This is a genomic window from Rhizobium sp. 01T437 (genome assembly GCF_056398505.1).
Window position 1 is genome coordinate 1 of the sequence record NZ_JBFTPM010000023.1, and the last position, 98327, is coordinate 98327.

Consider the following 98327-nt stretch of genomic DNA (forward strand, 5'->3'; position numbering starts at 1 on the left):
AGCGTCATCAACACGACGATGGGGGCTGCAATGTTCGGAATGATGTGGCGTAAAATAATCGTCGGCGTGCGCACGCCGACCGCGACCGCCGCTTCAACATAGGGCTCCTGCTTGACCGCCAGCGTCGAGGCGCGGGCCACACGGGCAAAACCCGGAATGAAGGCAACGGTGATGACGGCAATGATATTCCAGAAGGCGCCGCCGAGCACGGCGGCGATAATGATCGCCAGCAACAATTCCGGGAAGGCGAGCAGCAGGTCGATGAAGCGGCTGATGATGCGATCGATCAGCCCGCCGAAATAGCCGGCGGTCACGCCAAGCGCGGTGCCGACTAGCGCCGCAAGCACAGGCGAAATCAGGCCGAACAGCAGCGAGTTGCGCGACCCGTGGATCATGCGCGAGAGAACGTCGCGCCCGAACTGATCGGTGCCGAGCCAGTGGGCGGCCGATGGCATCTTGTTGATCGAGAGGATGCTTTGGGCCAGCGGATCATAGGGCGCAAGCACCGGTGCGAAGACCGCAATCACGAAGAAGACGAGCGCGATTGCCAACGCGAAAAGCGTCGAGGGCCGCCGGAGCAGTGTTCGGGACAGAAGCGACAGCAGGCCGGGCGCAGGCGCCAGCGAAGGCTGCTCAAAGGCCTGCGAGGGGGATCCCGGCGTTTGCGTGATGATGCTCATTATTTCACCCGGATTCTTGGATCGATGACGATGTAGAGAAGATCCATCACCAGATTGATGAGAAGGACGAGGAGCGCAAAGACAACGACGCCACCCTGGATGATGCCGTAGTCACGCTCGTTGATCGCCTGGATGAGAAGACGTCCGAGGCCCGGCCTGTTGAAGACCAGCTCGACGGCGACCGACCCTGACAGCGTGGCAAGCAGGCTGAGCCCCATGCCGGTCGAAAGCGGCAGCAACGCATTGCGCAGACCGTGGCGATAGATGACGCGCGGTTCACGGGCACCCTTGGCGCGGGCGGTGCGGACATAATCCTTACCGAGCGTTTCCAGAAGCGCGGTCCGCGACAGCCGGCCGATGAAGGCCGCTTTGACGAGTGCAAGCGTCAACGCCGGTAGCACGATATGGTACATGCGATCCATGAAACCATCGCCGCCGCCATTGATCGGGAACCAGCCAAGGTTCAGCGCAAATCCGATCAGGAGCAGCGCGCCGAGATAGAAGTCCGGAATGGCATAGCCGAGCAGCGAAAAGAGACGCATGCCGGAATCCGGCAGCCGGTCGCGATGGGTCGCAGCAAGCACGCCGAAAGGCACACCGGCACCGACGCCGATGATCATCGCCGCAACGGTGAGTTCGATCGTATAGGGCAGATTGACAGCGATCAGGTTCAGCACCGGTTCGCCATTCATGTAGGACTGGCCGAAATCGAGGCTGAGCACGCCAATCAAAAAGTTGATGTACTGCTGCCACAGCGGCACATCGAGCCCCATTTTGTGGCGAAAGGCGGCGAGCTGCTCCGGGAGAGCCATGTCTCCCAGAGCCGCAATCGCCGGATCACCCGGCAGGATCCGCATCGCGATGAACACGAGCGTGAGCACCAGCCAGATTGTCGGAATGGCATCCGCCAGCCGGAGGAGAAAATATCTAGCCATGTTCATTCACTCGCATTCATCGCGACCTGGAAATCAGGCCTTCTTGGTCGCGTGGTGGAAGCGCCAGCGCGCATAGCCGCTCTGCACCTTGTAGCCGAGGTCGAGGCGTGCATTGCGGGCAACCGTAAAGGAGAGCGTCGACATACCGATCAGCGGCAGGTCGCGCAGGACCTGAAGTTCGATCTGCTTGCAGTAATCGACATAGGCCTTGTAGTCGGTCGCCTGCAGTGCCTTGGCGAGCAGGTCGTCGATACCAGGCATGACCACGCCGTAATGGCTGTAGTTGATACCACCCGATCCATCCGGCTTGACTTCCGCCTTGGTCGACAGCTGCTGGATGTAGAGCTGCGTCGGGATCGGCGGATAGCTGGACGAATGCAGGGCCAGCGTATTCTTGTCGTGTTGATTGTCAGCGTGATAGGCGGTGTGGTCGCCGATATGCAGGTTCATGCGCATGCCGATGGAACGCAACTGCTCCTGCACGATCAGCATGATGGAAGCATAGTCCTCGCGCTGGCTGACATTGCTGTCGAAGTCGAAACCATCAGGGAAACCGGCTTCGGCGAGCAGCGCCTTGGCCTTATCCGGATCGTAATTGTACTGAAGCTCCGGCGGCAGGTCTTCGGTCTTGAAGCCGCCGGGGAAGAAGTCAGGCTGCAGGCCGGCCGTAAACCCACCCATCGGCTTCAGCGCATTGCCGACCGCATGGCGGTCTACGGCGTACATGATCGCCTGACGCACCTTGATATTGTCGAACGGCTTGCGCTTCAGGTTGATATGCAGCGTGTTGAACGAACCCGGCGACGTCATGTCAAACTGCAGCGTCGGGTCGCGCTGCAGCATGGAATCAACCCAGCCCGGTGCGCGGACGGCCTCGATCATGTCGACGTCGCCAGAGAGCAGCGCGAGCGTGCGGGCCGTCGTATCGGCGATGTAGACGGATTCGACCTTGGCGACTTTGGCCTTTTCACCCCAATAGGTTTCATGGCGCTTCAGCGCAGTGCCCCACTGATTGTCGAAGCGGGTAAGTTCGTAGGGGCCGGTGCCGACGGCATCGGTCTTGAACTTGTCCGCGCCGATCTGGTCATAGGCCTTCTTGGAGACGATCGAAGTGTTGTTGAGGAAGATCGTCGTGCCGAGCAGGTTCACGTCGGAATTCTTCAGCGTGATCACGACCTCATAAGGGCCGTTCGCGACGACATCTGCGACATTCGACAGGATCGGCTTGTTCGTGCCGTCGGCCATGGCGCGCTTGAACGAGAAGACAACGTCTTCCGCCGTCATTTCACCAAAGCCCTTGTGGAACTGCACGCCCTGGCGGAGCTTGAAGGTCCAGGTCTTGGCATCTGACGAAGCGGACCACTCGGTGGCGAGCGTCGGACGATATTGGTCCGGCGTCGTGGCGAAGGTGCCGTCATCGGGGCGCACGAGCTGTTCGTACATCTGCTCGGTCGCCCAGTTGTCGCCGCCCTGCGTCGTATAGTTCGGATCGCTGCTGCGCGGACCGCTGGCGGCAATGCCGATGCGGATGGTGTCAGGATCGCTCGCTGCACGGGCAACGGCTGATCCAAGCATGCTCATCGCTGCCGTGGCAGCGCTCAGTTCCAGAAACTGGCGTCTTCTCAGGTTCATGTCATTTCCTCCCACTTGTCAGAATATTCAGCTTCGCCGCTTGTCGAGCTCGGCATCCTCAACGATCAGGCCGAGGCCTGGACCGGACGGCACCTTGAACTTGCCGTCTTCCGGGATCGGCGGATTGGCAAAACCGACATGCATGCGTGTCGACGGATCGGAGAATTCGGCGGGCTTGGTGTTGTGCATCAGCGTCGCAAGCACATGCAGGTTCGCCACATGGGCGATGGTCGGCTGGGTCTGATGTGGAACGAGCTCGACGCCGTGCGCAAAGCAGATCGCGGCGCACTGCATGAGGCCGGTGATGCCGCCCATCTTGATGATGTCGGGCTGCACCATGCGCACGCCCGCATTGATCATGTCGACGACGGCCTGGGTGGTATAGGATTGTTCGGCAGCCGAAACCGTGATGTCGAGCCGCTGGGCAACCTCGCCCATGGCGCGCACGTTATAGTGCTGGACCGGCTCTTCGAACCAGATATAGCCGAGCTCTTCGAGCGCGCGGCCAACGCGGATGGCGCCGCCGACGGAATATTGGTTGTTGGCATCGAAGGCGAGCGGGAAATCGTCGCCCACCAGCTTGCGCACGGCCTTGGCCTTGGCGATGTCACCGGGAATATCGTAGTCCTGACGGGTGCGGTCGCCGTCCCAGCGGATCTTGATCGCGGTCGGCTTTTCGGCCTTCCAGCGCTGCTCGACCACGCGAACGGTTTCATCGACAGTGCGGCCGGCATTGTTGCCGACCGAGGAATAGAAGGGCAGTTCCATACGCCAGGCGCCGCCGAGCAGCTTGTAGACCGGCTGGTTGAAGTGCTTGCCCTTGATGTCCCAGAGGGCAATATCGAGGGCGGCAAGCGCGCCGGTGACGGCGCCTTCCGGGCCAAGCTTCACATATTTATGCAGCAGCCGGTCGTAGAGGACCGCCTGGTCGAGCGCATCCGCACCGACGAGCGAGGCTGCGAAATCTCTGAGGACGCCGAGCGAGTGCTCGCCGCCCATCATTGGCGAGGCTTCGCCGTGGCCGACGATGCCATCTTCGGTCGTCACGCGCACGAGAGCCGTGCGGCGGCCCGGCGGCTCGTTGGGCTCCCATTTCACCTGAAAAGCTTCGACGGACTTGATGATCGTACCCACTGGCATACCCTCGGAGAACGGACGTTTTCAGCGCCGGTGTTGTTGTTGAGGGAAGCATCTTCTAATTTGCATCCGTATGCAACATGGCGATTGAATTGAAATTGGAACAGGTTTTATGCCGGAATCTGCAAAAATGCTCACTGCCGGATATCAAGCATACAAAAAGGCGGATACCTCCTTATTTCATTGGATATTCGATGCTGCAACGCACTCGGGCGCCTGGATCCAGGAGTTGGAAAAACTATCAACAGCCGAATTGGCGACTGCGTATAAGCGGAAGTTGAAACTGTTGCATCCGAATGCAAAAGGTGTAGGAAAGGTAGAGGAAACCGGGGAATTGGATCATGCGCAAACAGGGATCGCCGTCCTTGCAGGGGGAACCGTCCGGCGAAGCGTTCAGCCGCAAGCCGATTACCGCCCGCGAACTTGCGCGCATGCTTGGCGTCAGCCAGTCGGCTGTATCGCGTGCCTTCACGCCAGGCGCAAGCATCGCAGCCGATCTGCGCGAGCGGATCCTGAAATATGCGGCAGAAGTCGACTATCAGCCGAATGCGATCGCCAGCATGCTCTCGAAGAGCCGAACGAATATTATCGGCATCGTCGTCTCCGACATGCAGAACCCCTTCTATCCCGGCCTGATCGAAAAACTCTCGCGCTCGCTGCAACGCATCGGCCTGCAGAGCCTGCTCTTCAACATCACCAAAGGCTCAAACCTCGAAGAGCAGCTTTCGGCACTGCGCCGATACAACGTGGACGCTGTCATCGTCATTTCTGCGACGATCTTGGCAGGCTCGACGCTGAGCTGGGCGACGGAAGGCCGGCCAGCCATCCTGATCAACCGCGTCATCGAAGACACGAATCTGAGCTGTGTCGCCTGCAACAATGTCGAGGGTGCCCGCGCCATCGCCGATCATTTCCATCGGCAGGGCGCCCGCAGGGTCGCCTATGTCGCCGGTCTCAGCCACACGACCACCAACCGCGAACGCCAGAACGGTTTCGTCACGCGGATCGCGGAGCTTGGCATGACGCTGAGCGTCCAGGTCGAAGGCCGGGAATACAGCTACTATGCCGGCCGCAGGGCCGCGCTTGAAATCGCCGCCAAGAAAAGCACCGATGCGATCTTCTTTGCCAACGACATTCTGGCAATCGGCGGCATCGATGCCCTCAGGGAGGAGGCAGGCTGCCGCGTGCCCGACGATATCCTCGTTGCGGGCTTCGACGACATCCCGATGGCCGGCTGGCCACACTACAACCTCACCACTTTTCGCCAGCCGGTCGATGAAATCGTGCGCGTCGTCGTCGAAATGATCGAGGGAGATACATCGGCACTGCTGCGGGCAGCCACGACCATCCGCCTTTCGGGAGAACTCGTCGAACGGCGCTCGACCGGCGCGGAACCTAACGTAGCGTAGCCTCTACTATCGGCAGGCCGCGAGCGGCTCAAATGTGAAGAGCATTCCCCAGGGCTTTCAGCGCCGCTTCCATGACCGCCTCGCTGCGCGTCGGATGAGCATGGATCGTGCCCGCAATATCTTCCAGCCGCGCGCCCATTTCGATGGCAAGCGCGAAGGCGGCCGAGAGCTCGGAGACCCCAGCGCCCACCGCCTGCAGACCGAGGACCAGATTGGTGTCGGCCCGCGCCACCACCCGCACAAACCCTTCCTCCGAAAGCATGGTCATCGCCCGTCCATTGGCGCTGAAGGGAAACTGGCCGGTCCTGATATCATAACCCTGGGCGCGTGCTTCCGACGGAGACAGACCGGCGCTGACGATTTCCGGATCGGTAAAGCAGATCGCCGGAATGCAGCGCTTGTCCCAGGCGCGTTTCTTTCCGGCAACGATCTCCGCAACCATTTCCCCCTGCGCCATGGCCCGATGCGCCAGCATAGGCTCGCCGGTAACATCACCGATGGCATAGATGCCGCGCATGGACGTGCGGCAGCGATCGTCGATCCTGAGAAAAGGACCGGCGCGATCGAGATCAAGCTCTTCGAGGCCTGAGCCCGCCGTTCTCGGACGGCGGCCGACGGTCACCAGAATACGGTCTGCGGCAAGCGCCTGCTGCCGGCCGTCAGGCGTTTCGACGACAAGTCCATCGCCAGCATCGGAAAGGCCGATCGCCTTCGCGCCGGTAAAGACACGGATGCCGCGCTCAGTCATCTTGCGTATGACAGGCCGAACGAGATCGGCATCATATTGCGGCAGCACCTGCTGCGTCGCCTCGACCACCGTCACCTGTGACCCCATCTTCGCGAAGGCTGTCCCGAGTTCCAGCCCGATATAACCGCCGCCGACCACGACGAGATTTTTCGGCAATTCGCCCAACGACAACGCCTCGGTCGAAGAAATAACGCGGCCACCAAAAGGCAGGTTGGGGAGCTCAACCGGATCGGAGCCGGTGGCGATGACGACGGTCTCGGCGCGGATGATCTGCTGGCCGGTCTCCGTCTCTACCTCTACCGTCTTGCCGTCGCGGAAATGAGCGCGGCCGTGGACGATCTTCACGCGCGCCTTCTGCAACAAGCCGGAGACGCCGCTCGTCAGTCGGCCGACGATACCGTCCTTCCAGGTGATTGTTTTTGCCAGATCGATCGAGGCGCCTTCGACGCGGATGCCCATAGGATTCTTGCCCGTCAGCATTTTCTGCGTGGCGTCGAATTCCTCTGCGGCATGAATCAGCGCCTTGGAGGGAATGCAGCCGACCGTCAGGCAGGTGCCGCCCGGCTTACCGGCCTCGACGATGACAGTGTCGATGCCGAGCTGGCCGGCACGGATGGCGCAAACATAACCGCCGGGACCTGCACCGATGACGAGGAGCTTGCAGACAATCTCTTTCATGGCTCAGCCTTCGATGAAAATGAGCGCTGGCGTTTCGAGCAGCGTGCGGATGCGCTGCACGAATGTTGCCGCGTCCCAGCCGTCGATGATGCGGTGATCGAAGCTGGAGGAGAGGTTCATCATCTTGCGCGGCACGAATTGCGCACCGTCCCAGACCGGCCGTGTCGCGATCTTGTTGACGCCGATGATCGCCACTTCCGGGTGATTGATGACGGGCGTGGAAACGATGCCGCCGAGAGCGCCGAGCGAACTGATGGTGATGGTCGAGCCTGATAGTTCGTCACGCGTTGCGGTACCTGAACGCGCCGCTTCCGCCAGCCGGCTCATTTCGACTGCGCAATCGAAGATGCCGCGCGCTTCGGCATGCCGCACCACGGGCACGGTGAGCCCGGCCGGCGTCTGCGTGGCGATGCCGATATGCACGGCGCTATGGCGCGTGATGATGCCGGCATCATCATCGAAGGTGGCGTTGACATCGGGCTGATCGGAAATCGCCTTGACGAGCGCCCGCATCAGGAAGGGCAGCACCGTCAGCTTGGGATGCTCGGCCTTGCGGTCGGCATTCATGGTGGCGCGTAGTTCCTCGAGCGCGGTCATATCCACTTCCTCCACATAGGTGATGTGGGGAATGCGTGAGGTCGAAAGCACCATCTTTTCAGCAATGCGGCGCCGAAGACCGGTCAGCTTGATCTCTTCGGTCGTCGTCTTCTTTGCCAGGCCGGTACGCGCCGGAGCGGGCGCCAAACCCTGGTTCAGAAACTGCTCGATATCTTCGCGTAGGATGCGGCCGGCCGGACCTGTGCCCTGCACCTGCCTTAGATCTACGCCGCTCTCGCGGGCAAACAGCCGTACCGATGGCGCAGCGAGCGGCTTTTCGGCCGGCGAAGCTGCCGGCGCCCGTGCCTTTGGAACAGCCTTCGGAGCTTCTGCTTTCACCGGCTCAGCGGGCTGCGGCTGAGGGACGGTCTCGGGTTCCGCCTCTCCGGCCCCGCTTGCCGTCTCGATTCGCACCAGCGGCGCCTTGACGGCAATCCGATCGCCGATCTCACCGGCTAGCCAGGTCACCGTGCCGCTGACGGGCGAGGGAATTTCCACGGTGGCCTTGTCGGTCATGACGGCGGCGATCACCATGTCCTCGCGCACTGGATCGCCGGTCTTCACATGCCATTCGACAAGCTCTGCCTCGGCAACACCTTCGCCGACATCGGGCATCTTGATGATGAATTCGCCCATGGTTCAGGCCTCTATCACTTCGGCAAGCGCGCGTCCGACGCGGCCGGGTCCGGGGAAATAGTCCCACTCCTGCGCGTGCGGATAGGGCGTATCCCAGCCGGCGACGCGCACGACCGGGGCTTCCAGATGGTAGAAGCAATGTTCCTGCACCAGCGAAACGACCTCCGCACCGAAACCCGATGTCAGGGTTGCTTCATGCACGACGACGCAGCGCCCGGTCTTGGCGACGGATTTGACGATCGTATCGAGGTCGAGCGGCAAAAGGCTCCGGAGATCGATCACCTCCGCATCGATGCCGGCATCTTCGGCGGCGGCGAGCGCCACATGCACCATCGTGCCGTAGGCAACGACCGTCACAGCCGAGCCCGTGCGCCGTACCTCAGCCTTGCCGATCGGGATCGTAAAATGTCCCTCCGGTACCTCGCCAAGATCATGCTTCGACCATGGCGTCACCGGCCGCTCGTGATGGCCATCGAAAGGTCCGTTATAGAGCCGCTTCGGCTCCAGGAACATGACAGGATCGGGATCCTCGATCGCGGCAATCAGCAGGCCCTTGGCGTCATAGGGATTGGACGGCACCACCACTTTCAGGCCGCAGACATGGGTGAAGAGCGCTTCCGGGCTCTGACTGTGGGTCTGGCCGCCAAAAATGCCGCCGCCGGTCGGCATGCGCACGACAATCGGGCAGGTGAAATCGCCGTTTGAGCGGTAGCGGATACGCGCCGCCTCCTGCGTTAGCTGGTCGTAAGCCGGATACATATAATCGGCGAACTGGATTTCGACGCAGGGCTTCAGCCCATAGGCCGCCATGCCAATCGCCGTGCCGACAATGCCGGATTCGCTGATCGGCGTGTCGAAGCAGCGCGTCTTGCCGTATTTCGCCTGCAGGCCCTGCGTGCAGCGGAAGACGCCGCCGAAGTAACCGACATCCTCGCCGAAGACCACGACATTGTCATCGCGCGCCATCGAGACATCCATGGCGCTGCGTACGGCCTCGATCATCGTCATCCGGGCCATGTCAGTACCCCGCCTTCTGCCGCTGGCGGCGGATATGCGGCGGCATCTCGGCATAGACGCCTTCGAAGATGTCGCGCACCGAGGGCTTGCCGCCGTCATGCAGCGTGCCGTGCCCCTCGGCTTGACGTTGGGCCTCGATCACCTCATCCAGGATCTCCGCTTCGGCCTGAGTATGGCGCTCCTCCGACCAGACGCCCCTGACGATCAGGTGTTTCTTCAGCCGCAGGACGGGATCGCCGAGCGGCCAGGCTTCCGATTCCGTCTTCGGGCGATAGGCGCTCGGATCGTCGGAGGTCGAATGGGCGCCGACGCGATAGGTGACATATTCGATCAGCGTCGGGCCAAGATTACGCCGGGCGCGTTCAGCCGCCCAGCGAGCAACGGCATGGACGGCAAGATAATCGTTGCCATCGACCCGCAGCGCCGGAATGCCGAAGCCGAGGCCACGGGCGGCAAATGTGCCGGAGCCGCCGCGGGCAATACCCTGGAAGGTGGAGATCGCCCACTGATTGTTGACGATGTTGAGGATAACAGGCGCCTTGTAGGTGGAAGCAAAGACCAGGGCCGAATGGAAGTCCGATTCCGCCGTCGAGCCGTCACCAATCCAGGCCGCGGCAATGCGGCTGTCATTCTTGATCGCCGAGGCCATGGCCCAGCCGACCGCCTGCACATATTGCGTGGCGAGATTGCCCGAGATCGTGAAAAAGCCGTGCTCCTTGGAGGAATACATGATGGGGAGCTGACGCCCGCGCAGCGGATCACTCTCGTTCGAGTAGATCTGGTTCATCATCTCGACCATCGGGTAGTCGTCGGCGATCAAGAGGCCAGCCTGGCGATAGGTCGGGAAATTCATGTCTCCCTTTTGCAACGCCTTACGGAAGGCGCAGCTGACCGCCTCTTCGCCGAGATGCTGCATGTAGAAGGAGGTCTTGCCCTGCCGCTGCGCCATCAACATGCGGGCATCGAAAGCGCGCAGCTTCATCATGTTTCGAAGCCCGGTCAGCAATTCCTCGTCCGTCAAAGACCCTGCCCAAGGACCGACCGCCTCGCCGTCGCGGTTCAGCACGCGAATGATCGAATAAGCAAGCTCGCGGATGTCTTCAGACGCGACATCGACCTCCGGCCTCGGCACCGACCCGGCCTTGGCGATCTTGACATTGGAAAAATCGGGATGGCCGCCCGGACGGACGGCGGGTTCGGGGACATGCAGGCTCAAACGAGCAGATTCCACCATGTGGTCTTTTTCCTCCCTCTATCGGCCCCGCTCCTCTCCTCCAGAAGCCGGACCTTATCGTTATAGGTTGCGGGCAATCACCATACGCTGCACGTCGCTTGTTCCCTCATAGATCTGGCAGATGCGCACATCGCGATAGATCCGCTCCACCGGATAGTCGGCTATGTAACCATAGCCACCATGGATCTGGATCGCATCTGAGCAGACACGCTCGGCCATCTCAGAGGCAAAGAGCTTGGCCATCGAAGCCTCCGACAGGCATGGCTGTCCCGCCTCCCTTAGCGAGGCCGCATGGAAGACGAGCTGGCGCGCCGCCTCGATCCGCGTCGCCATGTCGGCGAGCCGGAAGGCAACGGCTTGGTGTTCGATGATCGGCTTGCCGAAGGCAGTCCGTTCACGAGCATAGTCGCGCGCCGCCTCGAAGGACGCCTGCGCCATGCCGACGGCCTGCGCCGCAATTCCGATCCGTCCGCCCTCGAGATTGGCAAGCGCGATACGATAGCCCTCACCCTCCTCACCGAGCCTGAGCTCGGCCGGAATGCGCATGCCGGTGAAGGCGATCTGGCAGGTGTCGGAGGAATGCAGACCGAGCTTTTCCTCAACGCGGATAACCTCATAACCAGGCGTATCGGTCGGCACGATGAAGGCGGTGATGCCCTTTTTGCCGGCATCCGGATCAGTGACGGCAAAGACAATGACGACCTGTCCGTTCTTGCCCGAGGTGATGAACTGCTTGGCGCCGTCGAGCACATAGTGATCGCCATTGCGCCGCGCCCGCGTTTTCAGGTTCGAGGCATCCGAGCCCGCCTGCGGCTCCGTCAGCGCAAAACCGCCGATCCACTCGCCGCTGGCAAGCTTCGGCAGGAAACGTTGCCGCTGCTCTTCATTGCCGAATTTCAGGATCGGCACGCAGCCGACCGAACTGTGCACACTCATGATGGTCGAGCAGGGTCCGTCGCCGGCGGCGATCTCTTCCAGTGCCGCAGCATAGGCGATGACGCCAGTATCCGATCCGCCGTAGGTCTCAGGCACGAGCATGCCAAGTAGACCGAGTTCGCCCATCTCCTTCAACTCTTCGCGCGGAAAGAGATGTTCCCGGTCGCGTTTGGCCGCGCCCGGTGCCAGCCGCTCGCGGGCGAAGTCGCGAGCGAGATCGCGGATCTGCTGCTGAAGTTCGGAAAGGATCATCGGCCCTCCTCCTTCCCTAATGCCGCTCGATGGCGACGGCGGTTGCCTCACCGCCGCCGATGCAAAGTGCGGCCATGCCGCGCTTCAGGTCGTAACGCTCCAGCGCCGACAGAAGCGTCACCAGAATACGGGCTCCGGACGCACCGATCGGATGGCCAAGTGCGCAAGCGCCACCATGTACATTGACCTTGTCATGCGGCAGGTCGAGGTCGCGCATCGCCGCCAAGGCAACGACGGCAAAGGCCTCGTTGATTTCGAAGAGATCGACCTCGGAGAGCGGCAGGCCGGTGCGATCCGAAAGCTTTTGCAAAGCACCGATCGGCGCGGTGGCGAAGAGATTGGGGGCCTGCGAATGCGTGGCATGGCCGAGGATGGTGGCAAGCGGTCTCAGGCCGCGGCGATCCGCCTCCGAGCGGCGCATCAGAACGAGCGCTGCCGCACCATCGGAAATCGAACTGGAATTGGCGGCCGTCACCGTGCCGCCGTCACGAAAGGCCGGCTTCAGGGTCGGGATCTTGTCAGGCCTCGCCTTGCCCGGCTGTTCGTCACAGTTTGCCACGTGCTCGGCCTTGCCGGACTTCACCGTCACGGGCACGATTTCGCTGTCAAAATAACCTTCGGCAATCGCCTTCTGCGCCCGCGTCAGCGACGTGACCGCATAGGTGTCCTGCGCCTCGCGTGTAAACTGATAGGCTTCGGCGCAATCCTCCGCGAAGCTGCCCATCAAGCGCCCCTTGTCATACGCATCCTCCAGTCCGTCGAGGAACATATGATCCACGACCCGCCCATGACCGAGCCTGTAACCCGCACGGGCACGATCAAGGAGATAGGGCGCATTGGTCATGCTTTCCATGCCGCCCGCGACCGCCACGGAAGCGCTTCCCACCGCAATCAGGTCATGGGCCATCATGACTGCCTTCATGCCAGAGCCGCACATCTTGTTGACGGTGCTTGCCCCTGTCGCAAAGGGCAACCCGGCATGGATCGCCGCCTGGCGGGCCGGCGCCTGACCCTGACCGGCCGGCAGTACGCAACCGAAAACGACCTCCTCGATTGCATCCGCCTCGACGCCACTGCGTTGCAGGGCCGCGCGGATTGCGGTTGCGCCGAGCTCCGGAGCCGCAGCATCCTTGAGTTCACCCTGAAAACTGCCGATCGGCGTGCGGGCTGCACCGACGACGACGATAGGATCCTGCAGGGTCATGTTTCCTCCTTCGGGCCAGGCGCTTATCGCGCGCCCATACGCAATGCGCCGTCGAGGCGGATGACCTCGCCGTTCAGCATGCTGTTTTCCAGGATATGACGCACCAGCGCGGCGAATTCCGCCGGATGCCCAAGACGCGATGGGAAAGGCACGCTCTTGCCAAGTGCTTCCCGCACCTCCGCCGGCATGCCGGCCATCATCGGCGTTTCGAAAATGCCGGGCGCGATCGACACGGTGCGGATGCCGTGACGCGCAAGTTCGCGGGCGATCGGCAGCGTCATCGCGGCGACACCGCCCTTGGAGGCGGCGTAGGCCGCCTGACCGATCTGTCCGTCGAAGGCGGCGGCCGAGGCCGTATTGACGATCACGCCCCGTTCGCCCTCCGCATCCGGTTGCACAGCCTCGATAGCGGCGGCGGCAAGCCGGATCATGTTGAAGGTACCGATGAGATTGATTCCGATCGTACGGGCAAAGCTCTCCAGCCGGTGCGGCCCCTCGCGGCCGACCACTTTCTCGGCCGGCGCTACGCCGGCGCAGTTGATAAGCCCGCGAAGCGGGCCGAAAGCATCCACGGCCGTGGCAATCACCGCCGCACCGTCCTTTTCGTCGGTCACGTCGGCCTTGATGAAGCGCGCATCCTGTCCCAGTTCACGGACGATCGCCTCGCCTGCATCGAGATTGAGATCGGCAATCGTCACGCGCCCGCCGGCTTCGACGAGCATGCGTGCAGTCGCCGCCCCGAGCCCTGAGCCGCCACCGGTAACGATGAAACTTGCGCCGCGGATTTGCACGGATCGCTCCTCCCTGCCCGACAGACATCTCCTCCAGAGTCCGCCTTAACAGGGATTCTATTCCCTCGCCCTATTGCAAGCGATGACAGAATTGCCCCATTATTTCGGCCAGTTTTGCCATATTGGTTTACCGGAGTGAAGCAGCGATGGCCGAAATCGAGCGACGCATGATCGCACCGGGCTTCGTCGAGGAAGCGCTCGACAGCCTGCGCCGCCTCGGGAGGCCGACGCCGTCTCTTCTGACCAAGCTCGGCCTGCCGCAGCGGATCGATCAACCTTTTTCAGCTGAGGCCTATGGCGCATTGTGGCTAGCGATCGCCGCCGAACTCGACGACGAATTCTTCGGCATGGGCGCCCGACCGATGCGTAGCGGCAGCTTCACCCTGCTCTGCCATTGCGTGCTGCACGCGCCCACGCTCGGCCACGCCCTGCGGCGGGCCTTGCGTTTCCTCGACGTGGTGCTGGACGATCCGCGTGGTACGCTCGTTATCCGCGACGGGCTGGCTCAGATTGAGCTTCGCGACGCAGGCGAGCCGCGCTCGGCCTTCGCCTATCGCACCTACTGGATCATCCTGCATGGCATCATCTGCTGGCTTGTCGGCCGGCGTATCCCGATCCGCCTTGTCGATTTCCGATGCGAAGAGCCAAACCAAGGCGCCGATTACCGGCTCTTTTTCGGTGCGCCGGTGCGTTTCTCGCAACCGATCAGCCGGCTCGGTTTCGACAGCGCTTTGCTCGATCTGCCGATTTCGCGCAGCGAACAGGCATTGAAGCAATTTCTGCGGGGCGCGCCCGCCAATATCCTCGTGCGCTATCGCTATGATGCCGGCATTGCTGCTGCCGTGCGCCGTCGTCTCTCGCAGACCTCTCCCGCCGCCTGGTCGAGCTTCCAGACACTCGCTGCCGAGATGCGCCTGCCATCCTCGACGCTCCGCCATCGCCTGCATGACGAGGGCCAGAGCTATGCCGGCATCAAGGACGATATCCGCCGAGACCTCGCCATCGACATGCTATTGAACACGTCGAAGACCATCGGCGAAATCGCCGTGCAGCTCGGCTATTCCGAACCCAGCGCCTTCTTTCGCGCCTTCCGGAAATGGATGGGCAAGAGCCCCGATGCCTTCCGCCGCGAGGAAGCGAAATCGGCACAGTGGGAATAGGCTTCGTTCGAGAGAGCTTTGAAGCGGCAGCAACCCGCGCTACATATTGTAGCGGGAGGAATGCCATGTTTGATTTTTCGCTGGGCGAAACCGCGGACGCGATCCGCGACGCGACCGCGCGATTTGCCGCCGATACGATTACTCCGCTCGCAGCGGAGATCGATGAAAGCAACACATTTCCACGCCAGCTCTGGCCGCAGATGGGCGCGCTTGGTCTGCACGGCATCACCGTGGAAGAAGAATTCGGCGGTGCCGGTCTCGGCTATCTCGAACATGTCGTTGCCATGGAGGAAGTCTCGCGTGCCTCGGCTTCCGTGGGCTTAAGCTACGGCGCCCATTCCAATCTCTGTGTCAACCAGATCCGCCGCTGGGCCACACCGGAGCAGAAGCAACGCTATTTGCCAAAGCTGATTTCCGGTGAACATGTCGGCTCGCTTGCCATGTCCGAAGCCGGCTCCGGCTCGGATGTCGTTTCCATGCGGCTCAAGGCGGAACGCAGGGGTGATCGCTACCTCCTTAACGGGACGAAGTTCTGGATCACCAATGCGCCGCATGCCGATGTGCTCGTCGTCTACGCAAAGACCGATCCGGCCGCCGGACCGAAGGGTATTTCGGCTTTCATCATCGAGAAAGGGATGCCCGGTTTCAGCGTTTCAAAAAAGCTCTCCAAGCTCGGCATGCGCGGCAGCGATACGGCGGAATTGGTCTTTCAGGATTGCGAGGTACCGGCAGAAGCATTGATGGGGCGGGAAGGCGACGGCGTGAAGATCCTGATGTCCGGCCTCGATTATGAGCGTGCAGTGCTCGCTGCCGGTCCGCTTGGCATCATGCAGGCCTGCCTCGACGTGGTGCTGCCCTATGTGCGGGAGCGCAAGCAGTTCGGCAAGGCGATCGGCGACTTCCAGCTGATGCAGGGCAAGATCGCCGATATGTATGTCGCGCTGAATTCATCGCGCGCCTACGTCTATTCCGTCGCCCGCGCCTGCGACGCCGGTCGCACGACCCGCTCGGATGCGGCGGCCGCGATCCTGTTTGCGAGTGAGAATGCCGTGAAAGTGTCGCTGGAGGCGATCCAGGCGCTCGGCGGTGCCGGATATACCAAGGAGTGGCCGGTCGAACGCTTCCTGCGCGATGCCAAGCTCTACGATATCGGCGCCGGAACCAACGAGATTCGCCGCTATCTGATCGGCCGGGAGCTCATCGCATCATGACGGTGATTTCCTCTGACATCGATCGCGACAGCGAGACCTTCAAGGCCAACACAATCAATAACAAAGGACTGATCGACGCGCTCTACGACCGCTCTGCAAAGACCCGTGGAGGTGGCTCGCAGGCAGCGCGCGAGCGCCATACCGGCAAGGGCAAGCTCCTGCCGCGCGACCGCATCCAGCTGCTGCTCGATGCCGGCAGCCCCTTCCTGGAGATCGGCACGCTGGCGGCGAACGGCATGTATAATGACGAGGCGCCGGGTGCCGGCATCATTACCGGCATAGGCCGCGTTTCCGGCCGCGAGGTGATGATCGTCGCCAATGATGCGACGGTGAAGGGTGGTGCCTATTTCCCTGTCACGGTGAAGAAACATCTGCGGGCGCAGGAGATCGCCATGCAGAACCGGCTGCCCTGTATCTACCTTGTCGACAGCGGCGGCGCCAATCTCCCGCATCAGGCCGAGGTCTTTCCCGACCGCGATCATTTCGGGGCGATCTTCTACAATCAGGCACAGATGTCGGCCGAAGGCATTCCGCAGATTGCCTGCGTCATGGGAAGCTGCACGGCGGGCGGCGCCTATGTGCCAGCCATGTCCGACGAGACAGTCATCGTGCGCAATCAGGGTACGATCTTCCTTGCCGGCCCGCCTCTGGTGAAGGCCGCGACCGGCGAGATCATCTCGGCCGAAGAGCTCGGCGGCGCCGAAACCCATGGCCGTCGCTCCGGTGTCGTCGATCACGTCGCCGAAAATGACGAGCATGCGTTGCTTCTCGTGCGCGATATCGTCGCCAGCCTCAATAGCGTGAAATCAGTCGATATCGACATTCAAGTACCACGTCCGCCAAAACTCGATCCGGAAGATCTCAACGGTATCATCCCGGAGGATGTGCGCTCGCCCTATGACGTTCGCGAGGTCATCGGCCGCATCGTCGATGGTTCCGAGCTGCATGAATTCAAGCCGCTCTATGGCACGACGCTGGTTTGCGGTTTTGCCCGTATCTGGGGCATGCCGGTCGCCATCATCGCCAATAACGGCGTGCTGTTTTCCGAAAGCGCGCTGAAGGGCGCGCATTTCATCGAGCTTGCCTGCCAGCGCCGCGTGCCACTGCTGTTTCTGCAGAACATATCGGGCTTCATGGTCGGCGGCCGTTATGAGGCTGGCGGTATCGCCAAGGACGGGGCAAAACTCGTCACCGCGGTTGCGACTGCCACCGTACCCAAGGTCACCGTCATCGTCGGCGGCAGTTTCGGCGCCGGCAATTACGGCATGTGCGGCCGCGCCTATCGCCCACGTTTTCTGTTCACCTGGCCGAACAGCCGCATCAGCGTGATGGGCGGCGAGCAGGCGGCCTCCGTGCTTGCCACCATCCGCCGTGATGCGATGGAGGCGCGCGGCGAAAGCTGGCAGGTCGAGGATGAAGAAGCTTTCAAGGCGCCGATCCGCGCCGGTTACGAGGCCGAGGGCAATCCCTACTACGCCACCGCACGCCTCTGGGACGACGGCATCATCGATCCGCGCCAGACGCGCGATGTGCTGGGCCTTGCCTTTTCCGCCTGTCTGAACGCGCCGATCCCCAAAGGGCCGCGCTTCGGCGTCTTCCGGATGTGAGGTGGCGCGATGATGGAAAGCTTGCTCATAGCCAACAGGGGTGAAATCGCTCGTCGGATCATCCGCACGGCGAAAGCCCTCGGCATCCGCACCATTGCTGTTTATTCAGAGGCCGATGCCGGCCTGCCCTTCGTGGCAGAGGCGGACGAGGCTCTTGCCATCGGCCCAGCGCCTGCTCGCGAGAGTTATCTTTCACAGAAGCGCATTCTGGAGGCCGCCCGCAGGACGAACGCGGCCGCAATCCATCCCGGTTACGGCTTCCTGTCGGAAAATGCCGAGTTTGCCGAAGCCGTGGAGAATGCCGGCATTATCTGGGTTGGTGCGCCACCTGCCGCGATCCGTGCCATGGGGCTGAAGGATGCTGCCAAGCAGCTGATGCAGACCGCCGGCGTGCCGGTCACACCTGGCTATATGGGAGCGGATCAGAGCGGAGAAAGGCTTGCTGCCGAGGCCGATGCGACGGGCTATCCCGTGCTCATCAAAGCTGTCGCGGGCGGCGGCGGCAAGGGTATGCGCCGTGTCGATCATCGGCAAGACTTTGCCGAACTGCTCGCCTCCTGCCGCCGCGAGGCGGCCTCGTCCTTCGGCGACGACCGCGTGCTGATCGAGCGCTATATCGCCAATCCGCGCCATATCGAGGTGCAGGTCTTCGCCGACCGCTTCGGCAATTGCGTCCACCTCTTCGAACGCGACTGCTCGCTGCAGCGCCGGCACCAGAAGGTGATTGAGGAGGCACCCGCCCCCGGCCTCGACGCCACCACCCGCGCCTCAATCTGCGAGGCGGCGGTCAGGGCTGCGAAGGCGGTGAACTATATCGGGGCAGGCACCATCGAATTCATTGCCGATGCCTCCGAAGGTCTGCGCCCGGATCGTATTTGGTTCATGGAGATGAACACGAGGCTGCAGGTGGAACACCCTGTCACCGAAGCTATCACCGGTGAGGATCTGGTACTCTGGCAATTGGAGGTCGCAGCCGGCGAGCCGCTGCCGAAGGGGCAAGACGATATCCTCATGAACGGCTGGGCTTTCGAGGCTCGCCTTTACGCCGAAAACCCTGCTGCCGGCTACCTGCCCTCGATCGGCCGCCTGGATCATCTGCGCTTGCCCCAAAATGTCCGGGTCGACAGCGGCGTCGACGAAGGCAACGAGATCACCGCCTTCTACGATCCGATGATCGCCAAGATCATCGCTCACGGCCCAAATCGTGACGCAGCCCTCGCCAGGCTCACCAGGGCCTGCGAAAGCATCGAAATCTGGCCGGTGAAATCCAATGCCGGCCTGCTCGCCCGCGTTGCCGCCGACGCGGATTTCCGCACGGCAAAACTCGATACGGGCTTTCTCGACCGTCACGGTGAGGCCTTGCTGCCGAAGGTGCCCGACGAGACGACTATCGACAGGGCGGCGACGGCCTTGGCAAAGGAAGGGACCGATCCCTGGTCGGCCCTCGCCGGCCTGCGCATATCAGGAGCAAGCGATAGCCGCACGCGCGTCCGGATCGGCGACCATCTCTATTGGGGGCATGTGCGCCCAGGCCTCGACACCAATGCCGTCAGGTCCGGCGACACCGTGGTCCTCTTTGATGGCGGCAATGCCTGGCCGATCGGCCTTCCCGTCGCCAGTGAAGTCGAAGCACATCAGGGCCCCGGCGATGGCGCAATCCTTTCGCCGATGCCGGGCCTCGTCATTTCCGTTGATATCGCGGAGGGCGATCGCGTTGTCAAAGGCGACAGGCTGCTGACGGTTGAGGCGATGAAGATGGAACATACGCTGCGCGCACCCTTTGACGGCATTGTCGGCAAGTTGCCAGTCGCCGTGGGCGCCCGGGTCTCGGAAAACCAGCTCGTCGTCAGTGTCGTGAAGGGAGAGGACTGATGGCCGGCCGCTACTTCGACGAATGGACGGTCGGCGACCGGATTGCCCACCAGATCCGCCGCACGGTCACGGAAACCGACAACCTGCTCTTCACGACGCTCTCCCATAATCCGCAACCACTGCACCTCGATGCAGATTATGCGGCGGGCACCGAATTCGGCCGCATCGTCGTCAACGGCACCTTCACCTTCGCGCTTACCGTCGGTCTCTCGGTCGGCGACACGACACTTGGCACGCTGGTCGCCAATCTCGGTTACGACAAGGTGACGATGCCGAAGCCGGTTTTCATCGGTGATACGCTTCGTGTGGAAACCGAAGTGACGGAGCTCAGGCGCTCCAACTCGCGGCCCGATGCCGGGATCGTCACGTTCAAGCATGTCACGCTGAATCAGCGAAACGAGATTGTCTGCCAGTGCCTGCGCACGGCCATGCTGCAGGTGAAGCCGTTATGAGGCTGCGCTCGCTGCTGTTCGTGCCCGGCGACAGGCCGGAGCGTTTCGACAAGGCGCTCGCCTGCGGCGCCGATGCCGTCATCCTCGATCTGGAAGATTCCGTTTCCGCGCAGAACAAGCCGCTGGCGCGAGACGCCGTGCACGACTTCGTCGCGCGCCGCGCAACCGATGCAGCGCTTGTTATTCGCATCAATCCCCTCACTACGTCAGCCTGTGAAGACGATCTCGTTGCGCTCGGCAATATCAATCCCTTCGCGATCATGTTGCCGAAGGCCGAAGGCGCAGCTTCGGTGCGCCAGCTCGCAGGCCGCCTGTCATCCACTGTCCCTATCCTACCGATCGCGACGGAGACACCGGTCGCCATCTTCGAGATCGGCAGCTACAGAGATGTCGCCTCTCATCTCTTCGGGCTGACCTGGGGCGCGGAAGATCTTCCTGCCGCCATCGGCGCTGCGACCGCACGCGAGGCAGACGGACGTTATACCGCGCCCTATGAGCTGGCCCGATCCCTGGTGCTGTTTGGCGCGCACGCCGCAGCGGTTCCTGCCATCGAGACCGTCTATCCCGACTTCCGCGATCTCGACGGTCTCGCGGCCTATGCTGCTCGCGCCCGACGCGATGGCTTCTCGGGGATGATGGCAATCCATCCGAGCCAGGTCGAACCGATCAACCACGCCTTTACACCGGATGCGGCGGAGATCGCCTGGGCAGAAAAAGTCGTGGCTGCCTTCGCCACCTCGCCGGACACCGGCGTCATCCAGATCGATGGGCGTATGCTCGATCTGCCGCATCTGAAACTCGCAAAACGCATTCTGGAGGCCGGAAAACTGGCGCATGAAGGATGACTGGCCTCTGGCCCAGTCAGGCGACAGCGAGAAACTGGCAGGCGCAGGAACTTGGATACGCGGTTCACCGACACCGGAAGCGCCCAAGAAATAGGCAAAATGATCAAAATGTCGCAAAATGAATATCATATGTCGTATTTTTGCAGCTCAACGCACAGCTGTGCAAAGCTATTTCCGAGGTCGAATTCTCCTGACAGCAGGTTGTTTCTGGTCGAGCATTCGAGAGATTTTTGAAATCGGCCTAATAATAATGGCTATTAATAGAATTGAATAGGCACGGCAGCTTTCATCGTTCGAGCTATATTTCATATATAAATGGAATATAGGCGATCACTTCAGTGGACAGCGGGAAATTAAGGCATCGATGTTCGATGAAAAGTTCACAAAATTTGCACATGAATATTTTGTGACAGAAACTTTCTACTCTATTCATGTCATAGAAACTTCATTGGTTACCGCAAATTGAACCAGTTAATAGGGCGTGCGCTCAAGAGGGGGCGCGTCCTATTTTTCGAGGGTTCTCATGCAAGCCAAGCTTCTCGGCGCCGTAGGCGCCCTTCTCGCTACAGCCTTCCTTGCTGCTGGTCCTGCCGCCGCCGCCGAAAAGACCAAGATTGATTTCTGGTTCGGTAACTCGGGCGACATCGCAAAGCGCGTTCAGGAACAGTGCGACCGTTTCAACCAATCCCAGGGCGACTACGAAGTCGTCTGCACCAGCCAGGGCTCCTACGACGCCTCGCTGCAGAATACGATTGCTGCCTTCCGCGCCGGCAAGCAGCCGACCATCGCTCAGGTTTCGGATGCCGGCACGCTCGACATCATGCTTTCGGGCGCCTACTATCCGGCCAACAAGCTCATGAGCGACATGGGCTACAATGTTGACTGGAAGGACTATTTCTCCGGTATCGCCGGCTACTACGCAACGTCGAAGGGCGAGATGTACTCCTTCCCCTTCAACTCCTCGACGGCTCTGCTCTATTGGAATAAGGACGCCTTCGCCAAGATCGGCAAGGACCATGCTCCGGCAACCTGGAAGGAAGCAGGCGAAGACTTCAAGGCCCTCAAGGACGCAGGCTATGCTTGCCCGCTCGGCTTCGACATCTCCAACAACGAAGTCTGGCAGTACATCGAGCAGTTCGAAGCCGTCAACGGCGAAGCGATCGCTACGAAGAAGAACGGCTTTGAAGGCCTCGACGCCGAGCTGGTGTTCAACAAGAACCCGATGCTCGTCAGCTACGTTAAGGACCTGAAGTCCTGGTACGACAACAAGCTCGCCGTCATCAAGAACAAGGCCGTTGGCCAGACCTTCGTTGAAGCTTTCTCCGCTGGCGATTGCCAGGTCATCCTGACCTCGGTTGGCGACCATGGCAATGTCGGCCGCACCGCCAAGCAGGGCATGAACTGGGGCGTTTCGATGCTCCCGACCTATGGCGATGCGACCCGTCACAGCTCCTACGTCGGCGGCGCTTCGCTCTGGGTTCTGAAGGGTCATTCGGACGCCGAATACAAGGCTGCCGCTGCCTTCTTCAACTTCATCGCAAAGCCGGAAGAAGCTCTCACCTGGTCAACCGTTACCGGCTACATCCCGGTTCGTAATTCCGGCTTCGAATACCTGAAGAAGCAGGGCTTCTACGACAAGGCTCCCTATGCCGGTCGCGAACTTGCCATTCAGAGCCTGACCGCTTCCCCGGCTGGCGACACGTCTGCCAAGGGCATCCGCCTCGGTGGCCTGCTCCAGGTTCGTACCGAAATCGCTAACGGCCTGCAGGCAATCTTCGTCAACAATGCCGATGTCCAGGCTTCGCTCGACTCTGCTGCTGACCGTGGCAACCAGCTCCTGCGTCGCTTCCAGCAGACCTACAAGGGCGTTCAGCTCCCCTAATCGACTGATATGAGCCGCACCCGGCCCGCTCTTGGCGCGCCGGGTGCGCCTTTATAAATTTCCTACCGGCTGCGGCAGCGACATCGCCCGCCCGCGCCAGAACCAAACCAGGACGAAAACGACCACTCATGGAAAAGCGCGTCACTTTCTCCTCGACGACGATCGGCCTTCTCTTTGCATTTCCGATGCTGCTGCTGATCTTCGTCTTCTTCTACTGGCCGAGCGCGCAGGCGCTGTATTGGGCGTTCACGCTCGAGCAGCCATGGGGCGGGGGCAATGCCTGGGTCGGTTTCGACAATTTCAAACTGCTGCTAAGCGACCCGGTCTATTGGGACTCCGTCACCCGCAGCATGATCTTCGGCTTCAGTTCGACTGTTATCGCCATGGGGCTGGCGCTCATCCTGGCGCTTCTGACGGATCGTGAACTGCGCGGCCATAAAATCTACCGGTCGGTCTTCATCTGGCCCTATGCGATTGCCGCTCCCGCTCTCGGCCTTGCCTTCCGCTTCATCCTGGCGCCGGAGGCTGGTCTTCTGTCGGTCATCAACCAGGTCTGGCCCGGCCTCTGGAACCCGGCGCTCGACGGCAAGGATGCCATGATCGCCGTCGTCATCGCCTTTTCCTGGAAATATATCGGCTACAACTTTATTTTCTTCCTGTCGGCGTTGCAGGGCATTCCACGCTCGCTGATCGAGGCGGCCGCCATGGACGGCTCGGGGCCGCTGCGCCGCATGCTGGATATCCAGCTGCCGCTGCTTACACCGACGCTGTTCTTCCTGCTCGTCATTAATATCACCGAAAGCTTCCAGGATTCCTTCGGTATCGTCGACGTCATGACCCAGGGCGGTCCGGCGCGCGCCACGGATCTCATGGTCTACAAGATCTATTTCGACGGCTTCAGGGGCCTCGATTATTCCGGCGCTGCAGCGCAATCCATGATCCTGATGGGGCTCGTCATCCTGCTCACCATTTTCCAGTTCCGCTTCATCGAGCGGCGCGTGCACTACAAGTGAGGTCGCAAACATGATCGAACGCACGCCAATATTCAATTTCGTCTGCTACACCCTGCTCGCACTCGGCCTGGTGATCGCACTCCTGCCTTTCCTGATCGTGATCGTCGCATCGACGCTTGATCTCGAGACAGTCAACCGCGTGCCGCTGCCGCTGGTCCCGAGCAGCCATTTCTGGGAGAACGTGCAGACTGCCTGGGTTCGCGCCGATCTCGGCAACAAGCTGTTTCACAGCGTCATCTTCGCTGCCACGGTCGGCGCCGGCAAGGTCATCCTCTCGGCCATGGCCGCCTTCTCGATCGTCTATTTCCGCTTCCGCGGCCGCTATCTGATCTTCTGGATCATCTTCATCACACTGATGCTGCCGCTGGAAGTGCGCATCGTGCCGACCTATTCGATYGCSGCCAATGCGCTKCAGCCYTTCCAGRCGATCCTCGAYGTYACCGGCATMAGCTGGCTYRTYGCSCAGRTCACCGGCRTCCAGATCAAGCTYGAATGGGGTCTKCTGAAYTCCTATCCGGGTCTCGTGCTGCCGATGGTCGCCACCGCGACCGGTACCTTCCTCTACCGCCAGTTCTACCTGACGGTTCCCGATGAGCTTGCCGAAGCATCGAAGATGGATGGCTCGGGCCCGGTTCGATTCTTCTGGGACGTGCTGTTGCCGCTGTCGCGCCCGAACATGATTGCACTTTTCACCATCATGTTCGTCTGGGCCTGGAACCAGTATCTCTGGCCACTCCTGATCACCACCGATCCGAAGTTCGGCATTGCTGTTACCCAGCTCAAGACACTCATTCCCTCCGAATTCGGCCTGCCCGACTGGAACGTCGCAATGGCCGGGACATTGATCATCATGTCGCCGCCGTTGATCCTCGTCATTCTGATGCAGCGTTGGTTCGTGCGCGGCCTTATTTCCACCGAGAAGTGAAAGGAACAGACCCTTGGCACCGATCTCCATCCGTGGCGTGAAGAAAAGCTACGGCAAGAATGCCGTCGTTCACGGCGTCGATCTCGAAATCCAGTCGGGCGAATTCATCGTCATCCTCGGTCCGTCCGGCTGCGGCAAGTCCACGCTGTTGCGCATGGTCGCCGGCCTGGAAGAAATCACCGGGGGCGAAATTGCGATCGACGGTCGCGTGGTCAACCAACTCGAGCCGCGTGAACGTGGCTGCGCCATGGTCTTCCAGAACTACGCGCTCTATCCGCATATGAGCGTTGCCGAGAATATCGGTTATGCGCTCAAGGTCGCCGGTGTGCCGAAGGCTGAACGCGATCGTCGCATCGCCGACGTCGCCAAAGCACTCAGCCTCGAGCCCTTCCTCGAGCGCCGCCCGGCCGCCCTTTCGGGTGGCCAGCGCCAGCGCGTCGCCATGGGCCGTGCGATGATCCGCGAACCGAAGGTTTTCCTCTTCGACGAGCCGCTGTCGAACCTCGACGCCAAGCTGCGTATCGCCATGCGTGCGGAAATCCGCCGTCTGCATCGCCGCCTCGGCGCCACCTCGATCTTCGTTACGCACGACCAGAACGAGGCCATGACGCTTGCCGACCGCATCATCGTCATGAATGCCGGCAATGTTGAGCAGGTCGGCACGCCGGAAGAGGTCTATCACTACCCGGCAAGCCGCTTCGTCGCCGGTTTCGTCGGCACGCCGGCGATGAACCTGCTGGAGGGCCGCGTCAATGAACACGGCACCTTCATCTATGACGAGGGCCGTACCGTCGCCCTTCCGGCCGAGCGTGGCAAGCAGCTCGCCGGCCAACGTGTCGTTCTCGGCGTACGCGCCGAAGCTGCCCGCCTCGTCTCTCCGGATGCATCGGGTGCCCTCGTTGCGACCGCCGACTTCATCGAAGAACTGGGCGCGAGCCGCGTCGTGCATGCCGATTTCGATGGCCTGCCCTTCGCCGTCGCCATGACCGGTTCGGTCTCGCTGAAGACCGGCGACCGGATCGGCATCGCGATCGATCAGGATTCGATCCATCTCTATTCGGCCGACACCGGCGCAGGTCTCGTCGCCCCGGCTCGCACTGGCGCCAAGACCGTCGACGCCTGAGCCTGGCAGCCATGAACAGCTTTTCCGATCTCGCCACCGGCGACCGCAACCTCGTTGCGGTCGCCGTGGAGGCGCTTGCCGCACCGTCAACCGCCTTCTTCGCCGAGGCACGGGCTGCACAGCTAACGCAGGCCGAACATGACCGGCTGGCGGCAACCCAGCCGGCCCTTTCGACGATCGAAGTGGTCCATATCGAGAGCGGCACTCATGTAGGCAACGACCTCGTCGTCGCCGCATGGAATGCCGAACGGCTAAAGTATCCAGCGCCCTCCGTCGAACTCGTTCGCCAGAGCGGCGCCGATATCCTGCTGCTGACCGAGGCAGATCTCGGCACAGCACGCGCTGGCAACCGCCATACCGTTGCCGATCTCGCCCGCGATCTCGGCATGTCCTATGTCTTCGGCGTGGAATTCATCGAACTCGGCCTTGGGGATTCTCGCGAGCGCGAATGGCACAAAGGCGAGACGAATTCGGTTGGTTTCCACGGCAATGCGCTGCTCTCCCGCCTGCCGCTCAAGGACGCCGCACTCATCCGCCTCGACGATGGCGGCACATGGTGGACGGATGCGAAGGATGGTCAAGGCCGGATCGGCGGACGCATGGCAATTGCCGCGAGGGTCGAAACCGCAGTCGGGCCGATCCTCGCCGTCAGCGTGCATCTGGAAAGCAAGACCGATGTTGAGGATCGCGCCAGGCAGACAAGCCGGCTGATCGCGGTGGTAGAAAAGCTCGCTGGCGATCTGCCCGTCGTGATAGGCGGCGACTTCAATACCAATGTCCTTCCCGCCGGAACGCACCAACCGGAAGCGCACGAGCCGCTGTTCGGCCTGCTTGCCGAGGCTGGCTATCACTGGGAAGCTGCCAACGACTTCGCGCTCACGCAGCGCACGCGCCCGGACGGCACGCCTGAGCCGCCTTTCGCCCGGCTCGACTGGCTGTTTACCCGCGGCCTTGCGGCAAGCGAAGCAGTGACCGTTCCAGCCATCGATGCCGATGGTGCTGCAATCTCGGACCACGAACTGGTCAAGGCGCGGTTTTCCGCGCTCTGATCAGTCCCTGGCAAAGAGGCGCGGCAGCAGCATGGCCCCAGCCCGCCTAAAGGCGGGCTATCGCTTCCCCGAGCTCCTTGCGAAGCTTCTCAAGTCGAACGCGCGCCTCGTCCCTCTGTGCGCGTAGCGTCTTGATCGATTTCTCCTGCTCTGTCAGGTCCTGAAGAAATTGCTGTTTGAGCGGTGTATCCCCGACAGAGGCGAGCATGCCTGAAATTCGTGAGGATTCCGAGGTTGCGTCCTCTATGGCCTGCATGACCGTCGACAGGTCTCTCTCCGCCTCCTTCTGCGCCGTTCTCGCCGTCACGAGCCCTTGAAGCCTCTCGGCGATATCAGGTGAGGGACTTTCATCGAGCCATTGCAGGATTACGGTGTCATCGATATCGGCGATCGCCTGGGTTTCGTTTTCGACCATGCGCCATTCGATAGTGGTCGAAACCTTCTTTCCGGCGGGCACGACAACGGTCGCCCGCGCGCCTTGCGGCGTTTCCTCCACGCCCTCGGACGGGACAAGCTCCCACCCTGCCATAGCGGGATCTTCCGCGACGAACTTTCTGTCGGCATCGGCACCCCAGGCGGTGAAGGTCTTTCGCACGCGACGTTCGAGCGTCGCGTCGAGATAGCCGTCCTTGACCACAACCGTTCGGAAGGCGCTTGAGTTCGTGGTTGCCATTTCCTGGTCGATCTTCTGATCGGCCGCAAACGTCGCCGTTTCCACTCCGCCCGGTTTCATGTTGCCTATGCGTGCGTCACCGACATAGCGCCCCTTTTCGTCATAGACCGCCGCGACCGCCGGCGGCAGCGATGTAGCCGTGTCATTCATGAGCACCAGCGCCGCATCCGGATGTCGCGCGCCATCACGATAGAGGGCGACGAATTCCGCCCCAATCTCATGATCGAGGATCGGCACGGAAATCGTTTCTCCGTTCTTCAGATCATAAGTGCCTGGAAGGTCGAAGTTTGCGACCACGTCGCCCTCGTCGGCAGTGGCGGCAGCGGCCGCAGCAGCCATGACGGGAGCGGGGAGCTCCGCGGCCTCCTTGTTCAGCAACACGCCGCCAATCATGCCGCGCCGGGCACCGGCTACATCAAGATAGGCGGTTGCGGCCGGCACCTCCTCGCGCTGCGGCCATGTTCTTGCGTATAGTCTCTGGCGCAGCGTCACCGGCCTTCCTGACGTCAGGGATACGGAGACGCCTTGCCAGTCTTCACCGGAGGCATTCTCCAGCACCGCCCATGCCTGCAGCCTCGCTTTGCCTTTGGCATCGACAATGATCCTGTAGGATGGCTTCCAGAGCGGGGCTGCGACGACATAGGAAATATCCACGGCTGCAGACGCCTTGCCATCGAGCGCGATGGTGACAGTGCGCGTCCCCTGCACCCCATCGCTCGACAGCAGTTCCGCAGTCCGGCTCACCATCTCGGCGTCTTTGGGATCGTCGAGTTTATAGGTCGTGGCGCCACCGATCTCGGCAACGTCGAAGGCGCCGCTATCAAGCAGCACGATCAGCCGCGCCCTCTGCTTTTCGGTCGGCGGCTCCACCCCGACAATGCGCCCCTTCACCCCGTTCGCAGAGACGGGCGCGCCTCTCAGAGCCCTCAGCACACCGGCGGCAGAATCCAGATCCTGCGGCTTGATCGGCAGCGCCTTGAACGTTTCGTCGACCATGCCCGGCCCGGTGGTCGAAAGCCCCTTCACGGGCGCAGGCCCCGAGACGACAAGCGTCTTCAGGAAGTCATCCATCTGGTCTGTCGGCACCTCGACCACGGCGTTGYCGTCGTCCCCGACATTAAGACTGCGCACATATTCGGCCACACCGCCGGAGGACAGCCGGATCGACTTGATCGTTCCGGTTTGCGCAGATGCGGTTGTGGAGAGCAGTACTGCGGTAAACGCCGCACAGACAGCGGATGCGTATTTCATGTGGCCCCCTCGATATTTAATCCCGCCCGAGAATGAGCGTAAAAAAGGGGCGGCATTTCGACATGAAATTGCTTTTGCGTGCACCGTCGTCTAGCCGTCCGGCGAGGCGACCAAATCTCTGCAGGAGATGCCCATCTTCGATGCGATATCGGGCAAAGATGTCGTGAAAATGAGAAAGCGAACGCCTATATACGTCGCTCGAGTTTGTTTGAAAGGAAATCCGTCATGACTATCAATGGAAGCCTGCTCGTCGCGGGATCGGAAAAGCGCGGCGCGCGTGGCGAGCTCTACGGCGTCGAGGCAGCCACGGGGACGGCGCTGCCCGTCTCTTTCGGTGGCGCCTCCGCCGAAGACGTCGAAGAGGCAATCATGCTTGCATGGGAAGCGTTCGCCTCCTACCGGGAAACCGATCTGGAGACACGCGCTGCCTTTCTTGAAACGATTGCCAGTGAGATCGAGGCTATCGGCGACGAGCTGATCGTGCGGGCGATGGCGGAAACCGGACTTCCGCGCGGACGTATCGAGGGCGAGCGCGCACGCACGATGGGACAGCTTCGGCTGTTTGCGAAGGAGGTTCGCGAAGGCCGGTTCCAGGAGCTTCGTTTCGACGGCGCGGATCCCTCCCGCAAGCCGGTTCCGAAGCCTGATCTGCGCCTGCGTAACGTTCCCCTGGGGCCTGTCGCGGTTTTCGGCGCATCGAACTTTCCGCTCGCGTTCTCAGTTGCTGGCGGTGACACGGCATCTGCGCTCGCAGCAGGATGCCCCGTCGTCGTTAAGGCGCATTCCGCTCACCCGGGCACATCGGAACTGGTCGGCCGCGCCGTTCAGCGCGCCGTCGCCAAGGCCGGCCTGCATGCCGGCACGTTCGCGCTTCTTTTCGATACCGGCTTCGAGGTCGGACAGAAGCTCGTCGCCGATGCCAGAATCCGGGCAGTGGGCTTTACAGGGTCGCGCCGCGGCGGCACTGCACTGATGAAAATCTCTTCCGAGCGCAAGCAGCCAATCCCAGTCTATGCGGAAATGAGCAGCATCAATCCGGTCATCTTCTTTCCGAATGCCCTGAAAAGCCGCGCAGCGGAGATTGCAACGGCCTTCGTGGGCTCGCTGGTCCTGGGTGCCGGACAATTCTGCACCAATCCCGGCCTTATTCTCGCCGTCGACAGCGAAGGTCTGGACACTTTCATTGCCAAGACCCGGGAGCTTCTGCCTGATGTCGGCGCCCAGACGATGCTCACAGGCTCCATCGCCAAGGCATTCTGCGATGGCGTCGCCCGGCTGGAAAAGCATCCCGAAGTCCGTCTCGTTGCCAATGGCAAGCCCGGCAGCGAATTCGAAGGCACGGCCGCTCTCTTCGAGACGACAGCCGCTGCATTCCTTGCACATCACGAGCTGCAGGACGAGGTCTTCGGTGCAGCCGGTCTTATCGTGCGCTGCCGTGATCTCGCCGAACTCGAGCGCGTCCTCGACGGTCTCGAAGGCCAGCTGACCGTTGCCCTGCACATTACGAGCGAAGACGAACAGGACGCCAAGCGCCTCGTTCCCAAGCTGGAAATGCTGGCCGGACGCCTGCTCGTGAACGGCTTCGGAACCGGCGTGGAAGTATCGCCCGCCATGGTGCATGGCGGCCCCTATCCGGCAACCGCCGACGGCAGATCGACGTCTGTCGGGACGCTCGCCATATACAGGTTCCTGCGGCCCGTTTCGTACCAGGATTTCACCAGCAATCTGCTTCCGGCTCCGCTGCGTTGATGTACCGGAGCTTGCCAGACTTCAGACGGCGGCGTCTCTAAGGGGACCGCCGAAGAGATTGGCAAGCTCCCGCACCGGCTGCAAGCAGACACCAGCTTGACTGATGACAGCTGTCTCTAGCCGGCGCGGCGGCGCCAGGTACGGATACTCGTTTGCAAGACCGTCATTTTGCCAGTGACATCGGCACCATTCTCTGCAAGAAAGAATGCCGTTGAGAGACAGGGGCGCCGGTTCGCAAGAACTGGCTGAGAAGCACCCTTCGAACCTGAACCGGATAATGCCGGCGGAGGGAGTCGCTCGGGTCGAAGCCTGCTTCATCGCACAATCGTTCCCGCGCCTGCCCCGCCTGAAAGGGGTACTATGGAGAACAAGACACCCGGAGCGCTGTTGACGGCGATGCGCGCGAAGCCGCCGCTCGTGCAGTGCATCACCAATTATGTGGCCATGAACATCGCCGCCAATGTGGTGCTCGCGGCCGGAGCATCGCCCGCCATGGTTCATGCCGCCGAGGAAGCGGGAGAGTTCGCCGCGATCGCCGGGGCTTTGACCGTCAATATCGGCACGCTCTCCACCCAATGGATCGACGGCATGCATGCCGCGGCAACGGCGGCCCATGCGGGTGGCAAGCCTTGGGTCCTCGATCCGGTCGCTCATTACGCAACATCCTTCCGGCGCAAGGCTGCTGCCGATCTCCTGGCGCTTCGCCCGACGATCATTCGCGGCAATGCTTCCGAAATCATCGCACTTGCCGGCGGCGAGAGCCGTGGCCAGGGCGTCGACAGCCGTGACCCAGTTGAACAGGCCGAGGCATCCGCGCGGCTGCTTGCCGAACGGCACAGCGCGGTCGTCGCCGTCACCGGCGTCGTGGATTTCGTGACTGACGGCACGCAGGCCTTGCGCGTCGAAGGCGGATCGTCGCTGATGCCGCAGGTGACCGCGCTCGGCTGCTCGCTGACCTGCCTGACGGGCGCCTTCGCCGCCACCATTCCCGCCGACCCTTTCGCAGCCGCTGTCGCTGCACTTGCTACTTTCGCTGTTGCCGGCGAGGAGGCAGCGAAAAATGCGGATGGCCCCGGTTCCTTCTCCTGGCGATTCCTCGATCAGCTCGCCGCGCTCGATGGCGCGACACTCGATGCAAAGGTCAGGATCAGCGCCGCATGAAACGCTTCGATCTCTCCCTTTATCTGGTCCTCGACCCCGATCTCAGCGCCGGAATCGGCATGGTCGAGACGGCGCGACTTGCCGTCGCCGGCGGCGCGACTATGGTGCAGCTTCGCGACAAGCATGGCGGAACGGCAAGGATGATTGAGACCGGTCTGGCGCTCAAAGATATCCTGAAGGGTACCAGCGCTTTGCTTGTTATCAACGATGACGTGGAAGCGGCCGTTGCGATTGGCGCCGACGGTCTGCATATCGGCCAGGACGATATGGGACCCGCCGCCGCCCGTGCGATGATCGGCCCGGACATGATCCTCGGCCTGTCGGTCGAGACCGAAGCGCTGGCTGCGGCCATCGACCCCGCTATTGTCGACTATGCCGGCATCGGACCGGTCTTTGCCACTCCAACCAAGACCGATCATAAGCAGCCGATCGGCTTTGACGGGCTGGCGAAGCTGGTCAAGGCGGCGCCCGTTCCAACGGTTGCGATCGGCGGACTGAAGAGCGAGCATGTCGCTTCCGTCTTCGCGGCAGGTGCCGATGGGCTTGCTGTCGTCTCAGCAATCTGCGGTACGTCGGATCCGCGGGCCGCGACACTCCGCATCGCCGAGGAAATCCAAAAGGTCCGCCGATGATCCGCAACGTCTTATCCATCGCCGGCTCCGATCCCTCCGGCGGCGCCGGCATTCAGGCCGATCTCAAAGCTTTCTCGGCGCGCGGCGTCTATGGCATGGCGGCGCTGACAGCATTGACGGCGCAGAACACCCAAGGAGTAACCGGCGTGCATCTCGTGCCGCCACACTTCGTCTCCCAGCAGATCAAAGCGGTCTTTGCCGATGTGCGCGTCGACGCCGTTAAGATCGGCATGATCGCCAATGCCGGCATTGCCGAAGCCGTTGCCGAGGCGCTGGCACCTCATCGCGGCATCCCTATCGTCGTCGATCCGGTCATGATCGCCAAGGGTGGAGCAGCGCTCCTCGACCCGCAGGCCGTCGATGCGCTGACGCGGCACCTGCTGCCGCTCGCCACGCTGCTGACCCCCAATCTGCCGGAGGCGGCCGCGCTGCTGCACGAAGAGGTTGCTGAAAGCCGCGAGCAGATGGCGTCACAGGCTGAGCGCCTGCGTGCGCTCGGCCCCACCGCGGTGCTGGTCAAGGGCGGCCATCTCGACAGCGACCAAAGCCCTGACGTGCTGTCGACCGCCTCTGGCCAGCACTGGTTCGAGGCGAAACGCGTACCGACCAAAAACACACATGGTACGGGCTGCACCCTTTCCAGCGCGCTTGCCGCCGAGCTCGCAAAGGGTGTGCTGCCGCAAGTGGCCGTCGCGACCGCGAAAACCTATCTTGCGCAGGCGGTCGCTACCGCAGGCGAATTGACGGTCGGTTCCGGCCATGGACCTGTCCATCATTTCCATAGCCTGTGGAAAGACGCCAGGATCTGAGCCGGATCACAATTTAAAGATTGCCCAACGGCCCGGTCAAACCGGGCCGTTTTGTTTTGCCTACTCTCAGTTGAACCGAGCCTGCCTCGTAAAAAGCCTGTTGACATGGCCGCCTATATATCCAAAGCTATGTCATTAAAAGGGGATACATTCCGCAATAACAGAATAACTGGAGGAATTCGGGTGTCGGACCTGCTTGTGAGCTTATATTCCACGAAGCTTGCGGAACTGAAAGTAAAAGCCGGCTCCGTCGGCATCACAATCCGTCCGGCTCTGCCGCCGGAACTTCACGTCGTTGTCGGCTGGGTGCGAGAGCACTTCAGCGAAAACTGGGCAAGTGAAGTCACCGTCGCCTTTTCCCACCAGCCCGTCGCCTGCCTGGTCGCCGTCGAAAACGGCAAGCTCGCTGGCTTTGCCTGCTATGACACGACGGCCCGCGGCTTCTTCGGCCCGACTGGCGTCGATCCCGCCGCGCGCGGCAAGGGTATCGGCCTCGCCCTCTTTTCCGCCTGCCTGCAGACCATGAAGACCCTTGGCCACGCCTATGCCTTCATCGGCGATGCCGGCCCCGTCGATTTCTACGTCAAGACCGCCGGTGCGGTCGAAATTCCCGCCCCCGACAAGGGCATTTACGAAGGCATGCTGCGAAGCCAGCCGAAATGACCATCTGATACCGGAGTTTGAAATAGTGTCCTCGACCCCGCTCGCTCTCTTTGTCGGCCTTCCCAATCCGACGCTTTCGGACGATGAATTCGCCCTCTTCCGCGAGACCAATCCGCTCGGCCTCTTCGTCGGTCGCCGCAACTTGCGTAATCCGGAGCAGGCAAAGATCCTGATCGACCGTTTCCGCGAGGCTGTCGGCCGCGACGATGCGCCCGTCTTTACCGACCAGGAAGGCGGCCGTGTGCAGCATATGGATGCCGGCCCCTGGCCGCTCTTCCGTAGCTTCGGCCAGTTCGCCGAGCTTGCCCGCCGCGATCTCGACCTCGGCAAGAAGGCGCTGCGTCTTTCCTCCCAGGCCATGGGCGCGATGATGAGCGAACTTGGTCTTTCGAGCGGCTGCTCGCCTGTTCTCGATCTCGTCTTCGAGACGACGAGCGCGGTGATCGGCGCCCGCTCCTTCGGCCCGGATCCGGATTTCATCGCAGCCCTTGGCCGGGAAGTGGTCGATGGCCTGCTGGAAACCGGCAACATGCCCGTCATGAAGCATATTCCAGGCCACGGCCGCGCCACGCTCGACTCCCACAAGGAGCGCCCGGTCGTCGACGCCTCCCGCGAGACACTTGTTGCCACCGACTTCAAGCCCTTCGTCGCGCTGAAGGACACGCCCTGGGCCATGGTCGCCCATGTCGTCTACTCGGCCTATGATGCGGACCTGCCGGCCTCGATCTCGCCGATCATGCATGACGTGATCCGCAACGACATGGGCTATGACGGCGTTCTGATCTCCGACTGCATCTTCATGGAATCGCTGCAGGGCACCCTGCCGGAACGCGTCGCCCAAGTGCTCGATGCCGGTTTCGACATCGCACTGCACAGCCACGGCGACGTCAAGGAAAGCGGAGCCGCAGCCAAGGCCGCACGCCCGCTGACCGAAGCCGCACAGAAGCGTATCGCCGCCGGCAAGGCACGCCTCGGTACTCTCAAGATCGACTATCGCGCTGCCCAGGCGGAAGTCGAAGCCATGTTTGCAAGCGCGCTGGTCTCCTGACCGGCGCCGCCATTTTTCACCGCATAAGAAAAGGGGAATTTGACATGAAGAAATATATCCTGGCGGCCGCCGCCCTGACCATGCTGTCAGGCTCGGCCATGGCACAGACCATCCTGACGGCCAATATCGAGCCGGCCACGACTTGGGTGCGCAACTTCAACCCGTTCAACCAGACCTCGTCGCGTCAGTCGACACTCGACTTCATCTACGAGCCGCTGGTCATCTTCAACCGTTTCGACAGCAACAAGCCGGTCTATCGCCTGGCCGAGAGCTTCAAGCTCTCCGACGACCTGAAGAGCATCGATTTCAAGCTGCGCCCGAACCTCAAGTGGTCGGACGGCCAGCCGCTGACCTCGGCCGACGTCAAGTTCACCTATGACTATCTGAAGAAATTCCCGGCGCTCGACTTCGTCAGCATCTGGACCTTCATCACCGACGTGCAGGCGGTCGATGCCCAGACGGTGCGCTTCACGCTCGCCAACCCGAGCTCGCTTGCCGCCGAGCAGCTGTCGCAGCTGCCGATCGTGCCGGAGCACGTCTGGAAGGATGTCGCCGATCCGGTCACCTATGCCAACGAAAACCCTGTCGGCAGCGGCCCGCTGACGGAAGTGCCGCGTTTCACCGGCCAGACCTATGACCAGTGCCGCAACCCGAACTACTGGGATGCCGAGCATCTGAAGGTCGACTGCATGCGCTTCCCGCAGCTTGCCGACAACAACCAGATCCTGACGGCGACCGCCGACGGCACGCTCGACTGGGGCGTCTCCTTCATTCCCGATATCGACAATGTCTATGTCTCGAAGGATCCGGCCCATTATCACTACTGGTACTCGCCAAGCAGCATGGTTGCCTTCCTGTTCAACCTCGAAACGTCGAACGAGGCCAACAAAAAGGCCTTCAACGACGTGAAGTTCCGCCAGGCGGTCTCCATGGCGCTTGACCGCAAGACGATGATCGATGTCGCCGGCTACGGCTATCCGACGCTGAACGAAGACCCGGGCCTGATGGGCGAGCTCTACAAGAGCTGGGCGGACCCGTCCGTCAAGGCCGACTTCGGCAAGTTCGGCGCCTATGACGCCGATGCCGCCAAGGCGCTGCTCGATGCGGCCGGCTATGTCGACAAGGATGGCGACGGTCTGCGCGACAATCCTGACGGCTCGAAGATCTCCTTCTCGATCATCGTTCCGAACGCCTGGACGGACTGGATCGACACGGTCAACATCGCCATCGAAGGCATGCAGGCCGTCGGTATCGACGCCAAGATCGAGACGCCGGAAGAAGCCGTCTGGACCTCCGACCTCATCGACGGCAAGTTCGATGCAGCGATCAACAGCCTGCCGGCATCGGCATCGCCCTACTACCCCTACAAGCGCGCCTTCAGCGCATCGGATAAGGGCAAGACCCGCTTCACCGCGCAGCGCTGGTTCAGCCCTGAAGTGGAAGATCTGGTGACCCAGTTCACCCACACGGCCGACCTCGACAAGCAGAAGGAAGCGATGAACAAGGCTCAGCGCATCGTTGCCGAAAACATGCCTGTCATCCCGGTCTTCAACAATCCGAACTGGTATCAGTACAACACCAAGCGCTTCACCGGCTGGTCGACCAAGGAAAACCCCTTCGTCAATCCGTCCATCTCGCGTACCAACCCGGCACGTCTTTTGAACCTGCTGGCGCTCGAGCCGGTCAAGTAAGCCACTAGAAACGGCGGGAGCGGCGCGGCAAGCGCCGCTCCTGTTTTGACGGAGTCCCCATGGCCTTTCTGCTTCGCCGCCTCGCCTTTTACCTGGCGGCCTTCATCGCGGCAGCCACGATCAATTTCTTCCTGCCCCGGCTGATGCCGGGCGATCCCGTGCGCATCATGTTTTCGAGCGCCGGCGCTGAACTGCCGCCGGAAAGTCTGCAGGCGCTGAAGCTCACCTTCGGCTTCGTCGACGGGCCGCTCTGGCAGCAATATCTCACCTATCTCGGCAGCATCTTCACCGGTGATCTCGGCCGCTCGATCAAATATTTCCCGCTGCCGGTCACGTCCGTGCTCGGCCACGCGCTGGTCTGGACCGCCGGCCTGATGGGCACGGCGACGATCATCAGTTTCGCGCTCGGCACATTCCTCGGCATCGTCGCGGCCTGGCGGCGCGGCAGCAAATTCGACGTCATCGTCTCGATCGGCGCGATCTTCGCGACATCGGTACCGGCCGTCGTCACCTCGCTGATCGTGCTGTTTTTCTTCGGTTTCACGCTCGGCTGGTTCCCGAACGGCTATGCGGTCGATCCCTCGCTCGATCCTGCCTTCAGCTTTCAATATATCGGCAGTGTCGCCTATCACGGCATCCTGCCGATGATCACGCTCTGCACCGTGCTGGTCGGCGGCTTCACCGTCACCATGCGCAACAACATGATCAACCTGCTCGGCGAGGACTATATCGTCATGGCCCGCGCCAAGGGCCTGTCCGACCGGCATGTGATGCTTTGGTATGCGGCGCGCAATGCGTTGCTGCCGACCGTTTCCAGCCTTGCCATCGCCATCGGCACCATTCTCGGCGGCTCGCTGGTCACCGAGGTCGTCTATAATTATCCCGGCCTCGGCAACATCCTCTACCAGGCGATCCTTGCCCGCGATTATCCCGTCATCCAGGGCCAGCTTCTCATCATGACCGCGACCATGCTGATCGCCAATTTCATCGTCGATGTCAGCTATGTGCTGCTCGATCCGCGACTGAAGGGAGCGTGAGATGAAGAGCCTGCTCCGCAATCGCAAGGCGCTGATCGGCCTCGCCATCATCGCCTTCATCATCATCGTCGCGATCGCAGCCCCCTTGCTGACGCATTACGATCCCGCCGCCCGTACGGGCCGTCCGCACCAGCCGCCATCAGCCGAACATATTCTCGGCACGACGCGCATCGGCCAGGACGTTTTTGCCCGCTTGATCTATGGCGCGCGCACCTCGCTTGCCGTCGGCTTCGGCGCCGGCCTGTTGATCACCGCCGTCGGTACTGCCCTTGGCATCATCTCCGGCTATCGCGGCGGCAAGACGGACGAGGTCATCAGCTTCTTTACCAATATGGTGCTCGTCGTGCCGAACCTGCCGCTGCTGCTCGTTCTCGCAGCTTTCATCGGCCAGGCGAGCCCGATCGTCATTGCGCTTATCCTTGGCGGAACGTCCTGGGCCTGGGGTGCGCGCGTGACCCGCGCCGAAACGCTCTCCGTCAAGCAGAAGGACTATGTCAAATCGGCGGAGATGATGGGCGAGCCGCAATGGCGCATCATGACATTCGAGATCTTCCCCAATGTGATTTCCATCGTCGGCATCAATTTCATCGGCAGCGTCATCTTCGCTATCATCACCGAAGCGACGCTGGAATTCCTCGGCCTCGGCGATCCGCGCGTCGTCTCCTGGGGCACCATGCTCTATAACGCGCAGAAGGCCTCCGCGCTTTCGGTCGGCGCCTGGTGGGATATCCTGACACCCTGCTTCGCGCTCGCCTTCCTCGGCATCGGCATGTCGCTCCTCAATTTTGCCGTAGACGAGATCGCCAACCCGCGCCTGCGCACCGGCAATCATCTGAAACGCTGGTCCCTGCTCATCCGCTCCGGGGAGGGCCGCCTGTGACGCAACCCTTGCTTTCTGTAAAGAACCTCACGATCGACTATATCGGCGAGGAAAAGGACTTTCGCGCCGTCGACAACGTGAGTTTTGATGTCGCCCCCGGCGAGGTTTTCGGCCTTGCCGGCGAATCCGGCTGTGGCAAGAGCACGATCGCCTTTGCCATCAGCCGCCTGCACAAGCCGCCGGCGCTGATCCGCAAGGAGAGCCAGATCCTGCTTGCCGGCCGCGATGTGCTGGAACTCGACGCGAAGGCGCTTGCCGCCTTCCGCTGGCGCGAGGTCGCCATGGTCTTCCAGAGCGCCATGAACTCGCTGAACCCGGTGCTGCGCATCGAAGACCAGTTCTATGATGTGCTTCGCACTCACAAGGGCATGACGAAGGCGCAGGCGCGTGAGCGCACAGCCGAGATGCTGCGGCTCGTCGATATCGCGCCGGATCGCATGCGCAACTATCCGCATCAGTTTTCCGGCGGTATGCGCCAGCGCATCGTTATCGCCATCTGCATGGCGCTCGATCCTAAACTTGTCGTCATGGACGAGCCGACGACGGCGCTTGACGTGGTGGTGCAGCGGGAAATCCTGCAGCGCATCAACGAACTCAGGAAGCAGTTCGGCTTCTCGGTGCTCTTCATCACCCACGATCTCGGGCTGATGGTGCAGTTCTGCGACCGCATTGGCATCATGCTCCAGGGCAAGCTAGTCGAACAGAACGGTGCCGAGGCGATCTACAAGGTGCCGCAGCACGAATACACCCGGAAACTCTGGGCCTCCTTCCCCTCGCTTCACGGAGGCGTGCTGCTATGAGCGATGCCATCCTCGCCCTCGACAAGGTCACCAAGACCTTCGGCCACGGCGTTTCCGCCGTTCATGCCGCACGCGCCATCTCATTCTCGCTCCATGCCGGCCGTGCGCTGGCGCTGGTTGGCGAATCTGGCAGCGGCAAGACGACCTGCGCCCGCATGGCCATGCGCGAATATTCGCCAACGACGGGGCAAATCCTTTACAAGGGCCGCCCCGTCGAAGGTGCCAAGGCGGATGAAATCGCCCGCTACCGCCGTTCCGTGCAGATGATCTTCCAAGATCCCTTCGCCTCGCTGAACCCGGCCCATACGATCGCCCATCATCTGCAGCGACCGCTAAAACTGCACCGGCCTGATATCCGCGGCAATCAGATCGACGCGACAGTGCGTGAACTCCTTGAGCGCGTGAAGCTCGATCCCGATATCGTCGCGCCGAAATATCCGCACGAACTTTCAGGCGGCCAGCGCCAGCGGGTCAATATCGCGCGTGCCCTTGCGGCTCAACCGGAAGTGATCGTCGCCGACGAGCCGACCTCGATGCTCGATGTCTCGGTGCGCCTCGGCGTTCTCAATCTCCTGAACGACATGAAGAAGGAGATGAATCTCGGCCTGCTCTACATCACCCACGATATCGCCACCGCCCGCTATGTGGCGGAGGATATCGCCGTCATGTATTCCGGCCAGATCGTCGAATGGGGCAGCACCGCCAAGGTGATCGACAATCCACTGCATCCCTATACCCGCCTCCTGCTGTCGGCCGTGCCGGATCCGGATGTACGCTTCGACGATCCCCGCACGCGCTTGCAGCCGCAGGAGGTCGAGGATATTCGCCGCCGCTCCGCCGTGCCGCAGGAAGAGGTGGTGGAATATGAGGCGGATCATTTCATGCGCATGGTCTGAGCAAGGCTTGCTGGCTTCGACCACCGCCCTATGCTAGGGGCAGGTCCCTTTCAGCGAGACGAAACCGCCATGCTTCCCTGGATCCAGCTCGATTCCGCGACCATTCCCGGCGAAGGCGGGCAATTGCGGCTGAAGCAGCGCGGAGCCGAATTTTCCATCATGCTCGGCACCAACGAGCTGATGAACAGCCGCCTCAGCGGCTCGGAAGAAGCGCTCGCCACCCTGTCATTTGAGCGGATCAAATCGCATCCGAAGCCGAAAATCCTGATCGGTGGCCTCGGCATGGGCTTTACGCTGCGGGCAGCACTGGCTGTAGTGCCCGAGGATGCCGGTGTCGTCGTCGCCGAACTGGTGCCGGCGGTCGTCGCCTGGGCGCGAGGTCCAATGGCGGAGGTCTTCACGGGCTGCCTCGACGATCCGCGTGTCTCGATCCATCAGGGCGATGTCGGCGAGGCAATCAGTGCCGGAAAGGCCGGCTATGACGCTATCCTGCTCGATGTCGACAACGGCCCTGACGGGCTGACCCGCAAATCCAACGACCGGCTTTATGATTTTGCCGGGCTGAGATCCGCCCGCGAGGCGCTCCGCCCCGGCGGCGTGCTCGCCGTCTGGTCCTCAGGCCCTGATCCATCCTTCACCCGCCGGCTGAAGGATAGCGGCTTTGCGGTCGATGCGATCAACACGCGCGCCAACGGCAAGCGCGGCGGTGCACGGCATGTCATCTGGCTGGCGGTGAAGCCCACCCGCTGATCCGGCGTCTCCGCAACGCATGTCATCTCGCATGCCGCCGGGCAATAAAATGCGCCTTTCTCTCACAAGGCGACGGAAGCGCACTCAAGAGAGCTTGAGATTGGTGCGATAATAATCGTATCCCATAGCTCATGGATCGCGAAGACGAGGAGGTCTCGCGGCCGCTCATCGGCTGGAGGCATGACATGCCAGCCCTCGATTGGATACGAGTATGCGCCTTTCAGACTGCCATAATTTCCATGACTTCCGCCGTCTTGCCAAGCAACGCCTTCCCGGGCCGATCTTCAACTATATCGACGGCGCGGCGGACGATGAGGTTACCTACAGGCGCAATACATCTGCTTTCGAGAGCTGCGATCTTCTGCCGAGCGTGCTGCGCGGTGTCAACGAGGTCGACATGTCGGTTACCGTCATGGGCCAGAAACTCGCCATGCCTGTCTATTGCTCGCCGACGGCTCTGCAGCGGCTCTTTCATCACGAAGGGGAACGGGCGGTCGCCCATGCCGCCGGCAAATTCGGTACGATGTTTGGCGTTTCCTCTCTCGGCACGATCAGCCTGGAAGAGGCGCGTAAGATCAGCAGCGGACCGCAGGTCTATCAGTTCTATTTCCACAGGGATCGCGGCCTCAACAGCGAAATGATGGCGAGAGCCAAGCAGGCCGGCGTGCAGGTGATGATGCTGACCGTCGACAGCATCACCGGTGGCAACCGCGAGCGCGACAAGCGCACCGGCTTTGCCATCCCCTTCAAGCTCAATCTGTCAGGCATGGCGCAGTTTGCCGTCAAACCGGCATGGGCCATCAATTATTTCACGCATGAGAAATTCCGCCTGCCGCAGCTCGACAGCCATGTCGACATGGGCAGCGGCACCATGTCGATCAGCCGCTATTTCACCGAAATGCTCGACCCCGCCATGAACTGGGACGACGTCGCCGAGATGGTGAAAATCTGGGGCGGACATTTCTGCCTGAAGGGCATCATGACGGTCGAGGATGCCAAGCGCGCGATCGATATCGGCTGCACTGGCATCGTACTTTCCAATCACGGCGGGCGTCAGCTCGACGGTTCGCGCAGCGGCTTCGACCAGCTTGCGGAAATCGTCGACGCCGTCGGAGATCGTATCGATGTGATGGTCGATGGCGGCGTCCAGCGCGGCACCCATGTGCTGAAGGCCCTGTCACTTGGCGCCAAGGCCGTCGGCGTCGGGCGCTACTATCTGTTCCCGCTTGCGGCGGCTGGCCAGGCAGGCGTCGAACGGGCGCTCCTGCAGATGCGAACCGAAATCGAGCGCGGCATGAAGCTGATGGGTTGCGCCTCGGTCAGCGAGCTTTCGGCCGGTAATCTGCGTTTCCGCGCCTCCTGAGACCGACAACGTGGCCGCGCCCCATCTCGGGGCGTGACCTTATCAGGCGCTGACGATCTCCCGAGGCGCAAATGCGCCGGCATCCTGCTGGCGCTGGCGAATGATCGTCGACGCCTCACGAGGATCAGGCGGCAGCACGGCATTCTTCAAGGCGATCGAATATTCGTGCTGCGGATTGTCGAGCACGGTGCGTGCATCGCCGCTTTCGACCACCACGCCCTTGCGCATGATGATGACACGGTCGGCGATGTAGTATGCGGTCGCGAGATCATGGGTGATATAGATAATCGACACCTTCAGCGTATCACGCAATTCGCGGAAGAGATTGACGATCGACATTCGCAGCGATGCATCCACCATCGAGACCGGCTCGTCGGCGACGATAAGCTTCGGTTCGGGAATGAGCGCCCGCGCGACTGCAATACGCTGGAGCTGGCCGCCTGACAATTCATGCGAATACCGTCCGCGAACCTCCGCGATGGAGAGGCCGACCCGCTGCAGCGCCGTATCGGCCAGCGCCTCCCTGTCGGCGCGGCTCTTCGCACCCTTGAAGCGATGGGCGGTGGCATACAGATATTCGTCGATGCGCGTCAGCGGATTGAAGGCTTCGAAGGGATTCTGGAAAACCGGCTGGACCCTGGTCATGAAGGCTTCACGGGCGTTGCGGCTGAGAATATCGCCGATATCCGCACCGTCGAAGCGGATGGTTCCGCGATCAGCCTTCTCATTGCCAAGGATCATCTTGGCAAGCGTGGATTTGCCGGAGCCGGATTCGCCGACAATCGTGAAGATCTCGGGCCTGTCAGCCTCGAGCGCGAAGCTGACCTCGTTGACTGCCGTCATCTTGGCACGCGAGAAGAAGCCGCCGATCGGAAAGAGCTTGGTGACGTTTTCAAGCTGGAGAAGGTGTTCGCCGCTCATTGGATTTTGTACTCCCCCGCCCTGAAACAGGCGACACGCCCGCCGGTCGCGCTTGGCTGCATGACGGGCACCTCCTTCGAGCATCTGTCGATCGCAATCGGACACCGCGGGTGGAAGCGGCATCCCGAAGGCGGGTTCGAGAGCGCCGGCGGTTTGCCTGGTAGGCTTTTTCTGGTTTTCGTATCGCCGATCCGCGGCAGGCTGCCGATCAGGTGAACCGTATACGGATGTTGCGGATTGTCGAAAATCGCCTGCGTCGGGCCCTCTTCGGCCAGCCGCCCGGCATACATGATCGCGAGGCGATCGGTGATTGCGGCATGGACGGACATATCGTGGGTTACGAAGATGACCGAGGCTTGCATGCGCGTCTGCACCTCCTTGATCAATGCCAGAACATCCTGCTGCACCAGAACGTCGAGCGCTGTCGTCGGCTCATCGGCGATGATGAATTCCGGTTCGCAGACGGTCGCGAGCGCAATGGTCAGTCGCTGGCGCATGCCGCCTGAGAGTTGATGCGGAAAGGCTTCGAGCACATGCGGATCGAGATGCAGGCGGGCGAGATGCGCCTCGATCCGCTCACGAAAACTGGCCGGATCAAGGTTCATGTGCCGGAAGGCGAAATCGTTGAAAGCGTGCTTCACGCGCCGGACTGGGTTCAGCACGTTCATCGAGCCTTGCATGATATAGGACAGGTGGCGCCAGCGCGCAGACCGCATTTTCTGCGGTTCGCCGTAGACGTCGATCAGCTTTCCATCGAAGTTGAAATTGACGGTGCCGCCGACGACCCGCATCGGCGGCCGGATGGCCCCGGCAAGCGTCTTGATCAACGAGGTCTTGCCGCTCGAGGATTCTCCGGCGATGCCGTAGATCTCGTTCTTACGTACCGCCAGGCTGATGTCATCGACGGCGCGAATCTCGCGCCGGACGCCGAAATAGTCGTTGACATAATAGCATTTCAGCCCGTCGATCGTCAGCGCGTCCCGGGAATTTTCGACGAGGGTCAAAGGCGCTTTCCTCAAAAGATTCTGCATCGTCTCAGGCTCCCATCCGGGCCAGCCGCGAGCGAGGATCGATATATTCGTTGACCGACATGGCGAGCATGAAGAGGCCGAGGAAGAGGATCACCACGAAGAGCATCGGGAAGGCCACCCACCACCAGATGCCGGCGACCATGGCGGAATGGGCATTGGCCCAATAGATCATGCCGCCGATCGTCGGCCGGTTGATGTCGGAGAAGCCTAGCACGGAGAGCGTCACTTCCAGGCCGATCGCCCAGATGAGATTGTTCATCGTCGTGAAGAAGACGATTGGCATCACATAAGGAAGATGCTCGCGGATGAGGATCTGCGACGTGCGCATGCCCGCAAAGACCGCATGCCGGGTGAACTCGCGGTGGCGGAGCGAGAGCGCCACTGAGCGGATCAGCCGGCTGTCATGTGTCCAGCCGAGCAGGGCCGCGACGATCGCCAGCATCGACCATGTCATCTGGTCGCGCAACACGAAGACCAGGAGAAGCAGGATCGGAATGTTGGGCAATGCGCCGAGTGTATCGTTGATGCCCATGATGATCTGGTCGGTGCGTCCGCCGATATAGCCGGAGACCAGGCCGACGACCAGCGCAATGAGGCGGCTGATGACGGCAACGATGATGCCGAAGAGCAGCGTGTTGCGAAGCGATGCGGCAATCTGCCAGAACACCTCCTGGCCGCGCGATGTCGTGCCGAACCAGAATTCGGCAGACGGCGGCATATCGGGGCTCACGACATAGATGGCATTCTCGTCATAGGGTGAGAAGAAGGAGGCCACGATCAAGCCGAGGATGATCAGGATCAGGATCGTCCCGAACAGGAATTCCTTGTTATAGCGGAGCAGGTCTCTGAGGATCTTGAACATCGCAATTATCCCAGTTTCACGCGTGGATCGATCAGCGGATAGATGATGTCGATCACGAAGACGGCGGAGGCGACGGCAATGATGGCAATCGTCGTCACGCCGAGCACCAGGCTGTAATCACCGGAATAGATGCCTGAAATCAGCAATTTGCCGATGCCAGGGTAGTTGAAGACGAATTCGACGATGACGGCGCCGCCGAAGACATTGCCGAGGCTGAGCGCGAGCCCCGTGACCTGCGGCAGCATGGCATTGCGGGCCACATAATGCGAAAAGATGCTGCGTGAGCGTACGCCCCCGAGCTCGGCATAGACCACATGGTCGTCGGTGACGATGTTGGAGACGAGCGAGCGCATGGAGATGAACCAGCCGCCGATGCCGACGAGCACCAGCGTCAGCGCCGGCAGGATGCCGTGTTCGATGACCGAGCTGATGAAGGCCCAGTTGAAGGCAGGCGCGAGGTTGACCTGCGCGCCGTCACTGATCGGCAGGATCGGCCAGATGAAACCGAAGAGGATGACGAGGCTGAGGCCGATAATATAGGTCGGGATCGGCTGCAGCGCCATGATGACGATGCCGGCGAGCTTGAGAAGCCGGCTGTTGCGGAAATAGCCGGCCAGCGCGCCGAGCAGATTGCCGATGATCCAGGCGATGATGGTTGCAAGCGTCAGCAGGCCGACGGTCCACGGCAAGGCGCGGCCGATGACCGTCATGACAGGCGTCGGGAAGGACGACAGCGAGGGACCGAAATCGCCCGTCAGCACCCGCCCCCAGAAGGTGAAATACTGATCGAGAAGCGGGCCGCCGGTTCCATAGAGCTCCCGCAGCGACTGTCGCAGAATTTCGACTGCCTGCGGGTCGGTCGAGCCGAAGCTCGTCAGCAGCGACACCGTTTGCTCCACCGGATCAACCGGCGAGAAATGGGCGATCAGGAACGCAAGCGTGATGCCGGTGACGACGACAAAAAGGAACTGCAGGAAACGCTTGCCCGCATAGATCAGAAAGCCATTCATGGCATCCACCCTCCAATAGCAGAAGGGGCGGCCGGCTGCCCGGCCACTCCCCATATCGACACGGTCAGTTCTTGGGAGCGGCCGGATTGGCCTTCAGGCCGACCACCATGTAGCGGATATTCGACCAGTTCGGACCCGAGGCGGAATAGGGGTTTTCAGCACTCGGATAGTTGGTCCAGTAGGTCGTGTCGAACGGCGCAAACTTGTTGTAAGCCATCAGCGGGATCATCGGCATCTCTTCGACGGCGAGCTTCAGGAAGTCCTGGCCGACCTTGGTGACATCAGGCGAAGCGAAAGCGATGGACCGGTTTTTAGCGATGATCTGATCGAGACGCGGATCCTGCCAGCGCTGCAGGTTGCGCGGCGGCTGGATCTGCCCCAGCGGCTTGATGAACTCCGAATGATAGCTGTCCAGAAAGAAGGACAGATCAGGATGGCCGCCCCAGGTTTCGATGCTCCAGTAGATCGCCGCTTCGAAATCGCCGGTGCTGAGACGCTGGCCATTGGTCGGGCCGGCGACATCCACCTTGGTGGCGACACCGTTCTGGCTCCATTGCTGGGCGATGACCGTGCCGGCACGCGCAAGCGTCGGAATGGCATCGCCTTCGACCTGCAGGCGGATCGTGAAGGGCGTGCCGTCAGGCTTCAGCCATTGATTGCCGCTCTTCTTGAAACCAGCCTTCTGCAAAAGTTCGGTTGCAGCCTGAACGTCCTGCTTCCACCAGCCGAAGCCGAAGGTGCGCTGCAGCTGTTTCGGGTCGGTCGGAATCTGGTCGCCCCACTGGCCACGGACCATGGTGGCGATCTGGGCCGAGATATTGGGATCATAGGGCTTGATCTTGCGGCTGCCGGTATCGAGCTCGAAATTGGTGAGCCAGTCCTGCATCGGCACATAATAAGCATCCGTTGCCGAGCCGGTCGGCGGCGTAGCGAGAGCTGCGAGGTTGGCGGCACCACGGTAAGAACCAAGTGCGACAGCACGGATGTCGATCATCAAGGCTAGCGCCCAGCGCACATCCTTGTTGTCGAAAGGCGGCTTCTTGGTGTTGAGCAGTACCGACGGCAGGGTCGGATCGGGATGGGCGAAGGGGAAGCCCTTCAGCCAGGAGGCGACACTCTTGCTGTCACGCATCATGGCAAACATACCCTCGGGCGCCATGTCGTTGATGACGTCGAGATTGTGATTGCGCTGCTCGATGACGCGGGCCTCCGGATTGCCGGCGGCGCGATAGACGACATACTTGACCTGCGGCGGCTCCTTGGCGGCCATGCCGATCGAAGTGCGCTGCCAGTCGTCACGCAATTTCCAGATGGTCCAGTTACCGCCCTTGTCGTAGCTCTGCAGCACGTAGGCGCCGAGCGAGACCGGCGGATTGTTCTTGAATGCCAGGGGATCGCCGGCCTTTTCGAAGACATGCTTCGGCATGATCCAGGCAGCGTTCCAGCGCACGGTAAACAGCGTATGGAAGCGCGAATTGGGTTTCTTCAGATGGAAGACGACCGTCTGCGGATCGGGATTTTCCACGCTGGCGACATTGACAGTGAAGGGCGCGCTCCAGGACATGCCGGGATGGTCGATCTGCGTCTGGACCGTATAGGCCACGTCATCACTGGTGAATTCAACGCCGTCGCTCCAATAGATGCCCTTGCGCAGCTTCACCGTCATTTGGGTGAAATCGGCATTGTAGGCAGGCGGCTCGGTTGCCAGTGCGTTCTGCCAGGCATCCGGACCGCCTTCCGGATTGATGAACCAGAACGTGTCGGTCGTCAGCTGCTGCAGGCCGTTGACATTGGCCGCGCCGCCACCGCCGGGCGCCCAGACGTTGAACCAATCCGCATTCTGCTGCGGCGTGCCCTGGATGATCAACGTTTCATTGCGCGGGATGCCGGCAATGAAATCCTGCGCGTAAGCAGGCAGAGCGGCGAGAGACAATAAGGCAATGACTGCAAATCTAGGGAACTTCATCGGACGCTCCTCCTCCTTGACCCGCAGGCGCGGGCGCTTCCCGTAATCCTTTATCGATCGCGTTCCGGCAAAAGCGTCTGCATAGGGACCTGATGGCCCGCACGACTCCTCCAGACGCTGAGCTTCGCCTCTGCATTTATCGACAATTTTTCACCAAACGGCAACAGGTAATTTTTAAAATGCCAAAAACTCTCGGAAATTCGGGCATTTTCCAATCGCCATGCAAGTGTGGTTTTTTATATTATTGACAAAATGGTCATTTCGCATAGCTTTTGGCAGCGAGCGCGGCGCCCTCCCAAGACGGCCGCACTTCATCACAAATTGGTCGGTTGGCCTTCGGGAGGAGGCTGAGGCATGACCGTTCAAGAGGAAAAGACGATGACGAGTTCCTATGACGTGACCATCAACGTTCACGCCGGCCGGCCGACCGGGCCATATAGACCACTGTGGAACTGGTTCGGTTATGACGAGCCGAACTACACTTACTCCCCGCACGGCAAGAAGCTCCTGAAAGAGCTGACCGAACTCAGCCCCGTCGCTCCGCGCATCCGTACACATAATCTCTTGACGAGCGGAGACGGCAAGCCGGCCCTGAAATGGGGCTCGACCAATGCCTATAGTGAGGATGCAAACGGCAATCCCGTCTACGACTGGACGATCATCGACCAGATCTTCGATGCCTATGTCGAAGCCGGCAACATCCCGCTGATCCAGATCGGCTTCACACCGGAAGCGCTTTCCGGTTTCGATGGCCCCTACAAGCATCATTGGGAGCCGGCAGACCGGTATGCGACTATCACCACCGGCTGGACAGCGCCGCCGAAGGACCTGAAGAAATGGGGAGACCTGATCGAAGCTTGGGCGCGGCACCTCGCCGATCGCTACGGCGAAGACGTGGTCTCGTCCTGGCCCTGGGAAGTGTGGAACGAGCCCGACGGCCACTACTGGACCGGCACGATCCCGGAATTCTGCGCCATGTATGATGCGAGCGCCCGTGCCGTGAAGCGGGCCCTGCCGAAGGCCCGCGTCGGCGGCCCGCACACCTGCGGCGCATTCGCCAATGAAAAAGCACAGACCTTTCTGCGCGCCTTCCTGCGCCATGTCGTCGAGAACAAACCACCGCTCGACTTCATCGCCTTCCATGCCAAGGGAAATCCGGTCATCTTCGACGGGCATGTACGCATGGGCCTGCACAAGCAGCTACGCGACATCGAGACCAATCTTGCCATCATCAACGAATTCCCCGAGCTTCGGCACCTGCCCGTCGTCATCGGCGAATCCGACCCGGAAGGCTGCGCTGCCTGCTCGGCGCGCGTCCATCCGCAGAACGGCTATCGTAACGGCCCGCTCTACGGCGTCTACGTCGTCGAAAGCATGATCCGCACCTATGAATTGTCGCGCCGCGCCAATATCGAGATCGAAGGGGCCGTCACCTGGGCCTTCCTCTTCGACGACCAGCCCTATTTCGACGGCTTTCGGGATCTGGCGACCAACGGCGTCGACAAGGCCGTGCTGAACGGCTTCCGCATGCTCGGCAAGCTCGGTGGAGAGTGGCTGGAATCGGACAGCGACTATCGCCGCGATATCGAAGACATCATGAGCCACGGCGTTCGCGACAAGCCCGACGTCAATGTCGTGGCGACCCGCGACGACAGGGGCGTCTCCGTTCTCGTCTGGCACTATCATGACGATGACGAGGCGGGCCCCGCTGCAGAGGTCAGCCTTTCCATCGATGGCTGGGGCAGCCGGCCGGCCGCACTCAAGCACTTCCGCATGGACGAGCAGCATTCCAATTCCTTCCGCATCTGGAAGGAAATGGGCAAGCCGCAGCATATCGAGGGCGCCGATTACGCCACGCTCGAAGCCTCCGGCAAGCTGGCTGAGATCGACGACAAGGCATCGGTTTCCGTCACGGATGGCAAGATCGATCTCCGCTTCTCCCTGCCGCGTCAGGGCGTTTCTCTCCTTCGCCTGGACTGGTGAGACGGCAGGAAAAGAGGGGGCGCAACCCTCCAAGTTGCGCTCCCTGACCCTCTGAAGAATAGCCCTAGTGTTCGCTCACATAGGCGAGGTAGCGCCTCTTGCTCGGCTGCAGATGGTCGACGCAGAGCTGCGCCAGGACCCAGTTGTCCCTGCCCTTCAGCATCTCAATCATCAGCCGGTGATGTTCGTGCGAGGTCTGCAGCGATTCCTTGCTGGACATGGAATTGGCGCGCACCGGCAGGCTGAGACGCATGTAGAGCTCGATCGACTGGACGAGATGGGAATTGCCGCAGGCGCTGAAAAGCGTCAGATGGAACTTGTCGTTTGTCTCGTGCACGCCGCGAAGGTAGCCGGATTCGACGTGCCGGCCATGCTCTTCGTGTAGGGCCGTCAGTTCGGCGATCAGCTCGTCGGGCGCCGGCAACGGAATCCAGAGTGCCGCCTGCCTCTGCAGCAGCTCGCGCACGTCATAGATCTCCTGCACCTGTCTTGACGTCAGCGAGCGGACAGTTGCGCCCTTATTGCGTTCGCGCACGACGATACCCATCGTCTCCAGCTGGACGATCGCCTGGCGCGCGAAGTGTCGCGTCACATGGAAGCGCGCAAGAAGCGTATCCTCGGTCAGACGAGTGCCAGGCGCCAGCCGTCCGAAGATGATGTCTTCTTCGAGCGCGCGCGCAATGCTCAGATCGTCGTGTTCGGTCTCGTCTTCACGGCTTTCGTTGAGCGTCTGCATCAATAGGTCCTCCGGGGGCAGGCCATCTTATCGCGGTTTGTCTTCAGCGTCGAACCGGCTCAGCCGATAGATGTCTTCGACCAGCGCCAGCGTCTTCAGATTATCGTCAGGCACGGTCTCCATCACTGCTCGGCCCTCCAGCCCGTCAAGGAAATGCGCGATCGTCGCATCATAGGCGCCCTGGTAGACGGCATCCGCATCGAATTCCTCCTCACGCTCGGCATGGCCCGTTGCCGAAAGACGGCTTCCATACAATTCCAGCGTCGCCTGCGTGCCAAAAATCCGCAGATGATCGCGCGGCGCCGGCGGCGCGCCATACACCGCCAGATTGGCGTTTACAGTGACGATCACCCCGTCGTCCAGACGGCGCAGAATGACGAAGGCAACATCTTCGGCGACAATGTCGTCATTGCTGCGCTCAAGCCGTGCGGCAACCACCTCCATCTCGCCGAACAGGTAGCGCAGCGTATCCAGATGATGGATCATGACCTCCATGACCAGCAGACGCTGCTGCCTGCGGAAAAACGGCTGGCGGATGAGCGCTGACCTGTTGCCCTCAGCATCGGCGATCATGYCGCTTGAGAAGAATTCGAACTGGACCTGCCTGATATTGCCGGCAATCCCCTCCTCCAGCCAAGCCTTCATCCGCCGGTAATAGGCGCGAAACCGCCAGTTCTCGTGCACCATCAAGCGGATCGACGGCGGAAGACCGGCAACGAGAGCGACTGCCTGGTCGTAATCGGGCGCGAGCGGCTTCTGGCAGAGAATATCGACGCCCCTGGCCGCCGCCAACTGCACGAGCTCCACATGCACCTCGCGCGGGGCGCAGATATCGACGGCGTCGAGCACTTCTTCTGTCAGCATGACCCGCGCGCGCTCATAAGTACGAGGGATGCCGAAACTCTTACTCCTGGCCGTGCGGGCCACCACCGAGGGGTCGGCAATCGCAACGACCTCCGCGCGGGCCGACTGCTTCATCCATGCCGGCAAGTGGTACTCGCTGACCCAGCCGGCGCCAATGAGCCCTACCCGCTTGCGTCTGATCTCGGCCATGCCTCGCTCCATCTCATTTTATCGATAATTTAGAGGCTATCCCGCCGAATGCCAATGCGCAACGCGAGATTAAAATTGAAATTATCGCGAATTATCTTGATGTTTCTCGATTAAATTTGACAGCCGCGGCGATGAGCATGCGTATCGGCGTATCTTCTTTATTGACAATCCTGCATATCCCACTAGGCTTGAACCCAATTTAAGGGACGAGGGAGGAACAATGTCGAGCGGTCTTCGTCGCAAGCTGACGAGTTACGGCGATCAGGGTTTCTCCCTTTTCCTGCGAAAGGCCTTCATCAAGGCCATGGGCTATTCGGACGATGCTCTGGATCGCCCGATCGTGGGGATTGCCAATACCTACAGCGATTTCAACCCCTGCCATGGAAACGTGCCGCAACTCATCGAAGCTACCAAGCGCGGTGTCATGCTGGCCGGCGCAATGCCGATGGTCTTCCCGACCATTTCCATCCACGAGAGCTTCGCCTCGCCGACCTCGATGTATCTTCGCAACCTAATGGCGATGGAAACCGAGGAGATGATCCGCGCCCAGCCGATGGATGCCGTGATCCTGATTGGCGGCTGCGACAAGACCCTGCCGGCGCAGATCATGGCCGCTGCCAGCAGCGATATCCCGGCAATCTTCCTGCCGACCGGGCCGATGGCCGTTGGCCACCATAAGGGTGAGAGGCTCGGCGCCTGTACTGATTGCCGGCGCTTTTGGGGGCGCTTTCGGGCCGGCGAGATCGATGAGGCCGAGATCACCGACGTCAACAACAAGCTCGCTAGCTCGATCGGCACCTGCACGGTGATGGGAACGGCAAGCACCATGGCCAACCTGACCGAAGTGATGGGCCTCTGCCTGCCGCGAGCAGGATCGGCGCCCGCCGCCGAATCCGAGCGCGTGCGGCTTGCCGAAGAGACCGGCCGCGTTGCCGCCGGACTGGCAGCCAACCCGGATGCGCCGACGGTGCGCGATATTCTGACGCCTTCGGCCATCCGCAACGGCCTTGTCGCCTTGCAAGCCATGGGCGGCTCGACCAATGCCGTCGTTCACCTTGCCGCCATCACGGGGCGCCTTGGCATTCGCCTCGACATGGGCGAACTCGACAGGCTCGGCAAGATCATCCCACTTCTCGTCGACCTACAGCCGTCCGGCCAGCATTATATGGAGCAGTTCCACGAGGCCGGCGGTGTGCAGACGCTCTTGAAGGCGGTGCGCCACGAGATCGACGTCAGCCAGCAGACGATCTATGGCAAGACGATCGGCGAGGTAATCGATGCGGCTCCCGACGAGCCCGGCCAGACGATCATCCGCACGGTCGATAAACCGTTGAAGCCCATCGGCACGATTGCCGTGCTCCACGGCAACCTTGCGCCCCGTGGCGCCGTCATCAAACAATCGGCGGCATCGAAGGATCTGCTGCAGCATGAGGGCCGAGCAGTGGTCTTCGATTCCGTCGAGGACATGACCCTGCGGATCGATAGCGACGACCTCGATGTCAGCGCCGACGATATTCTCGTGCTGCGCAATGCCGGCCCGAAAGGCGCGCCGGGCATGCCGGAAGCCGGCTATCTGCCGATCCCGCGCAAGCTCGCGCGCCAAGGCGTCAAGGACATGGTGCGTATCTCCGATGCCCGCATGAGCGGCACCGCCTTCGGCACGATCGTGCTGCATATTGCCCCGGAGGCTGCGGCCGGCGGGCCGCTGGCGATCGTGAGAACCGGCGACCGCATCCGCCTCGACGTCAAGGAGAGACGCATAGACCTCGCCATTGACCAAGCGGAATTCGACCGACGCATGGCAGAGCTTGGAGAAATATCGGCTGCCGAGCCGGCGCGCGGCTATGCCAAGCTTTATCACACGCGCGTGCTGCAGGCCGATGAAGGCGCCGATTTCGATTTCCTCCAGCATGAGGATCTGGAACAGAAATGAGCCTGGTGGACAGTCAAGCGCCACTCTGCCTGCCGCGCCTGCCGCTGACCCGTGCTCCGGCAACGCCGCTGCCGCAGGGAACGATCGATACACATTTCCACGTCTTCCGGTCGGACGCGCCGCTGAATACGCCGCGTAGCTACACGCCAGATATCGCAACAACTGCCGACTGGATCGCCTTTGCCGACCGGCTGGGCATCAGCAGGGGCATCGTCGTGCAGCCGAGCGTCTATGGCCTCGACAACCAGGTTCTGGTCGAGGCATTGGCCGCCTTTCCGGAGCGGTTGCGGGGCATCGTTGTCATCGATCCCGAGACAGACCCCACGGAGATTGCCCGTCTCGACCGGCTTGGGGTACGCGGCGTTCGTATCAACACGCGCAACAAGGGCGGTCTACCGCTTACTGCAGCCGAAACGCTTGCGGCAGACATCCGCGATTTCGGCTGGTCGCTACAGCTTCAGATCAGCCCGGACCAGATCGATGACCTTGCCGGGCGGCTGCCATATCTGGGCGTCCGCTTCGTCATTGATCATCTGGGCTTCATACCGCTCGCCGACGGCGCATGGCGCCAACATCTTCCTGCGCTCCAGAGGCTCGCCGATAATCCCGGCGGCTACATCAAGCTCACGGCTCCCTACAGGCTGACGCGCGAGCGCGGCTATGCAGGTTTTGCCGAAGTGGTGAGCGCACTTGCGGCCAGCCATCCGGACAAGCTGCTCTGGGGGAGCGACTGGCCCCATACCGAGCTCTTGAGCGATATGCCCGATGACGCCGACCTGATCGACGGGATGCAGGACGCAATCGGCAACCCCGAACTTGCCCGCAAAATCTTCATCGAGAATGCCGAAACGCTATTCTTTGGGCGTTGAGCGCAACGCGCCTTGACGATCGCCAGTGGCATCTATGTCATTGTTGTCGCTCGCTTTGCCAGTCGATTGCGAGTCGGCAGATATCATTATCCCGGCGGTTCGGAGGAAATGTGAACAAGACCTACGACTTCATCATCGCCGGCGGCGGATCCGCGGCCTCGGTCGCCGCCATGCGGCTGGTGCGGGATTTTGGATTTTCGGTCCTCATCATCGAGCGCGGACCGCGCGAGACCGCAAGGCTGATGTCCTTTCCGGCCGGCTACATGAAATATCTCGCCCGCGACGATTTCCTCGAAATGCATCATACCGTGCCGCAAGCGCAGCTCGGCGGCCGTGGCCCTATCGTGCCGGTCGCGCGCGCTCTCGGCGGTGGCAGTGCGGTCAATGCCATGGTCTATATGCGCGRCCAGAAGGAAGATTACGACAGCTGGGCCGCCTATCTCGGCAACGGAACCGAATGGTCCTACGCGGATATGCTGCCACACTTCAAAGGCATTGAAGCCAATAGCCGCTTCAACAATGAATTCCACGGCATTTCCGGCAATCTGCGTGTGTCCGAACCACGCCATATCTCCGATACGACCGAGGATTTCATCCTCGCCGCACAGGGGCTCGGCCACCCCTATAATCCTGATTTCAACGGTGCCAGACAGAACGGCGTCGGCATCATGCAGCACACCTTTGCCAAATGGGGTCGCCGCACGGAACGGTCGGATGCCAAGAAGGCCTTCCTCGATCCGCTCTCGGGAGACAGCCGTCTCGACATCATCACCGAAGCGCGCGTCGACCGCCTCATCATCAGGAATGGCCGCGCGGTCGGCGTCGCCTATAGGCGGGGTGGCGAGACGCGCGAAGCCATGGCTGAGCGCGAGGTGCTGGTTGCCTCGGGAACCTATAATAGCGCCAAGCTGCTGATGCTTTCAGGCATTGGCCCCGCCGATCATCTGCGCGAACACGGCATCGCCGTCATCGCCGATCTGCCCGGCGTCGGCGCCAATCTGCAGGATCATCACGAAGTTCCCGTCATCGCCACCACGAAGGGCAAGTCCGGCTACTTCGGCGAAGACAAAGGCTGGCCGATGATCCGTAACGGGCTGCAATATCTGCTCTTCGATTCCGGGCCGGTGACGACCACAGGTATCGAGTCCTGCCTCTTCTACGATCCTGACGGCGGTGATCGACCGACGATCCAGCTCTATTGCGCGCCGATCGTCTATCTCGATCGCGACGTCTCCTCGGCTAAACCGACCTGGGGCGTGACCTTTACCTCCTGCCTACTGCGGCCGAAGGCGCGCGGCAGCGTGAAGTTGCGCTCGACCAATCCCGCCGACCAGCCGCTCGTCGACTGCAATTTCTTCGGCGATCCCGACGATCTGCGCCTGACGCTCGCATCACTGAAGACGGCGCGGCGGCTTCTGGAAACGGAACCCTTCCGTTCCAAGATCGCAATGGAAATCCTGCCGGGCAAAACGCTGCAAGACGAGGAAGCGCTGACGAAATTCGCCGGCCAGACGGTGAAGACGAACTACCATCCTTCCGGCAGCCTGCGCATGGGGCCGGATAACGATCCGATGGCGGTCGTCGATGGCTCGCTGAAGGTTCGCGGGCTCGACGGGTTGCGGGTGATCGATTGCTCGATCATTCCCTTCATTCCATCGGGCAACACTAACGCGCCAGCCATGGCAATCGGCTCCAAGGCGGCTGAGATGATCGGTAACGATCAACGGCAGAATTTCAGCCATTGATCGCCGCTTATTTTGACGCTATATAACGTCAGTATAAACGGCATGGAGATGGATCATGGGCCTTGCACAATATGCAGATGACGGGCTGTTTGCACCGCGCAAGATCGCCGATGCCTTCCGCACGACGAGCGAGGAGATTGCCCGCACCGCCGGTCTCGGTAAGGATGCGATCCAGCGCAAGGACCGCCTCCGCTCCGACAAGACGCAGAAGCGCCTGCGCGAAATGATTGAAGTCGTCAACAAGGTCGAACCCCGCTTCGGCTCGGCGCTGATGGCCTATGCCTGGTATCGTTCCGAGCCCTTATCGGGCTTTTCAGGCCAGACTGCCATGCAGCTGGTCCGCGACGGACGGGCGGAGGACGTTCTCGATTATATCGATGCGATCGATGCCGGCGTCCACGCCTGATCCCCGATAATGCGCTACGAAGGGAAGCTCTATCGGGCGCTGAACCCGATCTATGCACGCCAGCCGCTTTCCGGCCGGGGTGCCGAACTCTATGGCGGACGATTCAATCCAAAGGGAATGCCGGCACTTTATACGTCGCTATCCGTGCTGACGGCGCTCAGGGAAGCCAATCAGGTCGGCAGCCTGCAGCCGACCACCCTCGTCTCCTACGAGGCCGATATCGAGCGCGTCTTTGACACAAGGGACGAGGTCACTCTTCAGGCGCTCGGCATGGATGCCGAAACGATTGCCGCAGCAAGCTGGCGCGACGAGATGAAGGAAAAAGGGGAAGCAAGGACACAGACCTTCGCACGTCGGCTCGTGTCCGATGGCTATCATGGCCTCTTGGTCAGAAGTTTTGCTCCCGCGGCCAGACGCGACGATCTCAATCTCGTGCTTTGGCGATGGAGCGACACGTTCCCCTGCCGTCTAACCCTGATCGACGACGAAGGCAGGTTGTCCTGAACCATCAGGATCAGCGCCAGCGTATCGGCCAGCGCTGATCCTATTCGTGTGCCTCAGGCCGCGCGCACCTTGCTCGGCCGTGCCCATTCCGGCAGCCAGTCGCCATGGGTGGCGAGCAGCTCATCCACCAGCGACCAGATCTGGTCGAGGTCGAGCTCGGCAGCCGTATGCGGATCCATCATCGCAGCATGATAGATATGCTCAGGATTTTCCGTCATCAGCGCCTGAACCGTCAGTTCCTGGACATTGATATTGGTGCGGATCAGCGCGGTCAGCTGCGGCGGCAGGTCGCCGATGTAAGTCGGCTGGATGCCGGAGGCATCGACCAGGCAGGGCACTTCGGCAGCGCAATTGGCCGGCAGCGAGGTGATGCAGCCATTGTTGCGGACATTGCCGTAGATGACCGAAGGTTCGCCGGTCCAGACCGAATTGATGATCGAGGAGGCATATTCCTTCGATTCATTGACCTCGATCTTGTCGGCCGAACGATAGGCTTCCGCCTGGCCTTTCCAGCGGGCGATCTGTTCGATGCAGCGCTTCGGATATTCGTCGAGCGGAATACCGAATTTCTCGATGAGGTCCTCGCGACCTTCCTTGATGAAGTAAGGTGTATATTCGGCGAAATGCTCCGAGCTTTCGGTGACGAAATAGCCGAGACGCGTCAACATCTCGTAGCGCACCTTGTTGGGGCAGCGCGGGTTCCAGCCGGGCTTCGGCGCACGGCCTTCACGATAGGCCCGCACCAGATCCGGATAGAGGTTCTTGTAGGAACCATCCGGCTGACGATGCTCGAACTTCAGATAGAAGGCCATGTGGTTGATGCCGGCCGAGCGGTAGCGGATTTCGTCATAGGGGATATCGAGATCATGGGCGAGCTCCATCGCCGTGCCCTGCACGGAATGGCAAAGGCCAACCTGCTTGATATCAGGGTATTTCTCGGCGATCGCCCAGGTGTTGATCGCCATCGGGTTTACATATTGCAGCATGATGGCGTTCGGGCAGACGGCGCGCATGTCCTCGCAGATCTTCCAAAGATGCGGCACGGTTCTCAGACCACGCATGATGCCGCCGACGCCGAGCGTATCGGCAATCGTCTGGCGCAGACCGTATTTCTTCGGCACTTCGAAGTCGGTGACCGTGCAGGGTTCGTAACCGCCGATCTGGAAGGCGACGACCACGAAATCAGCACCCGACAGGGCCTTGCGCTGATCGGAATAGGTTTCCGCCTTCGCCTTCACGCCGAGCGTCGAAATCAGCTTGTTGACGACAATGGCGCTTTCCTCGAGCCGCTGCGGGTTGATGTCCATGAGCGCGATCGTCGCGCCCGACAGCGCCGGACGCTGCAGGATGTCGCCGACGATGTTCTTCATGAAAACGGTGGAGCCAGCTCCGATGAACGCTATTCTGGGATTTGCCATATGAACCTCCGGCATTCTGAATCAGGCTACCTCGAAAGCGGCTTTGACGAGCCGTTCGGTGTAGGGTGTCTTGGGATTGGAAAGGACTTCGTTGACAGGTCCCTCTTCCATGATCTTGCCGTGCTGCATAACGATGACACGGTGGCAGAGGGCACGCACGACCTTCAGGTCATGCGAAATGAAAAGGTAGCTCAGACCCCGCTCATCCTGCAGCTTGCGCAGGAGCTCTATGATCTGTGCCTGGACGGAGAGATCGAGCGCCGAGGTCGGCTCGTCGAGCAGGATGAATTCCGGCTCCAGCGCTATCGCCCGCGCAATGGCGATGCGCTGGCGCTGCCCACCGGAAAATTCATGCGGGAAGCGCGAGAGGATGTTACCCGGCATGCCGGCGGACACGAGCGCTTCGCGGACCCTGTCCAGACGTTCGCCCTTGGTGGCTCCAAGCTTGTTGACGACCAGCCCTTCCTCGATGATCTGACCGATCGTCATGCGCGGATTGAGTGACGAGAACGGGTCCTGGAAGACGACCTGCATGCGCGAGCGCAAGGGCCGCATTTCCGCCCGTGACTTGCCGTGGATCGGCTGGCGGTCGAAATAGATCTCGCCATTGTCCGTGTCATTGAGCCTGAGAATAGCCTGGCCGAAGGTCGTCTTGCCCGAACCGGACTCGCCGACGAGGCCCAGCGTCTCGTGCCGCCGCAGCGTGAGATTGAGACTGTCGACGGCGACCAGTTCGCGCAGCTCCGGTCTGAAGAAGCCGCCATGGCGCAGCATGAAGGAGACGCGCACGCCGCGGGCGTCGAGAATGATATCCGATCCCTCCGGCAGCGGGTTGGCCTGACCGCGCGGCTCTGATCCCAGAAGATGCTTAGTATAGGGATGTTGCGGATTGGCGAAGAGCTGCTCGGTTATATTGTGCTCGCGCATCTCGCCATGCTGCATCACATAGACATAGTCGGAGAACTTGCGCACGACCGTCAGGTCGTGGGTGATCAGGATCACTGCCATCCGCAATTCCGTCTGCAGATTGCGGATGAGATTGAGGATCTGCGCCTGGACGGTCACGTCGAGCGCCGTCGTCGGCTCGTCGGCGATCAGCACATCGGGATCATTGGCAAGCGCCATGGCGATCATCACGCGCTGGCGCTGACCGCCCGAGAGCTGATGCGGATATTGCCGCAGGCGCGCTTCGGGATCGGGGATCTGCACCTGCTTCAAAAGCTCCAGCGCTTTGGCATCGGCCTGTCTGCGGCTCATCTTGCGGTGGACGCGGATCGCTTCGACGATCTGGCTGCCGATCGTGTAGATCGGGTTCAGCGAACTCATCGGCTCCTGGAAGATCATCGAGATCCGGTCGCCGCGCAGCCTACGGCGGGCCTTCTCCGAAAATTTCAGGATGTTGGCGCCGTCATACTCGACGCTCGAGCGCGGCGAGATGACCGCACGCTTGGAGAGAAGCCCCATGACGGTGCGTGCCGTCACCGACTTGCCAGAGCCGGACTCGCCGACGATGGCAATCGTTTCGCCGCGGTATAGCTGGAAGGAAATGTCCTTCACGGCTTCGACCGTGCCATGCTCGACCTTGAAATTCACGCCGATATTGCGCGCGTCGATGATCGGGCTCTCCTTGCGGCCATCATGATCGTGACGGACGGGCGGGGCGAAGGAACTAACGAGAGCAAGAGCCATCTTCATCACCTCAATAGGGATCGACTGCATCGCGCAGACCGTCACCCAGCGCATTGAAGGCAAAGACGGTGATCAGCACGAAAGCGACAGGAGCGAGAATCCAGGGATAGGTCCCGATGACCGAATAATTGGCCGTATCCTGCAGCATCAGACCCCAAGAAATCAGCGGCGGCTTTACGGCAAAGCCGAGGAAGCCGAGGAAGGATTCGAGCAGCACGACGCTCGGAATATGGATCGTGACGGCGACGATCACGTGGCTCATTACATTCGGGAAAATATGCTGGAAGATGATGCGCCGGTCGGTCGCGCCGACCGCCATTGCCGCCCGCACATATTCGATACGCGCGAGCGCCAGCGTCTTGCCGCGCACCTCACGCGACATCTGCGCCCAGCCGAGCGCCGACATGACGAAGATCACGAAGGCGAGGAAGACGTTCGTCGGCGCGGTGATCGGGATCAGCGATGTCAGCGCCAGATAAAGCGGCAACTGCGGGAAGGCGAGTACCAGCTCGACGAAACGCTGCACCCAGACGTCAAAGGCGCCGCCGTAATAGCCTGAAACCATGCCGACCGTCGTGCCGACGATAGTGACGATAAAGACCACTGTCAGTGCGATCATCAGCGAGATGCGCGAGCCGATGATGGCGCGCGACAGCACGTCACGACCGAACTTGTCGGTGCCGAGGAAATGCACCGGCTGGCCGTCGACCGTGCCGAAGAAATGGCGATTGGCCGGGATGAGACCGAGCAGATTATAGTCCGAACCCTTGACGAAGAAGCCGAGCAGACGCGGATTGTCATAATCCACGCCGACGACCGGCTGGAAGGTAACCGGATCGAGCTCTTCGGAATCCGCCAGCGCATAGACGCGCGGCCAGACGAGACTGCCCTCCTTGTCATGGATGCTGATGAGCTGTGGCGGCGCAAAGCCGACATCTGTCGCCTTCGGGTCCATCGGCGCGAAGAAATCGGCAAAGACAGCCATGATGATCAAGAGGCCGACGAGGATCAGGCCGATCATACCCGTCCAGGAGCGCCGCAGCCGACGCCAGACCAGCGCCATATAGCTCTCATTGCCATGGTGGGTATTCTTGACCGCTTCTTCATGCGGTGGCGGCGGGGAAGAGTCGAAGGCAAACATATCAGGCTCCCTCATATTGACGGACCCGCGGATCGAGCATGGCAAGCAGCATGTCGGCGATGATATTGCCGACGATCAGCGTGGCCGACAGAACCAGCATGAAAGTCGCAGTAACATAGACGTCACCGATCGCCATCGAGCCGACGATGGCCGGCCCAACAGTCGGCAGGGCGAAGATGATCGCGGTTTCGATCTCGCCGGTCAGCATGTAGGGGAGCACGACGCCCTGATACATGATGAGCGGATGCAACGCGTTTGGAACGGCGTGGCGCATGACGACCGCGCCGCCCGAAAGCCCCTTGGCACGCGCCGTCTCGACATATTGGGCATTCAGCGTATCGAGCAGATTGCCGCGCATGACGCGCATGTTGTAGGCAAGCCCGCCGAAAGTGGCGATCGCGACGACCGGCCAGACATGGCTGACGAGATCCATGAATTTCGCCCAGGACCAAGGCGCCCCGCCATATTGCGGCGAGAAGAAGCTACCAATTTCCGTGACGTTGAACTGGAAGACCAGCAGATAGACGATAATCAGCGCCATCAGGAAGCGCGGCACCGTCATGCCGAGGAAAGAGATGCCGGAGAGCAGGCTGTCGATCCAGCTATATTGGCGGGTCGCCGCCCAGATGCCGAAGCTGATACCGAGGATCGATGCGAAGATATGGCAGACCAGCGCCAGGGCCAGCGTGCGCGGCAGGCGCTCGCCGACCACGTCAGCGACCGGCTTGTTGTAGAACATGCTGTAGCCGAAATCGCCTTTGGTCACGATTCCCGTGATCCAGTTGACGTACTGGACGACCATCGGCTTATCGAGGCCATGTTCGATGCGGTAGGCCTGAGCCTGGGCATCCGCCTGGGCGAAGGAAGCTCCGCCCTGATTGATCAACTGCGAACGGATATAGTCGGCGTAGTCTCCAGGCGGCGCCTGGATGATGGCAAAGGTCACCACACTCAGGATGAAGAGGACGGGGATCGCCGAGGCGATGCGCATGAGCAGGAATCGTAGCATCAGGCGGTTCGCTTCTCCTTGCCGCCAGTCGCTCGTCTCAGCGCGGCCGGCTTGTTGATTCTGACCGGCCGCGCGCAGCACGCGCGACCGGAAGCTCTTGTCGTTCGGGAGGGAGCTCCTCGAACATCTCCATTTTTCTTCGAGCCATGGAGATGCTCGATCTCTTTGTTTTTACGCAATCCAGACGCAAAACCGCTGCGCACTTTTGCTGGGAATTGCTCTTAGTTTATTGGACCCTTGTCTCCAGGCTTGCCGGGAAGCTGTTGAGGGAAGAGTTCGTACTTGCCCTGCTTGTCGGCAGCCACCCACAGACGCTCGCGGATGACGGAATCCTCGGCCCAGTTGAACATCATGATCGGCGTACCCGCGGGAATGTTCGAGAAGCGCTTGTTGATGATCAGCGCGCCCGGATATTCCGTCAGTCCGACGGTATCCACATGTTCGGTGGCCGTCTTCTGATACTGCTTCATGAGTGCCACGCGTTCGTCATTGTCCTGGCTCGTGCGGAACTTGTTGACGATGTCGGCGAGCTCCTTTTCATAAGGCAGGAGGTCGAGCTGATTATCCTTGCCGGCGCGGTGATGCCAGCTGGTGCGTGGGCCGACAGCGGCAAGCTGTTCGGTGTTCTGCACCACGGAGGCGAGCTCGGTCGTGTTGCGCTGGATCAGCCAGTCGAACTGGCCGGCATAATGCGCACTATCGCGCTTGGGACCAGCAAGAGCATTGATGATGATCTTGATGCCGAGCTTCTCCATCTGACCGACGACGCCTTCGGCAAGGCTCTTGTCGGTGGTATAGTCGTTGTTGACGAGAAGCACGATCTCGACGTTCTTGCCATCAGCTGTTCCGGCCGGGAAGTTCACGAAGCCATCGCCATCCGTATCCTTCAGACCGACCTTGGCGAGTAGCGACTTGGCGCCCTTTAGATCGAAGGGATAGTAGACGGTCGAGTTGCGATCATAGAAGCTCGTGCCGGAGGAAAGGCCGCCTGCATAGATCGCCGTGAACGGTCCCTTGACGAGGGAGTCGCCGATCGCCTTGCGGTCAACCGCCATGGTCACGGCCTTGCGGAAGTCCTCGTTGCGGTCGAGTTCGCGGATCGCCTGACTGCGGGCATCAGGATCACCCCAGCCATTGGCCGAAAGGTTCATGCGAAGATTATAGCCGATGAGGCGCGGGCCGAAGGCGAGACGCGCCGGAGCGGTCTTTTCGGCGGCACGCTTCAACGAGGCCACGAAGTTTTCCGGCTGCTCGAGGTTCGAGAAGTCGGCAGAACCGGCAACAGCCTGCACGTCACGGTCGGCCCAGGTCGAAAGCTTGTAGTGCAGCTCATTGAGATAAGGCAGCTGATTGCCCTTCTCGTCGACCTTCCAGTAATAGGGGTTGCGGCGCATGACGATGATGTCATCCGGCCGATATTCGACCGGCACCCAGGCGCCCATGACCGGCATGTTCATGTATTCCGGCGGGAATGCGTTTTTGAATTGATCGTAGGTGTTCTTCGAATATTTCGGGTGCTGAGGTTTAAGAATATGCGACGGACCCGGGCAGAAGTTCGGATAGGCCATCGTATAGAGATACTGCTTCGGGAAGGCTTCCTTGAAGGTCCATTCGACTGTGTAGTCGTCGATCTTCGTGAGCGTCGTTCCCTCGCCGAAGGCTTCCGGCGATGCACCGCCGCCGAGTGGCGAAACGTTCGGGTCGATGACTTCGTCTTCCCAATAGAACATGAGGTCATCGGCATTGAAGGGCGCGCCGTCTGACCACTTGGCGCCTTCGATCAGATGCATGGTCAGCTTGTGGCCGTCCTGCGACCACTCCCAGCCCTTGGCGAGGTTCGGCAACGGCTCGGTATCCTTGGCTTCCACCTGGAAGAGCGGTGCCGTGCGTGTCAGGCATTCGGAAAGGCCGATATCGATGCCGCCCCAGCCCTGCGTCTGGCCCGCACCGTAGTTCCAGCCTTCCGGCCGGCCACCGATGACATGGCGCATCACGTCGCCATAGCCGCCGGTACCGTCAGGCATGTTTTCGGTCTTAAAGACCAACGGCTCCTTGGGCAGGCGATCCTTGACCGCCGGCAGCTTGCCACTGTCGACGAAATTCTTCGTGACCCAGTCCGGCTCATGATATTCCGGCAGCGCCTTGAACTCCAGGATGGAGTCGCGGGACACATATTTGATCTTGCCTTCCGCCGGGAAAGCCGGCGGTGCCGGCGGCACTGTCGGCTCGGACGCATAGGCATTCAGGGCCGCGACTGAAACGCTAAGCGCCAGTCCTGCCAGGATGCCGATCTTATGGAAATTCGTCATCGTCTCTCCCTCTTGTTCCGGAGCGCTTGTACGCGTCTCCGCTTCTCCTCAAACGATGATGAAGGAAGCTTGTGTGCGGGCGACCTTCCTCCCGAAGAGCCGCCGCAGCCTCCCTCACCCTGACTTTAGACGGCCTGCTTCAGCGCTGCCTTTTCAACGCGAAGCTCCTCGATTGAGCGGACATTGCGGCGCGCGGCCCCTTCCCACTCTCTCGTCTTGACCTTGGAATTGGCCAGCCGCTCCTTGGCGGCAGGCACAGCATGCGCATATTGCGGAAGCCAGCGAGCCTGGGCAACGACCATTTCGTCGACCATCTGCCAGACCTCTTCCGGCGTCGAGACGGCACCGACCAGCGGATCGTGCAGCACGGCGAGCTTCAGGAGATCGATATCGCCGGAAATCGCTGCATGCACCGACATGCGCTGGACGTTGATCGACGAGATGCAGGTCGCAGCACATGCTTCCGGAATGGTGATGCCGGAGACCATGTTGATGCCGAAGCGATCGACGAAGCCGGGTGACTCGATGATGGCATCGGATGGCAGGTTGGTGATGACGCCGGTATTCTTGACGTTGAAGTGACCGCGATAGACGCGTCCGGTTTCCAGCGCCTCGAGAATGTGGCTGGCATGCTCGTTGGAGCGCTTGGCCGGATCGATCGGCTTTTCGGCCGAAGCGAGGAATTGCGGGAATTCCGTCTCGAACCAGTTGCGGGTCTCGGTCGAGTGACGCAGATAGCCGCCAGTCTCGCCATGGATCCAGTCTGACATGTCGATCCAGCGGGTAATTTCCTCCGGCCGCTTGCGATACCAGGGCAGATATTCGGAGAGGTGGCCGTTGCTTTCAGTCGAGTAGACACCGAAGCGTTTCAGCACGTCGATGCGCAGCTTTTCCTGCTGCGAATAGACCGGATGCGCCTCGAAGGCGGCGATCAGCTCGTCCTTGCCGATCCTGCGGCCGTTGAGACGCAGATCGACGAACCAGGTTTGATGATTGATGCCCGAGCAGATGTAGTCGAGTTCGCTCTGTGACTTGGCGCCGAGCACTTCGGCAATCTGTTCGGCGCCATGCTGGACCCCGTGGCAGAGGCCGACCGTATCGACCTTGCCATATTCGATAGCCGCCCAGGTGTTCATCGCCATCGGGTTGGCATAGTTTAGGAACTTCGCACCCGGTGCAGCGACCTCACGGATATCCTTGCAGAAGTCGAGAATGACGGGGATATTGCGCTGGCCGTAGAGAATGCCGCCGGCGCAGATCGTATCGCCGACACACTGGTCGATGCCGTATTTCAGGGGAATTCTGATATCATCGGCATAGGCTTCGAGCCCGCCGACACGTACGCAGCTGATGACATAACGCGCACCTTCCAGCGCCTTGCGACGATCCGTCGTCGCCGTCACCTTCGTCGGCAGCTTGTTTGCCTCGACGATCTTGTCGAGAATTGCCTTGATCATCTGGAGGTTATGTTCGCTGAGGTCGGTCAACGCGAATTCAATGTCCTTGAATTCCGGCACGCACAGAATGTCCGTGAACAGCTTCTTGGTGAAGCCGACGCTGCCTGCTCCGATAATAGCGATTTTGAAACTCATATCCTTCACCTCGATCCGATCAAATGCTAGGTAGAAAGACAGCTAAGGAGGCTAGGCGGCATGCTTGCGCATACCGTCTGAAAATACCGGAAAATGGTGCCTGTATTCCTCCCGGCCGTTCTTTCGACCGCGATCTCTTCCTCTTGTGGAAAAGGATTATGCGCATATTCGCAGGAGCGGCCAGAGAAGGATTATGCTTTCGAGGGTAATTTTGTGCTGCAGGATTTGATCGCCAACGGACAGTCGATGAGAACCGTTTCGCTGCCGCGCGGACGCCAGCGCCTGCATGCGATGCCGACAAGCGCCGGTTACGAGGTGCGTGAAAACGAGACCTATGATTGGGATGGCAGAAAGCGTGGCCTGACGCCCTTCACGGTACTGCAGCATACGATCAGCGGCACCGGCCGCCTGCGCTACCAGAACCGCAACTACAAGCTCCAGAGCGGCGACACGATGATGGTGCTCGTGCCGCACAATCACCGCTACTGGCTGGAAAAGGGCGAGCGCTGGGAATATTTCTGGATCTCAATGAACGGCGAAGAAACGCTGCGCATCCACAAAATGGTGCTGGCGCTCGCCGGTCCGGTCCTGAAGCTGCAGCAATCGACCATCGATCATCTGGCGGACTGCAGCCTGCGCCTCGTCAAAGGTGCAAACACGCCAGGTTCGGCCTCGGCGGTGGCCTACGAAGCCGCCATGGCGCTCTATGATGACATCTTCGGCGCCTCCGCCTCCATGGCCGAACAAAGCGCCATGCAACCGGTGACCGACCATATCAACGCCAATCTGGAAAAACCGCTGCCGGTCAGCGAGCTTGCAGCGATCGTTGGCCTCAGCCGCGCCCACTTCTCGCGCAGCTTTGCCGAAAGCGAAGGCGTGCCGCCCGCCGAATATGTGCTGCAGCAGCGCCTGCAGCGCGCCGCAAAATTGTTGACCAAGGCGGATTTCCTGCCGGTCAAGGAAGTCTCAATCATGTGCGGCTTCGAAGACGCCAATTACTTCGCCAAGGTCTTCCGGCGCGTCTATGGCATCACGCCGACCGAATTTCGCACGACCGGCATGTATGCGAGCATCGGCCGCGGCCGGTAAAAGATCGCACCGATCTGACCATCCCGAGATTTTACAACGCCGCAGCTTTGTTCTCAGGACACTGACCATCTTGCCGCTTGACAGCGACTCGCTAAGCTATTGCTCTGCGCTTACGGGAGGTAGACTTTGGCAGCTGGAGGTTACTCATGCGCGAGCAGGTGGTGAGCGTCGCAAGTTACGGCGTCGAGCCGGGTTTGCGTTTCGCCGTGCTTCTTGACGGCAACGGCGGCTGTCGCACCCTCGACATGGAAGCAGTGCGCCGGTGGACGCCGGATGATGGCGTCATCTGGCTGCATTTCGAACGTGATCATCCGGCCGCTGCCGAATGGGTGACGACGAGAGGCGGCTTCGATCCACTCGTTGCCGAAGCCTTATTGGAGGAGGAAACGCGCCCGCGCGTTGAAGCCATCGATGACGGGCTGCTGATCATTCTTCGCGGCGTCTGTGCCGCACCGCCGGAAGAGGCGGAAGCCAGGTCGGCGGAAATCGATCTCGTTCCCCTTCACGTATGGGCCGATCAGCGCCGGCTGGTGACCCTGCGCGACAGCGGCCACTATATAACCGCCTTGCGCGATATTCGCCTTGCGCTCGACAAGGGCAAAGGCCCAAAACAGACGGGGGAGCTCCTCGCTCTCGTCAGCGAAAAGCTGGTCCGCGACCTTGAGCCGGTGCTCGACACGATGGACGAAGAGGTCGACGAGCTGGATGAGTTGATCTTTCACGGCGAAGCCAGCGAAGTCCGCGAGCGGCTGAAGCAGCTTCGCCGCCGCTCCGTGCAGCTTCGGCGCTATCTCGCCCCTCAGCGCGACGCCCTGAACCGTATCGAGCATGACGATGCCCCGTGGCTGAAGGAGCGCGACAAACTGCGTTTCCGCGAGGTCATCGACAAGCTGATGCGCTTCATCGAATATCTCGACGCCATCCGCGACCGCACCGGCATTCTTCATGACGACCTGTCCACGGTCATCAGTGAGCGGATTGCCCGCAATTCCAACCGCCTCGCCGCACTCGCCGCTCTGCTGCTGCCGCCAAGCGTGGTGGCCGGCCTTTTCGGCATGAATGTTGGCGGGATCCCTGGTGTCAACGATACCTGGGCTTTCATCATCATCGTTGCCTTCGTCGCGATCACGTCCGTCGCAACGCTGATGGTCCTCAAGCGGATCAACTGGCTTTGAGTGGCTGAAGGCAAAGATCCGACGTCGCCCTTCCGGACGGTTTCAACACAAGACGATCATCGTACGAGGGCAAGGGCTCACATGCTCATTGTCAGATCTCCTTGCGTGCAGGCTGAATTCAGATCGCTCAGATCCCCGCGTACCACTCGTAGCCGCGGTCTTCCCAGAAACCGCCATTGCCGCCCCATAGGCTGGCAAAGCTGTCGACGATCTGAATGCGCATGATGTACTTGGCCTGCTTGTAGCCGAGTTGCCGTTCGACCCGCAGACGCAGCGGCGCACCGTGTCCAACGGTCAGATCCTTCCCGTTCATCTGATAGGCAAGGATGGTCTGCGGATGGAACGCGTCGATGAGGTCGATGCTCTCATAGTAGCGGCCACTTCCATCGAGTGTCTTCTCCAACTCGTCGGCGCAGTGAAAGACTGCAAATCGCGCGTTCGGCCTCAGTCCTGCCGAGCTTAAGACAGCCCCAAGCGGTACGCCCGTCCATTTCCCGATCGCGCTCCACCCCTCGACACAGTCGTGACGGGTGATCTGGGTGCGAGCCGGAAGCCTCTTAAGGTCAATGAGGGAGAATTCCTGGGGCCGATCGACGAGACCGTCGATCTTCAATCGCCAGTTCGCGAATTTGCCTTCGGCGAACTCGGCATAGTCCTCGCCATCTGGCGCGCTCGTGCCGTTCACCCTGAAAGACGGAGAAATGTCCGTTTCGGCAAATTCGCGGGCGAGAGCATCGCGGCCCTGCAGCAGTCTTTGTGCCTTCATCGTCAGATTTTCGGCCGAGCGGATAACGCTGCCCACAGCCGTATTCTGTTCCAGTATGTCGCAGCCGGCGAGCGTGAGTGCAGAGGCGCCGAGCGTGCTGCCGATCAGAAAACGCCTGCGGGTCAGGAAGCTACGCGTCATGAATGTGGACCTTTCTCTCTGATGGCATAGCGACCCGTGATCATCGAGCGCATGTTGTTCCAGGTTCCCGACAGCACGACCATCGCCACATGCACGAGCACGAAGAGCACGAGAAGCGTTGCGGTCATGAAGTGGATCGTGCGCGCCGACTGACGCCCACCGAATACATCCACCAGGCTCGGCACGATGGCATCGAAGCCGGGGGACATAGTCAGGCCGGTCAGCAACATCGTCGGCAGCAGGATGACGATCACAGCGAGGTAGGTGAGCTTTTGGAGCACGTTATAGTGCCTTGCTTGTTCGCCTTCCGGGAAACGCAGACGCGCGTGGTCGAGCATTTCTTGCCACAGATGACGCGGGGAAAGGTCCCTGCGCGCCGGGGCCAGGTCACGTCGAAAATGGCCGGTCAGCACGCCAAAGCCGAGATAAAAAATGCCGTTGACGAGAAATAGCCAGGCAAAGAAGAAGTGCCAGCGGCGGCCGGTTGCGAGATCCTGAAACGACGGAATGGTCGCCCAGGCCGGAAACGCCCGCGGCGTCGGATCTCCCTCAAAGGTCGAGACGCCCAGGACACCGGTCGTCGGCACCTCGACACCTGCGATCCGGACGAAACCGCTGATATCGTCGCCCTGTCCGCTCGAGCCGATCGTCAGGACAGACGGATCCCCGTCTGCGCCATAGTGCCCCCAGTAAAGTTCGGGATGAGCGTTGAAAATCTGCAATCCGCTCAAGAGCAGGACGCTCAGGCAGACCACGTTCAGCCAGTGCGTCAGCCGCGTGACCAGGGAATGACGATGGATCATCTGGGTCCGGGGATATTGCATATTGTCGTTGTCGGGACTGTCGCTCACGGATGCGGCCCTCCGGTCCGGCTGGATTGTTGCTTGTTGCAATGAGGAGTTGGATGCCGCCGGTCGGCCAATGGGCGGAAGCTGACCGGCGGCGACGTGGCTCACATGGGGGGCACCACGCCATTCTTGCCAACGATAACGCGATGCGCGACTGTCCCGCTCGAAGCCTTCTCAGTCGGGATGAACACGACCGCTCCTGCGACCAGGTCCTCCTTGGTCGCCGGGGCGATGGTCACGACCGGCGTACCGTCCGGAATGGAGATCTTCTTTTCGTTGCCGTGGTAGGACACGGTAACGGTGCGCCCGTCGACGTCCTTGACCGCATCGGCGACGGTGGCATTGGTCATGCTGCTGTTCGGCTTGAGGTCCCAGCCGAAGCTTCCCTCGCCGGCCCCCCTGAGTGCAGGCGGAAAGATCAGAACTTCAAGAGCGCCGTCTCCACCCTGCTCCTTCGGCAGGGAGGCGATGCCCACATAGTCTCCGGGCTTAATATCGGAGACCTTCGCGTTGGCGACACTGGCGACCTGCCAGTCGTCGGCAAGAGCGACGTCAACGGTTTCTCCCTCGCGCGTCTTCACCTTCAAGGTGGAACCGGCGAGGTTGACAACACTGCCCCGGATGTTGAGTACGGCCTTTTTTTCTTCGGCATGAGCGGACGTCGGCGAAACAAGCGTTACTGGAAGGCCAGCCAAGCCGGCGACCATGATGACTGGAAGAAGTCTGCGCAACATTTGAGGTTCCTTACCTACTAGTTGGAAGTTTCGACGACGCTGTTTTACTACGCATTTTTCCCATCGACGCGCCGCCCCGTCGCCGGGAATTAGATCAGCGCGGCCGCAGCCGCTGAAGACTTGGTTCAAGAATCAGCTCAAAGACAGCAGGCGTTCCATAGGCTCGGGCCGACAGCATTGCGCCATGAACGGTGGCCATGAAAGCCTCTGCCTCTACGCGCGCCGGGCAAGAGATCACCAGGGCTCCTTGCTGATCACCACGCTCGATGACTGATGTCAGCCATCCTGAGAGATGTTGGAAATAGGCACGCACTTCGACCGCGACCTCCAAAGGAAGGGCCGGCAGCTCGCTTGCAAGAAGCGCGCAGACACAAAAGGGACGGCTTGCATCCTCGATGCATTGGGCCCAAAAACCGGCATAGGTCTTCAGCAGCTCGAGCGGATCGCTAAACTTGTTTTCGACCTCGGCCAAGCCAGTCTCGGCGTTTGCGCGGTAGCGAGCAACAAGAGCACGCACCAAATCGACCTTGCTTGGAAAATGATGATGGATGCTGGCCTTGCGGATGCCAACAACGGCAGCGATGTCGGCATAGCTGAAACCGTTATAGCCGCCTGATACGATCAGCTTTTCCGCACTGTTCAGGATCTCGTCATAGGTATTCGGAAAATTGCTCATACGCCCTTGTCTACCTTCTAGTAGGAAGGTCGTCAACCGTGCATTCCATTCTAATTTCGGAAGGTGCCCCAAAACTGATGAACGGCGGGGTAAAGCGAGGCAATAAGCAGGATAGAAATTGTAACGTTGAAGAGCCTCAGCCTGCGCCCGATCGACAACCATCCTTTGAGAACTGTGCCCATCCATGCCCAGATCATGTTGGATCCGAGGCCGATCACTCCATAGGCAGCAGCAATTATCATTACCGAACCAGCCAGCCGATCCGGATCAAACAGGGTCACGGCCGACAATCCCGTTGCCCAGACTTTGGGATTTACAACTTGAAAGGCCGCAGCACCGACAAACGACAGGGGTCTTGCTCCTGCGGAGCTGCTTCTCGCCGGCTCGGCACTTGCTATCCTGGATGCAAGCCAAAGAAGGTAAATGACTGAGGCGATTTCAAATAATCCAGCCAGAAAGGGAACGACATCCAGAAGCGTTGTCAGACCTACGCCCATGACGAGGATTACTCCCGACACTCCTCCCGAAATTCCGAAGAGATGCGGCAACGAGCGTTCAAATCCAAAATTTGCCCCCGATGTCATGACCATAATATTGTTGGGACCGGGTGTGATGGTCGCCGTGAAAACGAACAGAAACAGCGGCAAAAGAACCTCAACGGTCATACTTTCCTTCCCAGCGGCAGAGAGCCCCTATAGCCGCATCGATCACGGCAACAAGCATGGCTGGCCGGGTGATCTCCCGTATCCTTGGCTATCTGCTCGAGGAGGAGGCGCCCGATGAGAAAGGCCCCCATGTTTTCACCGGACGCAACCGTTCAATGATTAACTTCGCAGATCTATCGGGCACTCCCTCAAGGGCTTGCCCGACATATCTTTACCGACGTGCAAAGAACCTCGATGACGGTCAGGGTCATTCGATGGCTGCAGCGCTACCGCCGCTTGGCTGCGAGAGGCTGACACCCGGCTGGACGAGAATCTTCCCGCCCTCCGTCGTCGTGGCTATGATTCCGTCGCTGTAGATTTTGACGGAAGCAATCGTCCCTTTGACCGTACCGTCTGCGCTTTCGATGTAGCTGCCGATGTAGCTGCCGGCCTGGGCAAGGTTGGAGCCTGCCAGCAGGGCATCCAGCTTCTGATTCGTCTGGATCGTCTGTTCGACCTGCGAGAAGCTGGCGAGCTGCGCCAGTTGTTGACTGGCATCCACGGGGTCGGTCGGATCCTGGTTCTTCAGTTGCGCGATGAGAAGTTGCAGGAAGTCGTCATAATTCACCATCGCCTTCTGCTGCGCGCTAGCCGCGCTACCCGCCATGGAGGCGCCGAGGCCTGTGAGAGAATTTATCGTCATAGTCGATCTCGGTTGTTTGGGTTAAATTGGAAGGCGCCTTGCAAAGTTTGGCGCCCTTACCTACTAGTCGGTAGATAATGAAGCACGTCTTCGGCATGAAGACAGTATTGGATAGGCTCAGTTCCTTGGCGCAAACGAACGACACGCCAACGATGGGGATGACGCGCAGAGTTAATGAAGCGCACAACTTGCCTACCTTCTAGTAGGTTTTCTGTCAATCCAGATTACCGCGGCCGGACGCTCCGCGTTCCTGCCACTGTCGGATGGCGGACAGCCACGTGTGGAAGAGCCCAGGTTTCCTGGCGAATTCACTTATCCACGGTGATCGGCAACCGCATTTCGGGACCTGAGTTCATGACTTCCGACAAGTGCCGCTTATCGGAAGTGATCCGTACAAACGCGTTGTACGCGCTCTAGATCGGCACATGACATCGGCCAGATCGGCTCAGTGCCTGGTGACGCTCCCGGATGCCTTGGTCGGCTTTGACGGCGGGGTTGTCGTCGGAACGCTCTGGGCACCGCCTTTAGCCTTCGTTGCGCCTTTCGGCTTCGCAGGAGCGTCAGTCGCCGCGGCCTTTCTGGAGCGAGGCTTCTTGGCAGACTGACCGTCTGTCTCGGCGCTCGCGGCGATTTCCTGAAACGCCTGCAGCCAATGCCTCAGGTCCTCGCCCTGTGGCCGACCTTCCCGTTCCCAGATCTCGTAGGCACGTTGTCTGATGCGACCCTCGTTCGATGCCATCTGTCTCTCCTGTGAAGCTGTTGCCAGGAACAATCAGATGGCGCGACGCGCCCGGAGGGCAATGGCTGCGCGCGCATTTCCCGACACCATCGAACGGAACTGTTGCCAGCACGTCTTTCGAATACCAGTTCCCATTGTGGCGTTCGTACGGAATGCTTACGAAAAAGACAGGCTATCGCCGGCCAAGAGCTCAGTTTGGGGGGCGCCGCACACCGAGGCGACCATCGAAGCCCGCGCCGAGCGGCCAGGCCCGATCATCATGACGACGCTAGCGATGGTGGCTGGCATGCTGCCGGCGGCTCTCGGCCACCGGATCGGCGTCGAGTTCAGGGCGCCGATGGCGGTCGCGGCCATCAGCGGACGGATGGTTTCAACGGTGCTCATATGATTGCGAGTTGGCGACAAGGCCTACGCTGCATTGAGCGCCAGGGTGAGATCGGCAATAAGGTCGTCTGGATGTTCGATACCGATCGACAGCCTGATCGTTGCATCAAGGACACCGATACGCTGGCGCACCTCGGCCGGCACGCCGGAATGCGTCATGGTTGCCGGATGCGACGCCAGGGATTCCGTTCCGCCAAGGCTGACGGCAAGCTTGAAGATTTTCAACGCGTTCAGAAACCGGAACGAGGCTGGCTGGCCGCCTTGGATATCGAAGGAGAATGTCGAACCAGCACCGCTGCACTGGGCCGCGAATGTCCTGCCGACGGCGGAATCGGGATCGCTGTATGGAAGGTAATGGATCGTCTCGACCTTGGGATGCTGCTTCAGGAAATCCGCCACCGCCTTCGCATTGCTGTTGGCCCGCTCCATGCGGATCTGCAGCGTTTCGAGCGAACGTCCGAGCATCCAGCATGAATGCGGATCGAGCTGAGTGCCGATGGCGCCGCGAAGCGCCTTCACCTGCTTGATGAGCGCCCGGCTGCCGAGCGCTGCCCCGGCGATCAGATCCGAATGTCCGCCGACATATTTGGTCAGCGAATAGAGGGAAATGTCTGCACCATGCTCGATCGGGCGCTGGAAGACCGGGCCGAGCAGCGTGTTATCGCAGGCGACGACAGGTGTATGGCCCTGTTTCTGACCGATCACATCGGCAATCCGTCGGATCATCGCGACGTCGACAAGGCTATTGGTCGGGTTTGCGGGCGTCTCAACGAGGATGACCGAGACGCGGCCCTTGGCCATTGCCTCCTCGGCCGCGGCCTTTACCGAGACTTCGCTGACACCATCGGCAAAACCGACGGCGGAAACGCCAAAATTGAGGAAGGTTTTCGCAAGCAATGTTTCCGTCCCGCCATAAAGCGGCTGTGAGTGGAGGATGGCATCCCCCGGACGGACGAAGGCAAGCAGGACCGTGGCGATGGCGGACATGCCAGACGAAAACACCGCGCCGCTCTCGGCCCGCTCGTAGACCGCCAGACGATCTTCGATGATCTCGCTGTTTGGATGATTGAAGCGCGAATAAACGAGGCCGGCCCCCTTGCCTTCGGGTGGCTCTTTCCGACCGGAGACATAATCGAAGAAGTCGCGACCGTCTTCGGCGGAGTTGAAAACGAACGTGGACGTCAGGAAGACGGGCGGCTTGACCGCTCCTTCGGAGAGTTCCGGATCATAGCCATAGTTCAGCATCTGGGTTTCCGGATGCAGGGGATGATTGCCGATATGGGTTCTTGGAGGATGCGGTGCGGTCATGGAACGTCTCCCTCAATTAGCGGCTTCCTGACATCAATGTGCCTTCGCCTTGCTATTATCTGGAGCGCTGCAGCGACAGAGAAACACCCGTTGGCAGATGGCCAGGTAAATTTGCTGAATTGAACGGCCTGGCGCGCGAGGTGTGCAGGTTCGGATGCGCCAGCGTTCGCTATCACCTTCCGATCTCTTCAACGTGACACCAGACCGCAAGAAGCGGAGTGGTGGTGCAACGCATGGCAAATGACTGTCCCGCTTCAGCAGCAAAGACGCCGCCTATCCCGGTCGAAAACCAGCTCTCTCCGGCTATTGAAAGTTCGCAGGGAGAAAGCAGCAGGAAAGCCCGCGAAAACCGCTGCACGTGATCCGGAAAACGGCTGTAGGGCTCCATGTAGGTAAGGCCGACCCGGATATCCGCCCGGTCTTCCAAACCGCCTGGGCCAACAATCACGCTGTGTGCATGGGCCCTCTCAAAATTCAGGCTGGCAAATGGTCCACTTCTGCCTCTGATCCATACGAGCGAGTCAGCGAGGCGCCAAACGCTCTGCGCGACCTCGGCGTAGATGTCTCGAGCGGCGATTGCATTTTGAAGCGCGGCCTCAAGGCCGGAAGGGATTCCGGTATCGTGGAGCCGCTTGTCGCGTAGCGTTCCCGTGCGCTCAAGCTTTTGAAAGACTTTGCCCGCGACAAAGCTCGCCATCGTCGAAGCCGATGGATGCAGCATCGCGCGGGCCAGCAAGTTCAGGAAATTGTCGAGCTCCACCGGGCGCTCCGCGGCGCCTCGTTCGCGCAGCCTGTGTTTCACCGGCTCTTTCTCATCGGTGATGAGGAGATCTGCGTCTCGTTTGATTGTCCTGCCCATGACCTTCTCCGTGCAGAACCTTCCCTACAGTGCCCAATCCAGATCCGGCAAGGCCTCTGATCAATCTGCCCCCAGAGCCCGATAGCAAGCGAAGTTTATCTGCAAATGAACTTCAGGCACCTTTCATCCGCATTATCCAGCGAGAAAACGCCTCGGCTCTCCTCGTTCGAAAGCGGACCAGGGAAAGCTTTTCCCAGGCCTTGCGGTTTTCCAAGCCGATCCTTTTACTCTCATGCTTTATTCGGGCATTACCAATCGAATGATTCTGATACAGAAAATCTAAGTTTCAGCAAAATGTTACTAGCGTCGCAGCGCTGATCACGAAAATTATTATATTACTTTCGGTTGCATTTTGACGCAAACCTCGCAATGATCATCCGAGACCGGAGGTTCCAGCCATGAAGGCCAAGTCGCCCACATCGATCGATGCCTATGTCGGCAGCAGAGTGCGGGCGCGCCGCAAGCTGCTCAGGCTATCGCAGGTCGGACTTGCCGAACAGATCGGCGTCACCTTCCAGCAGATCCAGAAGTATGAAAAAGGCATAAATCGCATTGGCGCGAGCCGGCTGCAAACGATCGCCGAGACATTGGGCGTACCCGTTCAGTTCTTCTTCGAAAATGACACCGAGCCGACCACCTATAACCTTGTCAGCAACGGCAGGGATGATCTGAATGCGTTTTTGGCGTCGAAGGATGCCCAAGCCCTCAATCGCGCCTTCATGGCGATCGAGAGCCCGGCTATCCGGCAGAAACTCGTCGCCCTTGCCAAGAGCCTGGCCAGGAACACCCACCCAGATATCGACGTCATTCATCCAGAAACCGGCGCCTGAGGGCTTTCGTGATCCATCTCCAGACCTTTGGCGAATTGCGACTGACAGACGGCGTGGGAGCGCCGATCCGTTATCCGGTTAAGGCTCTGGTGATGCTCGCCTATCTGTATTGCTCACCGGATCAGCAGCGCAGCCGACAAGAGCTTGCGCGATTCTTGTGGAACGAGACCGGAGATCATCTTGCCGATCTCAATTTGCGGAAGCTGATTTCACGCATTCGCGACACAACGACAAGACCCGACGAACAGATACTGAATTTCGGGCCACCTTTCGTCAGCCTGAACAAGAACGTCCTATCGGTCGATCTCGATATATTGCGCAGGGAAGAGCAGCCCGTGGCGCAATTGGCGGCCGTCAGCGATCTCGTGCAACGTGGCTTCATTGCCGGTCTCAGCGCATCAACCAAGGCAATCGATGCATGGATCGAGCGCGAACGGCAGTTGCACCTGCTCACCCTGAGAGACATCTTCGTCAGGGCTGCGGATCATATTCGTGATGACGAGGACCGTCGCCTTCTGCGCCGCTCGGGACTTCAACTTCTTGAGGTCTTTCCCGGTGACGAGCAGATCCGATCGATCCTTCGTGGCACGGCAGACGACCATTCGCAGCGCCGCCCGCAGGCGGCGAAAGCCGTGGCGATGGCACGCAGTCGCATCGCCGAGCAGCAAGACGCCGGCATGCCGCAAATCATAACCGCAACATCTGCGCCGCGGCTTGTACTGCTGCCCCCGGGTGCGGCGACCCTGACGCGCGAGGCGGCAATTGCCGACGCCCTTATCGAGGATGTCACGATCGAGCTCTGCGCCCTGCGCAACATATCCGTCGTCGCACCCCATACAGCCGAGCAGATCCGCCGCGACTCCGACAAGGCTACCATCGTTCAACGGCATTCGATTTCCTACCTCCTGGACACACGGCTTTCCGGAGAGGGGCTTTATGCACAGCTCATCTATTTTCCGACCGACGAGATCTTGTGGGCAGCCCGATTCGACATGGCGGTCGAAACGCTGCCGACACAGAGGCGCTTGATCGCCCAGAGACTTGCCGACGCCGTCTCAGGACAACTGAAGCGAAACGAAAGCATTCGCCTTCGTAACGAGGCGGATCCGCAGGCCTACCATTCCTATCTCCTCGGCGCCGGTCTGCTTACCAAGCTTAGCCTGCCGGATATCCGGCGTGCACGGAAATCCTTCAAGCGCGCACTCCATTTTTCTCGAGACTATGCCCCGGCATTCACAGGCCTATCGCGGACATTCACCAGCGAGTGGCTGTTGACCACGCAAGGCGATCCCGCCCTGCTGCAGCTTGCGGAGGATCAGGCACTTCGGGCGATAGAGAGGGATTCAGAATCGGCAGCCGGGCATCGGGAACTTGGCGTGACGAAACTTTACCAGGGTGCTGTCGATGACAGCGTTGCAGCACTCGACCTCGCCGAAAGCCTCAGCCCGCATTATGCAGATGTGATCTATAGCCATGCGGACACGCTGGTCCATGCATCGCGGCCGCAAGATGCGCTGGAGAAAATCAAGAAAGCGATCTCGCTCAATCCGATCGCACCCGACGCCTACCTCTGGTGCGCAGCTGGGGCGAGCTACTTCCTTGAACACTACGAAGAAGCACTAGCCTATGTCGACCGGATGAAAGACAAGGCACCGGCCTATCGCATCGCGGCGGCCAGTTGCGCGATGATCGGCGATCGAAAACGGGCACAGTTTTATCGGCAACGCGCCGAGCTCCTCAATCCTGCTTTCGAAGTCGAGAAGTGGCTCGCCTTGGTGCCCTTCAAGGAGCAGTGGCAAAAAGAGCTTTACCGAGACGGTCTTTTCAAGGCCGGTTTTTCAAAAACCTGAAGGAGAATATTATGGCAAAAGTTGTTGTATTGGGTGTAACAGGCGAAAAGGGACTCTGGCTCGTGGATATCGCCGCGGGCACCGTAACACCGGTGCAGGTGCCTGCCAGCGGCGATCTGGCGGCAGCCGTCAAGCAGCGCGATGCCGGCGGCGTATTCATCAAGAATGTCGATTTCGCAATTGCCGTCTCCTCGGCTGATACGGTCTTCTCCGGCCACGTGGACGGCTAAGGCGCGCGACGCTGACCGGTCATTCCGACCTTTATTCCGACCGAACAATTGCGCCGCGGGACACATTGTCCCGTGTCGCTCCCTATTTGGAGGCGATGGGCATCACACGCCTGTCACGACAGACCGATCTCGATTGTGTCGGTCTTCCGGTCTGGTGTGCCTATACGCCAAACTCCCGCTCCATTGTCATCGCCCAAGGCAAAGGACTTGAGGATATCGACGCCAAGGTCTCGGCGGCGATGGAAGCCCTGGAGCGCGCGGTGGCGGGTGAGCCCATCACTGTCACCACTGTTTCATCGGCACGAGAGCTCAGACGCCGGGGCGATTGCGCCGAACCGCTCGATTGCCTGATCGCAAGCGGCGAGCAGGTCGTTAGCGAAGACGAGCAATTGGCCTGGAGCCTGGCAACCGAACTGCTTCACGACCAGCCAATCCATGTTCCCCAGGATGCCGCCCTCCTCGACCGAACGCGGCAGAACCGGTTCTGGATGTCGTCGGATGGTCTTGCCTCGGGCAACACCATGGAAGAAGCAGTATTCCATGGCATTCTGGAGCGCATCGAACGCGATGCCCATGTGCTTTGGCAGATCGCCGGCGATGACAAGCGCTGCGCATGCTGCGTCGATCCCAGGAGTTTTGCCGACGCAGCGCTCTCGGGCCTGATCGACAGGATCGAGGCCGCCGGGCTCATCTCGAAACTCTTCGATATCACGAGCGATATCGGTATCCCCTGCTATACCGCACTCGTCGCCCCATCAGCGGTCAACGGCAAAGTGCCGCTCCGGTTTGTCGAGGTCACCGGCGGCAGCGGCGCTCATCCCTGGGCCGTGCGGGCGGCAATCCGCGCCGTAACGGAAGCGCTTCAGTCTAGACTGACCTATATCAGCGGCGCCCGTGACGATGTCTGGCCCGAATTGTTCACAACGCCGCTTCCGGCACAAACCCGCACCACCTTTCTTGCCGTCCCCGCTTCTGTATCTGCGGCCGCCATCACAAGACCGGCCGGGAACATATCCGTCCTGTTGCATGACCTGCTGACGAGACTTCGCGCCAGCGGAATCGGCTCGGTGATTGCCCTTCCCTTGACGCCTGCGAACCTGCCATTTTCGGTGGTGAAGATATTCATACCCGATCTTGAGAACCCCGAGGGCAACAGGCTCCATCGTTTCGGCCAACGTGCCCTTGCAAGGGCGATGCGCTGGTGAAGGTCGTCTTCATCGGCCCGAGCTTGCCTAACACGGCAAGCCACGCCGCGACGGATATCGTTCTCCAGCCGCCCGCTGTTCAGGGAGATGTGTTAAGGGCGGTGGAAGATGGCGCAAACGTCATAGGTTTGGTCGACGGCGGCTTTGAAAATACCGCACCGGTTTGGCATAAGGAAATTCTCTTCGCGCTCTCCCTCAATGTCACGGTCCTGGGCGCAGCCAGCATGGGCGCCTTGCGCGCCGCTGAATGCCAAGCGTTTGGAATGATCGGCGTTGGCCGGATTTTCAACGACTATATCAGCGGAACCATCGTCGATGACGCCGATGTCGCGCTTCTGCACGAACCGATGGAACTGGGCGGCAGACCGCTGACCGTGCCGATGGTCAATGTGAGAAGCACTTTGGACGAGATGGAAAGGCAGCAGCTCTTTGATAAAGCCCTTCGCCTGGCTCTCGAACAAACCGCGGCAAATCTCTTCTTCAAGAAGAGAAGCTGGGCTCTCATCGTTCGCGCATGTGCTGCAATACCGGCATCGCAAAAGCCGCATTGGCTGAACATGCTGAAGACCCACGCAATCGATCAGAAGCGGATCGATGCCCTGGCTCTCCTCGAAGCTGTTCGCGACGCGGATGATCAGCGCGTGCCGATAAATCGCCATTGGGAATTCAGGAAAACCACGCTTTGGTCGGAACAACTAGCCCGCTCAAAAGCCCGGATCCCATTGCACCCATAAAGTGTTTCACGCGTTTTTCACGCACTTTAGTACCGAACTGTCCTTATGGTCATCTATGCAATCTGGAGAATTGATATGACGGTCATAGGGTCGGGAAAGCTTCAGCACGCAGCGGCGGCAGACATGGATGATCTTGACGAGCTCATGGCTTTGGCTCGGATGATCACCTATGCAAAGGCGTTAGCGGAAGATTTGAAGATCGAACTGGGCGCTCAGTCTCTCGATCTGGCATTGACGGCGGTCAGGCGGGAGCTGCGCAGAGCGACGGATGCCGATCTTCCCGGTCTGGAGCCGTTGCTCGCGGACATGAGTATCGAGCTGCACTGATCGGCCCTGCGGCCAATGCCTCAGTCGTTGTTTCACTAAAGGTTGTTGAACGCTCTCCCATCCAAGATTCGTTGGCGCCGAAGCAATGCTCGCAGAAACGGACTGGAACTCGGCAGGTGATTTCGCACCTGTCGATGCGGTCAGCCTCAGGCTGCATCCAGACAACTCCGAGAGAGCCCGATCGCGGTCGGTGCTCAGGACGCGCCTTCGCGTCAAAACAAAGTCAGGTCGTCAATTTTGAGTTCACCGCGATACTGTCACGGCGAATGAACCGGCTCGGAATGACGACGCGCAGTTCTCGCCTTTCATCCGACTTTTCCATCCTGGCAATCAGGAATTCTGTCGCGGTCTCCCCGAGAGCCTCCATGGGTTGCTCGATCGTCGAGAGCGGAGGCGCACAATATTCGCACACCGGAGATCCGTCGAACGAGACGATCGACAGGTCCTCAGGTACGCGCCATCCCATCTTCTGAACCTTGCTCATGAAGGAGATTGCCATATCGTCGCTCGTCGCCACGACAGCGGTCGGCTTTTCGTCGAGCTTTGCAAAGTCCTCGGCAGCCTGCAGACCCGTTTCGAAGCCGAACTGGAAGGTGAATTGGCCACCGGCGCGCGTGACATGCTGTTCGGAAAGCCCCGCCTCCTGCAAGGCTTCGACGAGACCGGCATAGCGTTCGATGTCGTGATAGTTGCCCGTCGGACCGGCGATGTAGAAGAAACGGCGATGCCCGAGCGCCAGGAGCTCCCGACCAGCCTCTTTCACAGCCTGTCTGTCATTGGTGATGATGCTCGGAACAGAAGTGTCGCTCATGTCGAGTAGAAGCGAAACGATCGGCAGTCCCGCCTCGGCAAGCGATCTGTTGGCGACCACCGGCAGCTGCGACGACAGGATCAGCGCACCCCTCACCGTTCCTCCGAAGGCAAGATCAAGGATATGCCGCTCGGAACTTTCGTCGCGATCGAGGTTGGCGATCATCAGATTATAGCCGTTGCGGATAACCGTGCGATTCACGGCCTCCAGAACCTGGGGAATGATCTGGGACGCGCCATAATGCAGCGAGCCCGGCAGGATGATCATGATTACGTTCGACTTGCCGACGCGCAGGTTGCGGGCAGCGGCATTGGGCGTATAGCCGAGTTGTTCGGCTGCGGCGGCAATCCTTGCTCTGGTCTTTTCGTTGACCCGCCCCGGATTGGCCAAGGCGCGACTGACTGTGGAAGTTGCGACGCCCGCCAGACGTGCGACATCGGCCATCAGGGCGGATGATCCCTCTGTGGATAGGCTATCTTCGGTTTTCTTCATCATTCCATCCACTTAGCCCAGTGCAACCAAACCCTGTTCGGCTCACGAATCCCGTTATAGCAAACGATTGCCAAAAACTCGAAGAAAAGCGTTGCATATTTTATCGGCTTGACTAATATCCAGGCATGGCAATCGATTGCCAATTGCCAAAACATTGAATTTACTGGATAAAATTCGACGCGAGAGACGCTCTTCGCGACGGATGAGCTATGCCTGGATGGAAGGGACTGAATAATGGCCGCGAGTGACAATCTGCGTTTTGGTGTGGACCTGGTCACCTTCTTTCATCCAGGCTTCTGGGGCGTCGACAGCTATGACGCAATCGTCGAACATGCGAAGTCTCAGCCGCGGCAGTTCTGGGACAAGATCCTCGATAGCATCCAGGCCTCGGGCGTGACCGGTGTCGAGCTGACGTTCTCGCCGTTCAACTGGCAGGATGCGATCAAGACCTACGGGTCTGTGGAGACTTTCAGCGCCGAGCTTTCTGCCCGCGGGCTCCAGCTCGCATCCGGCTTCTTCGCGGAGCTGGAAGCATCGGGCGATTTTACCGAGGCTGCCGCGCAGGCAGCCATCATCGCCAAGGCCGAACAATATGCCGATTTCATCAAGGCCTGCGGCGGCGATATCATGGTCATTGGCGCACCGATGCGTCAGACGCCGGGCGAAGAGCCCGTGCGTTTCCGCGATTTCGAACAGGCCAAGGTCATCGCCGACTTCCTGAATCGGCTCGGAGCCATCCTTTACAAGAAGGGTGTCAAGCTCGCCGTGCATACGGAAGCGCATTCGATCTTTGCAGCTGCCCGCGACGTCGATCTTCTGATGCTGCTGACGGATCCGGCTTACGTGCATATGTGCCCGGACACGGCGCACATCATTCTCGAGGGTTCCGACCCGATCCAGCTCGTCGATCGCCATCACGAGCGCATGATCATCGCCCACTGGAAGGATGCGGTCGGCAAAATGCCGGCAGACACGCCGATCGGCACCGACATCCACGAGCGCCACCGTCCCTTTTTCTGCGGCTTCGGCCTTGGCCGCGTCGACTGGCCGGCCTGGATCCGCCTCTTGCGGGATCACCAGTTCAATGGCTGGGCAATTCTCGAGCTCGACGCCGCAGCCGATCCCGTTGGCGACATCGCCAATGGTCTGACCCTCGTGCGGCAGGCGCTGCTGCCGATCTATCGCTAACCGTACCTTGCAACCAAACGGCCCCGCAAAGAGGGCCTATTCAAGAGGTGGAACAATGAAGAAAATGACGCTCCTGCTCGCCGGTACCATGCTGCTTGGCGTTGCCGGCCTTGCGAATGCAGATGACAAACTGAAGGCCGAGGTCTTCACCTCCTGGACATCAGGTGGGGAGGGCCGCGCCGTCGACGCCATCAAGAAGGAATTCGAAAAGCGCGGCGGTGTGTGGGAGAGCTCCACGATTGCCGGCTTCGAAAATGCCAATGCCGCCTTCCAGAACCGCCTCGTCGCCGGTGATCCCCCGACCGCAAAACAGGTCGTCGTCGGCAAGGACCCGGCCGAACTGATCGAGCAGGGCCTGATGAACCCGATGGATGAAGTGGCGGCTGCCGGCAAGTGGAAGGATGCGCTTCCCAAGGCACTCTATGATTACATCACCTATGACGGCAAAGTTTATCTGACGCCGACCGGCATTCATGGCGAAAGCTGGATGTTCTATTCCAAGGACGCCTTCAGCAAGGCCGCGATCACCGAAGAGCCCAAGGACTGGAACACCTTCTTCGCCGACATGGACAAGCTGAAGGCCGCAGGCCTGACACCGATCGCCTGGGGCGGCCAAGGCTGGCAGGAGGTGAAGGTCTTCAACATGGTGCTCCTGTCCCAGGTGGGCATGGACGGCTTCATGAAGATCTATGCCGAGAAGGATCGGGCAGCCCTGACCTCCGACGGCGTCAAGAAGGCGCTCGAAATCTTCGGCAAAATGCGGGCTTACGTCGATGAAGGCTCTGCCGGCCGCAACTGGAACGACGCGACCGCCATGGTCATCACCGGCAAGGCCGGCGTGCAGTTCATGGGTGATTGGGCCAAGGGCGAGTTCACGGCTGCCGGCAAAGTCGCCGACAAGGATTTCGGCTGCGCCATCTCTCCCGCTTCCCCAGGCCTGATCTACATCTCCGACGCTTTCGCTTATCTGAAGACGAACGATGCCAACCAGGACGCTGCGCAGAAACTGCTGGCCGAGGTCGTCATGGACCCCGCAGTTCAGGTCGAATTCTCGCTGAACAAGGGCTCGATCCCCGCGCGCATCGATGTCGACAAGTCCAAGTTCGACGCCTGCACCCAGAAGGGCATGGCCTTCATGGCCGAGGGCAAGATCGTTCCCGAACACGCCATCACCACGACGCCGGAGCAGGTGGGCGCTCTGACAGACTTCATCGGCGAATTCTGGGCCAATCCGTCCGCCGATGTCGATGCATCGGCTGCGCAGTTCGCCGCGATCTTCGAGTAAGATCGGACAAGCCTGTCGCCTGCACCGCACCACCGGTGCAGGCGACTTTCGAAGCCCCTTGAAAAGACGCTCTGATGAAACGGAAGCATAACCGCTCGAAGGCGGCGCTCATCGCTCTCATCCCGACCTGGGCTGCGGTGGTCGTCGTCTACCTCGGCACCATGGTCTGGTCGGTGACCCTGTCCTTCACCAATTCGCGGCTGTTCCCGTCATGGAACTTCGTCGGGTTCGAGCAATATTCCAAGCTGTTTCAGACCGCCAAATGGCTGGTCTCCTTCCAGAACCTGATCATCTTCGGCGTGCTTTACGTCTTTGGCTGCCTGTTTATCGGCTTCCTGCTTGCCGCCGCCCTAGATCGCAAGGTGCGCTTCGAAAGCGCCTTCCGGACGATCTTCCTCTATCCCTATGCCATGTCCTTCGTCGTCACCGGCCTGATCTGGCAATGGATGATGAACCCGACGCTCGGCGTTCAGGCAAGCGTGCGTGCGCTTGGCTGGCAGGGTTTTTCCTTCGACTGGATCATCAACCGCGATCTTGCGATCTATGCGGTGGTGATCGCGGCCCTCTGGCAGGGCGCTGGCCTCGTCATGATCCTTGTGCTGGCCGGCATGCGCGGCATCGATGGCGAGCAGTGGCGCGCTGCCCGCATCGACGGCATTCCTGTCTGGCGCACCTATGTTTCGATCATCCTGCCGCAACTGACGCCGGCCTTTGCCGCCGCCGGCACGCTGCTCTCCATGGGCGTGATCAAGACCTACGATATCGTCGTGGCGCTCACCAATGGCGGACCGGGATCGGCAACAGAGGTGCCGGCGAAATTCATCATGGACAATCTGTTCCAGCGTCAGAATCTCGGCCTTGCGACAGCAGCGGCGACCGTCCTGCTTTTAACCGTGCTGATCATCGTCGCACCGTTCCGCTATGCCCAACATATCCGCGCCCGGCGCCAGGCAGGTACGTTATGATCCATCCCCGCGGCCCCAGGCCGACGCAGATCACCGCAGCGCGCATCGGCCTTTATGCCTTCCTCATCTCTGCCGCACTGTTCTTTGCCGTGCCGCTTTACGTGATGATCGTCACGTCGCTGAAGACCATGGACGAGATCCGGCTGGGGCAGATTTTTGCCCTGCCGTTGCACCTGGATTTCACCGCCTGGAAGACGGCCTGGGCCGGCGCCTGTGCCGGCAGCGAATGCACCGGCGTGCGCATGGGCTTCGTGAATTCAGTGAAGATCACCGTACCGGCCGTTGTCATCTCTGTCCTGATCGGCGCAATCAACGGTTATGCACTCTCCTTCTGGCGCCCGAAGGCCGGACGCCTGATGTTCGGCCTGCTGATGGCCGGCGCTCTGGTGCCCTACCAGATCTTTCTCTATCCGCTGGTACGCGCCATGGCGGTGATGGGCTTCTACAACAGCCTCGGTGGCATCATTCTCGTGCATGTGCTGTTCGGCCTGCCGCTGGTGACGCTGCTCTTTCGCAATTATTTCGTCACCATTCCGGAAGAGTTGTTCAAGGCAGCGCGCGTCGATGGCGCCGGCTTCTGGCGGATTTTCATCGAGATCATGCTGCCGATGGCGCTTCCGATGATCGTGGTCGCCTCGATGTTCCAGTTCACGGGCATCTGGAACGACTTCCTGCTCGGCGTCGTCTTTGCCGGACGCGACAATCTGCCGATGACAGTACAGCTCAACAACATCGTCAATACGACGATGGGCGAGCGCAACTACAACGTCAACATGGCGGCCACCATCCTCACCGCCATCATTCCGCTCGCCATCTATTTCCTGTCCGGACGCTGGTTCGTCCGCGGGATCGCGGCCGGCGCCGTCAAGGGGTAAGGCTGAATGCACTCTGCTGTTTCCATCAAGGACTTAAAGATCAGCTACGGCGACCATACTGTGATCGAAAAGATGTCGCTCGACATCGCGCCGAAGGAATTCCTCGTCCTGCTTGGTCCATCCGGCTGCGGCAAGTCGACCTTGCTGAACGCGATCGCCGGCCTTGCCGACATCACCGACGGGGAAATCTGGATCTCGGGGGAAAACGTTACCTGGGAAGAACCGAAGGACCGTGGCATCGGCATGGTGTTTCAGTCCTATGCGCTCTATCCCCGCATGTCGGTGCGCAAGAACCTCTCCTTCGGCCTCAGGGTCGCGGGCCTGCCGAAGCCGGAGATCGACGGCCGGGTCGAGCGAGCGGCATCGCTCCTGCATCTTGAAAAGCTGCTCGACCGCCGTCCGGCCGAGCTTTCGGGCGGCCAGCGCCAGCGTGTCGCGATCGGCCGCGCGCTGGTACGCGAAGTCGATGTCTTCCTGTTCGACGAGCCGCTGTCGAACCTCGATGCCAAACTACGCAACGAGCTGCGCGTCGAGATCAAGAAGCTGCACCAGCAGCTCGGCAATACGATGATCTACGTCACCCATGACCAGGTGGAGGCGCTCACACTTGCCGACCGCATCGCCATCATGCGCGATGGCGTGATCCAGCAACTGAGCACACCGGCGGAGATCTATCACCGGCCTGCTAACCTCTTCGTTGCCGGCTTCATCGGCGCTCCCTCGATGAATTTCATTCAAGGCAGCATCGAGCGGGACGGCGATAAGATGCTGTTCAAGGTGGGCGACCTCACCCTCGACATGTCTGGTTATGCTTTTGCCGCAAGGCCGCAAGCCGGCCCGGTAACGCTTGGCGTGCGTCCGGAACATCTGAGTATCCGCCCGGATGCCCGGGACGCCGCGCTTCTGGCAACTGTCTCGGTCCTGGAGCCGATGGGCTCCGATACGGTCGTCTGGCTCACCTGGAAGGACACGAGCCTGTCGCTGCGGGTGATGGGCGATCTCGCGCTCCAACCGGGCGATGTCATCGGCATCGGTCTCGATCTCTCCAAGGCATCGCTTTTTGCAGGGGACGGCAATCGCCTCTGAGCCGTCCTCTCCCGGCAGCAGAGAGATCGTGCCGGTCCCATTCCATTGATGAAGTCAGGTTTTGAACGACATGTCTGAGAAAGTGTATGATGCGCTGGTGATCGGCTCCGGCGCGGCCGGCTCCTTTGCCGCCATGGAATTGACGGCCAATGGTCTATCCGTCCTGCTTCTCGAAGCCGGCCCTGAGATCAACAAGAAAGATTTCGATCCCACCCGCAAGAAACCGCCCGCAAGCGCCATCAATATCTGGGAGCGGGCACGGGCAACCATCAAGGGCCAGCCGGTGCAGGCCCGCGCCGCCTTCTTCACCGAGCGCTTCAGCCGCTTCTTCGTCAATGACCGGAAGAACCCCTATACCACGCCGCGCGGGGAACCCTTCCTGTGGATCCGCGGCCGGCAGTCGGGTGGGCGACTGCACAGTTTCGGGCGGGTGCTGCTGCGCTGGAGCGACGACGATTTCAAGATTGAAAGCCGCAGCGGCCGCGGCCTCGACTGGCCCGTCTCCTATGACGAACTCACCCCCTTCTATGCCGAAGCCGAAAGCCAGCTTGGCCTCTACGGCAATCAGGATCATGTCTCGACCTTGCCGGACGGCGTCTATTCCCGCCCTGCCAAGCTGACACCGGCCGAAGAGCTCTTCAAGAAGACAGTCGAAAGTCAGGCGCCCGAACGGCATGTCGTATCCTGGCGCTATATCGCACCGGACGCCGAGCGCGTGCCGCGCCCGCTGCGCGAGGCGCTCGCCAGCGGCAAGTTGACCATCCGCCACGATGCGATCGTGCGCCGCATTACCACGGATGCGAAGACAGGCCGGGCGACGGGCGCAGAATACGTTGATCGCAATTCCGGCAGCGTCCATGCGGTCAAAGCCGAAAACGTCGTCCTCTGCGCCTCACCGATCGAAAGCGTTCGCCTGCTCCTGAATTCTCCATCGGCAAAGCACCCGAACGGGCTTGGCAATAGTTCGGGCACACTCGGTCGTTATTTCATGGACCAGCTGCCTTGCCTGGCCTTTGGAACCTTTCCGCCTGCCCGTGGCTGGTCGCATGACGATTCGGCGCCGCAGGACCCGTTCTACAATCCGTCGGGCGGGATCTTCGTGCCCCGCTTCGACAATGTGGAAGGAAAGACGCCGCGCGGCGACTTCGCCTATCAGGGCAGCGTCGGCCGCGCACCGGTCGGCGACAACGAGCCGTCGGGCCTTGCCTTCTTCGGCTTCGGCCTGATGCTGCCGCATGCCGACAATCGCATCACTCTCGATGCCAGCCGCAAGGATGCCTGGGGCATTCCGGTACCGCACATCCGCTGCGTCATGCATGAGCCCGAGCAGGAACTGATCCGCAAGCAGGAAATGACCCTGATCGACATGGTGAAGAGTGCCGGCGGCGAGCTCGACTTCATCGGATCACCGCTTGGCCTGAGAGAAATGGGCCGTGGCGCTTTCCCGGATGCCGACCCTTTAAGCCGTTTCCTGTTCCGCAAGTGGTTCCGAAAGACCATGTGCATGGGTGCGGCAATCCATGAAAGCGGCGGCGCGCGCATGGGTACCTCGCCGGAAAACTCCGTCCTCAACGGATGGAACCAGAGCTGGGACGTGCCCAATCTTCTTGTGACCGACGCCAGCGCCTTTGCCGGTGGCGGAACGGCGGGTACGACCTTGACCGTCATGGCCCTAACCCTTCGCGCCTGCCGGAAGCTCGCGGCGCAGTACCGCGGATCTGCCGGCGTCTCCAAACGTCGTGAAGTGTTGGGATGACTGGAGCGACACCAAAGACTAGGCCGGGCTGGCAGCCAGCGCGATCGAGTCGGCCACGTCATTTACCCGATCAGACAATATGGCCGTCGCCACGCGAAGATGTGCGCTTGGAAGGATGGAAAATTTAGCGCCGGGATGAACCGCAATACCTCGCGCCGCCAGCGTGACCATCGCGAAAGGTTCGGATGCGACCGGCACCCAGGCACACAGGCCGCTACCATGTTGCACTTCGATCCCACGTCCCCCCAGGGCGTCGACCAGATCGGCCCGACGCTGGAAATAGATATCGCGAGAGAGTTGCAGCGAGGTTTGCGTCACGGGATCCCGCAGAAGCCATGCGGTGGCCGCCTGAAGGATGCGGCTTGTCCAGCCGGCGCTGAAGCTGCGGTAGGACTGGATCTGTTCGACGATCGCCCGCGAGCTTGAGAGCACAGCAAGCCTCAGATCCGGACCATGCGTCTTCGAATAGGAGAGAATGTGAATGGTCCGGTCGGCAAACCGGCCGCCGAGCGAATGACGCGGAGCCGTGGAAATGTCGGCGATGCCGTCATCTTCGACGATCAAGGTGTCCGTGCCGTCGAGAATGTCTCCAAGCCGTTGCAACCGCTCGCTGCTGACGTGCTGGCCGGTCACCGAGTGAAGCCGCGGCTGGAAAATGAAGGCGACCGGCCGCAGCTTCATTGCGGCCTCGAGAGACGAAGGCAGYGGCCCTTCCCGATCGCACTGGACCGGAATGATCTGCACGCCGCGGTCCTCCAGAATATCAAGAAGCCGCATCGCGGTCGGATCTTCGATTGCAACGGACGCACCGGGCATGACGAGCGCCTGGATAAGCGTGTAGACCGCGTTATAGCCTCCGTTCGTCGCCAGAAATGCCTCCGGTTCATATGGCCAGGACTTTCGGACAGCCTTTTCGAGTTCCGGAAGAATGCGGCTTCGCTCGTAGCTGTTGAGATTTTCCGCCGACGCTCCATAGGTCATGGCTTCGGTAAGCTTCGGCAAAAGCCGAACATCCGGCACGGCCGATGTAAGGTCGAGGACGTCGGCTCCATAACGGCCGGAACTGCCGAGCCGTTCGGGTTTCGCCACGAAACGGTCGCCGCTCACCCAGGTGCCGTTCCGTCCCCTGCCGGTAATGATTTTCTGGCGTCTCAGCTCGCTCCAGGCCTCGGAGATCGTCGCCGGACTGATCCCGAGCGCAAAGGCGAGATCGCGGATCGGCGGCAGCTTCGTTCCGACGGGAAGTGCCCCGGCCCGGATCAAGGCACTGGTTTCAATCGCAATTCCTCGAATTGTCCGATCGGTCAATTTTTGGGCAAACCATGCCGCATCGACAATATCGCTCATTTAATCGCCACTTTTAATGTTCAATAACGTAATAACGTTTGATCGGATAAATTTGAACATTTAATTGTTCCGAAAACAAGGTCTTTGCGAGTGAATGCCGATGCCCCTTAACCTCCGACTTGCCCTGCGTGACTGGGACTACATGACGCCCCTGGTTCTCGGCGATGTCTCCTCTCCCAAGCTTGACATCAAGGTCGATCGTGTCGGCACATTGCTCTCGCATCTCGGCAAGAGCGACCACTACGATGTCGCGGAAATGTCCTTCAGCCGCTACACGCAGCTGCGCATTGATGGCGACGAGAGCGTCGTCGGCATTCCGAACTTCATCATGCGCGGCTTCCGTCACCGCTGCATCATCACCCGCAAGGACGGCCCCATCACCGAACTTCGCCAGCTGGCCGGAAAGCGCATCGGCGTCACCGGGTGGCGCGACTCCGGAAACACCTGGACCAGAGCGGCGCTGCGCCGCGAGGGCGTCGGCGTCGAGGATGCCATGTGGTATGCAGGCCGCCTGACGGAAGCGCATCCGGTCGTCGATCGCCTGGACGGGTTCGGCCGGCCCGGCCGCATCGAAGCGGCTCCCGGCGAACGTCCCATGGTCGACCTGCTCAAGGAAGGCTTCCTGGACGCGATCTTCACGCCTTTCATGCCTGACGGCTATTTCGGCGGCCGATCGCCGTTCCGGCAGGTCGTTTCCGATTTCAGGGGTGCCGAACGTCGATATTTCGATGATGTGGGCTATGTTCCCGGCATGCATCTGATCGGCATCAAAGCGGTCATCGTCGCGCAGAACCCGTGGGTGATCGAAGAGCTCAGCAAGCTGATCGATGAATCGCAGCGGATGTGGCTGAGCAAACGCCGCAAATACGCCGACACCTCGCCCTTCATGATGGACGAGCTTTTGAAGTCGGCTGCCGAACTCCCGGCCGGCTGGGAGGCCAGCGGCTTTGCGGTCAACCGCAAGATGATCGCCGACTTCGCGAGCGAGCTTCACGTCCAGGGCATCCTGCCGCAGCTGATGACGCCGGAAGAGCTCTTCTCCTTCGATGTGGACGGTAGCCGCATCGGGTGAGCGCAACACGAAACGCATAAATTCGAACCAAACAGGGGAACTAAATAATGTCGATCAGGAAAATTGCATGCCTTGCTCTGACGAGCGTAGTGATCTCGGGAACGGCCTTCGCTGAAGATGCGGCCCTGCCCAAGCTTTCCGTCAACGACGCGCTTCATGCGCAGTTGCCCGAAGCGATCCGCACGTCCGGCAAGATGATCTCCGTCAACAATGGCTCGTTTCCTCCCTATGAAATCGTCACGGGCACCGAGATGAGCGGCGCCAGCGCCGATCTGACCGACGCGCTCGGTGAGGTTCTCGGCGTCAAGATCGAGCACGAGACCGTCGGTGGCCTGCCGGCGCTGCTGGCCGGTGTCAATTCCGGTCGTTACCAGTTTGCCTTCGGTCCCGTCGGCGACTTCAAGAGCCGCGAAGAGTCCAACGATTTCGTCGACTGGGTTCAGGAATTCGTGGTCTTCTCCGTGCAGAAGGGCAATCCGAAGGGCATCACCTCGCTCGATACCGCCTGCGGTAACCGCATCGCCGTCATGGCCGGCGGTTCGGCCGAAAAGGTCATCCAGGTGCAGGCCGAAAAATGCAAGACTGATGGCAAGGGCGCGATCGAGGTGCAGTCCTTCACCGACCAGCCGAGCTCGATCCTTGCCGTCCGTTCCAAGCGGTCGGATGCCTTCTTCTCCTCCCAGGCACCGCTCACCTATTTCGTGTCGCAGGCCAACGGCCAGCTGGAACTGACCGGTGTCGGACAGAAGAACGGTTTCGAGAACCTCTATCAGGGCGCGGTTGTCGCAAAGGGCTCGCCACTCGGGCCAGTCCTGCGCGATGCAGTCAAGGTGCTGATGGACAACGGCACCTATGCCGCGATCATGAAGAAGTGGGGCCTTGAGAACAACATGATCAAGGAGCCCAGCATCAACCTCGGTGGGACGCTTCCGAAATGAGCACACAAGTACAAACACTCGCATCGCCCCCCGGCGATGCGAGAAGCCGGGATGTGGCCCATGCCCACAAGCCCTTCCCCAAAGGCCGCGTCGCGGCCTGGGCCATCACGATTGCGATCGCCGCCTATTGCGCCTGGTCGGTCGCGCATAATGAGAATTTCGGCTGGCCGGTCGTCGCACACTATTTCTTCGACCCGACCGTCATCAGCGGGCTTTACGTCTCGCTTGGCCTGACGGTCGTCGCGATGATCATCGGCATCGCGCTCGGCCTCGTGCTGGCCGTCGCGAGAATGTCCAGCGATCGCCTGGCAAGTTCGCTTGCCTCGCTGTTCATCTGGTTCTTCCGCGGAACACCGCTCCTGGTGCAGCTGATCTTCTGGTACAATCTTTCGACGCTCTTTCCGACGCTGTCGATCGGCATCCCCTTCGGCCCGACCTTCATGAGCTGGGATACGAATTCGGTGATCAGCCCGATGACGGCTGCAATTGCCGGTCTTGCGCTCAATGAGTCTGCCTATATGGCGGAAATCATCCGCGGCGGGTTGCTTTCGGTGGACAAGGGCCAGTACGAGACGGCGGAAGCCTTCGGCATGACGCGCATCCGCGCGCTTCGCCGCATCATCATTCCGCAGGCCATGCGCTCGATCGTACCGCCGACCGGCAACCAGCTGATCAGCATGATCAAGGCGACCTCGCTCGTCAGCGTCATCGCCATGGCTGATCTCCTCTATTCGGTACAGTCGATCTATAACCGCACCTTCGAGATCGTGCCGATGCTGCTCGTCGCCGTCCTCTGGTACCTGCTCATCACGTCGGTCCTGAATGTCGGCCAGGCCTATATCGAACGCTACTACAGCCGCGGTGATCGCCGCACGGGCGCCGCCAAGCCTGTAAAGGAAGCGGCTATCATGGCACAGGTAACGGAGGCAGGCGTATGAACGAGATCGCCACTATCGAGCCTCTCGTCAAGGCACGCAATGTCCACAAGTCCTTCGCAGATCTGGAAGTGCTGAAGGGTATCGATCTCGACGTCGCGCCCGGTGAGGTCGTCGTCGTCCTTGGCCCCTCCGGCTCCGGCAAATCGACATTCCTGCGCTGTATCAACCACCTCGAATCCATCAACCAGGGTTCGATCGAGGTGGACGGTGAACAGATCGGCTACCGCCTGCACAAGGACCGGCTGCTGCAGCTGTCGAACCATGCGATCGCCCTGCAGCGGCGAAAGATCGGCATGGTGTTCCAGCAGTTCAATCTCTACCCGCATATGACGGCACTGCAGAACATCATCGAGGCGCCGGTCGGCATCCACGGTGAAAGCCGGAAGGTTGCGACCGAAAACGCGCTGAAGCTCCTGGAACGGGTCGGGCTTTCGGCCAAGGCCGAAAGCTATCCGCGCCAGCTTTCCGGCGGCCAGCAGCAGCGTGTGGCGATTGCCCGCGCGCTCGCCATCAAGCCGAAGCTGATGCTGTTCGACGAACCGACTTCGGCACTCGACCCCGAGCTGGTCGGCGAGGTTCTCGCCACCATGCGGGATCTTGCAAACCAGGGTCTGACGATGGTCGTCGTCACCCACGAGATCAGTTTCGCGCGGGAAGCAGCCGACCGCGTCGTCTTCATGGATGACGGCAAGGTCGTGGAACAGGGCAAGCCGGAAGACGTGATCGGCAACCCGCAGCACCCCCGCACCAGAAGCTTCCTGTCGCGCTTCATCTAGCGCGGCGGCTCCCCATGTCCTTGCCCTGCGGGCTGGCTTTACCGTGAGCCGGCCGACGACACCCGCGCCCATCAAACTGGAATTGCCATGTCCCTCGACAATGATTTTGCCCGCCTCTCCGATTTCGAACCGATGGAAGCAGAGCTGACGGCTGTCCGCCGGCATCTGCACGCTCATCCAGAGCTCTCCTTCGAAGAGGCCGAGACCGCGCGTTTCGTTGCCGAAAAGCTGGAATCCTGGGGTTATGAGGTGACCCGCAACGTCGGCGGCCATGGCGTGGTTGCGCGCATGACGGTCGGCGCCGGAAAGAAGAGCATCGCCATTCGCGCCGATATGGACGCCCTGCCGATCACCGAGGAAACCGGGCGCCCCTATGCCAGCACGGTTGTCGGCAAGATGCATGCCTGCGGACATGACGGCCACACGACGATCCTTCTCGGCGCGGCCGAATATCTGGCACGCACGCGCCGCTTCAACGGCACCATCAATCTCATTTTCCAGCCGGCCGAGGAGGCAGGTGCGCTGAGCGGTGCGCCCGCAATGATCGCTGACGGGCTGTTCGAACGCTTTCCCTTCGACGTTATCTTCGGCCTGCACAATCATCCCGGCGCACCAGAAGGCACCTGGCTGATGCGGTCCGGACCGCTGATGGCGGCTGCCGACAGCGCCGAGATCATCATCAGGGGCAAGGGCGGCCACGCCTCGCGGCCGCATCTCACCGTCGACCCGGTGGTCGTTGCCTGCAACCTCGTCGTCAGCCTGCAATCGGTCGTCTCGCGCAGCATCGATCCGACACAGACCGCCGTCGTCACGGTCGGGGCGATCCATGCCGGCGAGGCCGCAAACGTGATCCCCGAAAATGCAAAACTGCTGCTCAGCATTCGCTCCTTCGACCCGAATGTACGCGAGACGCTGGAGTTCAGGATCCGTAAGCTCGCCGAGACGATCGCCGACGGTTACGGCGCAACCGCGCAAATCGAATACACTCGCGGACACCCCGTGGTCGTCAATTCGGAAGCGGAAACCGAATTCGCCCGCATGGTTGCAGAAGAGCTCGTCGGTGCTGACAAGGTAGTTCTCTGCAACCTCATTCCCGGCAGTGAGGACTTCTCGCATTTCCTCGAGCACAAGCCCGGCAGCTTCCTGCGGCTGGGCAACGGCGTGGAATCCGCGATCCTGCACAGCTCCAAATACGACTTTGCCGACAAATCCCTGACGGCGGGCGCTGCGATGTGGGCACGCTTGACCGAACGCTATCTCGACGACTGAAGCCTCCTGGCAACAGGCCGTGAACTCTCGCGTCCGTGTGTTCGCGCGCAAACATTGCGAAGCCGTCCCCGCGCTACCAGGCCGGAAACGGATCTTCGAGGGCGGCCCAATCACGCGGATCGGCGCTGGCGAGGCAATCGTCCAACGCGGTCCGCACGCCTGGCTCGTCCATGCCAACGCCGATGAACACCAGTTCCTGCCGACGGTCGCCCCAGGCGCTGTCCCATCGGCTTTGCAGGTGCTGATGAAACTGCTGATGGCTCGGCCAGTCCTGCCGGGGAACAGCTGCCCACCAAAGCCCCATGGGTTCGCAGCGTCGCTGCACTCCTGCGGCCGACATAAGGCCCACGTGACGCGGGCGCGTGGCAAGCCAGAAATGGCCCTTGGCGCGAAGCACTCCCGGCCAGGGCTCGTCCAGGAATGCGCGAAACCGCTTGGGGTCGAAGGGGCGCCTCGTGCGGTAGACAAAGCTCGATACCCCGTATTCCTCCGTCTCCGGAACATGTTCGCCCGGGCTGTACAATTCCTTGTGCCACAAAGGATGCGCGGCGGCCTTTTCTTCATCAAAGAGGCCTGTATTGAGGACCGTTGCCAGAGAAACCTTGCCGAGATCCGTCTCCACCTGACGCGCATCCGGGTTGAGAGACGCCACGATCTTGCGGACCTCCGCGCGGACCTCTTCACTCGCATCCGAGATCTTGTTGATCACAACGACATCGGCAAACTCGATCTGGTCGACCAGCAGGTCGATGAGGGTGCGCCGATCCTCACCATCCCGTTGCAGGCCGCGGTCGGCAAGCAGATCGACGCTACTGTAGTCGGCTAACAGGTTTGCAGCGTCGACTACAGTGACCATTGTGTCGAGTCTGGCAAAATCGGAGAGCGAAACGCCGTTCTCGTCACAGAAGGAAAAGGTCGCCGCGATGGGGCGTGGCTCGGCAATGCCGGTGCCTTCGATCAACAGATAGTCGTATCGCCCCTCTTCGGCCAGTCGCCGTACTTCCGTCAGGAGGTCGTTGCGGAGGGTACAACATATGCAGCCATTGCTGAGCTCGACCAATGTCTCCGTCGTGTGCGACAGGTTGCAGCCGCCGTCTCGAATGAGACTGGCGTCTATGTTCACTTCACTCATGTCGTTGACGATGACGGCGACCCGCAAGTCATCACGATTGTTCAGGACGTGACTGAGAAGCGTCGTCTTACCAGCGCCGAGAAAACCGGCGAGCACGGTTACCGGGAGCCGCTCGATACTGTTCATCGGCATGCCTTGAATGTGGGTACTCGGAGCGGTCGGTATTTGCGTCGTATGAGCCTCATTCGAACCCCGTTCGTAGCCTCCTTCCGATGCGTCATGCGGCAAGCTGTGGGCGGAAGACCACATCGGCGTAGTAATTCGCTGAATCATAGGTGTTGGTCGGGAAGAGCCCCGCGGTGGCGGATCCGCCATAGGCATAGACGCCATTGCCACCAGCCAAAGCACTTGACTGGGCCGTCAGCGGACCGTTTGTCACGGCATTGGTGAAGAAGCCGTCCGTCGCCACATAGGCACCTGTCGTGTGGTAGGAGGCGACATAATTGGTGTTGGCGGTGATGGTAACGGGTGTTGCAAAGTTCACCGTCTGCCAGCCGCTCGCCGTGGTGTTGGTGAAGGTGGCGGTCGCGAGTTTGGTGCCTGTCGTGGT

89 protein-coding genes and 1 riboswitch are annotated in these 98327 nt (G+C 60.7%); of the genes, 51 read left to right on the plus strand and 38 right to left on the minus strand.

The annotated features are described in order from the left end of the window. The 4 genes from AC1DM5_RS30745 to AC1DM5_RS30760 form a co-directional block, all read right to left on the minus strand. Nucleotides 1-680 (minus strand): ABC transporter permease (locus AC1DM5_RS30745; protein ID WP_477976524.1); only part of this gene is annotated, 680 nt, incomplete at its 3' end. Beyond that, nucleotides 680-1621, minus strand: coding sequence for an ABC transporter permease (locus AC1DM5_RS30750; RefSeq protein ID WP_477818807.1), 942 nt, complete (start codon nucleotides 1619-1621; stop codon nucleotides 680-682). The genes AC1DM5_RS30745 and AC1DM5_RS30750, both read right to left, overlap by 1 nt. Before the next feature lie 27 nt (nucleotides 1622-1648). Continuing rightward, nucleotides 1649-3247 (minus strand): ABC transporter substrate-binding protein, encoded by a 1599-nt coding sequence (locus AC1DM5_RS30755; protein ID WP_477818808.1) that lies wholly within the window; start codon nucleotides 3245-3247, stop codon nucleotides 1649-1651. Nucleotides 3248-3274: 27 nt separating this feature from the next. After that, nucleotides 3275-4381: a mandelate racemase/muconate lactonizing enzyme family protein gene (locus AC1DM5_RS30760; RefSeq protein ID WP_477818809.1), complete on the minus strand. Its 1107-nt coding sequence runs from the start codon at nucleotides 4379-4381 to the stop codon at nucleotides 3275-3277. 344 nt (nucleotides 4382-4725) lie between these two features. Here AC1DM5_RS30760 and AC1DM5_RS30765 point away from each other — a divergent pair, with 344 nt between their 5' ends. Further along, on the plus strand, nucleotides 4726-5793 hold the full coding sequence (locus AC1DM5_RS30765; protein WP_477818810.1) for a LacI family DNA-binding transcriptional regulator: 1068 nt from the start codon (nucleotides 4726-4728) through the stop codon (nucleotides 5791-5793). 28 nt (nucleotides 5794-5821) lie between these two features. On the opposite strand, the gene lpdA is transcribed toward AC1DM5_RS30765, so the two are convergent. From lpdA to AC1DM5_RS30800, 7 genes are read right to left on the minus strand one after another with little or no spacing between them, the layout of a single operon-like run. Beyond that, entirely contained in the window at nucleotides 5822-7219 is a 1398-nt protein-coding gene (gene lpdA / locus AC1DM5_RS30770; RefSeq protein WP_477818811.1) for a dihydrolipoyl dehydrogenase, read from the minus strand. A gap of 3 nt (nucleotides 7220-7222) precedes the next feature. Further along, nucleotides 7223-8452 carry a dihydrolipoamide acetyltransferase family protein gene (locus AC1DM5_RS30775; protein WP_477818812.1) on the minus strand — a complete coding sequence of 410 codons (1230 nt, stop codon included), beginning with the start codon at nucleotides 8450-8452 and terminating at the stop codon, nucleotides 7223-7225. A 3-nt stretch (nucleotides 8453-8455) separates the two neighbouring features. Beyond that, nucleotides 8456-9469 carry an alpha-ketoacid dehydrogenase subunit beta gene (locus AC1DM5_RS30780; RefSeq protein WP_477818813.1) on the minus strand — a complete coding sequence of 338 codons (1014 nt, stop codon included), beginning with the start codon at nucleotides 9467-9469 and terminating at the stop codon, nucleotides 8456-8458. Nucleotide 9470: 1 nt separating this feature from the next. After that, nucleotides 9471-10703, minus strand: a complete 1233-nt coding sequence (locus tag AC1DM5_RS30785) for a thiamine pyrophosphate-dependent enzyme (RefSeq protein WP_037097466.1) — start codon at nucleotides 10701-10703, stop codon at nucleotides 9471-9473. A 60-nt stretch (nucleotides 10704-10763) separates the two neighbouring features. Next, on the minus strand, nucleotides 10764-11891 hold the full coding sequence (locus AC1DM5_RS30790) for an acyl-CoA dehydrogenase family protein (protein WP_477818814.1): 1128 nt from the start codon (nucleotides 11889-11891) through the stop codon (nucleotides 10764-10766). 16 nt (nucleotides 11892-11907) lie between these two features. Further along, the gene (locus tag AC1DM5_RS30795; protein ID WP_477818815.1) at nucleotides 11908-13095 is read right to left on the minus strand and encodes an acetyl-CoA C-acyltransferase; all 1188 of its coding nucleotides are present in this window, start codon (nucleotides 13093-13095) and stop codon (nucleotides 11908-11910) included. A gap of 23 nt (nucleotides 13096-13118) precedes the next feature. After that, the gene (locus tag AC1DM5_RS30800; protein WP_477818816.1) at nucleotides 13119-13886 is read right to left on the minus strand and encodes a 3-hydroxyacyl-CoA dehydrogenase; all 768 of its coding nucleotides are present in this window, start codon (nucleotides 13884-13886) and stop codon (nucleotides 13119-13121) included. A 146-nt stretch (nucleotides 13887-14032) separates the two neighbouring features. On the opposite strand from AC1DM5_RS30800, the gene AC1DM5_RS30805 reads away from it, so the two are divergent. The 11 genes from AC1DM5_RS30805 to AC1DM5_RS30855 all read left to right on the plus strand — a co-directional run bounded on the left by AC1DM5_RS30805 (nucleotide 14033) and on the right by AC1DM5_RS30855 (nucleotide 27025). Then, complete coding sequence (locus AC1DM5_RS30805) at nucleotides 14033-15046, plus strand: AraC family transcriptional regulator (protein WP_477818817.1); 1014 nt, start codon at nucleotides 14033-14035, stop codon at nucleotides 15044-15046. Nucleotides 15047-15111: 65 nt separating this feature from the next. Beyond that, the gene (locus tag AC1DM5_RS30810; RefSeq protein ID WP_477818818.1) at nucleotides 15112-16257 is read left to right on the plus strand and encodes an isovaleryl-CoA dehydrogenase; all 1146 of its coding nucleotides are present in this window, start codon (nucleotides 15112-15114) and stop codon (nucleotides 16255-16257) included. After that, on the plus strand, nucleotides 16254-17864 hold the full coding sequence (locus AC1DM5_RS30815) for a carboxyl transferase domain-containing protein (RefSeq protein ID WP_477818819.1): 1611 nt from the start codon (nucleotides 16254-16256) through the stop codon (nucleotides 17862-17864). Before AC1DM5_RS30810 ends, AC1DM5_RS30815 begins: the two co-directional genes overlap by 4 nt. Nucleotides 17865-17873: 9 nt before the next feature. Further along, the gene (locus tag AC1DM5_RS30820) at nucleotides 17874-19736 is read left to right on the plus strand and encodes an acetyl/propionyl/methylcrotonyl-CoA carboxylase subunit alpha (RefSeq protein ID WP_477818820.1); all 1863 of its coding nucleotides are present in this window, start codon (nucleotides 17874-17876) and stop codon (nucleotides 19734-19736) included. Continuing rightward, a complete protein-coding gene (locus AC1DM5_RS30825) occupies nucleotides 19736-20188 on the plus strand; it encodes a MaoC family dehydratase (protein ID WP_477818821.1) in 453 nt (150 codons plus the stop codon). The genes AC1DM5_RS30820 and AC1DM5_RS30825 overlap by 1 nt, the downstream gene beginning before the upstream one ends. Further along, a complete protein-coding gene (locus AC1DM5_RS30830) occupies nucleotides 20185-21033 on the plus strand; it encodes an HpcH/HpaI aldolase/citrate lyase family protein (RefSeq protein WP_477818822.1) in 849 nt (282 codons plus the stop codon). Before AC1DM5_RS30825 ends, AC1DM5_RS30830 begins: the two co-directional genes overlap by 4 nt. A gap of 523 nt (nucleotides 21034-21556) precedes the next feature. After that, nucleotides 21557-22915 (plus strand): extracellular solute-binding protein, encoded by a 1359-nt coding sequence (locus tag AC1DM5_RS30835; RefSeq protein WP_477818823.1) that lies wholly within the window; start codon nucleotides 21557-21559, stop codon nucleotides 22913-22915. A 128-nt stretch (nucleotides 22916-23043) separates the two neighbouring features. Then, the gene (locus AC1DM5_RS30840) at nucleotides 23044-23928 is read left to right on the plus strand and encodes a carbohydrate ABC transporter permease (protein WP_007816980.1); all 885 of its coding nucleotides are present in this window, start codon (nucleotides 23044-23046) and stop codon (nucleotides 23926-23928) included. Nucleotides 23929-23938: 10 nt separating this feature from the next. Continuing rightward, nucleotides 23939-24853 carry an ABC transporter permease subunit gene (locus AC1DM5_RS30845; RefSeq protein WP_477976526.1) on the plus strand — a complete coding sequence of 305 codons (915 nt, stop codon included), beginning with the start codon at nucleotides 23939-23941 and terminating at the stop codon, nucleotides 24851-24853. 13 nt (nucleotides 24854-24866) lie between these two features. Next, complete coding sequence (gene ugpC, locus AC1DM5_RS30850) at nucleotides 24867-25976, plus strand: sn-glycerol-3-phosphate ABC transporter ATP-binding protein UgpC (RefSeq protein WP_477818825.1); 1110 nt, start codon at nucleotides 24867-24869, stop codon at nucleotides 25974-25976. A gap of 11 nt (nucleotides 25977-25987) precedes the next feature. Beyond that, nucleotides 25988-27025, plus strand: a complete 1038-nt coding sequence (locus tag AC1DM5_RS30855; protein WP_477818826.1) for an endonuclease/exonuclease/phosphatase family protein — start codon at nucleotides 25988-25990, stop codon at nucleotides 27023-27025. A gap of 46 nt (nucleotides 27026-27071) precedes the next feature. Here AC1DM5_RS30855 and AC1DM5_RS30860 read toward each other — a convergent pair whose 3' ends face one another. Next, nucleotides 27072-28949: a DUF4139 domain-containing protein gene (locus tag AC1DM5_RS30860; RefSeq protein WP_477976528.1), complete on the minus strand. Its 1878-nt coding sequence runs from the start codon at nucleotides 28947-28949 to the stop codon at nucleotides 27072-27074. A 225-nt stretch (nucleotides 28950-29174) separates the two neighbouring features. Here AC1DM5_RS30860 and AC1DM5_RS30865 point away from each other — a divergent pair, with 225 nt between their 5' ends. From AC1DM5_RS30865 to AC1DM5_RS30925, 13 genes are all read left to right on the plus strand, one after another. Next, a complete protein-coding gene (locus AC1DM5_RS30865; protein WP_477818828.1) occupies nucleotides 29175-30698 on the plus strand; it encodes an aldehyde dehydrogenase (NADP(+)) in 1524 nt (507 codons plus the stop codon). A 210-nt stretch (nucleotides 30699-30908) separates the two neighbouring features. Beyond that, a riboswitch (TPP riboswitch) is annotated at nucleotides 30909-31007 on the plus strand. A gap of 51 nt (nucleotides 31008-31058) precedes the next feature. Beyond that, a complete protein-coding gene (gene thiM / locus AC1DM5_RS30870; protein WP_477818829.1) occupies nucleotides 31059-31859 on the plus strand; it encodes a hydroxyethylthiazole kinase in 801 nt (266 codons plus the stop codon). Then, nucleotides 31856-32491: a thiamine phosphate synthase gene (gene thiE, locus AC1DM5_RS30875; protein ID WP_477818830.1), complete on the plus strand. Its 636-nt coding sequence runs from the start codon at nucleotides 31856-31858 to the stop codon at nucleotides 32489-32491. Before thiM ends, thiE begins: the two co-directional genes overlap by 4 nt. Next, on the plus strand, nucleotides 32488-33300 hold the full coding sequence (thiD, locus tag AC1DM5_RS30880) for a bifunctional hydroxymethylpyrimidine kinase/phosphomethylpyrimidine kinase (RefSeq protein WP_477818831.1): 813 nt from the start codon (nucleotides 32488-32490) through the stop codon (nucleotides 33298-33300). Before thiE ends, thiD begins: the two co-directional genes overlap by 4 nt. Nucleotides 33301-33483: 183 nt before the next feature. Further along, nucleotides 33484-33963 (plus strand): GNAT family N-acetyltransferase, encoded by a 480-nt coding sequence (locus AC1DM5_RS30885; RefSeq protein ID WP_477818832.1) that lies wholly within the window; start codon nucleotides 33484-33486, stop codon nucleotides 33961-33963. A 25-nt stretch (nucleotides 33964-33988) separates the two neighbouring features. Continuing rightward, on the plus strand, nucleotides 33989-35011 hold the full coding sequence (locus AC1DM5_RS30890; RefSeq protein WP_477818833.1) for a glycoside hydrolase family 3 N-terminal domain-containing protein: 1023 nt from the start codon (nucleotides 33989-33991) through the stop codon (nucleotides 35009-35011). Nucleotides 35012-35055: 44 nt separating this feature from the next. After that, nucleotides 35056-36702 (plus strand): ABC transporter substrate-binding protein, encoded by a 1647-nt coding sequence (locus AC1DM5_RS30895; RefSeq protein WP_477818834.1) that lies wholly within the window; start codon nucleotides 35056-35058, stop codon nucleotides 36700-36702. Between the two features lie 59 nt (nucleotides 36703-36761). Beyond that, complete coding sequence (locus AC1DM5_RS30900; protein WP_477818835.1) at nucleotides 36762-37739, plus strand: ABC transporter permease; 978 nt, start codon at nucleotides 36762-36764, stop codon at nucleotides 37737-37739. A gap of 1 nt (nucleotide 37740) precedes the next feature. After that, the gene (locus tag AC1DM5_RS30905; RefSeq protein ID WP_477818836.1) at nucleotides 37741-38619 is read left to right on the plus strand and encodes an ABC transporter permease; all 879 of its coding nucleotides are present in this window, start codon (nucleotides 37741-37743) and stop codon (nucleotides 38617-38619) included. Further along, on the plus strand, nucleotides 38616-39419 hold the full coding sequence (locus tag AC1DM5_RS30910) for an ABC transporter ATP-binding protein (protein ID WP_477818837.1): 804 nt from the start codon (nucleotides 38616-38618) through the stop codon (nucleotides 39417-39419). The genes AC1DM5_RS30905 and AC1DM5_RS30910 overlap by 4 nt, the downstream gene beginning before the upstream one ends. Continuing rightward, nucleotides 39416-40315, plus strand: coding sequence for an ABC transporter ATP-binding protein (locus tag AC1DM5_RS30915; RefSeq protein ID WP_477818838.1), 900 nt, complete (start codon nucleotides 39416-39418; stop codon nucleotides 40313-40315). The genes AC1DM5_RS30910 and AC1DM5_RS30915 overlap by 4 nt, the downstream gene beginning before the upstream one ends. Before the next feature lie 69 nt (nucleotides 40316-40384). After that, nucleotides 40385-41065: a spermidine synthase gene (locus AC1DM5_RS30920; RefSeq protein ID WP_477818839.1), complete on the plus strand. Its 681-nt coding sequence runs from the start codon at nucleotides 40385-40387 to the stop codon at nucleotides 41063-41065. A 211-nt stretch (nucleotides 41066-41276) separates the two neighbouring features. Further along, nucleotides 41277-42428 (plus strand): alpha-hydroxy acid oxidase, encoded by a 1152-nt coding sequence (locus AC1DM5_RS30925; protein WP_477818840.1) that lies wholly within the window; start codon nucleotides 41277-41279, stop codon nucleotides 42426-42428. Between the two features lie 42 nt (nucleotides 42429-42470). On the opposite strand, the gene AC1DM5_RS30930 is transcribed toward AC1DM5_RS30925, so the two are convergent. The 5 genes from AC1DM5_RS30930 to AC1DM5_RS30950 form a co-directional block, all read right to left on the minus strand. Beyond that, nucleotides 42471-43349: an ABC transporter ATP-binding protein gene (locus AC1DM5_RS30930; RefSeq protein ID WP_477818841.1), complete on the minus strand. Its 879-nt coding sequence runs from the start codon at nucleotides 43347-43349 to the stop codon at nucleotides 42471-42473. Next, a complete protein-coding gene (locus AC1DM5_RS30935) occupies nucleotides 43346-44380 on the minus strand; it encodes an ABC transporter ATP-binding protein (RefSeq protein ID WP_477818842.1) in 1035 nt (344 codons plus the stop codon). Before AC1DM5_RS30935 ends, AC1DM5_RS30930 begins: the two co-directional genes overlap by 4 nt. Before the next feature lie 4 nt (nucleotides 44381-44384). Beyond that, nucleotides 44385-45242, minus strand: coding sequence for an ABC transporter permease (locus AC1DM5_RS30940; RefSeq protein WP_007816934.1), 858 nt, complete (start codon nucleotides 45240-45242; stop codon nucleotides 44385-44387). Nucleotides 45243-45247: 5 nt separating this feature from the next. Further along, nucleotides 45248-46252: an ABC transporter permease gene (locus AC1DM5_RS30945; RefSeq protein WP_113323985.1), complete on the minus strand. Its 1005-nt coding sequence runs from the start codon at nucleotides 46250-46252 to the stop codon at nucleotides 45248-45250. A gap of 64 nt (nucleotides 46253-46316) precedes the next feature. Beyond that, nucleotides 46317-48218: an ABC transporter substrate-binding protein gene (locus AC1DM5_RS30950; protein ID WP_477818843.1), complete on the minus strand. Its 1902-nt coding sequence runs from the start codon at nucleotides 48216-48218 to the stop codon at nucleotides 46317-46319. 354 nt (nucleotides 48219-48572) lie between these two features. On the opposite strand from AC1DM5_RS30950, the gene AC1DM5_RS30955 reads away from it, so the two are divergent. Beyond that, nucleotides 48573-50201, plus strand: coding sequence for a GH39 family glycosyl hydrolase (locus tag AC1DM5_RS30955; protein ID WP_477818844.1), 1629 nt, complete (start codon nucleotides 48573-48575; stop codon nucleotides 50199-50201). Between the two features lie 64 nt (nucleotides 50202-50265). Here the strand turns inward: AC1DM5_RS30955 and AC1DM5_RS30960 are convergent, their stop codons facing one another. Continuing rightward, the gene (locus tag AC1DM5_RS30960; RefSeq protein ID WP_439017442.1) at nucleotides 50266-50937 is read right to left on the minus strand and encodes a GntR family transcriptional regulator; all 672 of its coding nucleotides are present in this window, start codon (nucleotides 50935-50937) and stop codon (nucleotides 50266-50268) included. 27 nt (nucleotides 50938-50964) lie between these two features. Further along, nucleotides 50965-51990 carry a Gfo/Idh/MocA family protein gene (locus tag AC1DM5_RS30965; protein ID WP_477976530.1) on the minus strand — a complete coding sequence of 342 codons (1026 nt, stop codon included), beginning with the start codon at nucleotides 51988-51990 and terminating at the stop codon, nucleotides 50965-50967. A 220-nt stretch (nucleotides 51991-52210) separates the two neighbouring features. Between AC1DM5_RS30965 and AC1DM5_RS30970 the strand changes: the two genes are divergently transcribed. The 5 genes from AC1DM5_RS30970 (at nucleotide 52211) to AC1DM5_RS30990 (ending at nucleotide 57447) form a co-directional block, all read left to right on the plus strand. Continuing rightward, on the plus strand, nucleotides 52211-53923 hold the full coding sequence (locus AC1DM5_RS30970) for an IlvD/Edd family dehydratase (protein ID WP_477818846.1): 1713 nt from the start codon (nucleotides 52211-52213) through the stop codon (nucleotides 53921-53923). Next, nucleotides 53920-54792, plus strand: coding sequence for an amidohydrolase family protein (locus AC1DM5_RS30975; protein ID WP_477818847.1), 873 nt, complete (start codon nucleotides 53920-53922; stop codon nucleotides 54790-54792). Before AC1DM5_RS30970 ends, AC1DM5_RS30975 begins: the two co-directional genes overlap by 4 nt. A gap of 110 nt (nucleotides 54793-54902) precedes the next feature. Then, the gene (locus AC1DM5_RS30980) at nucleotides 54903-56537 is read left to right on the plus strand and encodes a GMC family oxidoreductase (protein WP_477976533.1); all 1635 of its coding nucleotides are present in this window, start codon (nucleotides 54903-54905) and stop codon (nucleotides 56535-56537) included. Nucleotides 56538-56592: 55 nt separating this feature from the next. Then, nucleotides 56593-56943 (plus strand): MbcA/ParS/Xre antitoxin family protein, encoded by a 351-nt coding sequence (locus tag AC1DM5_RS30985; RefSeq protein WP_439017437.1) that lies wholly within the window; start codon nucleotides 56593-56595, stop codon nucleotides 56941-56943. A gap of 9 nt (nucleotides 56944-56952) precedes the next feature. Continuing rightward, nucleotides 56953-57447, plus strand: coding sequence for an RES family NAD+ phosphorylase (locus AC1DM5_RS30990; RefSeq protein WP_477818849.1), 495 nt, complete (start codon nucleotides 56953-56955; stop codon nucleotides 57445-57447). 53 nt (nucleotides 57448-57500) lie between these two features. Here the strand turns inward: AC1DM5_RS30990 and melA (AC1DM5_RS30995) are convergent, their stop codons facing one another. From melA (AC1DM5_RS30995) to melA (AC1DM5_RS31020), 6 genes are all read right to left on the minus strand, one after another. Further along, a complete protein-coding gene (gene melA, locus AC1DM5_RS30995; RefSeq protein ID WP_007816899.1) occupies nucleotides 57501-58865 on the minus strand; it encodes an alpha-glucosidase/alpha-galactosidase in 1365 nt (454 codons plus the stop codon). A 21-nt stretch (nucleotides 58866-58886) separates the two neighbouring features. Then, the gene (locus tag AC1DM5_RS31000) at nucleotides 58887-60554 is read right to left on the minus strand and encodes an ABC transporter ATP-binding protein (RefSeq protein WP_477818850.1); all 1668 of its coding nucleotides are present in this window, start codon (nucleotides 60552-60554) and stop codon (nucleotides 58887-58889) included. A 10-nt stretch (nucleotides 60555-60564) separates the two neighbouring features. Further along, on the minus strand, nucleotides 60565-61695 hold the full coding sequence (locus AC1DM5_RS31005; protein ID WP_477818851.1) for an ABC transporter permease: 1131 nt from the start codon (nucleotides 61693-61695) through the stop codon (nucleotides 60565-60567). A 1-nt stretch (nucleotide 61696) separates the two neighbouring features. Beyond that, nucleotides 61697-62704 (minus strand): ABC transporter permease, encoded by a 1008-nt coding sequence (locus tag AC1DM5_RS31010; protein ID WP_477818852.1) that lies wholly within the window; start codon nucleotides 62702-62704, stop codon nucleotides 61697-61699. Between the two features lie 221 nt (nucleotides 62705-62925). Next, a complete protein-coding gene (locus AC1DM5_RS31015; RefSeq protein WP_477818853.1) occupies nucleotides 62926-65013 on the minus strand; it encodes an ABC transporter substrate-binding protein in 2088 nt (695 codons plus the stop codon). Between the two features lie 125 nt (nucleotides 65014-65138). Then, nucleotides 65139-66605: an alpha-galactosidase gene (gene melA / locus AC1DM5_RS31020; RefSeq protein WP_477818854.1), complete on the minus strand. Its 1467-nt coding sequence runs from the start codon at nucleotides 66603-66605 to the stop codon at nucleotides 65139-65141. Nucleotides 66606-66818: 213 nt separating this feature from the next. On the opposite strand from melA (AC1DM5_RS31020), the gene AC1DM5_RS31025 reads away from it, so the two are divergent. Together AC1DM5_RS31025 and AC1DM5_RS31030 are read left to right on the plus strand one after the other, a co-directional pair. After that, the gene (locus AC1DM5_RS31025) at nucleotides 66819-67694 is read left to right on the plus strand and encodes an AraC family transcriptional regulator (protein WP_007816893.1); all 876 of its coding nucleotides are present in this window, start codon (nucleotides 66819-66821) and stop codon (nucleotides 67692-67694) included. Nucleotides 67695-67840: 146 nt separating this feature from the next. After that, nucleotides 67841-68869 (plus strand): zinc transporter ZntB, encoded by a 1029-nt coding sequence (locus AC1DM5_RS31030; RefSeq protein WP_477818855.1) that lies wholly within the window; start codon nucleotides 67841-67843, stop codon nucleotides 68867-68869. Nucleotides 68870-68996: 127 nt separating this feature from the next. Here AC1DM5_RS31030 and AC1DM5_RS31035 read toward each other — a convergent pair whose 3' ends face one another. The 7 genes from AC1DM5_RS31035 to AC1DM5_RS31065 form a co-directional block, all read right to left on the minus strand. After that, entirely contained in the window at nucleotides 68997-69776 is a 780-nt protein-coding gene (locus AC1DM5_RS31035; protein WP_477818856.1) for a molybdopterin-binding protein, read from the minus strand. Then, on the minus strand, nucleotides 69773-70600 hold the full coding sequence (locus AC1DM5_RS31040) for a cytochrome b/b6 domain-containing protein (RefSeq protein ID WP_477818900.1): 828 nt from the start codon (nucleotides 70598-70600) through the stop codon (nucleotides 69773-69775). The genes AC1DM5_RS31035 and AC1DM5_RS31040 overlap by 4 nt, the downstream gene beginning before the upstream one ends. A 128-nt stretch (nucleotides 70601-70728) precedes the next feature. Next, nucleotides 70729-71331, minus strand: a complete 603-nt coding sequence (locus AC1DM5_RS31045; protein WP_477818901.1) for a hypothetical protein — start codon at nucleotides 71329-71331, stop codon at nucleotides 70729-70731. A 121-nt stretch (nucleotides 71332-71452) separates the two neighbouring features. Further along, on the minus strand, nucleotides 71453-72034 hold the full coding sequence (locus AC1DM5_RS31050) for a TetR/AcrR family transcriptional regulator (protein WP_477818902.1): 582 nt from the start codon (nucleotides 72032-72034) through the stop codon (nucleotides 71453-71455). Between the two features lie 50 nt (nucleotides 72035-72084). Further along, nucleotides 72085-72699 (minus strand): LysE family translocator, encoded by a 615-nt coding sequence (locus AC1DM5_RS31055; protein ID WP_477818857.1) that lies wholly within the window; start codon nucleotides 72697-72699, stop codon nucleotides 72085-72087. A gap of 247 nt (nucleotides 72700-72946) precedes the next feature. After that, nucleotides 72947-73381 (minus strand): flagellar hook assembly protein FlgD, encoded by a 435-nt coding sequence (gene flgD / locus AC1DM5_RS31060; RefSeq protein ID WP_477818858.1) that lies wholly within the window; start codon nucleotides 73379-73381, stop codon nucleotides 72947-72949. Nucleotides 73382-73826: 445 nt separating this feature from the next. Continuing rightward, nucleotides 73827-74120 carry a DUF2934 domain-containing protein gene (locus AC1DM5_RS31065; RefSeq protein ID WP_477818859.1) on the minus strand — a complete coding sequence of 98 codons (294 nt, stop codon included), beginning with the start codon at nucleotides 74118-74120 and terminating at the stop codon, nucleotides 73827-73829. A 61-nt stretch (nucleotides 74121-74181) separates the two neighbouring features. On the opposite strand from AC1DM5_RS31065, the gene AC1DM5_RS31070 reads away from it, so the two are divergent. After that, a complete protein-coding gene (locus tag AC1DM5_RS31070; RefSeq protein WP_477818860.1) occupies nucleotides 74182-74508 on the plus strand; it encodes an efflux RND transporter permease subunit in 327 nt (108 codons plus the stop codon). A 20-nt stretch (nucleotides 74509-74528) separates the two neighbouring features. Here AC1DM5_RS31070 and AC1DM5_RS31075 read toward each other — a convergent pair whose 3' ends face one another. Both AC1DM5_RS31075 and AC1DM5_RS31080 read right to left on the minus strand, forming a co-directional pair. After that, nucleotides 74529-75812, minus strand: coding sequence for a cystathionine gamma-synthase family protein (locus tag AC1DM5_RS31075; protein ID WP_477818861.1), 1284 nt, complete (start codon nucleotides 75810-75812; stop codon nucleotides 74529-74531). Nucleotides 75813-75984: 172 nt separating this feature from the next. After that, entirely contained in the window at nucleotides 75985-76671 is a 687-nt protein-coding gene (locus tag AC1DM5_RS31080; protein ID WP_477818862.1) for a dimethylsulfonioproprionate lyase family protein, read from the minus strand. A gap of 398 nt (nucleotides 76672-77069) precedes the next feature. Between AC1DM5_RS31080 and AC1DM5_RS31085 the strand changes: the two genes are divergently transcribed. From AC1DM5_RS31085 to AC1DM5_RS31110, 6 genes are all read left to right on the plus strand, one after another. Then, nucleotides 77070-77501 (plus strand): helix-turn-helix domain-containing protein, encoded by a 432-nt coding sequence (locus AC1DM5_RS31085; RefSeq protein ID WP_477818863.1) that lies wholly within the window; start codon nucleotides 77070-77072, stop codon nucleotides 77499-77501. Between the two features lie 8 nt (nucleotides 77502-77509). Beyond that, nucleotides 77510-79351 (plus strand): peptide antibiotic resistance protein, encoded by a 1842-nt coding sequence (locus AC1DM5_RS31090; RefSeq protein ID WP_477818864.1) that lies wholly within the window; start codon nucleotides 77510-77512, stop codon nucleotides 79349-79351. Between the two features lie 11 nt (nucleotides 79352-79362). Further along, entirely contained in the window at nucleotides 79363-79581 is a 219-nt protein-coding gene (locus AC1DM5_RS31095; protein ID WP_007815536.1) for a hypothetical protein, read from the plus strand. Between the two features lie 47 nt (nucleotides 79582-79628). Next, entirely contained in the window at nucleotides 79629-80786 is a 1158-nt protein-coding gene (locus tag AC1DM5_RS31100; RefSeq protein ID WP_477818903.1) for a YcaO-like family protein, read from the plus strand. After that, nucleotides 80783-81520 carry a TfuA-like protein gene (locus AC1DM5_RS31105; RefSeq protein WP_477818865.1) on the plus strand — a complete coding sequence of 246 codons (738 nt, stop codon included), beginning with the start codon at nucleotides 80783-80785 and terminating at the stop codon, nucleotides 81518-81520. The genes AC1DM5_RS31100 and AC1DM5_RS31105 overlap by 4 nt, the downstream gene beginning before the upstream one ends. 123 nt (nucleotides 81521-81643) lie before the next feature. Continuing rightward, nucleotides 81644-81847 (plus strand): hypothetical protein, encoded by a 204-nt coding sequence (locus AC1DM5_RS31110; RefSeq protein WP_477818866.1) that lies wholly within the window; start codon nucleotides 81644-81646, stop codon nucleotides 81845-81847. 223 nt (nucleotides 81848-82070) lie between these two features. On the opposite strand, the gene AC1DM5_RS31115 is transcribed toward AC1DM5_RS31110, so the two are convergent. After that, nucleotides 82071-83150 carry a LacI family DNA-binding transcriptional regulator gene (locus tag AC1DM5_RS31115; protein ID WP_477818867.1) on the minus strand — a complete coding sequence of 360 codons (1080 nt, stop codon included), beginning with the start codon at nucleotides 83148-83150 and terminating at the stop codon, nucleotides 82071-82073. A gap of 234 nt (nucleotides 83151-83384) precedes the next feature. On the opposite strand from AC1DM5_RS31115, the gene AC1DM5_RS31120 reads away from it, so the two are divergent. The 6 genes from AC1DM5_RS31120 (at nucleotide 83385) to AC1DM5_RS31145 (ending at nucleotide 90305) form a co-directional block, all read left to right on the plus strand. After that, nucleotides 83385-84338, plus strand: coding sequence for a sugar phosphate isomerase/epimerase family protein (locus tag AC1DM5_RS31120; RefSeq protein WP_477818868.1), 954 nt, complete (start codon nucleotides 83385-83387; stop codon nucleotides 84336-84338). A 55-nt stretch (nucleotides 84339-84393) separates the two neighbouring features. Continuing rightward, nucleotides 84394-85623: an ABC transporter substrate-binding protein gene (locus tag AC1DM5_RS31125; RefSeq protein WP_477818869.1), complete on the plus strand. Its 1230-nt coding sequence runs from the start codon at nucleotides 84394-84396 to the stop codon at nucleotides 85621-85623. A 74-nt stretch (nucleotides 85624-85697) separates the two neighbouring features. Then, nucleotides 85698-86588 carry a carbohydrate ABC transporter permease gene (locus AC1DM5_RS31130; RefSeq protein ID WP_477976535.1) on the plus strand — a complete coding sequence of 297 codons (891 nt, stop codon included), beginning with the start codon at nucleotides 85698-85700 and terminating at the stop codon, nucleotides 86586-86588. After that, nucleotides 86585-87463 carry a carbohydrate ABC transporter permease gene (locus tag AC1DM5_RS31135; protein WP_477818871.1) on the plus strand — a complete coding sequence of 293 codons (879 nt, stop codon included), beginning with the start codon at nucleotides 86585-86587 and terminating at the stop codon, nucleotides 87461-87463. Before AC1DM5_RS31130 ends, AC1DM5_RS31135 begins: the two co-directional genes overlap by 4 nt. Nucleotides 87464-87469: 6 nt before the next feature. Next, the gene (locus AC1DM5_RS31140) at nucleotides 87470-88549 is read left to right on the plus strand and encodes an ABC transporter ATP-binding protein (RefSeq protein WP_477818872.1); all 1080 of its coding nucleotides are present in this window, start codon (nucleotides 87470-87472) and stop codon (nucleotides 88547-88549) included. Nucleotides 88550-88619: 70 nt separating this feature from the next. After that, nucleotides 88620-90305, plus strand: a complete 1686-nt coding sequence (locus tag AC1DM5_RS31145) for a GMC oxidoreductase (protein WP_477818873.1) — start codon at nucleotides 88620-88622, stop codon at nucleotides 90303-90305. An 18-nt stretch (nucleotides 90306-90323) separates the two neighbouring features. On the opposite strand, the gene AC1DM5_RS31150 is transcribed toward AC1DM5_RS31145, so the two are convergent. Next, nucleotides 90324-91652, minus strand: coding sequence for an aminotransferase-like domain-containing protein (locus AC1DM5_RS31150; protein ID WP_477818874.1), 1329 nt, complete (start codon nucleotides 91650-91652; stop codon nucleotides 90324-90326). 100 nt (nucleotides 91653-91752) lie between these two features. On the opposite strand from AC1DM5_RS31150, the gene AC1DM5_RS31155 reads away from it, so the two are divergent. The 5 genes from AC1DM5_RS31155 (at nucleotide 91753) to AC1DM5_RS31175 (ending at nucleotide 96645) form a co-directional block, all read left to right on the plus strand. Further along, on the plus strand, nucleotides 91753-92724 hold the full coding sequence (locus tag AC1DM5_RS31155) for a substrate-binding domain-containing protein (RefSeq protein ID WP_477818875.1): 972 nt from the start codon (nucleotides 91753-91755) through the stop codon (nucleotides 92722-92724). A gap of 47 nt (nucleotides 92725-92771) precedes the next feature. Further along, on the plus strand, nucleotides 92772-93662 hold the full coding sequence (locus tag AC1DM5_RS31160; RefSeq protein ID WP_477976537.1) for an ABC transporter substrate-binding protein: 891 nt from the start codon (nucleotides 92772-92774) through the stop codon (nucleotides 93660-93662). Then, nucleotides 93659-94600: an amino acid ABC transporter permease gene (locus tag AC1DM5_RS31165; RefSeq protein WP_477976539.1), complete on the plus strand. Its 942-nt coding sequence runs from the start codon at nucleotides 93659-93661 to the stop codon at nucleotides 94598-94600. The genes AC1DM5_RS31160 and AC1DM5_RS31165 overlap by 4 nt, the downstream gene beginning before the upstream one ends. Beyond that, nucleotides 94597-95376 carry an amino acid ABC transporter ATP-binding protein gene (locus tag AC1DM5_RS31170; protein ID WP_477976541.1) on the plus strand — a complete coding sequence of 260 codons (780 nt, stop codon included), beginning with the start codon at nucleotides 94597-94599 and terminating at the stop codon, nucleotides 95374-95376. The genes AC1DM5_RS31165 and AC1DM5_RS31170 overlap by 4 nt, the downstream gene beginning before the upstream one ends. 87 nt (nucleotides 95377-95463) lie before the next feature. Continuing rightward, on the plus strand, nucleotides 95464-96645 hold the full coding sequence (locus AC1DM5_RS31175) for a M20 aminoacylase family protein (protein WP_477976543.1): 1182 nt from the start codon (nucleotides 95464-95466) through the stop codon (nucleotides 96643-96645). A gap of 73 nt (nucleotides 96646-96718) precedes the next feature. Here the strand turns inward: AC1DM5_RS31175 and AC1DM5_RS31180 are convergent, their stop codons facing one another. Further along, the gene (locus AC1DM5_RS31180) at nucleotides 96719-97903 is read right to left on the minus strand and encodes a GTP-binding protein (RefSeq protein WP_477818880.1); all 1185 of its coding nucleotides are present in this window, start codon (nucleotides 97901-97903) and stop codon (nucleotides 96719-96721) included. A 91-nt stretch (nucleotides 97904-97994) separates the two neighbouring features. Continuing rightward, nucleotides 97995-98327, minus strand: a 333-nt coding sequence (locus AC1DM5_RS31185; protein ID WP_477818881.1) for a DUF4082 domain-containing protein, incomplete at its 5' end; no start/stop codon positions are given.

Coding starts and splice junctions, on each gene's coding strand:
- AC1DM5_RS30750 (WP_477818807.1), bottom strand. CDS start 1,621: ATGAACATGGCTAGATATTTTCTCCTCCGGCTGGCGGATGCCATTCCG.
- AC1DM5_RS30755 (WP_477818808.1), bottom strand. CDS start 3,247: ATGAACCTGAGAAGACGCCAGTTTCTGGAACTGAGCGCTGCCACGGCA.
- AC1DM5_RS30765 (WP_477818810.1), top strand. CDS start 4,726: ATGCGCAAACAGGGATCGCCGTCCTTGCAGGGGGAACCGTCCGGCGAA.
- lpdA (WP_477818811.1), bottom strand. CDS start 7,219: ATGAAAGAGATTGTCTGCAAGCTCCTCGTCATCGGTGCAGGTCCCGGC.
- AC1DM5_RS30775 (WP_477818812.1), bottom strand. CDS start 8,452: ATGGGCGAATTCATCATCAAGATGCCCGATGTCGGCGAAGGTGTTGCC.
- AC1DM5_RS30780 (WP_477818813.1), bottom strand. CDS start 9,469: ATGGCCCGGATGACGATGATCGAGGCCGTACGCAGCGCCATGGATGTC.
- AC1DM5_RS30785 (WP_037097466.1), bottom strand. CDS start 10,703: ATGGTGGAATCTGCTCGTTTGAGCCTGCATGTCCCCGAACCCGCCGTC.
- AC1DM5_RS30790 (WP_477818814.1), bottom strand. CDS start 11,891: ATGATCCTTTCCGAACTTCAGCAGCAGATCCGCGATCTCGCTCGCGAC.
- AC1DM5_RS30795 (WP_477818815.1), bottom strand. CDS start 13,095: ATGACCCTGCAGGATCCTATCGTCGTCGTCGGTGCAGCCCGCACGCCG.
- AC1DM5_RS30805 (WP_477818817.1), top strand. CDS start 14,033: ATGGCCGAAATCGAGCGACGCATGATCGCACCGGGCTTCGTCGAGGAA.
- AC1DM5_RS30810 (WP_477818818.1), top strand. CDS start 15,112: ATGTTTGATTTTTCGCTGGGCGAAACCGCGGACGCGATCCGCGACGCG.
- AC1DM5_RS30815 (WP_477818819.1), top strand. CDS start 16,254: ATGACGGTGATTTCCTCTGACATCGATCGCGACAGCGAGACCTTCAAG.
- AC1DM5_RS30820 (WP_477818820.1), top strand. CDS start 17,874: ATGATGGAAAGCTTGCTCATAGCCAACAGGGGTGAAATCGCTCGTCGG.
- AC1DM5_RS30825 (WP_477818821.1), top strand. CDS start 19,736: ATGGCCGGCCGCTACTTCGACGAATGGACGGTCGGCGACCGGATTGCC.
- AC1DM5_RS30830 (WP_477818822.1), top strand. CDS start 20,185: ATGAGGCTGCGCTCGCTGCTGTTCGTGCCCGGCGACAGGCCGGAGCGT.
- AC1DM5_RS30835 (WP_477818823.1), top strand. CDS start 21,557: ATGCAAGCCAAGCTTCTCGGCGCCGTAGGCGCCCTTCTCGCTACAGCC.
- AC1DM5_RS30840 (WP_007816980.1), top strand. CDS start 23,044: ATGGAAAAGCGCGTCACTTTCTCCTCGACGACGATCGGCCTTCTCTTT.
- AC1DM5_RS30855 (WP_477818826.1), top strand. CDS start 25,988: ATGAACAGCTTTTCCGATCTCGCCACCGGCGACCGCAACCTCGTTGCG.
- AC1DM5_RS30865 (WP_477818828.1), top strand. CDS start 29,175: ATGACTATCAATGGAAGCCTGCTCGTCGCGGGATCGGAAAAGCGCGGC.
- thiM (WP_477818829.1), top strand. CDS start 31,059: ATGGAGAACAAGACACCCGGAGCGCTGTTGACGGCGATGCGCGCGAAG.
- thiE (WP_477818830.1), top strand. CDS start 31,856: ATGAAACGCTTCGATCTCTCCCTTTATCTGGTCCTCGACCCCGATCTC.
- thiD (WP_477818831.1), top strand. CDS start 32,488: ATGATCCGCAACGTCTTATCCATCGCCGGCTCCGATCCCTCCGGCGGC.
- AC1DM5_RS30895 (WP_477818834.1), top strand. CDS start 35,056: ATGAAGAAATATATCCTGGCGGCCGCCGCCCTGACCATGCTGTCAGGC.
- AC1DM5_RS30900 (WP_477818835.1), top strand. CDS start 36,762: ATGGCCTTTCTGCTTCGCCGCCTCGCCTTTTACCTGGCGGCCTTCATC.
- AC1DM5_RS30905 (WP_477818836.1), top strand. CDS start 37,741: ATGAAGAGCCTGCTCCGCAATCGCAAGGCGCTGATCGGCCTCGCCATC.
- AC1DM5_RS30915 (WP_477818838.1), top strand. CDS start 39,416: ATGAGCGATGCCATCCTCGCCCTCGACAAGGTCACCAAGACCTTCGGC.
- AC1DM5_RS30920 (WP_477818839.1), top strand. CDS start 40,385: ATGCTTCCCTGGATCCAGCTCGATTCCGCGACCATTCCCGGCGAAGGC.
- AC1DM5_RS30925 (WP_477818840.1), top strand. CDS start 41,277: ATGCGCCTTTCAGACTGCCATAATTTCCATGACTTCCGCCGTCTTGCC.
- AC1DM5_RS30930 (WP_477818841.1), bottom strand. CDS start 43,349: ATGAGCGGCGAACACCTTCTCCAGCTTGAAAACGTCACCAAGCTCTTT.
- AC1DM5_RS30935 (WP_477818842.1), bottom strand. CDS start 44,380: ATGCAGAATCTTTTGAGGAAAGCGCCTTTGACCCTCGTCGAAAATTCC.
- AC1DM5_RS30940 (WP_007816934.1), bottom strand. CDS start 45,242: ATGTTCAAGATCCTCAGAGACCTGCTCCGCTATAACAAGGAATTCCTG.
- AC1DM5_RS30945 (WP_113323985.1), bottom strand. CDS start 46,252: ATGAATGGCTTTCTGATCTATGCGGGCAAGCGTTTCCTGCAGTTCCTT.
- AC1DM5_RS30950 (WP_477818843.1), bottom strand. CDS start 48,218: ATGAAGTTCCCTAGATTTGCAGTCATTGCCTTATTGTCTCTCGCCGCT.
- AC1DM5_RS30955 (WP_477818844.1), top strand. CDS start 48,573: ATGACCGTTCAAGAGGAAAAGACGATGACGAGTTCCTATGACGTGACC.
- AC1DM5_RS30960 (WP_439017442.1), bottom strand. CDS start 50,937: ATGCAGACGCTCAACGAAAGCCGTGAAGACGAGACCGAACACGACGAT.
- AC1DM5_RS30970 (WP_477818846.1), top strand. CDS start 52,211: ATGTCGAGCGGTCTTCGTCGCAAGCTGACGAGTTACGGCGATCAGGGT.
- AC1DM5_RS30975 (WP_477818847.1), top strand. CDS start 53,920: ATGAGCCTGGTGGACAGTCAAGCGCCACTCTGCCTGCCGCGCCTGCCG.
- AC1DM5_RS30985 (WP_439017437.1), top strand. CDS start 56,593: ATGGGCCTTGCACAATATGCAGATGACGGGCTGTTTGCACCGCGCAAG.
- AC1DM5_RS30990 (WP_477818849.1), top strand. CDS start 56,953: ATGCGCTACGAAGGGAAGCTCTATCGGGCGCTGAACCCGATCTATGCA.
- melA (WP_007816899.1), bottom strand. CDS start 58,865: ATGGCAAATCCCAGAATAGCGTTCATCGGAGCTGGCTCCACCGTTTTC.
- AC1DM5_RS31000 (WP_477818850.1), bottom strand. CDS start 60,554: ATGGCTCTTGCTCTCGTTAGTTCCTTCGCCCCGCCCGTCCGTCACGAT.
- AC1DM5_RS31005 (WP_477818851.1), bottom strand. CDS start 61,695: ATGTTTGCCTTCGACTCTTCCCCGCCGCCACCGCATGAAGAAGCGGTC.
- AC1DM5_RS31010 (WP_477818852.1), bottom strand. CDS start 62,704: ATGCTACGATTCCTGCTCATGCGCATCGCCTCGGCGATCCCCGTCCTC.
- AC1DM5_RS31015 (WP_477818853.1), bottom strand. CDS start 65,013: ATGACGAATTTCCATAAGATCGGCATCCTGGCAGGACTGGCGCTTAGC.
- melA (WP_477818854.1), bottom strand. CDS start 66,605: ATGAGTTTCAAAATCGCTATTATCGGAGCAGGCAGCGTCGGCTTCACC.
- AC1DM5_RS31030 (WP_477818855.1), top strand. CDS start 67,841: ATGCGCGAGCAGGTGGTGAGCGTCGCAAGTTACGGCGTCGAGCCGGGT.
- AC1DM5_RS31035 (WP_477818856.1), bottom strand. CDS start 69,776: ATGACGCGTAGCTTCCTGACCCGCAGGCGTTTTCTGATCGGCAGCACG.
- AC1DM5_RS31040 (WP_477818900.1), bottom strand. CDS start 70,600: ATGCAATATCCCCGGACCCAGATGATCCATCGTCATTCCCTGGTCACG.
- AC1DM5_RS31045 (WP_477818901.1), bottom strand. CDS start 71,331: ATGGTCGCCGGCTTGGCTGGCCTTCCAGTAACGCTTGTTTCGCCGACG.
- AC1DM5_RS31050 (WP_477818902.1), bottom strand. CDS start 72,034: ATGAGCAATTTTCCGAATACCTATGACGAGATCCTGAACAGTGCGGAA.
- AC1DM5_RS31055 (WP_477818857.1), bottom strand. CDS start 72,699: ATGACCGTTGAGGTTCTTTTGCCGCTGTTTCTGTTCGTTTTCACGGCG.
- flgD (WP_477818858.1), bottom strand. CDS start 73,381: ATGACGATAAATTCTCTCACAGGCCTCGGCGCCTCCATGGCGGGTAGC.
- AC1DM5_RS31065 (WP_477818859.1), bottom strand. CDS start 74,120: ATGGCATCGAACGAGGGTCGCATCAGACAACGTGCCTACGAGATCTGG.
- AC1DM5_RS31070 (WP_477818860.1), top strand. CDS start 74,182: ATGGCTGCGCGCGCATTTCCCGACACCATCGAACGGAACTGTTGCCAG.
- AC1DM5_RS31075 (WP_477818861.1), bottom strand. CDS start 75,812: ATGACCGCACCGCATCCTCCAAGAACCCATATCGGCAATCATCCCCTG.
- AC1DM5_RS31080 (WP_477818862.1), bottom strand. CDS start 76,671: ATGGGCAGGACAATCAAACGAGACGCAGATCTCCTCATCACCGATGAG.
- AC1DM5_RS31085 (WP_477818863.1), top strand. CDS start 77,070: ATGAAGGCCAAGTCGCCCACATCGATCGATGCCTATGTCGGCAGCAGA.
- AC1DM5_RS31095 (WP_007815536.1), top strand. CDS start 79,363: ATGGCAAAAGTTGTTGTATTGGGTGTAACAGGCGAAAAGGGACTCTGG.
- AC1DM5_RS31110 (WP_477818866.1), top strand. CDS start 81,644: ATGGATGATCTTGACGAGCTCATGGCTTTGGCTCGGATGATCACCTAT.
- AC1DM5_RS31115 (WP_477818867.1), bottom strand. CDS start 83,150: ATGAAGAAAACCGAAGATAGCCTATCCACAGAGGGATCATCCGCCCTG.
- AC1DM5_RS31120 (WP_477818868.1), top strand. CDS start 83,385: ATGGCCGCGAGTGACAATCTGCGTTTTGGTGTGGACCTGGTCACCTTC.
- AC1DM5_RS31125 (WP_477818869.1), top strand. CDS start 84,394: ATGAAGAAAATGACGCTCCTGCTCGCCGGTACCATGCTGCTTGGCGTT.
- AC1DM5_RS31130 (WP_477976535.1), top strand. CDS start 85,698: ATGAAACGGAAGCATAACCGCTCGAAGGCGGCGCTCATCGCTCTCATC.
- AC1DM5_RS31135 (WP_477818871.1), top strand. CDS start 86,585: ATGATCCATCCCCGCGGCCCCAGGCCGACGCAGATCACCGCAGCGCGC.
- AC1DM5_RS31140 (WP_477818872.1), top strand. CDS start 87,470: ATGCACTCTGCTGTTTCCATCAAGGACTTAAAGATCAGCTACGGCGAC.
- AC1DM5_RS31145 (WP_477818873.1), top strand. CDS start 88,620: ATGTCTGAGAAAGTGTATGATGCGCTGGTGATCGGCTCCGGCGCGGCC.
- AC1DM5_RS31155 (WP_477818875.1), top strand. CDS start 91,753: ATGCCCCTTAACCTCCGACTTGCCCTGCGTGACTGGGACTACATGACG.
- AC1DM5_RS31160 (WP_477976537.1), top strand. CDS start 92,772: ATGTCGATCAGGAAAATTGCATGCCTTGCTCTGACGAGCGTAGTGATC.
- AC1DM5_RS31165 (WP_477976539.1), top strand. CDS start 93,659: ATGAGCACACAAGTACAAACACTCGCATCGCCCCCCGGCGATGCGAGA.
- AC1DM5_RS31170 (WP_477976541.1), top strand. CDS start 94,597: ATGAACGAGATCGCCACTATCGAGCCTCTCGTCAAGGCACGCAATGTC.
- AC1DM5_RS31175 (WP_477976543.1), top strand. CDS start 95,464: ATGTCCCTCGACAATGATTTTGCCCGCCTCTCCGATTTCGAACCGATG.
- AC1DM5_RS31180 (WP_477818880.1), bottom strand. CDS start 97,903: ATGAACAGTATCGAGCGGCTCCCGGTAACCGTGCTCGCCGGTTTTCTC.